Here is a 115,343-nt window from a genome sequence, read left to right as displayed (position 1 = left end):
TTTATGCCTTTTGTTCATGACTGACATAACTTCAAAGTTTTGAAGGATCACCCAGTTTCCCCATAAATAGAATTGCACCGCTGTGTTTTTCCTGAATAAAAAAGATGAACGGTTTATCTAAGACCACGGTTCTGGGGCCGGTAGGCATCGAAGTTCTTTCAACCACTTCCACTATCGTAGCAGCAGCAGCTTCGGTACCTTTTTCATCCACCTCAATTACGGCATCATGAATGACTCTGGATATTTTCAGATCATCTGTGGGATTAGAAAACAATTTGGTGAAGTTATCGGGATGGAAAGAGAAAGGCTTGACCAATCCCATTTCCATAAGGTCATCTTTCATGTTTGCCATTTTGTACTTCATCTTGAATTTGGGCATTTTAAGAATGAAGTTTTGCTCTGATGAGTTTTTTCTCCACATTTCAAGGTTACCCAAATTCAAGTATTGGCTTATCTGATCAAGATTTCCTTGCGGATTGTACAGAATACCCATGGAATATTGGCCTGTGGAATAGGGTATTTCAAAGTAGTGGTATCCATCTCCAAAATAACTTCTAAATGCGGAAGGTTTATCCGAGTCCATCATGTCTACCAAAGCAGGATTCCCAGGATTTGGATAGAAGTTTTCCTTTTTTGTCTTTGATGCATCAAATTGATACTTCCAATCAGCTTTGTAATAAATGGCATTGACCAGATACATGACTGCATTGGAGGGGATTTGGTCCAACATGTCTTTGATCAGGTTGTTGGTTTTCTGCGCTATCCAGTTGTTGATGATGTTGACTGAATTGGGATTGCGCATGTCAAGTGCGGCGATTTCAGCATTGTAGTATTCCCTAGCGGTGTTTTTGAAAGGTACCTGCACCTGATACCCCTGCTTGTACCAAATGGCATTGGCAATGGCCATTTTCACTTTCGGATCGACTTGGAGCAAAAATTCAGTCATTTCTTTGGAGCCACGGTTGGCATCATCCATACTCATCCCCTCATACCTAAGAAGATCAACAAATTCTTGGAGAACTTCCCCCTTATTCCCATTCATAGTCATGGAGAGCGCCTGATGGATGCTGTAAGGACTATAAAACTGATTGGGTTCTTCAGGGTCATTCAACTGCGCAAAAAGATCAAGCGCGAATTTGGTGCTTGAATTGGCCAGTTCTTTTTCATAAGCCGCCAATGTTCTCAAATTAGCTTCTGCAGGTTTTATTTCTTCGGAAGGCACACAGGCAAAGAATAGTGCGCCAAATGAAAAGAGGGATAGGAGAAGTTTTTTCATAGTTTAAGCATTTGATTGACTAGACGGAAAATAGTGGCAAAACGCTACAATGAAAATTACTTAGATTTCTCCAATGCCCTTTCTACATCCTGAATAATATCTTCATAATGTTCCAAACCCACTGAAAGTCTTACCAAACCATCTGAAATCCCCACTTTAGCCCTTTCGTCTACCGAAAGTTTACTATGCGTAGTAGATGCCGGATGGGTGACGATGCTGCGGCTGTCTCCGAGGTTTGGAGTGATAGATACCATCTGAAGGGAATCAATGAATTTTTGTGCCCTAGACAATCCTCCTTTCAAGGTAAGGGTAATGATTCCTCCACCTTGTTTCATTTGTTTTTTGGCAAGTTCATATTGAGGATGGGAGGGAAGGAACGGATATTTGACAAAGTCAATTTCAGTATTTTCTTCAAAATAGGAGGCGACTTTCAAGGCATTTTCACAATGCCTGTCCATTCTGACAGCCAAGGTTTCCATGCTTTTTGACAAAATCCAGGCATTGAAGGGAGAGATGGATGGTCCGGTATGTCTGGTGAAAAATTCTACTTCTTTGATCAATTCTTTTTTGCCCAAAATCAAACCTCCCAAAACCCGACCTTGACCGTCGATGTACTTGGTGGCAGAATGTGTCACGATATGTGCGCCCCATTTTGCAGGTTGCTGCAGGTAAGGTGTGGCAAAGCAATTGTCCACTACGAGGATCAATTTATGTGCTTCAGCAAATTTTCCTGCCCATTCTAAGTCAATGATTTCTAATCCCGGATTGGATGGAGTTTCGATAAACAGCATTTTGGTGTTAGGCTGCACGAGTTTGTCCCAATGTTGAAAATCCGAAATATCTCCGTAAGTGGAAGTGATTCCCCATTTTGGGAAAATGCGCGTGAGTAGCTGATGTGTGGAACCAAAAAGGGAGCGGGAAGCCAAAATATGGTCTCCTTGCTGCAAAAGGGATGCAATACTTCCAAACATGGCTGCCATTCCCGATGCAGTAGCAATTCCGTACTCTGTCCCTTCTGCTGCACATACCTTTTGGATCAGGTCCGAAGAATTGGGATTGGAATACCTGGAATAGATATTTCCTTCAATTTCCTCCGCAAACATTTGCCTTGCTTCTTCGGCTGAATCGAAAGTAAAACTTGAAGTCAGGTAAATCGGCGAGGAATGCTCTCTTTGGCTTGATTTGCTTGCACTGATACGGATGGCGTCGGTTTCAAAATGGGACATAGGATTGGTATTTAGCTATTGGTTAATAGGTTAGATGTGCTTAGAAATAAGGAATTGGCAGGAACTGGAATCTGATGAAATTAAAAAACTTGGCGCTAATACTTGGTACATAGTACATTGTACTTCGTACTTCCCAATTTTAAATAATCCCAGAATATGAAAATAGAGATGAAATCGCATAATGTCTAATTTATAGGTCCCGTTTGTCCGGGCAGGTATTGGCACCTTTCTCGATGTGTCGGGATGGTTGCCAGAGGGTCAGCGAGCCTGTTCTCTCACCTCTTCTTTATAAATCAGTTGCCTGAAGTGTGCACAAAGAAAGTTTCCAAAAAGTTGATTTCAAAAGATTATTTCATAATACTTTTTTATTGAGGGGATATTAGATTGAAATATGATGGAAATAGGGTTGAAATACGATGGAAATAGGGTTGAAATAAGGTTGAAATATGATTGAAATAAGGTTGAAATAGATATTTATTGATACTGGATATTTATGGATATTGAATTCGGGTAAGATTTGTTGTCTCATGTCTCACGTCTCAAATCTCATGTCTTGTTAATCATTAAATTGAGTCATCGTCATATTGATCCCGACGGTGCAGAAACTTAGGACCATGTCTATGGCTTTGTCCATAAAAATCGGAAGTTCATCGATTTCTTTTTGGGTCCATCTTCCTAGGACGTATTCTACCTGTCTTCCTTTGGGGAAATCATCACCAATCCCGAATCTCAATCTGGGATAGTCCTGACCTCCGGTAAGTTCTTCGATGTTTTTCAATCCATTATGACCGGCTGAAGATCCTTTTCCCCGCATCCTCAGTTTGCCAAAAGGCAAGGCAACATCATCCACGATGACCATGATGTTTTCTTTGGGTATATCCAATTCCTTCATCCAATAATTCACCGCCTTACCGCTGAGATTCATGTAAGTCGTGGGTTTAATCATATAAATCTGTCTGCTTTTGTACTTGAAATTAGTACTAAATGCGAGGCGATCGCTTTTCCAAGTTACTCCTTGTTTATCGGCAAGCCTGTCCAGAGTCAAAAATCCCACATTGTGCCTTGTCAGTGCATATTCAGGACCGATATTTCCAAGTCCAACAATCAAATATTTCATCAATTCAATTTTGTAAAGTGAAGCAAAAATAAAAAATCCTGCTTAAGGACTAAGCAGGATTTGATTTATTGGTTTAATAAGTGAAATTATTCACCTTTTTTACCTCTCAACGCTCTTGGGATACCGATTGAAATGATGGATACATTCGGACTTGTAAGGATATCAAATCCTTCAGCCTTAAGTTCTCCAACTCTGAATGATTTTCCAAGTTCCAAGTTTGAGACGTCAACTCTTATTTTGTCAGGAAGACTGCCTGCCAACCCTTTTACAGCAATTTTTCTGGTTTTGAATTCCAGCTTACCACCTTTTTGAACACCTGGAGCTGTACCTACAATTTCTACAGGAATTTCAAATTTGATTGGTTTGTCAGGACTGAATGCCAAGAAATCCGCATGCAACAAAACGTCACTTACAGGGTGAAACTGGCAATCTTTCAATACAGCTTTCATTTTGTTGCCTTCGATATTTAAGTCAACCATGTGTACATCAGGTGTGTAAACAAGGTCTCTGAATAGTATGGCAGGAGAATAAAAGTGGATTTGTTCTTTGATAGCAGGACCATAAACTACGCAAGGTACACTACCTTCTTCACGGATCTGCTTCAACTCTCCACTCTCGAGATTTGCTCTTTTAAACCCTATAATCTCTAATGATTTCATAAATTTTTTAATTTGTTTGTATATAATTGATTAAGTAATCCTAAATAAATAATGCACTGATAGAGGTATTTCCTGTAACGGCATGTATTGCTTTTGCAAACAAGTCTGAAACTGAAAGGACTCTGATTTTTGAAGAAACCTGCTTCATAGGAATTGTATCTGTGATGACCAATTCCTTCAAAACAGAGTTTTCTATGTTTTGGTAAGCATTTCCGGACAATACACCATGTGTTGCAATCGCCCTTACTGAAGTTGCACCTTTCTCCATCAAGATCTGTGCTGCTTTGCAAAGTGTACCTGCTGTATCAACAAGGTCATCCACTAAAATCACATCCTTACCCTCCACATCTCCTATCACCTGCATAGAAGCAATCTCGTTGGCTCTTTTTCTGTGCTTGTCACAGACGACCATTTCTACTTCGAAGTGCTTTGCGTAAGACCTTGCCCTTGCGACACCTCCTACATCAGGAGCTGCAAAAATCATATTGTCTAAGGCAAGCCTTTCCAAATAGGGCACAAAAATAGCTGATCCATTTAAATGATCCAAGGGGATATCAAAAAAACCCTGAATTTGTCCCGCATGAAGGTCACATGTCATGATTCTGTCTGCTCCTGCTGAGGTCAGCATATTGGCAATGAGTTTTGCAGCAATAGAAACCCTAGGTCTGTCTTTCCTGTCCTGCCTGGCATAACCATAATAAGGAATTACTGCACAGACTTTGTAGGCACTCGCTCTTTTTGCTGCATCAATCATAAGACAGAGTTCCAGTAGGTTATCTGCAGTAGGATTGGTAGTCTGTATCAAAAAAACAGTACAGCCTCTCACTGATTCATTGTAGCTTGGAGATAGTTCTCCATCACTGAATTTGGAGATGGTAAGATCTCCAAGACGTTTTCCGTAATGTTTGGCAATTTTTTCTGAAAGTTGGATACTATTTGTTCCGGAGAAGAGTTTGACCTCAGACATGATGGTATACGGGATAATCTGTGAATAGAAAGGCTTCTTTGTAGGTGTAAAGGTATTGAAAATTGATTGCTTTCAGAATTTAAGAAACAAATATTGGGATAATATTTGGCTCTATTCGGTTTTTGGAAGAACCCCTTTCAAGAGATCTCCCGTGAGTACTCCAACTATTTGGTACATATCCAAAGTCAAGCAAAAATCTATGTCAGCTTCAATATTTTGATTTTGCAATCTTTTGGCATGGGAGGCTTGGCCTAGGAATATCTGAAGTCTATGGGCATTACTTTCATAAAGACTCTTCAATGCTATTGCAGTGTCACAGTCTGTCCGAAAGTGAGGATGTAAACAATTGACCAAAGCTCCGGCATATAAGGAATCCTCCAAATTGAATTTTCCTTTCCAACCTGCGCAAAGAATTAAAACGTCTTGAGACTGTCGGATAAGGTATTGGGCTGTTGCCTTAAGGTTGACAAATGCTCCAAGTAAAACCTGATGTGCATCCTCTTTCGTTTTTTCAATCGCCAAAGTACCGTTTGTAGTGGTCATGGCGATTTTTTTACCTGAATAAGCTTGGTTTAGATAAGCTAATGGGGAATTTCCCAATTCAAACCCTTCTGCTGCCAGCCCGTTCCTTTCTCCTGCAATAATGTATCCCTTAGAAGCAAAATCCCTGCATGCTTCCAAGTCCATGATAGGAGTGATGGATTCAACGCCATTTGCCAAGGCAGCCATCATAGTAGAGGTAGCCCTGAAAATATCCACTATGACCACATTCTTTTCTTTGGTATCATACAGGTGAATCAATTCTGGACTCACACATACTTCAATATTTCTCATGATTGACGGTATATAAAAAAACCGCAAAATGATCCTCTTGCGGGCTAGTATGATTTTTTTTAGCTTACTTTTTGTACAAAGGAAATTTCTCAACCTTTGCCAAAAGATTTTTATTTCGGACTGTTATGGCGATTTCAGTTCCAGGGGCAGCGTATTCAGATTTGACATATCCCATCCCAATACCTACTCCCATAGAAGGTGTCATTGTACCTGAGGTTACCTCACCGATGGTTTCGCCTTCAAGGTTGACAATAGGGTAATGGCCTCTTGGGATGCCCTTTTCCTGTAAGATAAATCCTACCAATTTTTTGCTTACCCCGTTTTCTTTTTGCTTTTTAAGATTTTCACTATTGATAAAATCCTTGGTGAATTTGGTGATCCATCCAAGTCCGGCTTCAATCGGAGATGTTTCATCGTTGATGTCATTTCCATATAGACAATAACCCATTTCCAGTCTCAGAGTATCTCTTGCCCCAAGGCCAATCGGCTTGATATCGTAGGCCTTTCCTGCTTCAAAAACCGCATTCCAAACCTTTTCTGCATCCTCATTTTTGACATATACCTCAAATCCTCCGGCACCTGTATATCCCGTCCCGGATATGATGACATCCTCTACTCCTGCAAAATCCCCAACTGCAAAATGATAAAATTTGATATCAGAAAGGTTGATACTTGTCAGGGATTGGACTGCTTCGATGGCCTTGGGTCCTTGGATGGCAAAAAGGGAAATGCTGTCAGATATATTTTCCAACGCTGCACCCATGTCATTATGTTTGTTGATCCAATTCCAATCCTTTTCGATATTGGAGGCATTGACGACCAACATATATTCCTGCTCTCCGAATTTGTATACGATTAGATCATCCACAATTCCTTCAGTTTCATTTGGAAAGCAGGAGTATTGAGCTTGGCCAATGACAAGTTTGGAAGCATCGTTTGAGGTGACTTTTTGGATGAGGTCAAGGGCTTTTGGGCCTCTCACCATAAATTCCCCCATGTGTGAAACGTCAAATACACCGACTCCCTGTCTGACTGTATGGTGTTCTTCCGTGTCTGAAGAATACCTTACCGGCATATTGAATCCTGCAAAAGGAACCATTTTACCTCCCAAAGCAATATGGAGGTCATTGAGTTGTATTTTTTTGATGTTTTCTGACATGATTAGGGTCTATTTTCTTGTCGGCAAAGGTAACAATTGGAATAAAAGTTTCCCTGCCTGAAACAAAAAATGCTGATAAAACTTATCAGCATCTCTTTTTAAATTTTGAAGGTGTGGTTTATACCGAGAAACTTTCTCCGCATCCGCAGGTTCTTGAAGCGTTTGGATTGACAAATTGAAAGCCTTTGCCATTCAAACCATCTGTAAATTCAAGAACAGTTCCCGCAAGATAGAGCAGGCTTTTTCTGTCTACTAGAATTTTGATGCCCTTGTCTTCAAATACATGGTCAGTCTCTACCAAACTGGCATCGAATCCAAGATCATACATCAAACCTGAACATCCGCCTCCCTTGACAGAAACCCTGATGTTTTCATTTTCGGATCTTCCTTCTTCTTTTCTCAATGAAAGGATTCTTTCCTTTGCCTTTTCCGAAACAGTTATCATATCTTTAAGTATTAAATTCAGTTGTACAAAGCATGAGTATAACATGCGTAGGGTTGAATAAATTCAATAGCAAAGATAAAAAAATATTGAAATGAGAAAAATTGAGCATTTAGGTATTGCTGTCAAAGATTTGGAAAAATCCAATGAACTGTTTTCGAAATTATTAGGGAAGGATAATTATAAGCAAGAAGCGGTAGAAGGGGAAGGGGTAAAAACCTCTTTTTTTATGATTGGGGAGACAAAAATTGAATTGTTGGAAGCGACTAGACCCGATAGTCCTATTGCAAAGTTTATTGATAAAAAATCCGAGGGAGTCCACCACATCGCATTTGATGTCGAAGATATTTATGCGGAAATGGAAAGGTTGAAAAGTGAAGGTTTTGAGATTCTCAATGAAACACCCAAAGCAGGTGCCGACAACAAAATAGTTGTATTTTTGCATCCTCGATCCACCAACGGGGTTTTGGTGGAATTGTGTCAGGAGAAGAACGGTTGATGATTGGAAGATTGGAAGATTGAAAAATTTGAAGATTGATAGGAGGTAGCTTCGAGAATTTAAAAATATAAGCAGGATTTAAATCCTTTTGAAAAAAAAGATGTCAGAAAAAAGAACAGAAATAGGTGAAATAGGGGAGTTTGGTCTAATTGACCACCTTAAAGAAAGTATTATAATCAAAAACAGTTCTACTTCATTCGGTATCGGAGATGATGCGGCGGTCCTAGATGCGGGAGATCATGTAAAGGTAGTCACTACAGATTTACTCTTGGAAGGGGTACATTTTGATCTTTCTTATGCACCGTTGCCACATTTGGGATTCAAGGCTGTAGCTGTGAATGTCTCCGATGTGGCGGCCATGAATGCCATTCCCAAACAGATTACAGTCAGCATCGCTTTGTCAAATAGGTTTTCGGTAGAAGCTGTAGATGCATTGTATTCGGGAATCAACGCCGCAGCGGAACATTACGGAGTAGATGTAATAGGCGGGGATACCACGGCTTCACGGTCAGGTTTGGTCATATCTATTACAGCCATCGGAGAAGCAAAAAAAGAACAACTCAGCTTCAGGTCAGGTGCCAAAGTCAATGACATTGTCTGCGTGACAGGCGATTTGGGTGGCGCTTTGGTAGGATTGCAGATATTGGAAAGGGAAAAGCAAGTCTATCTTGCCAATCCCGAAATGACACCTGAATTGGATGGATTCCAATATGTCACAGGCCGTCAGCTTCGTCCCGAAGCTAGGATGGACATCATCCATGAATTGCGGGAAATGGAGATTGTCCCGACAAGTATGATAGATGTGTCTGATGGATTGGCTTCGGAGCTTTTTCATATCTGCAAAGCTTCAGGGGTAGGAGTGACGATTTATGAAGACAAACTGCCGATTGACAAACAGACTTTTGATACTGCGGTAGAACTGAATCTCGATCCGATAACCTGTGTGTTGAATGGGGGAGAGGATTATGAATTGCTCTTTACGATCGACCAAAAAGATTTCTCCAAATTAGAAAAACACCCCGATATCCATTTCATCGGCCATGTGACCAAAGCGGAAGATGGCAAACTTATGGTAACCAAAAGTGGAACAGTGGTTTCTTTGAAAGCACAGGGCTGGAAGCATTTTTAGTCGCTACGTTTTAATTGTTTATAATTATGCCCTTTAGGAGTTTGAATATATGAAGGTTTCTTTGTTCAAAAGAATCCTTAATTTAATCACTGTTTTTTTACATTTTTTAATTATAAAAATTCCTATAGGTTACCATAATTAAATTTAATACCATTTAATTAAACAAAAGTTAGGAAATAAACTGTTTTTTTTTTTTTATTTAAAATCGATATAACAAAAGCCGGCAAATAGTATATCAAACCTTCACAAAAGGCTTGTGGACAGCGTATAAATAATTTAATAAAAAAAAATGTTTTGAAAAACCTATTTTATTTACCAATTATAATAGTAATGGTCGTTTTTGCAACGACAATTACAACGTCAAATACTGAAGCGCAAACTACCACTATTGCTTGTCCTTCAGGTGATAAATATCTATGTTACACAACACGAGAAGGAATACCTGTTAGAAAAGGAAGAGGTCAAACAATTATAACAATTCAATAATGAAAAATTACATTATAAAATTTTCGTTAGTTATCTTGGTGATAATTCTGTTTCAGGGATTTTTAACTGCCCAAGAAGAAGTTTCCAATGGTAAGCAAGGTATTATTTGCCCAAATGGCGATTCGCAAATTTGTATGCATTCACATACAATGGGTACTATATATAAAGGTAAAGGAACTATAATAATCTTTTGATTTAATGAACAACTCAAAATTTGGAAAGGCATGGCTTTATGTAAGCTATGCCTTACTTTTTGTTTCTGGATGTAAAATTGGTGGAAATAATAAGGAAGAAAGAAATTTTAAAAACCTACAAGAAGTTGAAATAATTACTTTGGATCTTCCCTTAATTAGGTTTCAGGCTTATAGGGATTTTGTTTTTGCTTATGAATACTCGAATAAAAGCTTATTTAAACTTGATCCCTCATTTCAAGTAATAGATACTTTGGGAGGCTGGGGAGATGGACCAAAAGAGAATTTATTGGTAAGAAACTATCATGTTTTTGCAGATTATAAGGCAGCCATATTCGATACTGAAAAAAGCACTTTTAAAATCCAGGATTTTTCTGATTCCGTCTTTTACTACCATAAGTTTACCAAAAATGTGGAAAGAGGGGTTTTTTTAAATGAAGACCTCTTGATAACCTTAAGTTCAGGTTCGAAAATGAAATTGGAATTTGATTTTTTTGACATTAAAAAATCCGAATTCATTCCTATAAAAAATATCAATAAACTCTACGACTTAGATTATTCTTTCTTAATTCATGAAGGAAAATTACTTCAAAACAAAAACATGGTAGTGTTTACCCCCTATTTTTCTGATCAATGGTTCACCTTCGATACTAAAACCAAAGAACTGAATGTGGGAAAATACTTAAAAGAATTTCCAATTCCTCAAGTAAAACAAATTGGAGACGGATTCATGTTAGATGAAGCTCCCGATCTGATAATTGACAGCTTTATTTTAGGAAATTACCTTGCCATTATTTCTAATGTTGGGGAAAGAAAATTAGGAGAAAACCGAATTCTTGATCTTTATAACATATCTGATTTATCTTATAGCCATTCCTATGTTTTACCTGAAATTAATGATGCAATACCTGATGATGGTTTTGTTCTAAGTGATTCTAAAATTGGAATAGTATACGAAGATGAATTAGTAATTTTTAAGTTAGAATTAGATTAAGTCTCGTATGTTTTTCGGCAAAAATTGCCACCAAATAGTTTTTTCTTAAATAACACTTAATCCTTCGGTGGCTTTCTATGCCAATACGAAGCCAATATTGATCCGGTGATATTCATAAATGGTCCGAAAACGGCAGAAGCAAGACCGACGGTAGCAATTTTTCCCATTTCCTTGGCAATTCCCGAAGCCAATCCTGCATTTTGCATTCCCACCTCCAATGCCAAAGTTCGGCAGTCTCGTTCATTCATTCTGAATAGTTTTGCTGCCCAATAGCCTAAAGTGTAACCGGCCATGTTGTGGAACACTACCAACAAAATCAAAATTGGACCGATATTCAATAAGCTATCCCGCCCTGCAGCCGTGATGATGGTGATGATCAAAGCTATCCCTATCATCGAAACCAAAGGCATGGCAGCGTCAAGCCATTTGACTTTTCCACTTAGAAATTTATTGAAAATCAATCCTGCGCCAATTGGAATTATTACAATTTTGATGATATCCCAAACCATTTTCCATACATCCACTTCCACAAATTCTCCCGCTAACCATCCCATCAAGACAGGAGTTACAAATGGGGCAAGCATTGTCGTAAATGCAGTAATTGTAATCGATAAAGCAAGGTTAGCTTTGGCCAAAAAGCTCATCACATTGGATGCCATACCGCTCGGAGAGCAACCGATTAAGATAATTCCAGCTGCGATTTCCGGTGGGAAACCGCTTAGTTTTGCCAAAGTATAGCCTATAAATGGCATGATGGTAAACTGAAGCATAATCCCGATAATTACTCCCTTGGGCATTTTGACAACCCCTGCAAAATCTCCCAAACTCATGGAGGTCCCCATGCCAAACATGATGATCTGCAGAAGGGGAACAATCAGTCCACTTAATTTATATTCTCCGACTTGTACGAAAGTCATTGGGTAAAACATCGCTGCCGTCACGCAGGCAAAAATCATGACTGTGTAAGTAAACCCTTTAAGCTTGTCATATCCTCTAAACATGATACCTAGGGAAATCAAAAATAGAATCCAAAATGGTCCTGAATTGCTTAAACCTTGGAATATGGAAATGCCAAGGGAAAGAAAGAAGAAGATGACAGATAAAATTTTGGCTATTTTTATGATGGCGTTTTTCAAAGGATTATGGGTTAATTGAGTTTACAACATTAGCAAAAATATCCGAAAACCGGGATTGCTCCCAGCTTTCGGATGGCACTATTACTACAATCAATCTACTTAGCTCCAAGTCCTGTCATGGGATCTTTTTTCATCCCATTCGGTAGTCGGGGCAAAGTAGGAGGAATCTGATTTGTGAAGGTGTTGCTTCACTACTTCATCATTTAATTCTATTCCCAACCCAGGTGCAGTCAAAGAAACAGGGGCATAACCTTTGACAATCATTTTGCTGCCATCAGTGGTTCTCACCATATCTTCCCACCAAGGGAGATCTACAGAATGGTGTTCCAAAGAAAGGAAATTCTGAGTTGCTGCTGCACAATGAACGTTTGCCATGAAGGAAACCGGCGTGCCTGCTTGGTGCATCGCCATAGCGATTCCAAACTCTTCTGCATAATCGCCAACCCTTTTTGTTTCTAACAAACCGCCCGATGAAGCAAGGTCCGGATGGACGATATCTACTGCATGGTTATGGATGAGGTCTTTGAAGTTTTCTAATAAGAAAATATCCTCTCCTGTAGTTGTTGGAGTTTCCAAGGCATCTGTGATCGTTTTATGCTGCTCGGTCCATTGCCAAGGCACCATGTCTTCCAACCAAGCCAAATTATATTTTTCCAATACTTTACCAAGTTTGATGCAGTTGTTGACATCAATGTGTCCATAGTGATCGGTAGAAATCGGAATTTCATAGCCAACCATTTCCCGTACACTGTGAACAATTTTTGCTAATTCATCCAGACCTTTTTCCGTGATCTGAACCCCTGTAAAGGCGTGTTTTGTATTTGCATAAGACATATAACCGCCTTGCCACTGACTTGAATTTTGGTTCAATATAGAAGTGTTGTTCAGCGTGCCGGGAATGTTTTTGACCTGATTGATGGATACGTCCATTTTGAGCCAAGAATATCCCTGTACCTCAGTACGGTATTTGATTTTCTCTTTTTGGTCTTCAGGAGTATCACCTGTAGGTGTATCTGCATAGAGCCTGACGCTATCTCTATATCTTCCTCCTAATAATTGCCATGCCGGTACATTGTAGGCTTTTCCACAAAGATCCCATAATGCCATTTCCACAGCACAGACACCACCAGCCTGACGGGCTTGTCCGCCAAACTGCTTGATGATTTTGAAAATCTTCTCCACATTACATGGGTTTTCTCCCAAAATTCTGCTTTTAAGCATCAGGGCATAGCGTGGGTCTGCTCCATCCCGGACTTCACCAAGGCCATATATACCTTGGTTGGTGTCTATTCTGATAATGGCTGTTCTGCCTAAGACAGTGGTGACACAATACCTGAGATCTGTGATTTTTAAATCAGAAGGGGCAGAGGCCTTTTGTACTTTTGAAGTGGTCTGCGCCATTGTGTCCTCAAAACTCAATCCCATGAGGGCGGTGAGGGACATTCCTCCCAAGGCAGTTTTTTTCAAAAAATCTCTTCTATTCGCTTTGGTGTCAATATGGTCGATTTCGGCCTGTCGCTGTACCGCATACTGCCGTTCCTGTTCCTTTTGATTTGAAATGATACTTTTTAAAGTGGTTTTCATGTTATTTATGGTTTATTGGTTAATTGTGCATGTATTAGTTTAGAATTTGGTGTTTAGTAGTTTCTCTCCTTGAGGTAATTATCCAATTCTTGCTTGGTCATAGGCAGCTTACCGGGGTAATTATTCAACCAAGCGAGAAAATCTTTTTTAATGGCTTCAGTCCATTCACTGTCTATTTCACCTGCTAGGTATTTTCCTTCGCGAAGCCTTAGATGTCCAAATTCATCTCTCAATCCTGTCACTTCCGATGTAAGTACCAAATCCTCTACCAAATGCGCAGGAATGAAAATCACACCATATTTTTTTGCAAGAACGACATCTCCGGGAAGTACGGTAGCCCTTCCTACCCTGATTGGGGCGTTGATGGAGGTTAGCATCATCTGATTGATGAAAGAAGGATCTTGGCCTTTGTGCCAAGCATTGAATCCTTTGATTTCAGATAGGCCTTCTTGGTCCCTGACAGATCCGTAAAAAATCACACCCCGTTTGGATTTGGCATAGATTGAATTCCCAAGATTATCTCCAATCAAAGTACCGTCAGCGATTTTTCCGTATCCGTCGGCCACGTATACATCGCCGTTTGTCAGGATATCAATCGGCCATGAATTGGTACCCCCTTTTGGAGAACGTCCTTCTTTGTTGACACCTTGTTCTTTTACCTGATTTTGAAGGTCAGGTCGCAAAGGCATATATTGGGCAGTCACAACCCGGCCTGTCATGGCTTCATCCTCTAGGATAATCTGCCAATTGCCCTCATATTGGTTTTGGTAGCCTTTGTTTCGCAACACTCCCCAAGCCTCTTCGATGGATATGTTTTTTAATCTTTCTAAAATCTGGTCAGAAACTTTTGGTCTTCCATCGGGAAACCTTTCTCCCTTCCATTCTGAAGTAAGGGCTTTGATATAATCGGGTGAAGAACCCACATTTTGTGCCTCCGCAAGCCCTGAAGTTAAAATCAAGGCTGTCAACAAAAGCATTATTGGAAATCTGTTTTTACGATTCATGGTTATTTGGTTTTTTTACATTATTCAAAAAACGGTAGGTCTTTAACCGCATATTTTTTCATTCCTTCTTCATTGATTTCCACCCCAATACCAGGTTTTTCTGAAAGTGTGATGAAACTATTTTCTGTTCTAGGACCATCATAGGTGACGATATCTTTCCAAAGTTGATCGGTATCCATATAAATCTGCCATTCCATTATCTGAAAATTAGGAACTGAAGCACAGACATGGCAACTTGCCATGGCCCCTAAGAAAGAGGCAACCATGTGTGGTGAGAATGGCACATAATAGAGATTTGCAAGGTTTGCGATCCTTTGTGCTTCACCTAGGCCTCCGGCTTTTTGGATATCAGGCATAATGATATCTACGGCAGATTCTGAAAGCAATCGTGTAAATCCATAAGCAAGATAAATATTCTCCCCCGTGCAGATAGGGGTAGAAGTCTGAGAGGTTATGGATTTGTAAACCTCAGGATTATCTGCAGGAATAGGTTCTTCCAGCCACATGAGGTTAAGGTCTTCGTACATTTGGGCCATTTTTAAGCCGGTAATGGCATCGTATCTCCCGTGCATGTCTACACAGATATCAATGTTTGGACCTACTTCCTGTCTGACAGCAGCGATGGCATTATACATTCTGTCAATTTCCATGGGATTTGCAGTCCAATTAAATCTATCATATTTGTTGGGATCTCTAGCGTCGTCTACATCGAATTTTACTGCATTATAGCCTCGGTCCACCGCACCTCTCGCTGCATTGGCGTAATCTTGAGGAGATGGGTTGGTAGAGGTATACAATGCTGTATCGCAATACACCCTTATTTTATCCCGGAATTTCCCACCTAATAATTGGTAAACAGGTACACCGAAAACCTTCCCTGTCAGATCCCAAAGTGCAGTTTCGATAGCGGTCATGACAGCTACAAAAACTCCCGACTGGGCACCACCAAAAAATGCCCCTTTTCTTAACTGTTCAGCTATTCTGTTGGGATTAAGAGGGCTTTGGCCTTTGATCATGTTTCCCATTCTTTTGACAAGGTGGTAAGTACCATGAATGGCATCTACTGCTTCACCACAACCCCAAACATCCTGGTTGGTATAAATTTTTACATAAAGAGCTCCCCTGACATAACCACATTTCACGTCTGTGATTTTGAGATCTGATGGATTGGAATAGGGGGATTGTCTGTCAACTGCAGCATTTAAGCCTTGTCCAAATGTCGAAAATAAGGCTCCACCTGTCAATCCTGCCACCAATCCTTTTTGAATGAATGACCTTCTGCTGTCTTTACTGTTTTTCATAATATGGGTTGTAATGTGATTTTTCTTCTGTTTTTTTGATGGATGATTTTTTGTCTAAAAGAATGGAGCGTCTGCTACAGCATACTTTCTTATGGCATCTTCATTTGGTGTGACTCCTACTCCCGGTCGGTCAGTAAGATGGATATAACCTTCTTTGATCAATGGTGCCTCTAGAATTAGCTCATCCCATTGTTTCCATTTGGAAAACCAATGCCATTCTAAACAAAGGAAATTGGAAATCGAAGCACAACAGTGACAAGCGGCCATAGCACCAAAAGGTGAGGCTACCATATGAGGTGCCACGGGAACATAATACAAATTTGCCAAGTTGGCAATCCGCTGACCTTCACCAATTCCCCCGCACTTATGTAGATCAGGCATGATGATATCAGCAGCTTTTTTCTCAAGAATTTTCCTAAAATCATGAGCCAGATACTGGTTTTCTCCGGTACAAATAGGGGTAGTGGTCTGGCTTGTGATTTCTCTTAGGCTATCGAGGTTTTCTGCAGGAATAGGTTCTTCCAAAAACATCAACTTGAATTGCTCCATTTCTTTGGCTATCTGAATTCCCGATGGCAAATCATACCTGCCGTGGGCATCAAGACAGAGGTCCATGTTCATGCCGATAGCTTCCCTTACAGCAGTGATCTGCTTGACCATCCTATCTATCTCTCCATTGGAAGCTGTCCTGTTAAACTCATCTTGTTTTGCTGGGTCAGCAGCCCAATCCAAATCAAACTTTATAGCTGAAAAACCTGCATTCTTTACCTCCATTGCACCTGCCGCCATGTCTTCAGGGCTTTCGGAACTGCTTGCACTGTCACAGTACAATCGGATTTTATCCCTAAACTTTCCCCCCATCAGCCTATATACAGGCTGGTTCATGGCTTTTCCGGCCAGGTCCCACAGTGCAATTTCAATTCCTGTAAGAACGGCTACAAACATTCCTCCTTGAGCACCGCTAAAGTGGCCTCTTCTCAAAATCTGTTCTACGATTTTATTGATTTCCAATGGGTTTTGACCAATCAAAAACTGAGTCATGTTATCCCAACCTTCAGTGCCTGAGGCTACCCCATAAGTTCCCCTGACTGCATCCATCGCTTCGCCATATCCTGTAATTCCCTGATTGGTGGTGAGCTTTACAAACATATGGGTACCATGACCTTTCATAAAGGCTGTTTTGACTCCTGTTATTTTGAGGTCGGATGGATTAGAATACTTAGGGCCTCGATCTACAGCTGCTACCAACTCCGAACCAAATCCCGGAATCAGGGCTGAAGTCGCAACCCCTGCCAAGAGGCTTTTTTGGATAAAAGATCTTCTGTTTTTGTCAGTTTTCATGCAGAGAGATTTTGGGTTGAAGGTTTACCAAGTCCTTTTCTTTAGGATTTCCTGAATCTGTTCTCTAGCAATGGGGAGCTCGTCGATGTGCTCATTGAGCCACTTTGAAAAATCCCTTTCTATATCATCAGACCACCTGGTATCTATCTGACCAGCGGTGTAGACGCCTGCTCTCAATCTTTCGTGGCCAAACATATCCCTAAGTCTGACTACTTCGGAAGTAATGACCACCTGCTCCACAAGATGCGGAGGAATGAAAGACACACCTCCATCTCTTCCCAACACCACATCACCTGCCATTACTGTGACTTGTCTTATCTTAGTAGGTTGGTTGATCCCTGTAAGCATCGTATTTAAATTTCCCTGCTGATTATGATGGGAGGGGTGGTAGCTTGTGAAATAAGAGGTAAACCCTCCGATTTCTTTTAATCCGGTAATATCTCTTATGGGGCCGTCATAGACAATTCCGTTTCCGGTTTTGGCATATATGGCATTTCCTACATTATCTCCAATAGTAGGGCCATCGACATGGATCCCAAACTGATCCGCCACATACACATCACCTTTTACAAGGATGTCTACAGGCCAGGAATTTTGCCCCCGTTTCCCTTCTTTTTTGCCCCTATCATCTATCGCATTATGGATATCAGGTCTTCCCGGTAAGAAAGTGGCTGTGACTGCTCTTCCTATAAGGATACTGTCGGGGTTAATGGTTTGCCAACCGTCTGCGTATTGGTATTTGTAGCCGGCATTTTTCATCACGGCCCAAGCCTCATCATGGGTGACAAGGCGCATACGCTTCAAAAGATCATCCGAAACCTTTGGACGTCCATCTTCAAATCGTTCTCCTTTCCATTCACGAGTGAGATATGTCAGCTCCTCTTTTGATATTTGTTGTGCTTGAATATTGCCAAGCATAATAAAACAGCAAAGCAGAACAGGGATTATTTTCCTAGTCATTTTGATTTGATAATTAGTGAAATTGATGATTGAGTAGAAAAATGAAGGCCCGGTCTATGCCGGACCTTCATTCTTAATTATTTATCCCACCAAACCTTTGTTTCAAGGTCATCTGTTCCTTGGGCAGCAATAGCTGCATTTACGTTTTCTGAATTCACAGAAATCTCGGAGTTAGGGTAGGTCAACCTGTTGATAAACAATACCTCTCTACCAGGGAATGGATTTGCGGTAAGTGCCGGGAAGCCGCTTCTTCGGAAGTTTGCAAATGCCTCTGGCCCGTTCATCAAAGAAGAAACCCAATACTGAGAATTGATTTGCTGAAGTGCAGTTGCCTCAGTCAAAGGGTTTGCTGTGATATATGCATCAATGTCTGCATCAGGAATTGTTGAGGCAGCGTCATGCAAGGCCATTTGTGCCATATGTGCCCTAACGCCAGCTTCAAAATATTCGGCTGCAGTCCCTGTTGTAACCCAACCTCTCTGTCTTGCTTCAGCAAGTAGAAGATTTGTCTGTGATGCAGTGACCATGAATCCCGGTGCAGTAATTTTTGCAACCCTTCTTCTGTCTACCTGACTGAAATCATAAAAACTTGCGAGTCCTAAATTTGCCGCTACTTGAACCGCACCTGCATTGTCGTTACCCATAGGCATCCCAATCTGAAGGGATGGATCAAAAGTTTGTCGGGCAGGCTGCTGCTCTGAACCTGATTTTGCACCCACGTACCTTACAGCAATCGCCCTTAACCTTGGGTCATTGGTGCTTTTTAGGAAATTTACAAATGGTTCAGTCATATAGAAGTTCGCTGCCTCAGTTGCATTCAAAGTATTTCCCGCTGGATTGACATAATTGGCATCGTGTACGATTACGGCATTGTCACTGTTAGAGATAATTACTCCTCCTGCAAACGCTTTTGCTACTGTCTGTTGTGCAAGGGTTGGATTTGCATTGCTCAATCTCATACCTGCTCTCAAAAGAAGTGAATAGCCAAACTTTTTCCACTTGGCAATATTTCCTGCGTAAAGGATATCAGCTGTTTCGACCCTGCCACTAGTATTAAGTGCAGCCGAGGCTTCTTCCAATTCCTTGATGAGGTCAGTATAAATTGATTCTTGTGTGTCATACTTTGGATAAAAGACCTGATCGCTAAATCCTGCACCTGCCTCTGCGTAAGGTATAGAACCATAAGAGTCAGTAAGAACCATAAATCCATAAGCCTGAATAATCCTTGTCATCTGCAAAAGGTTGCTTCTAGTAGGATCATCTTCAATTCTGGAAATGATATCCTTGGTATTTTTGATCACATTTCTATAATACTTCTGCCAGTTGTCTTGGGTGGATGCCCTGTTGTCCTGGTTGAAATTTGCACCTGTCAAAACACCTGAGTTTGGGGAAATGATTTGCTGAACGATACCCATTTCGTAAACCAACATTCCAAAAGAATTTGGTGATGAATTGATGGTAGCATTATTCAGCTGGAAAGCAGGATCGATTGAAGTAGCAGCAACTCTGTTGGTGTTTAGCTCATCAAAGTTTTGGTCACATGATGTACTGTAGCCTAGCATCAGCACAAGGAGGATAAAATTAAATATCTTTTTCATGGTAGCTCTGATTAAAATTTGACATTAAGATTGAAGCCTAGACCTCTTGTGGTTGGAAGTCCGGTGGATTCCATTCCGACAAGGTTATCTGAGGTATAACCAAATGATTCCGGATCAATGTTATCAACCCATTTCTTGATCATGAAAACATTGTTGGCCACAAGGTTTAGTCTGACAGCGCTCACTGGGAAATTTTTAGGGATGAATTTTGTGAAATCGTATCCCATGGTGATTTGTCTCAATTTCCAGAAACCGGAATTGTAAATAACCGGTTCTACCAAAGCTTGGGACCTTACTATTTCCCAATAAGACTGAACAGGTGCAACTGCAGTGTTTGTTTCGCCGGCTAGATTGACACCATTACCAACGACACCACCTTCACGGCCTTCGAGGGTCATTTTGTGCAATCCATGCCTTACAGCATTGAAGTTGGTCCCGGAAAGCATTTTTCCACCTAATCTGAAGTCAATCAAGAACGAAAGAGAAACTCCTTTATAATTGAATGCATTGTTTATACCACCTATCCATCTTGGAAGTGCACTTCCAAAATTAATCAGGTCTAAAGTTCTCAAAGGCAGTCCATTTGCACCGAAAATCTGTCTTCCCTGATCATCTCTTCTGTATCCAAATCCCGCAATTTGGCCCATTTCCTGACCTACGATCTGTCTTAATTCACCATTGAAGACGTGATTTCCTACTGTGATTCTCTCACCTGGGGTGTCAGTCAATAAGCTTAAAACCTCTGTGATATTGTAGGCCCCATTGAACGAAGCTTCCCAAGTGAAGTTTTCATTTTCTACAGGAACCACAGACAAGAGCATTTCTAGGCCTTTGTTTCTACTTTGTCCACTGTTGATAGAAGTATTCACAAAACCGGAGGCATCAGAAATCTGTGCACTTACGATCTGGTCACTGGTGAGCTTGTTGTAAGCTGCAAGGTCTAATGAAACTCTGCCTTGGAACATCTTCATCTCTAATCCGATTTCAGTCTCTGCCACTCGCATAGGTTTCAGATTAGGGTTGGGAAGTGTTCCGCCAAGAGGTCCACCGACAGGTTGGTTGTTGAATAAGTTGGCATTGACACCGTAGAAGAGCACATTAGAATATGGCCCCACATCAGAGTCACTTCCCACCTCAGCATAAGCCAATCTCAATTTTCCAAAATTCATCCAACCTGTTGTTCCGGTATTCTCTGTAAATACCCAGCTTGTAGATATTGAAGGGTACAGGATGCTTCTGTTTTCTGGAGAAAGAGTTGAAAACCAGTCGTTTCTTATGGTTCCGTTTACAAATAAGAATTTTTTATAAGAAAATTCAGCAAAACCGAAGAGTGAATTTACAGCCCTTTCAGACCTGTCAAAGATGGGGTCTTTTACCCTTCCATTTTGAACAGTGTAGAGGTCTCTCACAATAAAATCCCTTGCCTGTACATTGTTGACATCAAAGCTTCGCTGCATGTGGTTACCTCCGATATTGGCATTGATACTATAATCACCAAATTCTTTGTTTGCAGAAAGAATGAAATCAGCGTTTACTTCTCTAAACCTCCTTGACTCCTGGGTGTAAAGACCGTTTACAAATCCTGCAGGGGCAGCAGCCAAGGAGGCCTGACCTGTAGGGAAGTTGTTGTAATCCTGGTCTCTTGACCAATAATCCTGTCCAACACGCCCTTGGATATATAGCCATGGAGTTATGTCATATTTTACAGCCACATTTCCAAAAATCCTGTCCCTTTTAATATTATTAAACTGTTGGGCAAGGGTAAAATATGGATTGGTTCTGTTTCTGAATCTTGAATAAACTGCTTCGTTGCCGTTGGCATCAAATTTATTTTCATCCAATACGTTCAGAGGCATCGAATTGGCCATATTGTAAAGCGCCGTAGGAATAGAGTTATCTTGGTTTGCTACGTTTGGAGGGTTTTTATTATCCTCGATCGAGTAATTGATGTTTCCCTTGAAGTTTAACCTTTTGCTCAGTTGGTATCCAAAACCCAGATAAATAGTCTTTCTATTAAAGGAGTTATTGGGAACAATTCCCTTACTGTTTAGATCCGAGAAAGAGAAGCTAAGACCACCTTTGTCACTTGAGGAAGATAACATGATGGAGTTGGTAACATTCTGTCCATTTCTGAAGAAATCATTGATTATTCCTTTTACAGGTGCGTAGGGGACAGTGACACCATTAAAAAGAACCTGTGTCATACCCGGCGCAAATTTTTCTCCAAAGGACCATTGTCCTGAAGTAGGATTCGGGGTAGTCGGTCTTACACCTTGCTCGCCTTGTCCATACTCATATTGGTAATCTGTAAAATCCAAGGGGGTTTCATTGGTATAGTTCAGGTTATAAGTAACTCCTATTCCTTTTGATTCGCCTCTGGACTTGGTGTTGATCATGATAACCCCATCCTTGGCTCTTGATCCATAAAGTGCAGATGCTGCAGCACCTTTTAGAACAGTCATGCTTTCAATATCATCCGGGTTAATACTGCTGAGACCATCACCGCCATCAGAAGTTACACCACCACCTCTTACACCGATAGAATTGTCTGCACCACTGTTACCTGGATTTGTACCAAAGTTGGTGTTATCGATTGGGATACCATTGATTACTATCAAGGGATTGTTTTGACCCGAAATAGAAGATTGACCTCTGATCCTGATTTTGGTAGTTCCTCCTGGACCTGTTCCCATTGGGGAAATTGCCACGCCGGCGATTTTTCCCTGCAATGCATTCATGAAATTAGGTGTCCTGTTGATCGTCATTTCATCTGAACCAACGTTTGTCGCAGAATAACCAATACTTCTCGAAGTCTTTTGGATACCCAAAGCAGCTATAACCACTTCTTCAAGTGCTCTAGCTTCCTGTGCCATGACTACATTGATCACAGATTGGTTTCCGATTTCGATCCTTTGGGTTGCAAATCCAATGTAAGAAAATACAAGGGTTGAACCCTCAGGTACCGAGATCCTGTATTTTCCATCAATGTCCGAAACCGTTCCTAAAGTGGTGCCTTCAATTGAAATAGCGACACCCGGTATTGTTTCACCTGATTCACTCGTGATAGTTCCCGAGATTTCTACATCCACATCAGAAATTTCAATGTCAATTTTCTTTGTCGAAATATCTGGCGAAAGTGATTTTACGCTGATGACATTATTGACCTGCCTGAAGTGAAGGTTTTTTTTGCTGGCAATCTCTGTAAGAACCTCAGCTACTGTTCCATCTGAGGTCGAAAGCTCGATGTTAGAGTTGTTTTTTAAATTCTTTTCAGTATAAAAAAAGCTGTAATCTGTTTTGCTTTCAATTGCATTTAGGATGTTTTCCAAACTTCCTTTCCTGATTTCAAGTTTGATGTAAACTTCATCAATACTTTTTATCTGGTCCAAATTGCTGTTTGCAAAGACGTAATTTAAGCCTATGGTCATAAGAAACGCACTGAACATTGCACGTTTGAAGACCATAATCGTTGTTTGTCGTAGTGATTGTGACATATTTTGGGTTTTGTTAGTATCAATTATTGAATTATGGTACTTATTTCCCCTACATTTCTGATTAGATATGATCGGGAACAATCACCTCTATTTATAGAGGAAGATAGGATTGTCGGTGTTTTTTATGTTTCATAGGCATAGGTTAATTGAATTCAAGGATAACTTCATCTCCGTCTATTGTATAATCAAAATCAACAGAATAGCTAAGTACATTTAAGACATTGGATAAATACTCATGCGGTTTGAACGTCCCGGAACATTTGTATTCCGGTATTTTTTTACTTCCTATTACTTTAAATTCTACTCCGTACCACCTTTCAAGATCTTCTATAATCAGGTTGAAAGGTGTTTTTTCAAAATGAAGGATTCCGTCTTTCCAACTCAAAACATTGGAAACATCTACATTTTGTTTTTCTAGGGAGTTATCTTCCTCTGAAAAGTAGACAGCTTCTCCAGGTTGGATTTCAAGTAAATTTTTATCAAGGCTGTTTTCGACGCGAACTTTTCCTGTTGCTAAGGTTACCTGAATACTTGGATTCCCATCGTAGGCCTTGATATTGAAACTAGTCCCCAATGCAGTGGTAGTGATGTTATTTGTGATTACTTTAAATGGATATTCTTCGTCTCTGACGACATCAAAAAATCCCTCACCTTCTAAATTGATGGTCCTGTTTTGGGTAAAATCACTATCATATGTCAATTTGCTGTCAGCGTTCAACACCACTGTCGAACCGTCGGGAAGGGAAATAATTTTCTTATTTCCTCTTGGGGTCAACCTTTCAATAGTTTTGACTTCTATGGCCGCAATGGTATCGACACTATCATTGGAGAGACTATCAAAATAAAAAACATAGCTTGCGGAAAGGAGAAGAACCAAAGTGGCAGCTATTCCTGTCAATGTCCAAATAGTTTTTGACCTGTCTTTTGGATTTTTTGTCGGAGAAAATGAAATTTGTTTGGTTTGATGCTCATTTTTTGCAATTACAAAAATGTGTGGGTCTGCTTTCTCCGGAGCTTCATCTGTGTTTTTCAATTCATCTGACCATACATCCTCAATGATGGCATTGTATGTCGCTTCACCGGCAGGGGAATCCAACCAGTTCAAAAAATCTTTTGCTTCTTTTTTTGAAAGTTTTCCCTCAAAAAATCTATCAATATCCTGTTTGCTGTAACTCATTAAATTTCTCTTTGCTATATATAGCTTGGTCAGAGAGGATTTACTTAGTCCGCAATCAAAAATATTTTAATTTTTTTTCAAAAGAAGAAATTTTAGGAAGGATATATAGCTAGAGATGATTATAAAAAGTAGTATATCACCCCAATTACCAAAGATTTGATGGCTATTAAGTACTTCTTTTGTAGCTTATTCTTAATGGCCTTTGTTGCCACATAAATATGACTTTCTACTGTTCTTTTTGAAATACCTAATTTTTCAGCGATTTCTCCTGCATGGAGGTTTTCATAATTTTTCATTTTGAAAATCTCCTTTTGTGTTTTGGGTAATTTTTCGATTTCAGAAATTGAAATTCTCTCAAATTCTGAATACTCAATATCTAACTCAGTTTCATTGCTTTCTAATTCCTGAGTAGACAGCGTGTAGACTTCAAATGCAATCCTCTTCGCCTCCTTCTTAGACTTTTTGATGATTAAGGATTTGAGGATGCTAAGGAGATAGGCATTGAAAGAAAACTCAGAGTTGAGGTTTTGCCTGTTTTTCCATATGATCAAAAATACTTCCTGTACAATTTCTTCCGCATCTTCTGTAGAAAGGTTCATTTTTTTTGAAGTAAAAAAAACCTTGGACCTAAAAAAATCATAGAGCAACGAAAAAGCTTTTTCATCACCTTCCCTGAGTCTTGAGACTGCTGAAGGAATATCAAATGCTTTTTCTTTATTCATATTTAAGAAAATAAGTAATTGAATTAAAGGAACGGATAAATAGTGAGTCTAACAACGATATTTTTACATAATATTAATCGGTGAAATAATATTCCGTATTCGATTAACAACTCAATATAATTACGCTTTCTAAAAAAATCAATAGTCTCGTGTAATTCCGGGTGGATTTGATCAACCTGAGGTAGAATAGTATGGTTAAAAGGAAAAAAAAATCAAAAAACCTCGTCAAATTTCGATGAGTTTATAAAAATAATAAGTCCTGAATTTTTCAGGACTTTATAAAACTTAATCTTCAGGATAAGGTATATACACGAAACTTGTAAAGACCCCATCCATTACAAAGAGGCAACAGAACTCATCGGGGTCTTTGTAAGCAGCCTTAAATTCATCCAATAATTCCTCAGCTATAAGTTTCCTTTGTAAAAATTCATCTACGTAGGTGATGAAATAATTCCAATCCAAGTCTTTTTCCACTTTGCCCAAAAGCAATTTTCCAATAGGCTGTACATCTTTTGAAATAGGAAAGATCGGAAAGTCAGAGAATTTTCTACTTCTGACCTGATAGGAAGCTTCTTTAAGGATATCCGAAACTTTGACAAAGTCTTTGGTAATGGTTCCAAGATATTTGCCGCTTAGTTCGGGATCATTGAAATCTGAAATCATGGTTTTAAAGTTAAGCGTACTACATTTTCTACATGATAGGTATGGGGAAACATATCCACCGGCTGGATTTTATCTACCGAATATTTCTCTGATAGCCAAGCCACATCCCTCGCTTGGGTGGCTGGGTTGCAGCTTACATACACGATTTTTGGAGCTTCCAGTTTCAATAACATTTTGACCACATCCTCGTGCATCCCTGCCCTCGGAGGATCGGTGATGACGACATCAGGTTTTGGATGGTTTTTTGCAAAATCTTCAGTCAGAATATCCTTCAGGTCACCTGCATAAAACTGGGTATTTTCTATTCCATTCACTGTGGCGTTTAGCTTTGCATCTTCGATGGCAGCCTCGACATATTCTATCCCTATGACCTGTTTTGCGTTTTTGGCCACAAAATTTGCAATTGTGCCTGTACCGGTATAAAGGTCAAAAACCACTTCATTGCCCTGAAGGCCGGCAAAATCTCTTGCAACCTTATAAAGTTCGTAAGCCTGTTCGGAATTGGTCTGGTAAAAAGATTTGGGACCGATCCGGAATTTGAGGCCTTCCATTTCTTCCTCTATGTAGTCCTTGCCTGAAAAGGTGATGACATCAAGGTCGTTGAAGGTTTCGTTCTTTTTCAGGTTGATGATATAAAGTAAGGAAGTGATCTGGGGGAATTTTTGCTGAAGAAATTTCATGACTTTATTGACAGACTCCATGTCATCCTCGCCAAATTGGACAATGACCATTGATTCACCTGTACTCGTGGTTCTGATAATCAGGTTTCTCAGAAGTCCGACCTGATTTCGGATGTCATAGAAGGAGAGTTTTTCTTCCAAGGCAAAGTCTCTCACCGCTATACGGACTTCATTGGAAATATTTCCCTGAAGATAGCAATGATCGATATCTATTATTTTGTCAAACATCTTGGGAATATGAAACCCCAAGGCATTTCTTTCAAATTGGGCCCCGGAATTGATTTCTTCTCTCGTCAGCCAACGGTTGTTGGAAAATGTAAAGTCAAGTTTGTTGCGGTAGTATTGTGTTTTTGCCGAGCCAAGAATTGGCAATACTTCAGGAATTTCTACTTTGGCTATCCTTTCAAACTGATCGACAACTTGCTGTCTTTTGTAATTTTTCTGTAAATCGTAATTGATATGTTGCCATTTGCAACCTCCGCAAGTTCCAAAGTGAGAACAAAAAGGTTCGATTCTGTCTTTAGAATATTCATGAAATCTAATGGCTTCCCCCTCCATGAAGGAGCTTTTTCCTCTGCTGATGCGGACATCCACCAAATCACCGGGAGCTGTATTCTGTACAAAAACCACTTTTCCCTCATGATGTGCTACACATTTACCTTCCGCCGCTATCCTTTCAATCCTCAGGTTAGGGATTACTTTATTTTTCATCTTTCTTGACATGGGCGCAAAAATAAGGTTTTGGCTCGGAAGATTGGAGAAATGAAAAATTAAAATCTCAAGCTAAACCAATCCTGATTCCTGAAAGCCACGATATGATCTATCTTCCTAAAAACATCTGATCTGATTGCAAGCCTTCAAGTCGAATTTTTATCTTTAAGCTTTCAAACCCACATCCATGAAATTAAAAGATAAAGTTGTCATTGTGACCGGAGCTACTTCAGGAATAGGAGAGGCTTGCGCATTGGTTTTTGGAAAAGCAGGCTGCAAGGTCGTAATCACCGGAAGGTCTCAGGCCAAATTGGACAATGCCTTAGATTTGCTCAGAAAGTCAGGAATAGACGCTTATGGGATTTTGGCGGATGCAGGTTCGGAATCAGACAATAAAAAAATAGCTGAGGAGACAATCGGGCATTTCGGTAGAATCGACATCCTGATCAACAATGCCGGGATCTCGATGCGGGCATTATTTGAAGATTTAGATATGGAGGTTTTCAGAAAAGTGATGGATACAAATTTTTGGGGTACAGTCTACGCGTCCAAATATTGCCTTCCTCATATTCTTAAATATAAAGGATCGATAGTAGGGGTCTCTTCTATCAACGGCTATCGAGGTACTCCTGCCCGAACAGCCTATACAGCAAGCAAATATGCGATGAATGGTTTTTTTGAATCCCTAAGGACGGAGGTGATGAAAAGGGGAGTTCATGTCTTGGTGGCTTGCCCGGGTTTTACTGCATCAAATATCCGCAATAATGCACTGACCGCCGACGGAACTGTTCAGGGAGAATCGCCCAGAGAGGAAGAAAAAATGATGACATCAGAGGAAGTTGCCCAAGAAATTTTCCAAGCGACCATCAAAAGAAAAAGGGATATTGTACTTACAAGGCAGGGGAAATTGGCTGTGTTTCTGAATAAATGGATGCCGGGAATCATGGATGGGATTGTGTATAATCACATGGCCAAAGAAAAAGATTCCCCTTTCAAATAAACCCATGCTCAAGGATATCCTTCAGATTTATCTCAATAGGTTATTGGACCTTTCCAGCAGGAACCGGTCGATATACCTGCCCCGATTGATTCCCAATCAGATGATAGATTTGAATGACCTGGATTTTTTAAACCACCAACCGGCTTTTGGGCTCATTGAAGCAATTTTGGGCAAAGACAAAAATATTTCATTGATTCCTTTGGCTGATCCACGTGATTCAAAAGTCAATCTGCTATCCCAAAGGCTCAACAGGCTTGAGCACCTCGTCAAAACTGCTGAAACCGAAACGGGCGAAAAGAGCCTTTTTGTGGGTTGGCCATTTGTAGAAGGGAAATTACTCAATGACCAAGTAATCAGATGCCCTTTGATTTTCTTTCCGGTAGAATTGGAGAAAATGGAAAATCGGTGGATTTTGACCCGAAATGCCGGTGATGTCCCCTTATTCAACAAAGCTTTTTTGTTGGCATATGCCCATATTTATGGCAAAGCCCACAATTATTTCGGAGAGGAAAACCCTTTGGAAAATTTCTCAACCGATCCAATAGGTTTCCGGAATGATTTGTATGCTTTGCTCAAAGAAGAGTTTTTTTTGAACTTCAGTTCTGAATTATACGAAAACAAGATTTCCACTATTCCCGAATCTTCTAAGTCCCTGGACGAGGAGAAACTCAAAACCGGAAAACTTCAATTAAGGCCCTACGGCGTTTTGGGCCAGTTTTCTCAGAAAGCAAGTTTTTTGATTCAGGATTATGAAGACCTGATAGCAGGAGAGGAGTTCCCTGATTTGGAATCTTTATTTCATAAATGGTTTGCACCGGAAGAGGAGCAACCAATATCTGTCCGTGAAGACCAGCTTTACACTGTTTTTCCGGTGGATGCGAGTCAGGAGGAAGTCATCAAATCAGTAAGAGAAGGAAGATCCTGCGTAGTGGAAGGCCCTCCGGGTACCGGAAAATCCCAACTCATCAGTAACCTTGCCATTGATTTTATATCGAGGGGAAAAAAAGTGCTCATCGTTTCACAAAAACGAGCTGCCTTGGATGTGGTGTTTAAAAGGTTGTCAAATGAAGGATTTGGTTCTTTTTTGTCTTTGGTACATGATTTTCGGGCCGACAGAAAGGCTTTATATAAAAAGATACAGGATCAAATCCTGTCTTTGGATAGGTATCAGGAGTTGAATAGGGGTATTGATGCTATTCAGTTGGAAAGGCAGTTTTCTCAATATTCAAGACTGATAGATTACCAAAGTGACTATTTCTCGAGTTTGAAAAAAGCCCTCTACAATACGGAAGAATGTGGTGTACCGGTAAAAGAACTTTATCTAGGTTCCAAATTGTCCGATGAGGCATTTGACATGACCCAATATTACAGAAGGTTTCACGCGGGAATGGTAAATGATTTTTTAAGGGATTTCAAATCTTATTCCGGTTTTTATAGAAGCTATCAAAACCCTGAGTCCTTTTGGCTCCACAGGGTTGATTTTAGTAGTTTTGAACCGGCTGTGTCCAAAAGGATTGAGGAAGTCATGTCTGAGATTCATCTACTAAAGCAAAGTTTTGAAGGTGATTTTACAGGCCTTGATTCATTTGAGTCATCATTTTTATTTTCCTTTTATGAGCAAAAACAAAAGATCCAAGATTTATTGAAGCTCCTGAAGCAAGAGCAAAACTTGCACCTATTTTGGGCCTTAAAAAATTTACCTGAAAGTGAAGTGGATCTTCTTTGGCTCGAGCATAAGCTTGATGCTATCAAGTTCCTTTTATCCGAAGAAGGGGTGGAATGGCAAAGTGAGGACGGAAAGACTGAAAACCTCCTCCGGCTTTCTTTAGAGTTTTTGGAAAGAAAAAAAGGCTGGAGAAGGAATATTCCCTTGTTCTGGAAAAAGAAAAGATTCCAAAGTATTTACCATTTATTGGCTAAAAATAAGTTACAATCCAATGCTGTGGGGGTGAATACTTTGATCAAAAAGCTTGAAAACCGATTGAATCTAAACCATCAATATTCTCTTTTGATAGAAAAAGACTGGATTGAGTTACCTGAAAAACCTTTTGACTTTATTTCCTTTAACCATGTATCAGATTTATATAAAGAGACGGTTAAGGCCAAAAACATATATCATGAATTTGGCGCTTTGACAGAGGTTTTGACAGAAAAGCTGGATTCTGGAATTGGTTTTTTAGGAAGGCTCAATTTGATTTTAAAAAATATTGAAGAGTTAGAGGCGAAAATTCCCTATTGGTCCCTTTACCTGAGTAAAATTCAGATTCAACATCTTTTTACAGAGAGAACGGGAGAAGGGATTTTATCTCTCAAATCCCAGGTAAATGAGGTCTTTCCTGATATCGTGACATTCGATAGGTTGCGAAACCGACTGAAGGATCAGGATATCCAAGTCATGGAAAAAATCCTTGTAACGAATCCGAAAAGGGAATTTGATAGTCTTAAAAATCTGTTTTTATCAGGCCTAAAACTTAGCTGGATAGGCCATATTGAGACCAAATATCCTTTGCTTCAGGATGTGGTCACACCAAAAACCAATCAGACCCAAGAAGAATTGATGGAGGCAGTTTTGGAAAAATGGAAACTGTCCAGATACATTGCCGAAATCAGGTTAAGGGAAAACACTTACAAAAACCTTGAATACAACAGACTTGGGAATCTTTTGACATACCGTGAACTTTCCCATCAGGTAGGTAAGCAGAAGAGAATCTGGAGCATTAAAAAATTGGTGGAAAATTTCGAAAGGGAAATATTCCAATTGGTACCCTGTTGGCTTGCTTCACCGGAGACTGTATCCGCGCTTTTTCCATTGAAGCAATCTTTTGATCTTGTAATTTTTGATGAATCCTCACAATGTTATGTTGAGCGTGGACTTCCGGCAATGCTGAGGGGGAAACAGACAGTCATAGCCGGAGATTCCAATCAACTGAGGCCGTTTGACCTGTATCAGGTGAGGCTGGAAACTGACGAGGAGGGTATCGAAACAGAGACCGAATCATTGCTTGAACTTGCGTCTGCCTATTTTAAGAAATTTTGGTTACAGGGACATTATAGAAGTGAGCAACTGCCCCTTATTCATTTTTCTAATCAGATTTTTTATGAAAATAGGCTGAAAATGTTGGCCAGAATGGAATTAGTCAATGAAGCGAAAAATCCATTCAAATGGAAGTATGTAGATGGTATTTGGGAGAAACAAGTTAATGTGAGGGAAGCAGAAGCGGTATTGGAGGAAATAAAGTTGATTCAGGAAATCGATCCACAGCAAAGTATCGGGGTGATCACTTTCAATTTTTTTCAAATGGAATATATCCGTGAACTCGTATTCAAAGAAAATGTGATCCAACAAGAAAACATCTCCATCAAGAATATTGAAAATGTGCAGGGGGACGAATTTGACAGGGTGATATTTTGTATAGGATATGCCAAGAATAAAAAAGGAAAACTCATTGCCAACTTTGGGATGCTTTCCAAAAAAGGCGGGATCAATAGGTTGAATGTGGCAATCTCAAGGGCCAAAAAAGAAATCACTGTCATCAGTAGCATCAAACCTACTGATTTTAATGCCGATCAATTGAAAAATGAGGGAATCAAATTACTCAGGGATTATCTCAATTTTGTTATTGATATTTCTAAAGGAAAGGCCTTCGAAATACCTGTTCAGGTTCCCCACAGATTTGAAACCGGCTGGTCTTTGAAAGACAAGATTGAGGGGGATAACCAAGGATTTTCATTAGAAAAATTCCCCTCCTCTACATGGATGGATCTTGCAGTCAAAATCAATGATCAATATCGGGAAGCATTGGTCACTGATGACCAAAGGTTGTATGACGCCTCTAGCGCTAAAGAAGCATTTGTATATCATCCACTTCAGTTGAAGGAAAAAGGATGGCCATACAGGTTTTATTACAGCAGGCAATATTGGATGGATAGACCAATATTGGGAGATTGAGGCTATTTTTTTATCACTTTCACTCCGACTGTTTCAACTCCAGAAAGTTTTTCCACTCTCATGTATTGCAAAATGTGAATACTGCTGAAAGTATTTTCCAGAGGAAGTGTATCATATTTCGTAAAAGAACTACCATATCCTTCACCGAGTGGTTTTCCGGTTTTACTATCAAATAAGGGTATGTCCAATAACTTGGTCTCCACTATTTGATCAAGGCTATCCTTCAAGATATATCTCAAATAAAGATTTCTAAACTCATAATCTTTGGTATACTTTATTCCCAATATAGTACTGTGGGAAGATGGAAGCTCGGAAATCTCAAAAGAAACAGTATCCGAAACATCCCAAGATCCTGATTTAAATCCCTTATATTCTTCAAAAACCCTTTCACCATTACATCCTGCCATCAGGATGGCAACCGTGAAGATCAATGCTATAAATCTTGCATTCATATTATTGTCCTTGGTTTTGATCACCTTTGTTTTGCTCGCCCTTGTTCCTTGAATTAAACCGTCTTTTGTTGTTTTTCTTCTTTTTTGAAACTTGCTCAGGATTCACTTCTCTAGGAATTTGAGGCCCTTTCTCTTGGTTTTCAATCGGTTTGGGACGGTTCTCTACATTTTTTCGAGGAGGGGGTTGCCTGTTTTGATTTGGCTTTTCAGAAGATTGCCTATTCGGTTTTCCTTCGGGTTTTGTTGTGATTTGTCTGGCCTCAGGTCCGGAACTGTCTTTGGCCCCCAACAGGTTTTCTCCGGGATTTCTAGGTTTCTTTTTCTTCTTGGTTTTCTTGTTTTTGCTAAACTTTTTGTCTAGAGCCTCAAGTTCCATATTGGATTTTGAAATCAGGTCTTCTTGTTCCTTTCCATGGTTGGTTTTGAGATCATAAGGAATAACCCCTTTTGAATTCAGTTCAAGAATTTCAGAAACCCTTTCGCAAGTGATGGAATGCCAGTTATTGTCATTGTTGTAGCTGAACCACATCAGTTTCCTGAAGATATCAGTTTTCTGGAGTTTTGCGTATCCTGCTTCTGTCTGAAGAGGTTTGTCTACTTCAGGAATATCACTCAAAGCAGTCATGTAAGTATCTAACTCATAGTTCAGGCAACATTTTAGTCTGCCGCATTGCCCTGAAAGTTTGGTTGGGTTGAGGGAAAGGTTCTGGTACCTTGCAGCGGAGGTATTCACACTCTTGAAGTCATAGATCCAGGTAGAGCAGCACAATTCCCTGCCACAGACTCCGATTCCTCCAAGCCTTCCTGCTTCCTGCCTCAGACTTATCTGACGCATTTCAACACGGATTTTAAATTCCGATGCAAGTGATTTGATCAATTCCCTGAAGTCCACACGGTCATCTGCGGAATAGTAAAAGGTGGCTTTAGAATTGTCGGATTGAAACTCGACATCGGACAGTTTCATCTCCATTTTCATTTCGTCGATGATCTGTTTTGCCCGGTATAAAGTCGGGATTTCCCTGTTTTTGGCTTCTTCCCACTTTTCAAGGTCTTTTTGGGTGGCTACCCTATAGATCCTAAGGATATTATCATCATCCTTGATTTTCCTTTTTTGCATCTGAAGTCGAACAAGTTCGCCTTGCAAGGACACATATCCGATATGGTGGCCATTGGGGACATCTACCACTACAGGGTCACCTGTGGTGAGGAAAATGCGGTCAATGTTTCTGTAATACTCTTTTCTTCCACCTTTGAATTTGATTTCGACAATATCAAATTTATCAATTGTCGGAATCTCCATATGGGTAAGCCAATCAAAGGAATTCATTTTATTGCAATCGCTTGTACCACATGTGCCGTTATTTTGGCAACCTCCGCTAGATCCGGAGGTGGTTGAGCAGCTAGTACATCCTGACATATTTTTATATATAATGGGAGAAATGTTCTCCTCTTTGTTTTGTATTTATTTTTTCAATTTCAAAACATCCTGACCAATGTCTTTACGAAAATATATACCTTCCCAACAAACTTCAGAAGCCCTGGAATATGCGTTTTCAAGTGCTGTGGTGATGTCTTTGCCTATGCCGGTGATGGCAAGTACCCTTCCGCCGTTTGTAAGGATTTCTCCCGAATCAGAAATTTTCGTGCCCGCATGAAAGATTAAGGATTTTGACGATGATTCGTGAGCGTCAAGACCTACTATCTTTTTGCCTTTTTCGTAATCTCCCGGATAGCCGCCTGCTACCAAAACTACAGTAGTGCAGGTATATGAAGCGGTCTCCAATTGGTAGGAATCCAAATTACCCGTTCCCATAGAATAAAGTAAATCTACAAAATCACTGCTGATCCGCGGCAATACTGCTTCAGTTTCTGGATCCCCCATTCTTACATTGTATTCGATGACATAGGGATTTCCGGCATCATTCATCAGTCCTATAAATAGAAATCCAACATAGGGGATATTCTCTTTTTTTAATCCCTGAATTGTAGGCTTGACGATTCTTTCTTCTACTTTTTTGATAAAATCTTCATCTGCAAAAGGAACAGGGCTGACAGCTCCCATGCCTCCGGTGTTCAGACCTGTATCGCCCTCGCCGATTCTTTTATAATCCTTCGCTTCAGGGAGAATTTTATAATGGCTCCCGTCTGTAGCCACAAAAACAGAAAGTTCAATTCCTTTCAGAAACTGCTCAATGACAACTTTATCGGAAGCATTTCCAAATTTACTTTCAAGCAACATTTCTTTTAGAGATTCTTCGGCTTCTGCATGGCTCAGGCAAATCAAAACCCCTTTGCCTGCCGCAAGACCGTCGGCCTTAAGCACTATCGGTAAGGATTGTTTTCGGATAAAGGCAATCCCGTCCTCGAAGGTTTCTTTTGTGAATGTTTCATATGCAGCTGTAGGAACACCATATTTCTGCATAAACTGCTTTGAAAAATCCTTCGATCCTTCAAGCTGCGCGCCTGCCTGTGATGGCCCTATCACCGGCAAGCCATGTAAGGTTGAATGATTGCTAAAAAAATCGGAGACACCTTTGACCAATGGTTCTTCAGGTCCCACTACAATCATGTCTATTTGATTTTCTATAATGAAATCAGCCAATGCCGCAAAATCAGTGGGGGAGATGGCTATATTTTTTGCAATGGATGCAGTCCCGGCATTTCCCGGTGCCACAAAAAGCTGTTTACAGTTTGGGCTGTTTACAATTTTCCAGGCAAAAGCATGCTCTCTTCCGCCACTTCCTAATAATAATATATTCATTAATCGATTTCGTTTTAGTTGGCATGCTCAGAAATGAACTTGATTCTGTAAACCCGGATTTCTTCTTCAGCGAAATCCTCTTCTTCAAGTTCTTCCAAAGCAGCTTTTATATTGTCAGATTCAGCGGTCATGAAGTACTCATGGAGAATATCTTCTCTTTCTTCGTCCATGATGTTTTCAATGTAATAGTTGATGTTCAGCTTGGTTCCGCTATAGATAATCTGTTCTATCTCACCTATCAACTCTGACATGGAGAGGTTAAGATTATCTGCAATTTCATCGAGATCTACTTTTCTGTCAACCTGTTGGATGATGGAAATCTTGACCTTGGAGCGGTTTCCTGCTGTTTTGACTACGACATCAGACGCTGTGATAATTTCATTTTCTTCCACATAAGCTTCGATAAGCTTAAGGAAAGGAGCTCCAAATTTAGTGACTTTCCCCATTCCGACCCCATTGATTTGGGCCAATTCCTCTTTGGTAGTAGGATAGACTGTCGCCATCTCTTCCAAAGAAGGGTCTTGGAAAATCACATAAGGAGGAAGTCCTTTTGATTTTGCTACTTTTTTACGTTCAGCCTTAAGAAGTTCAAAAAGCTTTTCATCATAGGCTTTTCCTCCTGCGGCGATTTCCTCTGCAGTGCTGTCAGCAGGAACTTCATCAAAATTGAAGTCTTTGCTCAGGGTTACGGAGTAAGGATCTTGAAGATAATTTTCTCCCTTTTCGGTGATCTTAATGATGCCATAATTTTCAATATCCTTATCCAAGTATCCAAGGATGAGTGCCTGTCTGACAACGGTCCTCCAAAGCTTCTCGTCTTCGTCCTTTCCTTTTCCAAATACTGAAATCTGATCATGTCCATAACTTGCAATATAATCATCCTTCTCTCCCCTGATTACTTTGACAATATGGGCAAGATTAAATCTGTTGTTGGTCTCTTTAACTGCCGCAATAGCAGAAAGAAGGTAGTCCATACCTTCAAATTTTTCCTTCTGTTTTTTGCAGTTGTCACAGTTGCCACAGTCATGATCCATGGATTCTCCGAAATAATGCAGAAGAACGCGTCTTCTACACATGGTACTTTCTGCATAGGCAGCCATTTCCTCCAAAAGGATTTTGGCGTTTTCTCTTTCGGTGACAGGCTTGTCCTTATTGAACTTTTCTAGCTTGATGATGTCATCATACCTGTAAAACATCAGGCAATGACCCTCTAAGCCATCCCGTCCGGCTCTTCCTGTTTCCTGATAATATCCCTCTAGTGATTTTGGTACATCATAATGAATTACATACCTGACATCAGGCTTGTCTATACCCATCCCAAATGCTATGGTGGCGACAATGACATCAGTTTCTTCATTGAGGAAATCGTCTTGGTTTTTGATTCGCACATGCTGGTCAAGGCCGGCATGGTATGGCGCTGCATTGATACCGTTGACTTTTAGTAATTCGGCTACTTCCTCGACCTTTTTCCGGCTAAGGCAATAGATGATACCGGATTTTCCTTTTTGGGATTTGATGTATTTGATGATCTGCTTTTTGGTTTCATTTTTAACCTTTGGGCGGACTTCATAATACAGATTGGGTCTATTGAAGGAAGATTTGAAAATATCTGCCTCTTCCATCTGAAGGTTTCTCTGGATATCCACCTGAACCTTTGGGGTAGCGGTGGCAGTAAGGGCGACAATCGGAAGGTGTGAGCCGATCTGGGCAATGATAGATTTGATTTTTCGGTATTCAGGCCTGAAATCATGTCCCCATTCAGAGATACAGTGTGCTTCATCTATGGCCACAAAACTGAGTTTTGCCTCCTTGAGGAAAAGCATGTTTTCTTCCTTAGTCAGTGACTCAGGGGCCACATAAAGGAGTTTGGTTTTTCCTGAAAGGACTTCCTTTTTTACCTTGTTTGTCTCAGATTTATTGAGGGTTGAATTGAGAAAATAGGCATTGACACCAAATGCATTCAATTGGTCTACCTGATTTTTCATCAATGCAATGAGGGGAGATATTACGATGGCAGTACCTTCACTGACTACGGCCGGAAACTGATAACACAATGATTTTCCGGCACCGGTGGGCATGATGACGAAGGTGTTTTTACCTTTCAATACGTTCTCCACAATAGCTTCTTGGGTTCCTCTGAACTGGTTGAAACCGAAAATAACTTTAAGTTTTTCTTTTGCGCTTTGATCCACAATTAATTGATATTACTATGATACCCTAAATGGCACACATTAAAATTTTGAAGGATTTCTTTTATACCTTTGTTACAAATCTAATGAATAACAACAGCAGTTTTGAAGTTAACAAAAAATATTAAAAGTAGTGCCATCAAAGTGCTTCAAACAGAAGCAAATGCCATTCAAAATCTTGTAAATTACATAGACGATGAATTTGAGGCCTGTGTTGAGGCTATTTTGGAGTCAAAAGGAAGGGTTGTCATCACAGGAATAGGCAAGAGCGCAATTATTGCCAACAAAATCGTGGCCACTATGAATTCTACTGGCACGCCGGCACTTTTTATGCACGCTGCTGATGCTATTCATGGAGACTTGGGCATGGTTCAAAGCGAGGACTTTGTGATCTGCATTTCCAAAAGCGGTAACACTCCCGAAATCAAGGTTCTTGTGCCTTTGTTAAAAAGACTTGGATCCAAGTTAATTGCATTGGTGAGCAATACCGAAAGCTATCTTGCCCAAAATGCAGATTTTGTATTGAAAGCAACTATAGCCGAGGAAGCCTGTCCAAATAATCTTGCCCCCACTTCTAGTACTACTGCCCAATTGGCCTTGGGCGACGCTTTGGCAGTTTGCCTCTTGGAGGCAAGGGGTTTTACAAGTGAGGATTTTGCCAAATACCATCCCGGAGGGGCTTTGGGCAAGCAGCTATACCTTACCGTAGGAGATGTGGTTCCAAAAAACCAAATACCGGCAGTGGGGGCAGATGCCCCTTTGGCTGAAGTGATCATGGAGATCAGCGGAAAAAGGCTTGGAGCAACTTCAGTTTTGGATAAAGATTCCAAGCTGATGGGGATCATCACTGATGGAGATTTGAGAAGGATGCTTCAGAGAATGAGTGACATATCAGGCGTCCTCGCTAAGGATATCATGACTGTCCATCCTAAGAGCATTCAGGTTGAAGAATATGCCATTATTGCACTCAACAAAATGAAGGAATTCAATATTACACAATTGGTTGCAATGGATGGCGATAAAGTGGCAGGATTTATCCATATTCATGATTTAATGAAAGAAGGAATAGTTTAATCTACTTTGATGCAAGAAAGACCCTATATTGTGATTATGGCCGGTGGAATCGGTTCTAGGTTTTGGCCATACAGCAGAAATAACAGACCTAAACAGTTTTTGGATATCCTCGGAACGGGCCGCACTCTGCTACAGATGACCTATGATAGGTTTGTGAGGATTTCTGACAAGTCAAGGTTTTTTGTGGTCACCAATTCCAAATATGAAGACCTAGTCAAAGAACAACTCCCTGAGGTACCTGAAAATCAGATTTTAACCGAGCCACTAAGAAGGAATACTGCGACCTGTATTGCTTATGCGAGTTACAGGATTTTGAATAAAAATCCTGATGCCAAAGTAATCGTGACTCCGGCTGATCACCTTATTGTACAGGAGGAAAATTTTTTCAAAACCATGGAAATTGCGATTGAAGCAGCAGAGATGGAAGACAGGTTGATAACCCTTGGAATCCGACCAAATAGGCCCGAAACCGGATATGGCTACATACAGTATATCAGCAACCAAGGCAATCCGGTAAAAAAAGTAAAAACATTTACCGAAAAACCCAACGCAAAACTTGCCAAGGCTTTTATTGAAAGTGGGGATTTTGTCTGGAACTCGGGGATGTTTGTCTGGAAGGTAAGTAGCATTGTCAAAGCATTTGAAAAGTACATGCCCGACGTCTCAGAAGTTTTTGAGGAAGGAGAGGATCATTTTTCCCTTGAGAGTGAGGATGCATTTATCAAAAAAGCCTATTCTTTGGTCAAAAATATTTCCATTGACTATGGTATCATGGAAAAGGCTGACGAGGTGTATGTAGTACTAGGGGACTTCGGTTGGTCGGATTTAGGTTCTTGGTCAAGTCTTCATGAAGTGCATGAAAAGGACAGCGAAAACAATGTCATCGAAGCAAATGCGCTTCTTTATGACACCAAAAACTGCTATATCAAAGTAAGTCCTCAAAAATTAGTGGTGGTGGAAGGGTTGGATAATTACTTGATCAACGAAACAGAAAATGTCCTGATCGTCTGTAAGTTAGACGGGGATAAGAAATTCAGGGACTTTGTCAATGCTGCCAAAACAAAAGGGGAGGATTTTGTCTGATGAAAAAGGAAGTAACCATTTCGGAAGCCCAAGAGTTGGTTGATAATTGGATCAAAACAGTTGGAGTCCGCTATTTTACCGAACTCACCAATACTGCCATTTTGATGGAGGAAGTGGGCGAACTTGCCCGGATTATGGCCCGAAAATATGGGGAGCAGTCCTTTAAAGAATCGGATAAAGAGGTAAACATGGCCGATGAAATGGCCGATATTCTGTGGGTATTAATATGCCTAGCAAATCAAACCGGTGTGGACCTGACCGATGCACTCCAAAAGAATTTTGAAAAAAAGAATATCAGGGACATGGACAGGCATAAGAATAACAATAAACTGCAGTGACTTTAACTTCCATTGTTTTTTAAGAGTCTGTTGGAAAAATTCATTTCAGCAAATAGATTTTCTGCTTCATTTTTTGACATCACCTCCCATCACCCGGTATTGGAGGCCAAGCCTCTATCATAAAAGTCTGTAATTAAGTTGATTTTATAAAACCGACTTATCTGAATAAAAGGATTGAAAGCAATACATGAATTATTTGGACACTTTCTGTCGGTTTGTCGATTCCTTCAGGATTTTAAGGGGTATTTTAATTAACTTGTTTGACCAAAATGTCCCATGAAATACGTAATCGTAGATATTGAAACCACCGGTGGAAACCCTACTCAGGGCGGCATTACCGAAATTGCCGCAATACTTCACGATGGCAATCAGGTTGTGGATAGATTTCATTCCCTGATTGACCCTGAAAGAATGGTTCCCGCTTTTATTACAGGATTGACAGGAATCGACAACGGCATGTTGGAAGGTGCACCGACATTTTCGGAGATTGCAGATGAACTGCATGATTTTTTAAAGGGGAATGTATTTGTGGCTCACAATGTCAATTTTGATTATTCATTTATCAGGGAAGCGTTAAAATTTTCAGGTATTGAGTACAATGCCCCAAAGCTATGTACAGTAAGGCTGAGTCGAAAGGCATTTCCTGGTTTTGGGTCCTATAGTCTTGGTAGAATATGCGGGCAGCTTTCCATCTCTATCAAAGAAAGACACAGGGCCATGGGAGATGCAGAGGCTACTGTGGAATTATTTGACAGGATTATTAAAAGCAACCCGGATGTCATTTTCCAGACTTTGAAAAAGACAAACGGAGAAAGCTTTCTGCCCCCCCATATTTCAAGAGAGCGCTTTTTGGAGATTCCCGAAAGCACGGGTATTTACTATTTCCATGATAAGAACGGTCAAGTGATCTACGTCGGCAAAGCCAATGATATCCGAAGTAGGTTTAAAGGGCATTTTTCTTCGAGTTCCAAAGACAAGATGCAGCTGTACAACGAAATCCATGATATCAGTTGGGAACTTACAGGAAATGAGTTTTTGGCATTTCTGCTTGAATCATTGGAAATCAAGCGCTTGTGGCCAAAATTTAACAAAGCTCTTAAATACAATTCTTGGAATTGGGGCTTGTACCAATACGAGGATGGGCAAGGATATGTAAGGTTTCAGATTGGAAAGAATTCGGGAAATTTGAAACCTATTCTGGAATTTGAAAGCCATTCGGAAGGGTGGAAGTACTTGATGGATCAGGTAGCGATTTTTCACCTTTGTCCAAAACTGGCAGGTATCCAAAAGACTGCGGGTGCATGTTATGACTATCAAATCCAAAAATGTCAGGGGGCATGTTGCCATCAAGAATCGCCCGAAGAATACAACCAAAAGGCAAATGATTTTATGTCCTCAATGACAGGGCAAGAGGGGGCGGTCCTTATCAAAGAAAAAGGTATCCATCCCAATGAAACGGCCTTTCTTTATTTTGAAAAAGGTGTTTTTTCTGCCTATGGATTTTTGAATAAAGAAGACAGGTATGCTGATGAATATGAAATTCTTGGAAGCCTAAAAAAAGTGAAGCATTTGCCCGAAACCAAATACATATTACGCTCATTTTTTCCAAAATTTTCAATTAACCAGATTTTGGTGGTGAAATAAATTTTAATCACAACAGCAGGGTAGCCACAGCACCTACTTCCAAAGTCATTGTCCCTGACCATTCATTGTTTTTTATCGAAAATGTCCTGACATCTTTTGATTCATTCAATAGGAGAAGGACGATTTTGCCGTCAGGTCTTTTGAAGGCGACATTTGGTAAGCCGTCAGGTTCGTTGCTGTCTATTCGTATGGATCCCGGCAAGACATATTTGGAGACATGGGCGATAACATAGTAGGCGGGGTTCCTAAATACGCTGTCGGTTTTTATTGTAACGGCGCCAAGACATTGATCGCATCCACCCCGGTCGGTATGTGGTTTGAGGTCAGGTGCAGAACTCAAGTTCCATTCCAAGACAGTTTTGGCCCAGTTTCTTGGCGCACCGATAGTCAGGTTTTTGGTATGCCAAGCTAGGTCTCCTGGTAAGTTTCCCGGTGCACCGACCCATTGTTCGGTGAAATACAGGTTTTTGTCAGGATGGGCTTTATGGACTTCCGATAGCGCTTCTATGTTTCCCCCATATAAGTGAAATGCGGAGCCGTCGATGAATTTCTTAGTCTCAGGATCGTCCAAAATACTGATCGGATAATCAGGGCGGTCTGCATTATGATCGTAAATGATGATTTTGGTTTTTATTCCATTTGCTTCAAATTTTGGCCCAAGGTGGAATTTGATAAAGTCCCGCTGTTCATCGGCAAGCATCAGCAGACTTGGATTGTTGCCAGGGTGAAGGGGCTCATTCTGAATGGTAAGGGCATCGATTGTAAATCCTTCTTCAGCCATCTGTTGGATGTATTTGACCAGGTAAAGCGCATACCTGTCATAGAATTCGGGGAGTAACTTTCCACCCCTGGTATCCTTGTTGTCCTTCATCCAAGAAGGCGGAGACCAAGGAGATGCCATCAGCTTGATAGCCGGATTGATCGTCATGATTTCTTTTAAAACAGGAATTACATCATTTCTATCCGGACCCAAATCAAAATTTAAAAGCAGGGTGTCTTTTTCAGCATCCTCTACATCATGGTAGGAAAATGCATATTCATTTAAGTCGGAAGCAGCAACCGACAACCTAAGGTAGCTGACATTGATGCTGTTTTCTTCATTTCCAAAAAGCTCATTCAAAATCTCGGCTCTGGAATTAGGATTCATTCCCAGAAGATGAATTGCACTTCCTTGAGAAAGCGTAAAGCCAAAGCCATCCATTTCCTGATAAGTGACAGATCCGTCAATCACAATGTCAGCAGCTTCCAAATTTGCTTTTGAAAATACAATTGGAGGTTGATTTTCAAACAGGATTCCGTTTTTGGGATCTGTAAGCCTAAACTCAGCTTCTGTTTTTGGTTGGTTGCATCCTATGATAATCAGCAGGATGAAATAAAATAAATACTTCATAGGTGGATTTAAATGAGAAAGCCGCGGAATTTACAGGAAATTCCACGGCTTTGAAAATGTGAATACCTACTTTAAATAAAAAGAAGGTAATTATGTGAATTAGAATAACATAGAAGCCAATCCCAATTTGCTTTTAAATGGCCTTACCAATCCGTTGATTTTACTGGTGTACTTGCCCAAAAGGCTATTCCCTAACAGTCCTGTCAAAAACTTTTGTCTTTCGCCACCCAATTTGCTTAAAAGTCCTTTTTTAGCATCATCCGTTCCGGTGCCGCCGAGGATTTTGAATATCTCTCCTGCAAAAGTCTTATTGTTTGCCTTCAATTTAGATGTTTGATCCGCACTAAGACCCAAGCCTTCCACATTGTCCAATGCAGACAATAGCTGCTTTTGAAGGTCCGCAGTGGGAACTTCTACTTTCGGAACTTTTAATGCCTGCGCTTCTGCATTATAAGTGTATAATGCCATAAATAAAATAGCGAATAGAAAGATTGATTTTTTCATAATGGTTTTTTCTTTAAAGTTAAAAATATTGAATTTAATTGTTTTGTTTTTGAATAAAATTTTAACTTTTCGAGCTGTTTCTATCAATATTCTGCAATTAATTCTAACATTTAGGATAAATACTTCTATTTTTTACTTTTTGAGGTTTTAATTATTCAAAATGTCAACAGCAAGCTTCCAACTGTATTTCAACCAAATGCGCTTCATATTTTCCTTGCTTTAAGGGTTAATTTTTCTTTTGTGGCCTTGCGTACCTGATAGGTGCTTTGGGTTCGGGTTTCAATTCTACTCCTTCTGTTTCTAAGAGTTTTAAAGCTTCTTTTACAGCACTTTCAAGTTGGGGATCTTTCCCTTGTATGACTTCTTTAGGTGACTGTTCGACCGTAATGTCAGGAGCAATCCCCACGCCTTCCACCGCCCATTCACCATTGACATCATAGAAACCGCCCCGTGGCGCAACCATCCGGCCACCATCTATAAAGGGAGGAGTGTCCCATGTGCCCACCAATCCACCCCAGGTTTTGGTCCCGATGAGTGGTCCAATTTTCATTTTGTGGAAAAGATAGGGGAGAAGGTCTCCGCCCGAACCTGCCCTTTCATTGATAAGCATTACTTTGGGACCCCAAATACCAGCCATAGGAGTAGTAAATGGTCTTCTGTCTCCTGCACGGCTGTTGAAATAGCCGTGAAGCTCGCGGGCCATGATGTCCACCATGTAGTCCGCAGCAGAACCTCCGCCATTGTTTCTTTCATCAATTATGGCTCCTTTTTTATCCTGTTGTGAAAAATAATAGCGATTGAAATAGGTGTAGCCGGGGTTTGCGGTATTGGGTACGTACACGTAGGCCAATTTTCCACCTGACATTTCATCCACTTTTCTCCTGTTGCTTTCCACCCAATTCATCATCCTCAACTGATTTTCATTTTCTATGGGAACAACGGTGATCAATCTTGATCCTTCTGTATTGGGAGTATTGTTTAGCCTTATTTTTATCTGTCTATTGGCAGTTCCTTCGAAATACATAAAAAAGTTATCTTTAGCATTTATCTCGGTGCCATTTACTTCAAGGATATAATCCCCCTCTTTGACATCTATTCCGGGAATGGCTAGCGGTGCTTTCAGGTTAGGATTCCAACTTTCGGCATTGTAGATTTTTGATATTCGGTATTTTCCTTGAGAGACTTCATAGTCAGCACCAAGCAATCCTATATTCACAGATTTGATATCAGGAAAGTCTCCGCCCGAGGTATAGCTATGTCCGACGGCAACTTCGCCTCCCAGAATATCCACTATATAATTCAGGTCGCTCCTGTGCTTGACATGGGAAATCCACGTTTTGTACCAATTATAAATGTCATTCCAAGGTGCCCCGTGAACATTGTCTACATAAAGGAAATCACGCTGGTATCTCCAGCCTTCCCTGAAAATCTGCTCCCATTCTTGTTTTGGGTTGATTTTTATCTTGAAATTGGCAAGTGCTTTAAGATTACCGTCTCCGACTTTCTTTGGCCCTCCGTTGGTTTCTACGATTCCCCAGTTTCCGTTTGCCTGATACAGCAATGATTTTCTGTCACTTGAGACGGTAGCAAAGCTGATTCCCGGAAGGTATAATTCTGTCTTCTTTTCTTTGAAATTGTAGCGATGTAAGGTCTGACCTTGTTGATTTGGAATAGATTCGGTATAAAACAAAAACCCATCAGGCCCTTTGACCAAATCGGTATAGTCCTTTGCAGGTATGTCGAAAGCAATGATTCTGTTCCATAATCCTTCCTCATCAATGATTACGGGCTTGGATTCAGCTTTCTTTTCCGGTTCTTTTTTCTCTGTCTCTTTTGGATTTTCTTCGTCACTTTCAGGTAGGAATGGGGATTTCCCGGATTTGTTTAAAACTGCCAGATACAGACTTCTGCTGATTGGCCTCTCGTAAGAACTCATGTCCAACCAACCCGAATTCAATCCAAAATTGGTACTGGCAAGGAAATACAGGTATTCTCCATTGGCATCCCAAACAGGGCTGATTGCATCTGCCAAACCATCTGTAACCTGGATTTTTTTGCCTGATTCCACTTGGTAGGCGAATATGGCTTTAAACTGATTGTCTAGGAGTCGCGCATATGCCACCCATTTGGAATCCGGAGACCATACAGGATTCAAGCTTCTGTTGGGATGGGCAAATCGCTCCGTGTCGGCGATTTTGGCTTGTCCTGTGGTTATGTTGACAATCCATAGATTGTAATCGGTATCGGTGAAGGCAATTTTTTTGCCATCCGGAGCCCATTCCGGTTTGAAATAGAATGATTTGTTGGGAAGGGCAATGGCTTTTGGTTTAGTAAGACCTTCCTGATCTCCGATCATGAGTTGGTATTCGCCCGAAGCATCAGAAAACCATGCTATCTGCTGACCATCAGGAGACCAAACCGGTGAGCGGTCTGCTATGCCCGAAGTATTGGTCAGGTTGCGGGCATCACCCTTCTCTTTTGGAACGGTGATGATTTCTCCTCTGAATTCAAATAGAGCCCTCTGCCCGGTGGGTGAAAGGGAAGCATTGGTCAAGCTTCTGCCATTGACTTCCTGCCATCTTTCTCTTGCCCAATGAAAATCCCCGTTGACATTGATTGCCAATTGATTTGAAACACCTGTCGTCGGATTGAGGATATGGAGATAGCCTCCCTGTTCATAGACCACTTCGCTTCCGTTGGAATCATGGTTTTTGATATCAAAATCCGTATGAAAGGTTTCTTGTTTTAAAGTTTCTGACTTAGGGTCAAAAGACCATATGTTATTTGCAAAATCCCTTTCGGATAGGAAAAACACCTTGTCCCCGTGCCATATGGGTTGGGTATGCCGCTCGTTGTCAGTCTGCGGGGTCAGTTTGAGTTCATGGCTTTTCATGTCCAGGATCCAGATCGGTTTGGCCTGACCTCCTCGGTAATTTCTCCATTCGGGATCCCAAAATGCGATTTGTTGGTAGGCAATTGATTTGCCATCGGAAGAAATCCTGCCATTGACAGCCCTCGGGATATCCAAAGGTTCTTCCATGCCGCCGTCTTTGGATACTTTAAAGAATTTAGATTCTTGGGTAGGCACACCCACTCTCGTAGAGGTAAAAAGTACTTCTTTGCCGTCAGGTGTCCAACCTGTGACCAAATCTGCCCCGGGATGCCAGGTCAGCCGCTTAGGTTCACCCCCTTCAATAGGAATGACATACACATCTGTATTGCCGTCATACTGACCTGTAAAGGCAATGGTTTTACCATCGGGAGAGAATCTCGGTAAGGTTTCCGCCCCTTCATTGCTCGTCAGTCTGATGGCATCGCCGCCGGATTTATTGACTTTCCATAGGTCGTTGGCATGGACAAAAACAATGTGTTCTTGGCTGATAGTGGGCTCACGGAGCAGTCTTGTGCCTTGGGCATTTGCAAATTGAAAGGCAAATAACAAGACAAAAAGAAAAGGTGTATTTTTCATAACATATTAGGGCAAGAATGATAGCTAAATTTAAATAAATGCATGGGTATTCGGAAACCGTTCAAAAAAGGAATAGACCTACTCTTTTGTCATTGTGATGCCGGTTTCTTCGGTTTGTGTTCCCGATTTATCTTCTGTTTCCTCCAATTCATCTCCTTCTGTGATTTTGCCTACTTCGATGATTGGGTTTTCGGAATTGCCGGTGATTTTGATCGGTATTCCAAAAATGCCCAAAGGTGGCAAACCCAACCTGAAAGCCATGCTCATATCCCCATCCAAACTGACCTGACCTTCAAACCGTGGTCTGAATCCCGCGATCCGCATCCTTGTCCTCTCGATGGTAATGAGGTTGTTGGCAATGCTGCTTTTGATCTGCACACCTGCCAACTCAGGATCAGCCAATTCCTTGTTTTCGGTGTCTTTGGCGATGCTGTTCATCAACTTGAAGCCTTTCAGTTTTACCTTGTCCAAAGCAAATACTCCTTCGCCTTTGATGGAAGGAAGGACAGGATCCATGTTGGCGTCCAATCTGCCCGAAAGCCTGTAGTCGAGGGAAGCTACCCCTTGGGCATATTCAGCTGCTGTGACCATTTCTCTAAACAGGGGGATCTCGTCATAAGCCCGCTTGATATCGAAGCCTTTGGCCTTGATACTGTAATCAAAAACTGCCTTAAGAGGATCTGTAGGAAGGTATTTTCCTGACATCAGGACTTCAGCACCTACCAAGTTAAATCCTGTATTTTCCATTTCTAAGGCACCTTCCCTCAGCTTTAATTTACCTTTGAATTTTTCCAGTCTGATTTCGTCAAAAAGAATCGTATCGACAAAGGCCACCAAACTAAAATCCACGCTTAAGGGAACCATGACCACTCCCTGAACATCCCCAAGGGTATCCACCGACACCGATTCTTCCTCGGTATAAAACATGAAGTCATTGAGATTCAGCTTTGGGCTGCTGAGTGTCAGGTTGCCCTGAACAGGAGCATTATCATCCAAATAGTAGGCGATCAGATTGTACAGGTATCCATCGGCTACAAGGTTGTTGCCGGCGTATTGGGCGTGCATTTTCTCCAAGTAGAGTTTGTCTTTGTCCACCCGGATTTTTCCCGAATGGATGTCAAAGGGAAGTGGGAAAAATTCAGACCTAAGTCGGATATTTTCCATTTCTACTGTTCCCCTGTTGTCAAGCTGTTGAAGCCTGCCTTTGATTGCATCGCTTTGAAGTCCTTTGAGATTGATGTCGGTGTGGAGGTAACCATCCACATCATATCCGTCTATGCCAAATGTCTGATAAAGTCTGCCAAGATCAATCCTCCCCTGAGATTGGACTTCATACCGGATGTCGTCGAGGTTTTCGAGGTTGGCTTTAAGAGAAAATGGATGACCTGCAAAGGTGAAAGCAATAGGCTGCAAGTCAAATTTCAAGTCAGTGTAGGAACCCCTTTCACTCAGGATATTCAAGATAAATGAAATGTTTTCAACTGCGAGATCTGAAAAAGGAGTCTGTATAAATCCCTCGAGCACTGATATTTGAGAATTAATTACCGGAAAAAGCTTCCTTTCCTCATCGTAGTTTCCCAGGGCATTGATGGTCAGGGCTAGGTTTCCCTTGAGGGTCATCCCTGAATCTAGGGGATAGAATTTTTCAATTTCCGAAAGGTTGAAATCTGCCTTCATGGCAGCATCCACTTCCATGCCTCTGAGGTCTTTGACTTTGAAATGTCCCTTGGCTTGGTTTTCAAGTACCCGGAACTTGAAGCCCTGAAGGTCTATAGCGATATTCTCCAAGATGCTGTCAGGGGAATTGATGGTAAGGTTCCAAGAGATGTCTTGAATGGCTTCCGGAAGGGCTGTCCAGCCGAAATAGCCATCTTGGATAGCCGAACTGAACTTGAATTTTGGTATGCTGATGATCTCTGTTTCATTGCCCCTGTATCTATTTGGCACCGGCCGGGTGATATAACTTCCATTTGCCTGCAAGGTCATTTCCATGATTCCTCGGAGGTCATAAGGGATGATTCCCAATGCTTTGTCCAACAGGTTCAAGTCAATATTGATGGCCAGATCGCTATTTACCAAAGCCGGGTCAAGCCCGTCTATGTTCAGGTGACCTTGGACAAAACCCTCGCCAAGGGTCATCGAAACACTGTCCAGCGCAATGATGGTCTTACCGACATTAAGTTCGGGGACGGTGAGGTCTAGATCGAGGTAAAGTTTTTCGATGGGGGTCGATGAACCTGAGTGGCTGATATAGCCATTGTAGACAAATAGATTCATCAAGAGGTTGGGCATCTGATTCTCTTCGGGTAGATAAAGTCCCTGCAGGGAACCCCTGAGTTCTCCTTTTCCTCGGACTTGGGTATTGTCCAGCCAAGTTCCCAATTCCTCCGGAATCAAGGTTAGCATGTCTTTGAAATCCGTATCGACCGATTCCAAGATGAAATTCATGTCATAGCCACCGCTTAGGAATTCAAGTTTTCCTATAAAATCTACCGGCAATTCATTGATCATCAAATGGTTTCTTTCGAATGTCAGGGCTGTGGATTCGGTGTTTATTTTGGTTTGGAGGCTTGCACTTACCCGTTTTCTTGAGAGATAAGGTATTCCTTCATACACCAGTTCAAATGTCTGTATATCAAGATCGCTGCTGAGATCAACGATTTCATTTTTAAGATTTCCCTTTCCTGAATAGTTAAAATTTTTGGCCAAGCAGGAAAAATCCAAGTCCGTATCTCTGTAAAAAAAACTGCTGTTGGTGAATTTGATTTTACTAATTTCCAGATTCAGGTCCGAGGAAGCTTCCGCTTGTTCGACGCTGTCTTCTTCTGATATGAAAATATCAAAATTGGCGTGTCCCTGTGTATCTCTAAGTACGTTGATTTGTGCACGGTCAAAGTATATTCCGGATATTTGAGTTTTTTCCTGAAATAGAGAAAATACTTTTATTCCAAATGATAAGTCTTTGGCATACAGCAACGTATCGGGATAAAAACCATCAGCCCCATTGACAAAAATCTCGTCAATAGACACTGTCAAGGTGGGAAAATGTCTAAAAAAAGTCAGGTTGATATCGTTAAAGGAAATCTCAGTGGTCAGCTGACTATTGATAAATACCTTGATTTTTTGATTGACTTGGTCTTTGAAAAATACCGGAAAAATTACCATCAGCGCAAGTAATAAACCTATGCCGATACCTGAATACTTTAGTATTTTAATGACCGCATTTTTATTCCATTTCATGGATTTTGGGAAAGATTAGAGGTTTACTAAATTATGGAATTCTGCATCTGAGAGGTAAAGAATGCTTATTTTGAGGGTTACGGGAATCACGGGCTCGTCTTTGCTGTCCCTTTTCTGGTAAACGATCTGATCTACGACATCCATTCCTTTGACCACTTGACCAAAAACTGTGTAGTCATTGTCCAATCTGTGCAATCCATCTTTGTTTTGGACAATGTAAAACTGGCACCTTGCAGATAATTTTCCGGGATTGCCGTCCCTTCCCGCTCCTACGGCGCCATAAATGTGGGTGATGCCCTTGACAAACTCCGGTTCCAAAAGATATTCAGGGTCATTAAATCCTTCCTCTGTATCCGGGCAGCCACCCTGTGCGACAAAATTGGGGATGACCCGATTGAAAGTCAGTGAATCCCAATAGCCTGCTTCTGCAAGTTCGATAAAACTCTGCTTATGGTTAGGGGTTTCATCAAAAAGCCGGATATAAACATTTCCTTTTGGTGTTTCTATCATCCCTATTGGATTTTTTTCTTGGGCAAAAGACAAGGAGGACAGGATACAGGCTATGGCTACTAATACTGATTTTTTCATTTTGATTCTTTTGGTTTAATGAAAATGAGAAAGTACGCTTGGGTCTATAAATGTAGTAACAAATGGAATATGGAGCGCAGAATGTGACAAGAAGATATGATTTTTAGAGTGCCGAGATACCCCATATTCAATTGAGTCGCATGCCTGGACAATACTTGAAAAATGGGGTAGATAAGACCCAGGGTAAGGAAATCTAGAAAAAAGAGTAGTAGTGTATGAAGGGGGGATGGAACTGGACTTAGGTAAAAACGTATCAGAAGTTCAGGGAGTTATCCCCAAAAAAATAAAGGCGTCAATAAACCAAAATTTTCTGACAATCTCCGTCAATCAAGAAAATACCCTAAATACGGTATTTTTTTTTAAGCATCAATGATTTAGTTTAGGGGATCGTCTGGTTAAAAAAAAAAACGACCCCAAAAGAAAAATCTTTCAGGGCCCCTTTAGATGTTTTCACAACGGAATAATCCTTATTGTGAATTGCTTCAAAATGATGATGCTAATATAGGTTTTAACTTCAAAAATAAAAAAATATGAAAAAGATTTTAGGATTGGATTTGGGGACTAATTCGGTTGGATGGGCGTTGATTTCACAAAATTTTGACGAAAAAAAAGGTGAAATACTTGGGATTGGAAGCCGTATAATACCTATGAGTCAGGATATTATGAGTGAGTTTGGTAGGGGGAATTCTATATCCCAAACCGCAAGTAGAACAAATTTTAGGTCAATAAGGAGGTTAAGGGAAAGGCATTTATTAAGAAGAGAAAGATTACACAGGGTTCTAAATATTTTAGGTTTTCTTCCTGATCATTATTCCAATCAAGTTGATTTTGAAAATCGATTAGGAAAGTTTGAAATTGATTCAGAGCCCAAATTAGCATACAATGAAAGCGGTTTTCTTTTCATTGATTCCTTTAATGAAATGGTTAAGGAATTTAAGAATTATAATCCTATACTGTTTGAAAACGATAAAAAAATACCATACGATTGGACCATTTATTATTTGAGAAAAAAAGCTTTAACGCAAAAGATCCAAAAAGAAGAGTTGGCATGGATCATTCTTAATTTCAATCAAAAACGAGGTTATTATCAGCTTAGAGGTGAGGAAGAGGAAGAGAATCCAAATAAGTTGGTTGAATTTCATTCATTGAAAATCGAAAATGTAGTTGCTGATGAAAAACCAAATGTAAAGGGAGAAACATGGTATTCTTTAATTCTTGAGAATGGATGGGTTTATAGAAGATCAAGTAAAACGCCATTGTATGATTGGAAAGATAAAATTAGGGACTTTATTGTCACCACTGACCTTAATGAAGATGGAACTATAAAAACTGATAAGGATGGAATTGAAAAAAGGAGTTTTCGAGCACCAAAGGAAGATGATTGGAATTTGGTAAAAAAGAAAACTGAGCAGGAAATTGACAACTCAGAGATGACAGTTGGTTCATACATTTATCAAACTTTATTAAAGGATCCATCACAAAAAATAAAAGGGAAACTTGTAAGAACCATTGAAAGAAAGTTCTATAAAACAGAATTGGAAACCATTTTAAAAAAACAAAAAGGTTTTCATTCTGAATTGGAAGACATAAATTTTTATAATGATAGTGTAAGAGAATTATATAAAAACAATGATTCTCGAAGAATTCTTCTTAGCAAAAAGGACTTCGTCCATTTATTTTTAGAAGATATTATTTTTTATCAGAGACCTTTAAAAAGCAAGAAATCTACAATTGGAAATTGCCCGTTGGAATTTAGAACGTATGAACATGGTGGAATTGAAGTGAAAAAGCACTTAAAATCTATTCCAAAATCCAATCCATACTATCAGGAGTTTAGATTATGGCAATGGATAAAAAATTTGGTCATTCTAAAAAAGGATGATGAATCTGAATTTAATAGCAAGATTCTTAAGAATATTGAGGATTATGAACGTCTTTTTGAATTTCTGAACAACAAAAAGGAAATAGATCAAAAGTCCCTTTTAAAATTTTTCAAGCTTAATGATAAAGAATTCAGATGGAATTATGTTGAGGACAAAAAGTATCCCTGTAATGAAACATTCGCATTAATTCAGTCTAGGCTCTCTAAGGTTGAGGACCTTCAAAAAGACTTTCTAACTGATAATATCCTACACCAAATATGGCATATTATTTATTCTGTCAAGGATAAAAATGAGTACGAAAAAGCATTAAAGACGTTTGCAGGAAAAAATAGAATAGATAAAAATTCATTTTTTGAGGCTTTTAAAAAATTTCCCCCATTTAAGAACGATTATGGGTCTTATTCGGAAAAAGCTATAAAAAAACTACTTCCAATAATGAGAGTGGGGAAATATTGGAATTGGGATTTTATCGATGAATTATCTAAAAAAAGAATTGAAAAAATCATCACAGGGGAATTTGATGAGGAGATTAAAATTAAAGTCCGGGAAAAGGCTTTCCATTTAACAGAGGAGATCCATTTTCAAGGATTACCCCTTTGGCTTTCCTCATATATAGTTTATGGTCGTCATTCCGAGCCATCCAATGCGGGAAAATGGAATTCAATTGAAGATTTGGAAAATTATTTAGAGGATTTTAAACAGCACTCATTAAGAAACCCTATTGTAGAACAAGTAATAACCGAAACTCTTCGGGTAGTAAAGGATATTTGGCAGAAATATGGGAAAGGCCAAAAAGATTTTTTTAATGAAATTCATATCGAATTGGGAAGAGATTTGAAAAACACCTCAGAAGAGAGGAAGAGGTTAACAAACATTGTTGTTGAAAACGAGAATACTAATTTAAGAATAAAGTCATTATTGATTGAGTTACTTAATGATTCTGAATTTGAAAACATTCGTCCATTTTCACCATCCCAGCAAGAAATTTTAAAAATATATGAAGATGGGATTTTGAATTCAGGTCTTGAGGTTCCTGAAGAGATTGCAAAAATCAGTAAAAAGGCTGAACCATCGAGAGCAGAACTCCAAAAATATAAGCTCTGGTTAGAACAAAAATATAGGTCTCCTTATACAGGCCAGGTTATTCCTATGAGCAAACTTTTTACCAGCGAATATGAAATAGAACATATCATTCCCCAAAGTAGATATTTTGACGACAGTTTCAGTAATAAAGTGATTTGTGAGTCCGCCGTAAACAAATTAAAGGATAACCAAACTGCACTTGAATTTATCAAAAATCATCATGGGGAAGTTATTCCGGTAGGTTTTGGGAAAAGCGTCAAAGTTTTTGATGAATTGGAATTTACTGAGTTTGTAAAAGAGAACTATTCAAAAAATCGGTCAAAAAGGAATAAGTTAATGCTTGAGGAAATTCCTGATAAAATGATTGAAAGGCAATTAAACGATACAAGATATATAAGTAAATATCTGACCTCATTGCTTTCAAACATTGTCCGATCCGATAAAGATGATGATGGATTCAATTCCAAAAATGTCATTCCCTGTAATGGAAAAATAACAGCAGAATTGAGGCAGGATTGGGGGTTAAATGATATTTGGAATGAATTGATATTCCCCCGCTTCGAAAGAATGAATGAATTGACAAAAAGTGATTTATTTACTTCTTACAGTGAAAAGCATCAAAAACACTTGCCAAGTGTTCCATTAGAGTACAGTGTTGGATTTCAAAAGAAAAGAATAGATCACCGCCATCATGCTCTAGATGCTTTAGTAATAGCTTGTGCCACAAGAAATCATGTCAATTTATTAAATAATAAACATGCAAAATCTGATATCAGGTTTGACCTAAATAGGAAACTAAAAATATATGAAAAAGTAAAGTACAAACATCCAAAAACAGGAATTTTGATTGAAAGAGAGGTGCCTAAAATCTTCCAAAAACCTTGGGCTTCCTTTACTCATAATGCAAAAACAGAACTTGAAAAAATTGTGGTCAGTTTTAAACAAAACCTCCGTGTCATAAATAAAGCTACAAACAAGTTTGAAAAATGGGTTGATAAAAATGGAATAAACACCAAGGAAACTATTAAGCAATCAGTAGTCAACTGGGCGATTAGAAAGCCTCTTCATAAAGATACAGTTTCAGGCATTGTTAAATTAAAAAAAATAAAAACAGTATCTCTAAATACTGCCCTAGAAAACTATCAAGATTTAGTTGATAAAGACCTAAAGAAAAAAATCATATCCTTAGTCAAATTAAGATATGACAAAAAGCTTCTTTTAAAATTTTTTAAAGACAGGAATTACAAATGGGAAAATAAAGAAGTGTCAAAAGTTGGAATTTATTACATGGAGGAGGATAATGTTGCTTCTAGAGTTAGTTTAGATTCTTCTTTTAATGTGAAAAAAATCGAAAGTATTACAGACCATGGGATACAGAAAATCCTTTTGAATCATCTAGAAAAGTATAAGGGCGTTCTCGACGAAAAAGGAAATGAGATTTCCCCAGAAACCTTGGCTTTCTCTCCTGAAGGAATTGAAGAAATGAATAATTCTATATCAGAACTAAATGGTGGAAAATTTCATCATCCTATTCTTAAAGTCCGAACTTATGAACCTAAAGGCAATAAATTTCAGGTGGGGCAATCAGGGAATAAGTCCAAAAAGTATGTCGAAGCGGCGAAAGGAACAAACCTATTCTTTGCTATATATCAAAATAGCGAAGGAAAAAGAAGCTTTGAAACAATTCCTTTTAATGTTGTCGTAGAACGGCAAAAACAGGGATTATCTCCTGTCCCTGAGATAAATGAAAAAGGAGATAAAATTCTATTTCATCTTTCTCCAAATGATCTGGTTTATATTATACATAACGAAGAAAATAGTATTACAGTTTCTCCTGGCGAAATAATGGAAAGTACAGCCCAAATTCAAAATATTTATAAAATAGTAAGTTTTACCGGTAATCGACTTTATGGGATACCTTTCAGCGTTTCATCGCCTATTGTAGATAAAGTTGAGTTTTCACTTTTAAATAAACTTGAATTTTCAGATAAAAAAATATCTATTAAAGAGAACTGCATTAAACTTAAAGTTGATAGACTTGGTGAAATTTTAAGATGAAGTTTGTTTTGTGATTCCTTGGAAAGGCTAGTTGAGTCAATTGTTTATGGTTTGATACAAAAATCATTTGAATTTTCTGTCTATAAAAATTGGGCCTAGAAGTTCTTTGCTTTTAAAATTGGTTTAAAATAGCAATAAATCGTTATGATAAAAAGAACACTTTTTTTTGGAAATCCTGCTTACCTCAGTACCAAAAATGAACAGTTGGTAATTTCCTTTCCGGATGACAAACCTGAACGAACTGTTCCTATAGAGGATATTGGCATGTTGGTTTTAGAAAACCAACAGATTACCATTACCAATGGACTTTTGTCCAAACTGACAGATTGTAAAGTTGCAGTAGTGTCTTGCAATGCCCAACATATGCCTGAGGGTTTATTATTACCAATGAACGGGCATAGTGAACAAACAGAAAGAATCAGATACCAATTGGACGCAAGCCTGCCTTTAAAAAAAAACCTGTGGCAACAGACAGTGACGGCCAAGATATATAATCAAGCCGGACTGTTGCAGGAGAAAGGGAAAAATGCCCAAAGACTCTTTCACTTGGCAAAGAATGTCTCTTCGGGAGATACAGGTAACCATGAAGCCCAGGCTGCTGCCCATTATTGGCAACACCTTTTTGATATCCCGGAGTTTAACCGTGGCCAAGGCGGAATACCTCCCAATAACCTGCTGAACTATGGCTATGCGATCTTGAGGGCAGTGATCGCTAGGGCATTGGTTTCTTCTGGGATGTTGCCTCAGGTGGGGATTTGGCATAGAAACAAGTACAATGCCTATTGCCTGGCTGATGACATTATGGAACCATACAGGCCATATGTGGATCTAATCGTGTGCCACATAGTCGACAATACGGATGATTATACTGAACTTACTGTGGACCTGAAAAAGGAATTGTTGAATATTCCTGCTTTGGACGTTCAGATCGATGGACAAAAAAGCCCCCTGATGGTCGCCGCTAGTAGGACGACAAGTTCTCTGTTTGAGTGCTTTGCTGGCATCAGCCGAAAAATCATTTACCCCGACTATGGATGAGCGCTATTTTTCAAGACTTAACCAATACAGGAGTTTGTGGGTCCTAGTTTTTTTTGACCTGCCCACCGAAACCAAAAAAGACCGGAAAATTGCAGGTTCATTCCGGAAAAAGCTTTTGGATGATGGTTTTGCTATGTTTCAGTTTTCGATTTACATGCGGTTTTGCGCCAGCCGGGAAAATGCCGATGTGCATACCAAAAGGGTCAAAAAGAATTTGCCTCCAAAAGGGAAAGTAGGCATCATGCAGATTACAGACAAGCAATTTGGGATGATGGAGATTTTTTATGGAACCAAGACCGTAGAGACCGAACCACCGGCGCAGCAATTGGAACTGTTTTGATGAAAAAGACTTGCCAGATTACGAAAACCTGCCAGGTCTTAATTGAACCCTTCTAATTCTTGAGATTTTTTTTATTCAAAATAAGCTCATAAAATACAGCATACCAATCACTTACGTGAGGGTATGCTGTGATTTCCAATGGAAGTTATCATTTTGAAAGCAATTCACAACCTTCCCCGGAATCGGAATCATCGACTGCTCGCTGTGATTTCCAATGGAAGTTATCATTTTGAAAGCAATTCACAACATAAGCCTTACACCCCATGCTACCAATTGAGCTGTGATTTCCAATGGAAGTTATCATTTTGAAAGCAATTCACAACACACCCAGGCGCAGGCTTAGGCTCATGATTGCTGTGATTTCCAATGGAAGTTATCATTTTGAAAGCAATTCACAACAGAATGTACTGTGGGATTTCCTTGGATTGGGCTGTGATTTCCAATGGAAGTTATCATTTTGAAAGCAATTCACAACTCATCCCTCGCGCGTAATTCATCCAGTTATGCTGTGATTTCCAATGGAAGTTATCATTTTGAAAGCAATTCACAACCTTGTAGGGTTTCCAGCTTTCCCGTCCAGCGCTGTGATTTCCAATGGAAGTTATCATTTTGAAAGCAATTCACAACAAGTAATCATAAGGATGACGGAATTCGATGCTGTGATTTCCAATGGAAGTTATCATTTTGAAAGCAATTCACAACAAATCTTTCGATGGCTCTCTGCTCCCATGAGCTGTGATTTCCAATGGAAGTTATCATTTTGAAAGCAATTCACAACAGGAATTCATTGACAGGGATATCGGGGACAGCTGTGATTTCCAATGGAAGTTATCATTTTGAAAGCAATTCACAACCCGGATGATACCTTCCATATTTTCGGAAGTGCTGTGATTTCCAATGGAAGTTATCATTTTGAAAGCAATTCACAACAATAAGGTCAAATTTGTAGAAATGGACCTAGCTGTGATTTCCAATGGAAGTTATCATTTTGAAAGCAATTCACAACTCCTTCTCCAATCCATTGATTTTGTTGATTGCTGTGATTTCCAATGGAAGTTATCATTTTGAAAGCAATTCACAACGGAATATCATCCTCGAAACCCTCGACCACAGCTGTGATTTCCAATGGAAGTTATCATTTTGAAAGCAATTCACAACTTTGAGCCAGAAATGGATTTAGAATGGGATGCTGTGATTTCCAATGGAAGTTATCATTTTGAAAGCAATTCACAACTGAAAGCCGCTGGACGATCGAGGCCCCCGCGCTGTGATTTCCAATGGAAGTTATCATTTTGAAAGCAATTCACAACCTGTCCTTTGGCATTTTGTAGATACTTAACGCTGTGATTTCCAATGGAAGTTATCATTTTGAAAGCAATTCACAACAATGCCCTACGGTGGCCATTGGCGAAGTAAGCTGTGATTTCCAATGGAAGTTATCATTTTGAAAGCAATTCACAACACAGAACGGAACCATTTAATTTGTTCCGCAGCTGTGATTTCCAATGGAAGTTATCATTTTGAAAGCAATTCACAACAGACAAATCCGGTGGACTCTTTAATTCGATGCTGTGATTTCCAATGGAAGTTATCATTTTGAAAGCAATTCACAACTCCGATGACCACAAAAGCAGGGATAGGGTTGCTGTGATTTCCAATGGAAGTTATCATTTTGAAAGCAATTCACAACTGGTAGGCTTTTACTTCGCCAATCGCCACCGCTGTGATTTCCAATGGAAGTTATCATTTTGAAAGCAATTCACAACTAAGTGGTAGTGGCATATTTAGTCTAATTGCTGTGATTTCCAATGGAAGTTATCATTTTGAAAGCAATTCACAACTCCATACGATCCGGTGACCGGGGAGAACTGCTGTGATTTCCAATGGAAGTTATCATTTTGAAAGCAATTCACAACCTTTTTTAACAATCTGACAGTAAATCCGTCGCTGTGATTTCCAATGGAAGTTATCATTTTGAAAGCAATTCACAACCTGCCTTGTTGTCGGGGGCTTCCTTTCCTGGCTGTGATTTCCAATGGAAGTTATCATTTTGAAAGCAATTCACAACTTTTCTGCGTGCTTGGAAATGATGCTCCACGCTGTGATTTCCAATGGAAGTTATCATTTTGAAAGCAATTCACAACAACGAAAGCCACAAAAGCAGGGATAGGGTGCTGTGATTTCCAATGGAAGTTATCATTTTGAAAGCAATTCACAACAGAAGTCTCGCGGAAAACTGCGGATTCTCCGCTGTGATTTCCAATGGAAGTTATCATTTTGAAAGCAATTCACAACACACCTTTAAAGGTAAATGTTACATTGTCAGCTGTGATTTCCAATGGAAGTTATCATTTTGAAAGCAATTCACAACCCGCACTGAATATATCCTCAGGCTGGAAAAGCTGTGATTTCCAATGGAAGTTATCATTTTGAAAGCAATTCACAACACAAATGCAAGTGGCTTTTTGTGGTCTATGGCTGTGATTTCCAATGGAAGTTATCATTTTGAAAGCAATTCACAACGTTGCGTTCCTTAAACTCCCCTGAAAAGACGCTGTGATTTCCAATGGATTTATCATTTTGAAAGCAATTCACAACGCATCACTCGAACCCCGTCTAATGACCAAGGCTTTGATTTCCAATGGATTTATCATTTTGAAAGCAATTCACAACAGGTTCTGGTGAGTGGAGACACTCACCGGGGCTGTAAGAAACTGTTATACTTTTGAAATCACAATTCTTCACCAAAACAAAAGCAGAATTTCCAAGATCAAATTAATGTTTGCTCAATAATTGTTCATTTGATTAGAGACGGGGTTGGCATACATGGCTAGGAAACTGCTTACCGCCATAGGATCATTTTGGTCTACGCCTTTTTTAAAACGCCTTTCAAAAAGTTCTTTTTCCTCTTTGCTGTATTTATCGGAAAATTGATCCGATCCATAAAGGAGGTCATGGGCGATATATTTGGTAGGCCATAATTTATATCCCATTATGATCTGTCGGTCTATCAATTCAGCCAATTCCTGCAGCTGCCTCACAGGTCCGGAAACTGTTTTTGATATGTAGTTGATCGGTTCGGTCAATACCTCCCCGATATGGATATGGATTCCTTTCTTTTGGCCAATAATGCCATTCAGTAAGGTGTGAAAATCTTCATTTTCTCCTTTGACATAGGCTTCAGACCTTGCTTTGGCCAAGAGTTCCGGCATCTTGAGTACGTCGGTTGGATCGTATTCATAAGAGATACTTACCGGGACAACATTGATTTTTTTGAAATAATCCAGGATATTTTCTCCGGTGTCAGCGGCCATTCCGATCATTTTGAGGACTCCTTTGTGGGTCATGTCATTGCCGTCCTTTGTCCGGCCTTCCCTTTGGGCTATCCATACGGACCTGTTTTCCCTAAGGAGGGATTGTCTTATAAATGCTGAAATCGTTTTGGAGCTTTCCAAAAGTTCTCTTGATGGAATGCCCCTTTTGATTATAAAGCTTCTTGTCAGTCTTGCCAAGGTTCTAAGGAAGGGTTTTTTGACAAGGTTGTCGCCTATGGCGGAAGTGGTCATACGAAGCCCATGCTCGTAAAGTGAGGCATTGAGTAGGGAGGTATCTAGGATGATATCCCTGTGGTTTGAAATGAAGAGGTAAGAGGTGTTTTTTTCTAGTTTTTCAAATCCCGACGTACTCAGCCCGCTCGAACTTTTTTCCAGCACTTTTTGAATGGCAGGATAGATAAAGTTGATTTGGAAATCCCTGATAGAATGGCAATGAAGCATGAGGTTTTTCCAATATTCGTCTTTTTCTTCAGGAAAGGTAAAATTCATCATTGCCTTCAGCATCGGGTGGTCTATAATCTCCCGAATGGCATCATTAACTTCTGTATCGTAATAGGGTCTGATATCGTCGAATGCTGACATCTTAGTGGTTTTGATGATTGTGCAAATAAAGTGAATTTTAGGGAAAGGGCGAAGTTTGTTGTTATGATTTAAATAAGAACCAAGAACAGCCTGAAAATAAAAAAAGCAGCCTTTTGAGCTGCTTTTTTGGTTGGCCGACCAGGTTTCGAACCTGGACTCTTCTGAACCAAAATCAGACGTGTTGCCAGTTACACCATCGGCCAATTTTCTGTTAAAAACCCCTGTTTTTCAAAAGGTGTCACAAATGTAGGGGTACTTTCCTTTTTATGCAAGTAGGGGAGTGAAGATTTTTAAATGATATAATTTAAATGCTTTAATGTCAGCCTAAAAAGATTAGAGTTTGTCTGTCAAAATCATGTTCATGATGGCAATAAAGTGCAGGATTGTTCCGGCCAACACAAAAACGTGCCAGATAGTATGGCCAAAACGCATTTGAGGCTTTGTATAAAATATGGTACCAAGCGTGTAGCTAAGTCCACCTGCAGCGATTAGGGAAAGGGTAGGGATACTTAAAGAAGTGAGTAAGGGTTTGATCAAAAAAACAGCCATCCAGCCCATGCCCAGATAAAGAATAAGGGAGGCTTTACTGAATTTGTGGGTAAAGAAAATTTTAAAGATTGTACCAAACAGTGTCAATCCCCATATAATCCCAAAGAATATCCAGCCCAAAGTTCCTTTTACAGCCAATAGCAAAAAAGGAGTGTATGTACCCGCTATCAAAAAGTAGATTCCAATGTGGTCAAAGGTTCTCAGCCATATTTTGATGGGCCCGTTAGGCGTGGCATGATAAAGGGTAGAAAATGTATAAAGCAGTAAAATTGAAGCCCCAAAAAGGCTGCAACTGACAATATGTAAGGCTGTTCCGTTGAGGACAGAAAAAGTGACTAACAATGCTATGGCTACTATGCTGAATAATATCCCAAATCCGTGGGTAATACTATTCGCAAATTCCTCCTCAAGTGATTGTTTTCTTTCCATGCTTTGTCAAGTTGGTTTAAATATAGTCACAAGAAACAAAAATCTGTCTCCAATTATTCTAACGAAATCGATTGAAATTTAAATTTATGTTACTAAAAGCCTGATTATTTTGTATTTATGCAAAATTATACATTGTTTTGTGATCAAATTTGAAAAAAGCATTTACATTATTTAACAAAACAATTATAATCATGTCAGTAAAAATTTCTGAAAAAACCATTGTTTCAACTTTGGAAAAACTTGAAAAATTAAACTTGGACGAGAAGCTTCATGCTGAGCTTTCATGGTGTTGGAACAGTTTCCAATATGACAACAATCCCGTTGGTGTAATTGAAAAAAGCAAAAAGGCTTTGGAATTATTGAAAGCCAAAAGAGAAGAGAACAATAAGTCTGTTGCTAAAAAATTGGTCGAAGATCTTGAAAAAATCGCTTTGAATTAATTTTGACAAAACAAAAAAGGCTTTCAATCGAAAGCCTTTTTTGTTTATGATAATTTTTTGGTAAAGCTTACTCGGCTACTACCACAAATTTCACGGAGCTTTTTACCTCTCTATGAAGGTCAACCTCAGCTTCAAATTCTCCGGCACCCTGAACAGGTACATTGATGGAGATTTTCTTTCTGTCGATATCCACTCCTTTAGTAGCCAAAGCATCAGAAATCTGAAGTGTAGTGACTTTTCCGAAGATTTTACCTGACTCGCCGATTTTAGCCTTGATTTCCAAAGTCATTTCAGCAAGTTTTGAAGCCAATTCCTCAGCTGCAGTTTTGATTTTTTCAGCCTTGTGGGCTGCTTGCTTTACGTTTTCGGCAAGGATTTTTTTGTTGGAACCTGTAGCCAATACCGCAAATCCCTGAGGGATGAGGTAATTTCTACCATAACCTGGCTTTACTTCGACCATGTCATTTTTGTATCCAAGTCCTTTTATGTCTGTTTTAAGAATAACTTCCATTGTAATACTATTTTAAGATAAATGAACAAAGATGTACTATTTCAATCCGTCAGTTACAAATGGCATCAACGCCAAGTGTCTTGCCTTTTTGATGGCGTTGGACACTTTTCTTTGAAACTTGGCTGAATTCCCTGTCAATCTTCTTGGAAGGATTTTTCCCTGCTCATTGACAAACTTCAAAAGGAAGTTAGGGTCTTTGTAGTCGATATACTTGATACCGCTTTTTTTGAAACGGCAGTATTTTTTTCTGTTATCGTTTCTGTTGATTGGTTCGTTTTTAAGTGTCATACTGCAGACTCCTCCTTAGCTTCAGTTTTTTTGTTAAATTCACCTTTTCTTCTTTTGTCTCCGTAAGCAATTCCGTGCTTGTCAAGAACTGTAGTAAGGAATCGAAGGATTTTTTCATCTCTTCTGATTTCAATTTCCAATTTCTTGATCACTGATGGATCTGCCTTGTACTCGATTAAAATGTAGAAACCGGTGCTTTTTTTCTGAATAGGGTAGGCCAACTTTTTAAGACCCCAATTCTCAACATTGATGATTTCTGCTCCCTCAGTTTTTAACAAGTTTACAAACTTGTCTACGGTATCCTTCATCTGAACTTCAGACAAAACGGGAGTAAGTATGAATACCGTTTCATAATTTTTTTGGAACATGATTTTTTTTATTTTAAGCTTATTTTTGATAAACAGACCGCAAAAGTAGTTGTTTGTCCTGTTTATTCCAAATATAAGATCGAAAATACCGGATTATTTCACCTCAAATGTCTTGCTCCCAATCTGATATCCGTCGGAATATATTCTCACTTCGTAGACGCCGGGGTTGTATTTGGTGCCTTTCTCGTAGAAGTAAGTCAATGTCTGCTTGGAATTGTCAAAGATTATATCCTGATGGACTGTGTAAAATTCTTCCCTGCCATCAATGGAGAAGGTTCCTGAACCTTTTGCTACATCAAAAATTGGCTGGTTGTTAGGTGCCATAATCTGGACATAGATATCTCTTGGACCTTTTTCAGCTACTTTATTGTCAGCTAGGTTGAAAGTCACGCGAAGCTTTTCCAACTGTCTGTTTTTGAAACCGTCTTCTCTTTCTTTACCGCGGGAGTTTACCGCTGCGATGCTGATATTTTCAGCGCGTAGTCTTGCTGCGATATCAACTTTTTCCTGAAGTTCCTTTTGTTTTACATTCAATTGGGCAACTTCTTCCTGGATTTGGGCCTGGGTGGTTTTCAAATCGGTATTTTCAGTGAAAAGTTGCTCATTGACTTGCCTTAGTCGGATGATTTCCTGGTCTTTTTCTTCAATAGTTTTGGAGAAGGCTGCAATTCTTTTGTTCAATGATTCGATTTCATCTGAGGATCGCTTTCTGTCTAAGCTTCTTTCTCTGCTGAGTTGTTCCTTGATTTCCTCCAAAGCCGCGATGTCGCCACCAAGTTTGGTGATTTCCTGAATTCTGAGGTCAAGCTGATAGGTCATGGAATCAATCCTTCTGTTGAGTTCGTTGTTCTCTTCTGAAAGCATCAGGATTTCTTCAGATTTTCTGGTTTTGTCAAGGTGGTCAGTATAAAGTTTTATGCCACTGGCAACAATCAAAATCAGCAGGACAATGATAAGGATGTTTTTTCCATTGTCACTTTTAGTGTTTTTTTGTGGAGTAGTTTCCATAGATGAATAAATTGTAGAAAATTTTAAATTAAGGGTTTTATGTCAAATTTCCTCGGCGAAGATTACTGGACTTTTAGATATCAACATAATACCATTGGCTGGGATGTAGGTGAAGTTACGAAACCTTTTAAGCAATATTTAGACCAAATTGATAATTATTGGTTAAAAATACTTGTTCCCGGTGCGGGGAATGGATATGAAGCCCAATATGCGCTAAATAGGGGGTTTTTGAACACTAACATTTTAGATATTTCATCTTTTCCGTTGACAAATTTTCAACTAAAAAACCAAAATTTTCCTGAAAAGCAAATCCATCATATTGATTTCTTTGAGCATCAGGGTGGGTATGATTTAATTTTAGAGCAGACTTTTTTTTGTGCATTGCCTCCAAACCGCCGTCAGGATTATGTCAAAAAAATGAGTGAACTGCTTAATCCTGGAGGAAAAGTAGTTGGGCTTTTGTTTAATCGGGATTTTGAAAACCCCGGCCCTCCTTTTGGTGGGGATTCCGAGGCTTACAGGAAGTTGTTCGAACAGGAATTCAATATCCTAAAAATGGAGCCCTGTCATAATTCCATCCCTCCAAGAATGGGGCAGGAGTTGTTTTTTATTTTACAAAAGGATCAATAATGTAGGGTATAGTGGGATTTGGAAAGGGTTTTGTCAAAAAACAAGATGCCACATTCGAAAAAATCCAAGCTAATGACGACCTCAGGATAGGATTTGATTTTTTCCCAGGCCCTGTTCATTTCTTTTGACCAGTGGATATCTGCAATGGCAATTATGCTGCTTTCTTTTATTTTTGGAAGGATAAGCTCAAAATACTCCAAAGTCGCCTGAAAGGTATGGTTGGCATCCAAAAGGGCAAAATCTACAGGATGGTTTTTATCCAATATATAAGGAAGGGAATTTTTTAAATTTCCCAATACAAAATGGGTATTTTCAGGTTTTGGAATTTCTTGGGATTGGCTCCAAAGTGCTTGGGAACCTTCAAAGGTAAACAAGGTGCCTTTGGTAGCTTGGGCCAAATACCGTGTATTGATTCCCACACAGGTACCAAGTTCATAGACATTGAGTGCAGGTGTCTTGGAGCAGAAAAACTGATACAGTTGGGAGAATTTTCTTGAGCTCGTGCTGTACTTTGTGACTGAGGAAATCTTTCTTTTTGGTTTGGTCAATTTGATAGAACCTGCCCCAAAATCCTCAACCTCGCATGTTTGATCGGAGGAAAGTAATGTTTTTCTGAATTCCTCAATTTCAAGGTCTTTTCCTTTGGACTGTTGTATATATCCCAGAAGCCCATTATAAACATCAAAAACAAAAGGTGATTGCAAGGCATATTGGTCTTCCTTGACAAGCCAATAATGCAAATAGGATAGGAGAGGATAAAAGTGCCGCTTCAAGTTTAATTGTCGAAGATATCAGCAATCAACTGAAATTCAGGAATTTTAACTTCTAAAACTTTTCCGTCAAATAATTTCTCCATAAAAAAAGAACCTCTCATTTTACCCAAACCTGATTTGAGGTTACAGCCCGACACATATTCATGAATGTACCCCGGCTCGAGGATAGGCTGTTGACCGACTACGCCGTCACCCTGAACAGTTTTGGTGGCATCCCCTGCATCAAAAATCTCCCATTTTCTCCGCATCAGCTGTATAGTATTGGGGCTGTTGTTTTCTATGTTTACCTTGTAGGTAAACACATAATGATGCTGGTGTGGACTCGAAAATTCGGCTTGATAGGTAACTTCTACAGTGACTTTAATTCCTTGGGTAACAGCTGTAACCATTTCTTTTTTATTAACGGGATTTAAAAATTCGAAAACTTTGTCTTATTTCCAAATTATCTATACAATACGATACAAAAATGGATGTAAAAATTGAATCTGGATGGAAAAACCTTCTTGAGGAGGAATTTTCAAAACCATATTTTAGTGTTCTGGCAAGTTTTGTTAAATCAGAATACCAGAACGAGGTGATATATCCTAAAGGTAAGGAGATTTTCAATGCCTTTGACCATTGCCACATAGAAAAACTGAAAGTAGTCATCCTCGGTCAGGATCCTTATCATGGACCGGGGCAGGCACATGGACTTTCATTTTCGGTACGTGAAGGTATTCCTTTTCCGCCAAGCCTTCTTAATATATTCAAGGAAATCAACCGAGATATGGGTTACTCTATGCCGCCTAATGGAGACCTGACCAAATGGGCTGATCAAGGGGTTTTGCTATTGAATGCCACCCTCACGGTGCGTGCCCATCAAGCAGGATCTCACCAAAATAAGGGGTGGGAGCTTTTTACAGATGCTGTCATTAGAAAAATTGCTACCACCAAGGAAAACATCGTCTTTATGCTTTGGGGTGCCTATGCCCAAAAGAAGGCCGCTTTTATCGATGAAGCCCGACACCTCAAGTTGCACGCACCACACCCGAGTCCGCTATCAGCACATAGGGGTTTTTTGGGTTGTGGCCATTTTTCTAAAGCCAATGCTTACCTTAAGGGAAAGGGTATAGGGGAGATTATGTGGTAGTAGTCAAGTAGTCCACGGTCGACAGTCGACTGTCGACCGTGGACAATTTTTCCAATCTTCCAATCTTCTAATTTTCCAATATTTTTACCAAACCCCTCTCACCTTCATGTCTAATGTATATACTTTGTCGGTTGCTGTAATAAACAAGGTCTTTCGTTCAGTTCCTCCAAATACGACATTGGCTGTCCATCTCTCAGGTAGGGGAATGTAGGCTATCTGCTCTCCTTTGGGATTAAAAACAGTAACCCCCTTGCCTGTGAGGTAGACATTTCCTTTATTGTCAATGGTCATCCCATCTGACCCCATTTCGCAAAAAACCTTTTTGTTTTTTAGGTATCCGTCTTCTTCGATTTCGTACACGTAGGTTTTGTTGTCACCTATGTCTGCCACATACAATTTTTTGCCGTCAGGTGTTCCTACCAAGCCATTTGGTTTGACAAGTTTTTCGTCTACCCTAAAAAACTGTACCCTGTCTGGTGCCAAATAGTAAAGATGTTCGCCATCCTGCTCCATTTCTTGACTTCTTCCTGTCCACCAAGGCCTTTTGTACAAAGGGTCGGTGAGGTACAGGCCTCCATTTGGTGCAATCCAAACATCATTTGGTCCGTTCAGCTTTTTTCCTTTGAAGTTTTCGATCAGGACTTTTACATCACCTTTATCATCAATGGCAATAAGTTGGTTTTCCTGATCTGCACAGGAGATCAAAATGTCTCTCCGGTCAAAATACATTCCATTAGATCTTTTTGTGCCTTCTTTGAAAAGTGTGACTTCATTTCTGGTTGCTGACCATTTGAATATCTTGTCGTTTGGCTGGTCAGTAAAATAGATATCGCCATTGCGGTGAACGGCAGGTCCTTCAGTAAAGGTATATCCTTCGCCCACTTTCACCAAGGAAGCATTTTTAGCGACTACACTACCCCTGTCAAGTTCTTGGGATTGTGAATGGAATGTGAAAATCACGGAGATAATTGCTGTAAAGTAGTATTTCATTGAGGTCATCATAGGGGTGTTTATTGGGTAATAAATTCAGTCCAAAGTGGAAAATGATCAGAAAGCCGGAAAGATAATTGAGAAATTGTATAGTTCCTATCCTTGAGTACATGGTCGCGAAAATCCACTATTCCACCTTGCACATATTTCAGGTTGATGTTGTTTTCAAACCATGCGATTTGGTCATAAAATGTATTTGTTTTTTTAAAAACAGTTCTGTCCTGTTCCTGAAGGTCATTTGGGATATAAAGTCCGGAGGAAATGAAAGCATCAAAGGTCGGATCTCCCTTTCGCATCAGGTTAAAATCCCCCAAAGTCAGCAGGCTATGGTTCCATGAAGCCATCTCCTGTGACCAGCCAAATATCCAGTCTGCAATGGCTTGGATCTCTCCAACACGGTCCTGTGATTTTGATCCAAATAGCACATGCAGGGTCAATAACACAAAAGTACTTTTCCCTGCTTTGAAACTCACTCCATAGGGCGTCCGAGCAAATTGGCGAGTCAGCGCATCATTTTGGATTTCCTTGTTTTTCTCCAAAACCTCATCAGGTATGACGATCTCGCAGGCAAGTCCGGACAGTTTGACTTTTCGGGTGTCAAAGATGAATGCTAGCCTTTCATTGTTCCCTTTGGATCCTGCAGTGACATCTGTCATCAAAAAACTCCAGTCCGAACCCAACAGGTGCATGGTTTCTCTTAATCCTTTGAAATTTCCCCGCACTTCCTGAACAGCGATGATGTCAAATTTTTTGATGATCTCAACAATGCACAGCAGGGCATGGGCATCTCTCTTTGGGGAGTCATTTTCTTCAGATTGCCATTTCATAATGACATCGCCAAACATCCGGATATTCCAAGTGCAGATGAGGACGTTTTTGTCCAGTTTTTTGGCAGGGATGGTCCAATCCAAAAATCTGCGGAAAGCATCTAATTCGTCTTGAATAGCTTTTGGAGGGGAAAATAGATTGATGGACATCTTAAAAACAGAGAAAGAAAGAGAAGAATGATTAGAAAATTGTAAAAGCTTACTAATTTTATCAAAACCCAATTTAATTGTTTATGACCAATATTGAGAAAAACCCCAAAACCTTTTTGGACAGATTTTTGGATTTTATTGAAAATGCGGGGAATAGGCTTCCCGATCCTGCCATTCTTTTTTTGATCCTGATGCTCTTTACCTGGGTGCTTTCCGCCTTGCTATCACCGATTGACTTTGGCGCTGTAGACCCAAGAAGCGGTGGAGAGCTGCGTATCCAAAATCTCCTTTCAGGAACGCAGTTTGCCGCTTTCTTTTCCAATATGACCGGTGTATTTATCAATTTTCCTCCTTTGGGGGTGGTGTTGTTGGCGATGTTGGGAGTAGGGGTGGCTGAACATTCCGGATTTATCAATGCAGGATTGAAATTTTTATTGGGAGTCACTCCCAAAATGCTGCTTACGCCGATTTTGGTTTTGGTGGCAATTGTCAGCCATACTGCTGCAGATGCAGGGTATGTTTTGGTGATTCCACTAGGTGGTGTGATTTTCTATGCAGCCGGAAGGCATCCTCTGGCAGGCATTGCAGCTGCCTTTGCGGGAGTTTCCGGAGGATTTAGTGCCAATTTCATTCCTTCTAGCATTGATCCGCTGATCCAGAGTTTCACCCAATCAGCAGCCCAAATCATCGATGCTGAGATTGTGCTTAATCCGCTGAACAACATTTTTTTTACAGGCCTTTCAAGTCTTTTGGTCGTCCTAGTAGTCTGGTTTCTGACTGACCGGGTGGTAGAACCACGGTTGAACAAGAATGTAATTGTAGATGCTAATCTTCAAGACATCCCAAAAATAGAAGTCCTGAACAACAGGGAGAAGAAGGCCTTTTGGCTTGCATTTGGCATCATGTTCTTTTGTATTGTTGGCCTTTTCCTTTGGGCTTATCCTCAAGATTCTGCCTGGAGAGATGCAACAGGGGAGATTACATCCCGTGATGCGCCTTTGATGAAATCCATTGTACCATTGATTTTTATATTATTCTGGATTCCCGGAGTGATATATGGATTTGCAGCAGGGACATACAATAGCATGAAAGATATGGTGGCTTCCATGAGTAAGGCTATGGGAAGTATGGCGTACTATATTGTGATGGCTTTTTTCTGCGCTTTGTTTATTGATGCTTTTGGCAAATCCAATATCGGGGCACTGACTGCGCTGAAGGGTGCGGATTTTCTCCAATCTTTGAATCTGCCCTCCCAAATTACCATTGTAGGCATTGTGATTTTGACATCCTTGGTCAACCTGTTGGTGGGTTCGGCTTCTGCAAAATGGGCCTTGATCAGTCCGATATTTGTGCCGATGCTGATGCAATTGGGAATCTCTCCCGATCTTACCCAAGCTGCTTACCGTGTTGGGGACTCGGTTTCCAATATCATCACCCCTTTGCTGCCGTATTTTCCACTGATCGTGGTGTTCTGTCAGCGGTATGTCAAGTCCACCGGTATCGGAACCCTGGTTTCAATGATGCTTCCTTACTCCCTTATGCTGTTGGTAACCTGGACTTTATTCTTGCTGATTTATTGGTCATTGGGGATTCCACTCGGGCTGCAAAGTACCTATGAGTATGTGATGGCGGTGCCGTGATTTATTGGGGATTATTTGGATTGAAGGCAGTTACTGACATCTAAGGCTAAATCTTTATCAAATCCGATATTTATTGATATGGATATCCGAAATGTTGCACGTTGAGCTTGGAGGTGACCATGTCGGATGCAGATACCTAACTTGAGATTGGGAAAATTGTACCCACTGAAAACAAAAAAATGGCTTCTACAAATACCTCAAAAATGCCTCAGGGTTATTGAGAAAGTTTTTCAGGATGGTAAAATGCTCGGTATCTTCGTAATTGACCTTTTGGATATTTTCCGAAAACTGGTAAATCGTTGCATTGGGCAAGGTCATCAGAATAGGAGAGTGGGTGGCGATGATGAACTGGCAACCATGGTTTTCAGAGAGGTTTTTGATCAACGAAAAAAGTGCCAACTGCCGCTGTGGCGAGAGCGCCGCTTCCGGTTCGTCAATCAGATAAATTCCTTCTGCCTGCAACCTTCCCTGCAATACTTTCAAAAATCCCTCTCCGTGGGAGACTTCTGTCAGGTCCCCATACTTGCGAAGCAAAGCTTCCTTTTGGCCGTGGACCGCGCCGACGGCCAACTTCAAGCCTGTGCCGCTCAATTGCTTTTCAAAATCCACAATGTCTCCTTTGAATTCTTGGTCGATATTCCTGAGGCGCTTTACAAATCCAAAATAGTCCTCCGCTCTAAAGAAAAACCCCCGATAAGCCTTTTTCTTCCAAGAAGTTATGATGGCTTCACCGAATGCTTTTACGCCTTCCAAGGTCTCATCCCTTTCTAGATCATTGCTTCCGATGGCGGGTAGGTTAAGCTTGATTGCCAATGCTTTAAGCAATGTAGATTTGCCTGACCCATTCTCTCCAACAAAAACCGTGACAGGGGTATTAAATGACATCGAGCCCAACTCCCTGAATGCCGGTAAGGTAAAAGGGAAATGGGTTTGTGGTCCTGAAGGAAGGTTGATTTGGCTGAGGTAGTACATGGTTTAGTAGGATTCTTGTGACTATGGGGATACCTTTTTCTTTGTTGTAATTGTTGTAGTGGTTGTATTTGTTCTAATTGTTGTCTGCTTCGCGTTTTCGGGTTGTCGAGTTTCACGTTGTCTGTTTTCGGAATCCGGCATTCTGAACAGCATCCTGTGGATGTGAGGAATCTCTTTATATTGAGACTCTTCGCTTCACTCAGAGAGACGGATACTAAGTCATTATGAATTCATCATTCTTAATTCTTAATTTCCCAAGTCTCGTATTTGTGGTTGTTGAGTTGTAATTGTTCTAGTGGTTCCGCCACGGCGGACAGGTGTTATTGTTATCTTCTTCGCGTTATAGGGTTGTCGAGTTTCACGTTGTCTGTTTTCGGAATCCGGCATTCTGAACAGCATCCTGTGGATGTGAGGAATCTCTTTATATTGAGACTCTTCGCTTCACTCAGAGAGACGGATACTAAGTCATTATGAATTCATCATTCTTAATTTCCCAAGTCTCGTATTTGTGGTTGGTGAGTTGTAATTGTTCTAATGGTTGTCTGCTTCGCGTTGTCGGGTTATCATTGTTTTAGAGGAATCAAGTCTTACATCTTGTGTCTTATTTAGACAAGTTACTTTTTTAACCAAAATCACCGAAGGAATCGAAGGTTTCTTTTTTTCTTTTAATAGGTGTTGGATTCTATTTTAGATGAAAATCAGTGAATATTCCAATGAAAAAATAGGGGAAAGTGATTTTTAATAAAATAAAAAATCATTGTGGTTCAAATCAATTATTTAAAATTTGGAATGCCCGATCCAAGTAATACCCTCTTTCTAATTTTATCAGGTAAATAAAACGACCCGAACTATGGAGGACAAACTAAAACTTCTCTGTCTGTTTTTTGGACTTTTTTCCTTGTCTTGTACTAGGTACGAGGACTTGTCCAAGATATACAGGCTACCTCCATACGTTTCTTTTTCGGGATATGATACTTTGGTACATTTTCATGAAAACAAAGAATACCACCTCACTTTGGCGGACAAATCAGAGTTTTATTTTTTGGTAGATAAAAAGTCGAAGGAAAGTATTTCGGGCTATATCACTCCGGAACGGCCTCGGTTGGAATTTCCAAAAGACAAGTACCATGAGGTAAAATTACAACATATCGTCAAGGCTAGAGTCAGGGTATTTGACAGGGCCAAAACCATATCCATGTTTGCTTTATTATTCGGGACTTTGATCCTTTCGGCTGTATTCATCATTATCCTTCTCGCAAAGCCTGCCAATGAATCAGAAAGATTTTGGATGTTTTAAAAGGCTGTTGGAATTTGTTTTGATACTTGTTACTCAATTCTTTGTTCAAAAATGATTCCTCCTACTTCCCAACTTCCCACTTCCCAATCTCCAACTTCTTTAAGATTTCTCCCTCTGCTCGAAATGACAATGATAGGTATACTTTGTTTTGGACATTATTGATTAGGAGAGGCAATTTCATAGATCTTTAGTCTTAGAAATTTTAATTTCTATGCCAATTCTTTAATTATTCCACAACTCCCATCATCGGACATCCGTCATCGGTCATCCGTCAAATCCTCCTACTTCCCACTTCCAAACTTTCCACCTCACTTCCTCTCCATCACCACCACCAACTTCTTCAAATCAGCCGAATAGGCCATTCGGGTAATGTTTTGATAACCTTCCAGGATAATGGAACCCGCTTTTTCCCATTCGGTTTGTTCCGCTTTTCTGACATAGAGGTCATTTCCTTTGCCCATCAGGAGAAGCTGGTTGTCAAGCCAAATGAAGTCCTCCGAACCGGGGAAAGTGAAGCCATAATCGGTGTGGGTTCTTTTTTCAATATCAAATCCTTTGATGGCGTAGGATTTCACTCCATCCACTTCTTTGCTGACGTTTTTGTCGATAAAGGTGATGATGCTGGTCTTCGGTCTTTTTTTCACCGATCGACCGACGTTTTCGCTGATAGTGACCAGCTCGGATTTGCTGTAAGGATAGACGAGTTTATTGGGTTTGCCGAGGACAAACATAGCCGCTTTGTTGTCATACCAATCGTAATAGCCCACCGGTTCGATGTCGTCGTACAACAACTCCGGTTCCCCAAAATTGGTGGGGTAAAGCCACAGGCGCTGCTTGCCGTCCGGTTCGACGGTCACTGCTGATACATACAGACCACAATCCGTCAGGGAAGGTGAAAATTCATTCCTGTCCGAAGTCTTGGTGAGGTTGGTAAACTTATCTTTCTCAAAGTTGTAGATGATGATATCGTTGTTCCCCTTTTCATCCACCGCCGAAAACGCCATCTGAACCTCATTGATGAAAGCAGGCTGATTGTCATACAGCGGTCTGTTGGTAATCAAGGTTATAGTATTGTAATCAATAGCCAATTTTCCACCCGATTTTTTGACATCTATGGCAATGAGGTCAAAACTGCCTTGGGCAAAAGCATTGATTGACAGTAAAATACAGAGCGAGATAAAGGATAATCGTAATTTGAGATGCATAAGCATAAGTTTTCGGAAACTAAATTACAAAATCAGGGTTAGATTAAGGTGGGAAAATTAAGTTTATATACCAATAAAAATCTGGATGAGCTCAGGTCAAGCGGTGATTGCTTGGCGGATCAGGCTATTGGTTTTTTGGTAAACCAACCGGAGTGGTGCGAAAAGATCAATTCCTGGAAAGTTCTTCCTACAGAACAAGAGTCGGTTGATTTTCCGGAGGAATTGAAATCATTTATTCAGTTTTTTCATGTTCAGCCTGACTTTATTTTCCCTGAAAAAATCAAAACCGCACAGGATTTTTTTGACAAAGAGGGAAATCTCTACCTGTCACTTTTGGGTTTTTATTCTTTGCCTTATTGCTATGCTTTCGCAGACGGTGCGCAAGTCCTGGTCCGCTCCAAAAGAATCACCGACGAAGTGGGCATGCGGCTTTCGGAGACTGCCTTGTTCCTGTTGGATTGTTTTGTTCCCGGAACATTTATTGAAGAGAATAAGTCGTTGTTGACCATTGCGAAGGTGCGTTTGATCCATGCATTTAGCCGGTATTTTGTTTCCAAGTACGCCAAAGACTGGAATCCGGATTGGGGATTGCCCATCAATCAGGAAGATATGATCGGTACCAACCTTGCCTTTAGCCTGTTGGTGATGCGGGGAATGGAGAAGCTCAACCGATTCCCCGGTGTGGAGACCCACGAGGCGGTTTTACATTATTGGAAAGTCATAGGCCATTATTTGGGAATTGACATAGCCTATTGGCCCGAAACTGCCAAGGAATCTTTTGAATTGGAGAAACTCATCCGCAAACGCCACGTCCGACCTTCGGAAGCCGGAAATACCTTGATCAGGTCCTTGCTCGGTTTTTATGAAAAAGCTATTCCTGATGCTACTTTGTCATCACTGTCAGAAACATTGGTGGCTTATTTTGTAGGAAAGGAAGTAGCCGGCGTATTGGGGATCAAAGAAAAAGCAAAACTCCCCAAAAGTGTCTATGCTTTGGTGTTGGATTTTAACTTTTTGAAACAAAGCGGTGGAAATCCTTCGTATCAGAAAACCCGAGCCCAGTTTTTGGAACAAAGTAAAACCCAATTCGGCAAGGAACTCACATTAAATATCCCTGTTCCAAAGCGTCCATAACCGAACACTTTTTTGTCCGTGTGCGTGTCAGGACATTTTCTGAATACGTTAATTTTGGTTAAAACAGGCCTTTTTACCTTGTGGCATTCTTTTCGTACTTTGGGTATCAAATGAAAAGAATCGGTAAGCTCATCCGCACATTCCCTTTGGAATTGGTCTTTTGGATCGGAGCCCTTATAGGCATCCTGTTCATTGACCCTTATGGTGCCCAACATTTCACGCTTTGCCCTTTGGAGAACCTAGGCTTCCATTGGTGTCCGGGATGTGGATTGGGACGGGCCATGAGTCTACTTACCAAAGGGGACATTGCCGCATCATGGTCCATGCATCCGCTAGCCATGTTTGCCTTTGGTGCGATCGGTTACCGCATTTTCGAATTAATCAGACACTTTAAAACTACTAATCACTATGGCTAATGTATTGAGACACCTTCCGGAGCTTGAAGGTATGGAATTGGGTTACATTCAGGGAATCCTGAAAAATATGGATGACGATCAGGCAAATCTTTTTGCCCAAGTATATCGCGCCAGAAGAAAAGACAACCAAATGGTATTGATCCTTTGTTTGTTAGGTTTCTTCGGATTTGCAGGACTCCACCGCTTTATCCTCGGACAGGTCGGATTGGGTATCCTCTACATCTTCACCCTCGGATTGTGCTTTATCGGTACCATTGTAGACTTGGTCAATTACAAAAGCCTTGCTTATGAATACAACATCAAGGTGGCACATGAGACGCTGTCCATGATGTCTAACAATACCAACTATTTCCCAAATGCCAATACCAAAACAGGAGACAATGCATAAGGGAATCAAATCAATAGGCTTGATCTTGGGAACCGGTTTTCTCCTTGCATCCTGTGGTGCACCGGAGAAAACCGTCACCCACGACTATGAAGAAACCTTCCAAGGTGTCAAAGAAATAGAGCTCGAAGGACAATATCTCGAAGTGACTTACGAAGGAAAATCAGGAGAAACGGACGTTAACCTCAATGGTTTTCTTGAAGCCACAGAGAGTTCTGGTATGGAAATCACCTACCGCCAATCAGGTTCCAAGCTCACCATCGAAGTGACAGGTGACCAAAACATTGGATGGAACTTTGGGAATCAGACAGAAGGCTACATCAGCCTTACCGGTCCTGAAGACATCAAACTTAACTTTGTCAACGGTTCGGGTTCGATCGAAGTCCTCAATGTTGTTCACGAGGTCATCGACCTGAAAGTCAACTCCGGCAGTATCAAAGCGACGGCCCTTGAAGTAGGTGTCATAAACCTCAATGCTTCCTCAGGAAGTATCAAAGGAGAAGCACTGACGGGAAAAGTCAACACCAAGGTGAATTCAGGTAGTATTTCCCTAAAAGATGTGGAGGGAGATGTGGATGCGGTAGCTTCCTCAGGAAGTCTGAAATTAGAGGATGTCAAAGGGGTCGTGGATGGCAAAGTGAATTCAGGAAGTATCAAACTGATCGGAGTCACAGAACTTGGTGAACTTTCAGCCAGCTCAGGAAGTGTCAAAGCAGAAAATTCAGGCCTTGGAAACAGGACCTCGCTTCAGGCCAACTCAGGTAGCATCAGCATACAGACGTCTTCTGACCTTCAGGCCTTCAACTTTGACCTTAAAGCCAACAGCGGCAGCGTCAGGGTAGGGGAAGAGGATTCCGACGACAAGCTCAAGCTCAACAATGGCGCCTCCGGTACCGTCACCGGAAAAGTGAGTAGCGGGAGTATTAAGATTGTGAATTGAGGGGGAAAAGGTTATGAGGTTGTAATGTTTCAAGGTTGGAAGGTTGAAGGGATTAGAAAATTGAAAGATTTCTTAGGAAGTTTCAAGGTTTTAATGTTTCAAAGTTGAAAGGATTGGAGGATTGGAAAATTAGAGATTCCAAAGATTTATAAATGAAATAAAGCCATTGGCCTAATAAGGTCAATGGCTTTTTGGTTTAAGTCGGAAATCTTCTCCAAGAACCCAAATTCAGCCTGATTATCTTTTTAAATCTCTCCGATGGCATCTTCCAAATCAACCTTTCCCAATCTGTTACTGAAATTCCTGTTTTTGATGCCATGAGAAAATCAGTCTTCCACCAACAAGTCGAAACCCATGAAGCCTTCATAGACCTCTCCAGATTACCTTCCGGGGTTTTCTTCTTGCAGGCTTGGAATGGGAGGGAAGTGGTAGGGAAGAAGGTGGTGGTGGAGAGTTGGGATTGGAAGGTTTGAAAGTTCCAAAGTTGGGAGGTTGTATTAGGGTTTTCTTTCAGTTTTAAGCTATGAAGGAAATGATATACTGAAAATGAAAAAATGGTGAAATCACAAATTTCAATCATTCCAAAAATCTTACCTTTAACAATACCCAAATAGGGGTTGATTTTTGGCCTAGATGCAAAATCAATTTGGTGGTTTTAAGTTAATCTTAGTAACATCAAAAATTTTAAATTGTAGTAATTTCAAATACCCGGATCAAACAATAAAAAATAAAACACCTTAAGCAAATTGGGCAAAGAATTTCCTTTTTAAAGAAGCACATAAATGCAAATTTTTTAAACCGCTGTCTAATTATTTTTTCAGAAATTTAATATTTTCGACAACCTACCCCAATAACAATAGGCTTTTGTATATTTTTGGACATTTACATTAAACAGTTATCCAATTCCCATGTTGGTGGTGAATTTGATTGGCTCCATGCTCGTACCTCGCATTCCCAGCAATTTGCATCTCCGACAAAGAATCAGCAATAAATCAACCAAGGTACTCCGGGGTTCACCGCCATCAAACTGCACCCCAACCTGTGTGTAAACACTATGCTTGTCCGATTACCTGTTGATTTGAAACGCTTACATGTTCCCGGAATTCAAATAACCCCAAATACCAACCTACCTTTCACACTTATACCCAACTCAGATTTCCAGATTTTTAACTATCTTAAACGTGTTATTTGAATTCCTTTACCAGTACAGCTTTTTCACGCCGATCCGTTCGGTCTCACTTGCAAGTCAAATTTTAATTTGATTTGCTGGCGTTGCATCGAAAAAAAGCAGATAAGCAAAAATGTTTTTTGGAATGCTATAGTGCCAGCCTAAAAATTTCCTTAAACTGCTGTGACCTTAGCACAAGTTGAACCTTGTTTAGAACATTTTCCCAAGTTTATTAACAACAAATCTAATGGGTAACAAACTTCTCCATAAGCTCTATTTGTCACACTTCTAGGATATAATCTTGGTCTATCTCCCGTTCTAATTCTGCCATAATCAAGTATTGTCACAATAATGTCAACAATCTCTGTTTTGAATAGAATGTTTAATTGCAGTTTTGAAACAAGCTTTATTGACATCCCAACCGATCAAGCGTTAAAAACATCTACTCTAAATGGCATAGGTTTAGCGTAATTTAGAAATCCAAATCAAGTTTTCGCTTCTCACCAGTTTATGTCGGCCAAAGTATTGAGCGGCGGACGTTTATCAGCCATTTCAGGTCGTCCAAGAATGTTTTCAAGGTATTGATCCACACTTTTTAATTCATTCGGGAAAGTGAATTCGCATCGATCTTCAATTTCAGGTAACCCAACTTGATAAACCTTGAATTCAGCCAAGCCGAGAAATTCAAGTTGATTCAAGTTTTGGGTAAGTAAAAATGCTTTAACTTTCAGTTTTCCATTTTCTTTGTATACAATCGCTTTGAAAAATTCGCGCGGAATTTTAACTCCTCTGTAGTTTCTGTCATCCTCTCGAAAAACAGGTCCTCCGAATACGCTTACTTTTAAGTTTTCTACCTCTACCTCCTCGAAAACAGCATTCTCCAAACGCCCCCAGATTCCCCCGGCTCTGCTTTGGTTGAAGTTGTCCATTTGGGGTGCGATGTTAGTGAAGTAAAAAGAATCTCGGTTAGCTTGTTTTGCTTCCATTTCGCTGCCCCAAACTAAATCAGCACGTCTCGCAATATGCCCTCTGTCGAGCCTATTATTGCTATATAAGTCTTCTCCTACTTGAAAGTTGGATGGGATTCGTACGTCCATTTTAAACTTTAGCCCTTTGCGGCTAAGACTTTTTATCCTGCCTCCGTCGATATTCCAGGCCACCCAGTGTGCAAATCGACGCGATTTGCTCAACATTAGGGAAAAGTGGACATAGTCGATGATTTCTCTACCATTCAAAACTACAGAATCGTTCACTGAGGCTGGTTTTAGGGTTGGGAATCCAACAATAGTATCCAAGAAATTCACCTTATACCCAATGGATTGTTCTACTTTTGAGATTTGTTTGGGCTGTGTAAGGGAAATTTCGAGTTTTTCAAATACCGATTTTGCATAACAAGCCAATGCAAACTCTTCGGGTGCTCCAACAGATTCCCCCGCGAAATGAAGGCCGGCAAGAACTTCGGACACTCTTTTATTTTTTGTAAACATCCAAACTGATCCGCTATCACCTCCCATGCTGACTTCTCCATTGGGCGGTGGGTTATTATTGTCTACACCAATTTCGAAACAACCAATTTCCTGCACACCTTTAGGGTGGCCATAATCGATTTTGACGATTGTGTTAACTCTATTCACCTTACCATACGTAATTTTAGTCGTACGGCCACTTTTGATCACAATGTCACCTAGTTCAGGGTCACCAAGATTTAAGGGGACTTTTTCCAAATCAATAATCTCAGGTTTAAATGTGCGATCCTCAATACTCGCTATGGCACAGTCACCTGCATGACCGAGATGAGATCGTACCAACTTTCCTAAGCGATTCGAGTTTATTCTGTTGTCGTCATGTGGGCCCGGTTGAACAACTATGTCGCCAACTTGACCAGAGACACCTTGAAGCACATGCCAGTTACTTAGGATGTAGGGGGTACCGTTATTCTTGTCAAAAACAATACATCCAATTGTTCCCGCGGATATGTCTTTGTGCCCAACGCTAATTCCCGGGACAATAGGGTTTATTCGAGTTTTTCGGGAATCTGGGACGGGCTCTGGTACAATTTGAAAAGATAGTTTGAAGCTTCGCTGAACAACATCTGTAGGAACAGAAATACCATTTATCTGAATCGTTTCCGGTATTGCTGCGGAGCCAATTGATTCTAATGATATGTTTTCCATTTTTTTTGAAACAGTGAATTGGATGCAAATTTGGTCGGTTTCTTTTCCGTCCTTAATTTTGTAGCCTATGCCTATCGAGTTTATATTTCTGTCACTAAGAAACTCACTACCTCGGGTTCTAACGAACGTTTTGAGTTTATCCATTAAAATCGCGGTTTCATTTATATTTTGCGAATATTTGCCTTTCGGTTTAGAGGATGATTTTGCCATGACATTTGTTTTTAATGTAATTTTACACAACTTTAATTGGTACTTTGTTAATTTACTCTCTAAGGAATTTTGACTAATTATGATTTTATTTTGAAAGAGAGAGAATGAATATTATTTATTTTTTCGATAGAATTTCTTATAATTAAATTAAAGGCGAATCGTTGGGTTTTTACTTTAATGGAGAATTTCTCTGAAATTACTAACTCACTTCCAAATCTTTATTTTTGTTTATGTTTCTTTGCATTTGAGGTATTTGGGGTATTCATTATTCACTTTTGATGGTTAAATCTTCAAATTATCTTACTTTTTCTCTACCATCATCCTGCCTTTGATGCATTCGACTAATTATTCAGCGTTTTTTCGAAAAATAGATAATAAACATTTTAATTATTTCTTAATTCAATTCAGAAAATTCTTTAGATTTTGATAACATGCGCAAGGATTTCATTGTCGAAAGTTGTTTTTAAAAACCAAAGTAAGCCTTACCTCTCAAAATTAATGATTGAATAATTTGATTCGGTCAATTTTTATGGTTGAAAAAAGGTTGATTTATCCTTATTTCCTGTAAAAAACACCTATTTAAAGGTCATGACAAGCTCTTTTCTAGACTTTACCTCCAGCTTTTTATAGATATGGTTGATGTGGGACTTGAGGGTGCTGTGCTCGATAAAGAGGGTAGTACAGATTTCTTTGTTGCTTTTGCCGTCAAGAATATGGTGTAGTACTTCTTTTTCTTTGACCGAGAGTTGTTTCAGTCGGTGTTGAAGGTAGGTTTCTTTCTCTTTTTCCTTTTCCAGGAGCTTGTCCATCAGCACACGGACTTTGGAATATTCTATCCTCGCCCAAGCGAAGGAAATCCCAAAGGACGCTATCACAAGCAGCATCAGGATGTATACGGTTTCATTCCATTCGAGTTTGTCTGCGACTTCCCCGAAAAGGATGTACACTGCACCAAAAAATAGTAGTGTAAATGCAGGAAGGAGGATTTTTTGGAACCTGAATAGGGCATCAGGATTGGCTAATAATGTTCTCATAATATGAAAAATTGTTAATTGTTGTGGTTCCGCCTCGGTGGACAAGCTTCACAGGCAGGGTCTGTGCTGTTTGGGTTATCACAAATAAAATACCGGAATGTATCCATTCTTGAATGGTGAAAAAGACTTTTATACAAGAATTAATCTGTCTAATTCACTGATTTCAAGTAATTTAAAATTATATATTAACTTTTAGAATTTAAAAAAAAATATAATTAATTCGATAATAATTAGAATTTGGCTGAGATTAGGGAGAGTTTGGTAGGGGGGAGGGGGAATTTGGTAGTTTTCAGTCGCAGTTGGCAGTGGGTGTGTTGGGAAAGTTGGGGCTGTGGAGGATTTTGTACAAAGTATCAAGTACTAAGTACGAAGAGGGGAAATGGAGCCGAGAGCCGAGAAGCGAGAGCCGAGAAGCGTGAGCCGAGAAACGAGAAGCGAGAATCGAGAAGCGAGAGCCGAGAGCCGAGAAACGAGAAGCGAGAGCCGAGAAACGAGAAGCGAGAGCCGAGAAACGAGAGCCGAGAAGAATTGGGTACAAAGTTTAAAGTGCCGAGTACGAAGTGGGGAAATAAATACAATAATCGAGAAACGAGAGCGGAAATGATTTGGGAAAAGGTATTAATTAGCAAAAAGAAGTTTATAAAATAGACCCTGGATTCAAGACTTGGTTCCTTTGCAAAAATGAACACAAGATCTATGTTCATCTTTTTTATCTGTGGTTAAAAAAACTTGATCTGTTTTGGCGGAAACTATACTTACAATTTCCCATCAAATTAGCCAAAACCATATACAATCTCACGCTTCATTTTATTTTATAAAAATGTTACCCCTTCGGGGTTTTTTCACTCTGAGTACCAAAAAAGATGCTATAAACAAGATCCAAGACTTAAAAATAGACACAAGATTCAAGACTTAAAAAAGACAAAAGATTCAAGACACAAGATTCAAGACTTGATTGTCCAATAACAATTAGAACAACTACAACAATTACAACCTCTACAACAAAAATATTGATTGAGATTCTTCGCTTCACTCAGAATGACGGTCCCCAACTCGACAACGCGCAGCAGACAACCTGACAACTCGATAACCTGACAACGCGCAGCAGACAACAATTACACCTGTCCGCCGTGGCGGAACCACTACAACAGTTACAACAATAATATCGGATAAGATTCTTCACCTCCGCAGGCTACGGTTCAGAATGACGGTCCCCAACTCGACAACGCGCAGCAGACAACCTGACAACTCGATAACCTGACAACGCGCAGCAGAAAACAATTACAACAAAAATTACAACTTTTTAAACCCCATACTAACCGAATTGATACAATACCGGATGCCGCCTTTGGCTTTTGGGCCATCAGGGAAACGGTGACCGAGGTGCCCGCCACATTTGCCGCAGAGGATCTCTTCCCGGATCATGCCATGGGTATAGTCCATGTGCACGTCGATGGCATCTTGTCGGACCGGTTCTGTAAAGGACGGCCAACCGCAACCGCTGTCATACTTGGCAGAGGAATGGAAAATCTCATTGCCACAGGCATGGCATTCGTAGATTCCCGTTTCTTTGTTGAGGTAATACTTTCCCGTGAAGGGCCTTTCAGTTCCTTTTTCTCTCAGGACACGGTATGCTTCAGGATCAAGTTCCTCCTTCCACTCTTGTTCGGATTTGGAGATGGGGTAGGATTTTGTTGGTTTCGGTTTCATTTCGATTTTATGTTAGGTTATCAAGTTGTCTAGTTTTCGGGTTGTCAAGTTGTTGCTAAGTAGTTCCGGTTTTCCAGTTTTTTTCAACATATTCCAAAAATTTAAATATCATGATACCTAGTAAATCATATTCTTGAATTAAAGTTTCACCTTCACTTTCAAATTGTGGATATAGGGACTTGATTTTTATCAAGTGGTTGCTACATTCTAAAGTACTTGCGTGAGAGTAGGCCAAAAATTTAATAAAATCCATTTTGTATCTCCTTCTTCCATAACCCTCCACTATGTTAGAATTAATGGAATCAGAGGAGCGTCTCAACTGACTTCCCAGCTCGTACTTTTCATAATTTGGCAAATTCAAACTGAACTTGTGCGTTCTAAAGAACAAATCCATTGACCTGTTATAAATTTCTAAGTCTTGATAACTTTTCATTTCACTATCAAAAAAGGTTGAATAAGAATTTTCAGTTTCTAAAATATATGGAGTTTCAATTGCATTAAGCTTTATGAAGCAAATTAGTTTTTATGGAAAGCACCAAAATCTATTTATATGAGAACCGAGCAACAGATTATTTGACAACTGAAACCAGACAACGCAAAGCAGATAACCTGACAACCCGATAACTTGACAACTCCCAGCTGACAACTTGACAACCCGGAAACTTGACAATGCGCAGCAGACAACTCATCAGCCCGACAACCTGATAACAAGACAACGCGCAGCAGACAACCCGATAACCTGACAACGCGCAGCTGACAACCCGACAACGCGCAGCTGACAACCTGATAACAAGACAACCCGAAAACCCAACAACTCCAAGCTGACAACCTGATAACAAGACAACCCGATAACTTGACAACGCCCAGCTGACAACTGCTTATGGGCGGATCCCCAACCTCCTTCCACCCCCTTTGATAACCTTCTCATTCATCAGCATCGGACGGTATTTGCCGTTGACGTAAAGGATGGCTTGGTCGGAGTAGTGGGGACTGAAAAAGTTGCCGCTTTGACCGGTGGGAAGGACGGATTCTGAGGCTTCCACGTCAGCAAAATCTAAAACAATACGCATTGCAGGTCCTGAATTGACCTTATAGATGCCGTCAGGATTGAGGGTAAAAGGAAGTTTGTTGACCGATTCCTCATTGGCGGTGACAGCAGGGGCTTTGACATTGAAGATTTTGTCCAAAGGTTTTTTGGCACCAAGAGGATGTGGGTGTTCGAGAACGACGACTTTTTCCCAAAGCCATTTTTCGCTGTCTGTTCCCAACTGTTCGCTGAGTTCTGAGATGGTTTTGCCCAAGGCGATTTTGACAATCTCGGCCTTGCTTTCCTTTGCTTCGGTTTTGGAATTGTCCCACCAAGGAGAATTATCGGTTCGGATCAATGTCGGTACACTTCGGATGTACATGAAAGTCTTGATGAAGTTTTGGAAGTCCTCTTCACCGAGTTCATCCGCCATCATGCCATGGAGGGTATGGTACAGCCATTTGTAGTAAAAAGTAGGAGCGATGGATTCCAGGTCATGGTTGCCGTTCCAGTTTTCAATGGCCTGTTGGACAGGTTCAAAGCCTTTGAAAGCGGCTAAGTCCACGACTGCCAACATACTTTTGGCGTTGATGGGGTGGTTTTCATTGATGGCTTCCAATTGGAGGGCTTTGATACTTTCTTGGGTCCAGTCGTTTCGGGAAGTGACGGTTTTGGAGATTCTGTCCCAACGGTCGCCCGGATAATAGTATCCCGGGAAGAATGTCCCGTTGGAAAGGGTATCCGGTTGGTTATTGGCGGAAGCCACAAAACCTGATGCAGGATTGATGCTCATTGGGTTTTGCTCAAATGGGATCCATCCCGTCGGTTCGTCGGCAGGGTTGCTGCCATCCAAAAATATCTTGCTGTTGACATGACTTGGTCTAATGGGTAATTTGGCTGTAGCCCACCAAGCGATGTTTCCGTCCTTGTCTCCATACATCACATTGAGTCCGGGGGCGTGAATCATGCGGACAGCAGCCTCGGTTTTATGAATGTTTGTTGCCCTTGCCATCTTCCAAGTCGCCTCCAAAGCAACTGTCGGCTCGAGTACATACACCCACCACGAAGCCACCGGATTTTGAGTCAGTTTGCCGATTTCGGGAAGGACCTCATTCATAATCGGACCGTGGATGGATTCTTTGATTTCGAAGGTTATGGGTTCTGAATCTTTGACCTGAATCGTTTCTGTTCTGGATGTCAATGGCCTGAATTCGGCTCCGTAAATGGTTTCGTTGGGATTGTTGGGATTCAGTTTTTCTTCAAAAAAATCCTGATCGTCATTTTCAAACATCGTCAGCCCGATGCTGTGGTGTCGGGTATGACCAACCAAACCAAATGGCATTCCTGCGAGATGGTTGCCATAATAGCTGAAACCTGGATATTCGAGATGAGCTTCATACCATACCGATGGCTGGGCAAAGCCGATGTGGGTATCATTGCAGAACAACACTTCTCCTGAAGCTGTCCTGCTGCCTGAAATCACCCATGAATTGCTGCCTTCCAACAGGGGAACAGGAAGCTTTTCCAGTAAGGCTGAAAGGGAATTTTCTATGACAAGGTCTGTGGTGATGGAATCTCTTTTCGGGTAATTGTTGGGGATGACATGGTGCTCCGGCAAAGTATGGACGGATACCATTTTCATATAATCAGGACCCAAAGTGCGGGCCATTTTGGTCACCAAGGGGTCTGTTTTCATCGCCATGGCAAAAGTAAAGGACATATATCCCGTGATGGCGTGGATGTCATTGATGGTGAATTCCCTCGGTTCGGAGCCTAAGAGGGTATATTCAATAGGGATTTTACCATGTTGGATAAAATGATTTACGCCTTCGATATAGGCTTCGGTAGCGGATTTCCATTCTGAATTCCCCGCTTTGTTCCACTCTTCGGTGCTCCAAGCGGCGTGTTTGGGAATGCCTAAGGTTCTGAAAAATTTATCCACTTCAACCAAATCGGCACCCAAGAGTTCAGCCAAAGTACCCGTTCCTACCCGGCGCATCATTTCCATCTGAAAAAGCCTGTCCTGTGCATGGACAAAACCCAAAGACCGGTATGCATCTTCGGCATTGGCAGCATAGATATGGGGAACACCAAAATCATCGAAATAGACCTCCGCTTCCGCAGTCATGGAAGGCATATTGATTTCGCCGTTATATTTTGGTTTGAAGCTGAATTTGACTGCCTGAAATCCGATAAAGAACAGTACAAAAAGTACGGCTAGGGCAATGAGTAATTTTTTCATGGGCTTATTGATGGGTGGGGTAAATGACTGGAATGAGGTTCTGTGAATTTAGGCTATTTGCATTTGTTCAACCAAATCGTGAAAGTATTTTTTTGACCAAATATCGATGAGGTGTGGATCTTTGATAAACCTGACAATATCGGCCTTTGCCATTTTCAAATCTACTGTTTCTATTCTTTGGTGAATCAGGTGCTTGAAATCATCTTTTGAAAGCTTTTCATCTTCTAAGTCACCGCTGTCCAAGGCCCTTAATTTAAAATGATTTAGGTGGATGGGGATTCCTTTTTTGATGTACCATTCTAAGTCATACCAATCCCTACCTTTGACATTGTTTTTCCATTTTCTGTACAACAATGCATGCATTTTTCCAGCAAAAAGATCCTGGACCGATAGACATTTGACATAGAATGAAAATGGTCTCAACAAAAGTTTTTCTTCTGTTGAAAAGCCTAAAGGGGGTTTAGTATCCACTTCAATCTTCACTTTGATGTTTGGCTTTTGCTCAAGTCCTAAACCGGGAACCGCTGCTTCAAGAATCAGTTCTTTCCAAATGGTTTCAGATTTTAAAAATGCAGACTCAATGTTTGTTTCGATGGACTTGTCTTTTTCTTTGATCGATACATTGATTCCTAGGGAGGTAAACTCATTTTCAACAGCTTTAAGGTAATTGGCTAAAGAAAAATCTTCATAAGAATCTATTAAGGTAAAATCAAGGTCTTCAGAAAATCTTTCAAGACCATGGAAAATCCTGAGTGCAGTTCCTCCATAAAATGCTCCCTTTTCAAAAAACGAGGACCTGTATAAACCAGCCAATGTGATTTCTTGCATGATTTCCCTGAAAGCCTGATTCAGTTCTTCTTTATTTTTTGGCTTGTAAGATTCTATCCATTCCTTGATCATAGATTTTCTAATGTTTTTATGAGAAGTTTCATAGTTTCTTTTTTTGGTGAAACATGAATACACTCCGCCATGATTTTACAATCCAAATCCCTCAGAATTGAGTCGTCAATCCTAAGGTTTTCCAATAGGTATTCTTTGAAACTTTTTACTGACCGCAATTGAATTCCTTTGGAAGAGATGATTTTATCCAATAAGGCTTTCTCTTTAGATGCGATTAAGACACGCTGACTTGGGGCTATTTCAGCACTCCTTATTCCCAATGAATAGTAGCATTCCGGAAGGTTGTTAAATGTAAATATGCCTATGGAGTTTTTGAAGATCTTGCTTGGTTTTGTTGTCATGGAACTGACTCCAAAAACCTTTTCAGGGATCATTCCATAAAAAGACATTGCGCTTTCCATTGACACATAGCTCGGGCCGTAGATTTGATTTGCAAGCAAAAACGGCTCAGGAGTAGAACTGCTCAATTTCGAACCTAAGATATACAGTCCTTTTTTGATAGTCTCCAAATAACCTGATTTCGTCAGTTCGTGGATTTTATCATTCGGGCTTTTGTAATCACCTAGTAAGTTAACCAACAAAAAATGGGGAATGGGTTGATTGGCATATTGCTGTAGCTTTAATAATGTTTCCATGGAATAAATGTAAAAAAAATTATAGATAATCGGAAATTTTCCGATTATCTATCTCGATAATTACAAGAAAGAAACAAGACTTAAGGAATTTTAGAACTAAAAATGAAAAATTCAGAATGACGGATTCCCCATCCTGACAACTCGAACCTGACAACCTGAAAACCCGACAACTTGACAACCCAATAACAATGACAACCACTAGAACCACTACAACCATTAAAATCTCCCCTCAATCGCCTCCAAAATCACCCCACATGCTTTTTCTATTTCTTTCTCGGTAATGATCAGAGGCGGTGCTATCCGCATCGCATCATCGCAAAAAAGAAACCAATCGGTAATGACTCCATTTTCGATAGCCCTGTCGATGATTGGTTTTAGAACTTCGAAAGACTCAAATTCTACAGCCATCATTAGCCCTTTGTTGCGGATGTATTTGATTTTGGGATGCACGAGCAGTTTTTTAAAGAGATTTGCTTTTCCCTCCACTTGTTCCAAAAGCTTTTCTTCCTGAATAATTTTAATCGTGGCCAATGAGGCGGCTGCTGAAACAGGATGACCACCGAAGGTAGTGATATGTCCCAACAGGGGGTTGTTTTTGAATGCACCCATGACGTCTTTGTTGGCAATGAAAGCACCGATCGGCATTCCTCCACCCATACCTTTGGCACAGACCAATATATCAGGTACAATCTCAAAATGCTCAAATGCCCAAAACTTGCCTGTTCTCCCATATCCCGCCTGAATCTCATCCAAAACCAATAAGGTGCCGGTCTCATCACATTTTCTGCGTAAAGCCTTAAAATAATCCGAACAGGCTACCTTGATTCCCGCTTCGCCCTGAATGGTCTCGACTATGAAAGCTGCAGTATCTTCCGTGATTTCATCAAGTTGGTGATAACTTCCGTAAACCACATTTTTGATTCCTGGCAAAAGGGGACGGTAGGCTCTTTTGAAAATTTCATTGCCGCCGACGGAAAGTGAACCATGGGAAGAACCGTGGTAGGCATTGACGCAAGAAATGATTTCTCGGCGGTTGGTATAACGCTTCGCCAATTTCAGCGCACCTTCCACGGCTTCGCTTCCGGAGTTGACAAAATAGACGTTATCAAGGTAGGAAGGAAGGGTGTCACAAAGTGCTTTAGCCAATTGAACCTGAGGACTTTGTACATATTCTCCATAAACCATCAGGTGAAGGTATTTGTCCAACTGCTTATGGATGGCTTCGAGGACTTTCGGATGGCGGTGACCGACATTGCTGACGCCGATTCCTGAAATGAGGTCCATATATTCTTTTCCCTCAGGCCCATACATGTAGATTCCTTCTGCCTTTTCGATTTCTATCATCAAAGGAAAGTCAGTAGTCTGCGCGAGGTGGGAGAGGAAAAGTTGACGGTGATTCATTTTTTAGAAGGGAGATTTGAGACGGGAGATATGAGATTGGAGAAATCAATTCATAATTCATAATTCAGAATTATTAATTCCGAGAACCTGACCACGCGAAGCAGACAACAACTATAACAATTACAACAATTACAACCATTATAACCCCTACAGCCACTACAACAATTACAACCTTTACATTCCACTTCTAAACCTAAAGAAAATCCCCAGCGGCAAGTTCTTTTTGAATCGATCTACGAGGTATAACTCACCGTGCTCGGCATTGTTGATTTCTTTGAAGTTGGATTTGACAAGGTTAGCGGCGATCATCGAACTGAAGCTCAGAGAATACATATTCAAAATCAGGAAATGGTGCTCAGGGTCCAAAAGCTCTGCACAAAGTTTGAGCATTTCATTGATCTGTTCTTCCAAAATCCATTTTTCCCCATCCGGACCACGTCCATATGCCGGCGGGTCAAGGATAATTCCATGGTACTTGTTTCCCCGGCGAACTTCCCTTCTGATAAATTTCATTGCATCGTCCACTATCCAACGGATTCCATCCTGACCGGAAGATTCCATATTATGTTTGGACCAAGTGACCACCTGCTTGACAGAATCCAGGTGCGTGACATCTGCACCGCAGGCTTTGGCAGCAACAGACGATGCTCCAGTGTACGCGAATAGATTGAGAACTTTGGGAGATTTTACCGGAAAGCTTTTCAATGTATCAGATATATAATCCCAATTTACCGCCTGTTCGGGAAAAAGTCCGATATGTTTGAAAGAAGTCATGGCAAGATTGAGCTTCATTTTCAGTCCATCAGGATTTTTGTAGCTGACCTGCCAATTGTGTGGAATCTTTTTCAGTTCATTCCATTGCCCTTTTTCGGGATTGTTTTTTTCCTTCGCAAAATGCGCATGCGCCATTTCCCGCCATTCTTTTTCATCCAGACTTTTATCCCAAATCGCCTGTGGTTCCGGTCGGCTGAGGATAAAATCTCCAAATCTTTCCAGTTTTTCAAATCCACCGGTGTCAATCAGTTCATAATCTTCCCAATGCTGCGGGGAGAGCGAGAGGATGGTTTCTTTCATGTTGCAAAAGTAATTATATAATCGGAGAGCGGAAGTATTTTATAATCGGGAATAGTTTAGTTAATTTAGATTGTCTTCCATCCTTACTTATCTATCATGAAGAGATTAATTCCTTTCCTTTTTATGTTTTTTCTTGGTTTGGCTTGTATCCATTCTGCAGAAAGTCAGACCAACCCTTCCTTGAATAGTCAGTACCAACAATACCTTGGCACTTTTAGGATCAATCCTAAGAGTGATGGATTGAAGGGAACGCCTTTTTTATTTGATGTTCCGCCTCTGGGCAAAATTGGTCTTGAAGGTGGAAAAGATTACAGCGAGATTCCCTTCAATATTTTATTGGATAAAAATGAAGTTTATATACAAACCGGAGGGGAGGATTCAGAACCGCTTTTGCTTAGGAACTGGGAATGGATAGAAGTACCGGGAGAAGAGGTACGAAGGTTTAAAATGGAATACCTGCAGGGTAAGCCTCAATTGGTCGAAATACTTTTTGAGAAAGACGGTGAAAAATATATTGCTTCCCATAAAAAGACTTTGATAAGGCCAAGCGGTCAGCGAGATGGGTATTCAGGACCTCAGTATGACACATTTAGACATGATATTAAGTACTTCAAAATCAAAGGTATGCAATCAACTGAGATAAAAACAAACAGTGCAGGATTGAAAGAATGGGCAGGAGGCAGAAACGATGAAATGAAGGAATTTATCAAAGAAAATAAACTTGACCCAAATGACCCATTGGGCATGAAAAAAATCATTACTTTTTTAATAAATTAGTACCTTCAACCAGAAATTAATACTATATGAAGTCAAACCCGGTTTTTGGATTTGTTTGTTTTTTTGCCTTATATCTGTTTTTTTCTTGTTCACCTGATGAATCTTCAGATCTTGAGCCCATTCAGAAACTGGAATTTTCCTCTTTTGTACCCACTGTGCCGGTAGAGGATCAATATATTGTTGTTTTCCATGAAGAAAAAATCTCCGGGAGAATAAATACGACTGACAATTCTTCCAGGGAACTATCAATGAAAAGAGAAACTATCAATTTATTGTCCAAATACAGGATTTCGGAAGATAGTCTTAAATGGGTATATTCTTCAGTACTCAACGGTTTTTGCGCCAAAATGGATAAAAATAAACTTGAGCAGGTTAAAAATGATCCTTTAGTGAAATATGTAGAGCAAGACAGGACAGGTACTTTGGGAGAGCTTCCGAAAAATTCCGATCCAAAAGGCACTTCGGATCCTGTAAATACTCAAATCGTTCCTTGGGGGATCAAAAGAGTAGGGGGGCCTTTTGCATATAAAGGTAAGAATACTGTTTTTGTGGTGGATACCGGAATCCAGCTCGACCATCCTGACCTTAATGTCTGTATTGATAAAGCATTTGACGCATATCATCCCGTAAATAAGGATTTGTGTTTTATCGATGAGCATGGACATGGAACACATGTAGCAGGGACTATAGGAGCCTTGGATAATTTGTTTGGAGTAGTTGGGGTAGCGGCAGGTGTTCATCTTGTTCCTGTTAAAATATTTTTCGGGCCATCCGCCCTGTTTACCTATTCGGGTATGATAGCTGGGATTGACCATGTTGGCAAAGTCGGTATCCCGGGTGATGTTGCTAATCTGAGTTTTGGAGGATTTGACAAAAGCAGGGCTTTTGATGATGCTGTGCTAAATGCCTCTGAGAATAAAAAAATATGGATGGTCATCGCTTCAGGAAATTCCAGCCTTCCGGCCACTTCATTTAGTCCGGCTAGGGTAAATGGTACATACACCATAACTGTCTCTGCGATTGATGCTTTAGATAAATATGCGTGGTTTTCTCACTATGGTTTCCCTATCAAGTATGCAGCCCCGGGAGTCAATGTTTTATCCACTACAATCGGAGGGAGATATAGGTACTTTTCAGGCACTTCAATGTCGGCACCTCATGTTGCCGGGCTTAGAGTTTTGGGTGAGATTGGCTCAGATGGCTATGCGCTTAATTATCCGATTTCCCCTTCAGATCCGATCGCATTTAGAGGTGTTGGAAAATGAATCATTCATGATTTTGATGGTTTACAGATATTTACATACATTCGCAGAGCTTAGATCTTCTCAAAAAAATTTTTCTTGATGAATAAGTCATTTTTGTATTTCATCCTTTTATTCTGTGCGTCACTAGATATCCTTGCCCAATCTAGAGAGATTGATAGTTTGAATCATTTGCTGTCTCATGAAGTCTCCCGAGAAGAAAGATTATCCGCATTAAATCGGTTGACTTTTTTGACAAGAGAAAAAGACTTGTCACAAGCCTTAATTTGGGGCCAAAGGGCCGATGAATTGGCTACTGAACTTAATGATAGCTTGCAAATAAGCCTTGCAAAAGGAAATCTTGGTTGGATTTATTACCGGTTGGGCGTCTGGGACAAAGCTTTTAGGTACTCAAAAGATGCCTATCTGATAGGACTTGCGCACAACCAAAAAGGAGAACTAGGAATGGTATTGAATAACCTTGGCGCACTTTATTTTCAACAAAAGAATTATGAAGAGGCGATAAGGAAATTTAAAGAAGGGTATAAATTAGGGAAAGAAGTAAATGATTCTTACCTGATAATAAGGAGCCTTAATAACCTTGCACTCAATTATTCCATGAAGGGGGATCTGGATTCTGCATATTATTTTGCACAGGAAGCGTTAAGGTCAAATGAAGTATTTGGGGAAAATTATTTTGGAAGTTTTACCCATAGGGTCATTGGAGACATTTACCTTGAAAAAGGACAAATTCAAGAAGCCATAGAAAGCTATGATTATTCAATTGAGGTTTCCACACCTGATGCACTTAGGACATTTGAGGCCTCGGTATTACACAGGTTAGGAAAAGCATACTTTCTGAATGGGGAATCAAAAAAAGCATTGGATTACCTGAAAAAGGGTTTGGATATATCCACTGAATACGGTCTGAATGATGAGCTATCAAAAACTTATAAAGTCCTTTCCACAGTACACGATTCTCAGGGCAATATACCATTAGCCTTTAAGTATCAAAAAGCATATTTACAACTACAAGAGGCGATGGATGAAGCCTCAAACAAGGATAGGTTTTCGCTATTGCAAGCCATGTTTGAAGTGGAGAAGTCAGACGCTGAAATCAATTACCTCAAGATTCAAAATTCATTGAAAGCGCTGGAAATTAAAAGTTTCAATAAGATTTTGATCATGTTTTTGATTTTTTCTGCGCTTCTGCTTGGAATGTTATTTTGGTTGGGAATATTATTAAAAAAGAAAAGAGATGCCAATAACAGACTTCAGGAAAAGCGTTCCATACTTGAAGAACAAAAAAAGGAACTTCAGAAAAAGTCTTTTGAGTTGACCGAATCCAACAGAAGTAAAAACAGGATTCTTTCTATATTGGGACATGACCTCAAAAGCCCCGTTGCACAGTTGAAAGGAGTCTTGGATCTTTTACATTCACAGGAACTAAGCCGAGAGGAGTTTGATGGGATTTCACATATTCTCAAAAGAAACGTGGATGGGCTTTTCGAAAATATGGATAATATTTTGAGTTGGTCCAAGTCCCAAATGGAAGGTTTTAAAGTCCAATTGCTGCCCACCAATATCAAAAAGGTAATCAGACCTTGTTTGGAATTGCTTCAGTATCAAGCCAATTCAAAAGAGATTACAATTACAACCAATATCATCGAGGAGATCGCATTGGTAGATCAAGACCTACTTCAGTTGATCATTCGGAATCTTCTTAGCAATGCTATCAAATTTTCAAACAAAGGCTCGAATATTGATATTTATTCCCAAAAGGAAGGAGATTTAACCAAGCTTGTGATTCAGGATTATGGGCTTGGAATGAGTGAAATCCAATTAGATACCATTCTCCACCAGAATGTATCTTTATTGGAATCAAGTGTAGGAACGGATAAAGAAAAAGGCACAGGGCTTGGTTTGAATCTTTGCAAGGAATTTTTGGGATTGATGGAGGGAGCTTTGATACTTGAAAGTAAGAAAGGAGAGGGGACAAAAGCCATTTTACTTTTGCAAAGTATTACTGTCAATAAAGCCCAACAAGCGGTGTAAATACAAGTTTTTCCGGTTCAACTGTCTTTTGGATCAGGTTTAAATTCTTTAAAATTTCCATCGTTTCTTTCAGCGTTTTTATGGATATTCTTCCATTTTTTGCCCATCTTGTCTGAGACAGCCAGGATTTGATGTCCTCGATGTTAATTTTATATTTTTCGCTCAATACATATGGGAAATCAGGTTTTTGAATGTTTTCCATAGATTGATTATAGACCAACTCCCTCAGTCTGCCAACAATTTCAGGATGTTTTTCCAGAATGTTGGGATTGGCCACCATAACAAAGCATGGCCAAGGTGTAGGAATTTCGCCGATTCTTTTAAAAACCCCAATATCTACCAAAGGTTTGGTGGTATATTTTTCCCAAAGAAAAAGCTTATGGATTTCATCCTGTAGTGCTTCCTTTGCTCCATCAAGGTCACCCACCACTTCAAAATCAAGGTTGTCCAGGTCCCAACCTTCCCTTTTGGCTAATAAAAAAGCCATTAAATGAGAACCTGAACCATACCTGCTAATAACAAATTCACCATGCCCTAGTTGGGAGATGTCTACAACTGTAGATTTTCCCGATCCATGAATTCCCCAAACCAAAGGAGATTCCACGTGATAACCTACCATTAAAGCGGGGTTTCCTTCAATCTTATCCTTGACAAAACTTTCTGTCAATACAACAGCTATGTCCGTCTCACCTTTCCTCAAAGATCTGTTCATTTCGCCTGAACCTTTTGGTTCATTGTGCCATTCCAAAAGAATGCCCTGATTCAAAAAAGGTTGTTTTTCAATGACTTGTAACCAAGGAAAATTAAAATGCTCAGGTACGCCTGTGATGGATATTTTTTTCATTTTTCAAGCTTAGGTAAACAAAAATACCGCTATTTTTTAAGATAGCGGTATTGATAAATCATGAATTTATCTTGCTTATAGGTCATGTGTGGCATTTCGATTTGTAATCAAAAGGTTGCTTAATCCTGCAACAATCAGGGAGCATCCTGCCAAAACCATTGTATATATTACTTCCTCTCCAAATAAAAACTTATACAAGAAATTTATACCACCCAATGCCGCCACAATTTGAGGAATGACAATAAACATGTTGAATATACCCATATACACGCCCATCTGCTTCGGATTGACTGCACTCGAAAGCATTGCATAAGGCATGGAAAGTATACTTGCCCATGCTATTCCAACCAATGCAAAGCAAAGGTGCAGCATCCAAGGTTCAGATATATAGTAAATTAAGATGAAGCCAAATCCTCCGGCTATGAGGCTGACCATGTGAAGAAGTTTCCTGTTGATCTTGACCTTGCTTGTCACAAAAGCCAAGATTAAAGCAAAAAACATCGATACTAATCCATATGTACCCAAATAATTGCCCACACTGTCTGCTGCATCATTATATATTTGAGATGTGGTATCAGTGGCTTTGAAGATATGTTCTGTGATGGCCGGAGTGGCAAAACTCCACATTGTAAAAAAGGCAAACCAAGAAAAAAACTGAACCAAACCCAATTGTTTCATGACTTTTGGCATCCCTGAAATATTTTTAAAGATCTCAATGAGTCCGTTGAGGAAGCCTTTGCTTTCCTCATTTTCTTTTTTGAGTGCTTCAAGATCATCCGGTGGATACTCATCTGTAGTGAGGATGGTGTACAAAATTGAACTAAAAAGCACTACTGCACCTATCGCAAAAGCAAATTTGACAGATTCAGGAACCACTCCAGGCGCTGCAGTATTTGGTACCCCCAGCTGTGTCATAAACCACGGAAGGTTACTCGCCACCCAGGTCCCAATACCAATGATGAGAGTCTGAACCACAAATCCATAAGATCTTTGGCTGTCAGGAAGTTTGTCCGCCACCAAGGCTCTAAAAGGCTCCATGCTGATATTGATGGAAGCATCGAGAATCCATAGAGCACCGGCAGCCATCCAAAGAGCCGAAGAATATGGTGCAAAAAACAAGGCTATGGTACTTAAAACTGCACCGATTAAGAAAAAAGGCTTTCTTCTTCCATATCTTGGATGCCAGGTACGGTCACTGAGATACCCGACAATCGGCTGCACCAGCAATCCAGTCAGTGGTGCTGCTATCCAAAGCATAGGAATAGCGTCTTTATCTGCGCCTAAGGTTTGGAATATCCTTGACATAAAACCGCCTTGAAGGGCGAATCCAAACTGGATCCCCAAAAACCCGAAACTCATGTTCCAGATCTGCCAAAAACTGAGTCTTGGTTTATTTTCTATTGCCTGCATTATTTTGGGTTGATTGCTTTAGGATTGGTTTTGAATAAGGGGTTTATTGGATTTCGACCTCAAAAGCGCTTGAATTATTTTGGAAAGTGCAAGAGGAAATGTTTTTGATTTCCATGTAAGGGTGACTGTTGTCTGGAAGCGGATCGAATTCAGTCAGTTTTTTTAAGAATGCAAAATCTTCTTTATCCACCTTAACCAGTTCTCCATTGATTGTCACCTCACCGGGGTTTGACCCATGAAAATAAACCTTAATCTTTTCAAACTTACTTTTGAAATCTCCTTCGGTATTTGAAAAGCTAAGCTTCTTCATTTCCGAATTCCAGCTAACCTCGCGCTTCAAAAATTTTCCTTCTTTGTATTCAGGACTAATTCCATCGTCTTCATAGTGAAGATAGGTAGAAGAATCATTTCCGGCATAGACATGAAATCTGAGTATGCCATCATGGGTCTCACCTGTAAAGGACACATCGGATTGTAATGCCAATATAGAACCTGCCTTTACATAAACAGGGAGGTAGTTTAGGGGACAATCTTGATAGATAATTTTATTTCCTATATACTTCTGATTATCAAATAAATAATACCATTCACCTTCAGGAAGATAAACCTTTGTAATCTCTTTGTAACTTTCTACAGGTGCGATCAAAAGGCTGTCACAAAACAGGTATTGGTTCTCAAAAGAACTATCATAAATATTCTTGTCATGGGGATAATTGACAGCAAGACTTTTTGCTATTGGAAGACCTGATTGAGTACTTCTGTAGAAACTGCTGTAAATCGTTGGGAGTAGCCTGTACCGTAATTTCATGTAATTTCGGGAGATTTCTTCAACCTCCTCCCCAAAGGCCCATGGTTCGGCATCATTGCTATTGATCATAGAATGTGCCCTATACAAAGGTGCAAAAGTAGCTATGGTCATCCACCTTGCAAAGAGGGATTTTGTGGCTTCACCCGCAAAACCACCGACATCATATCCCGAATAGGCCACACCACTTAATCCGAGGCTGTTTACCAATCTTATGCCTGCCATCATGTGTTCCTCAGATGCGACATTGTCCCCTGTCCATGCTGCGGCATAACGTTGGATACCGGAAAACCCTGACCTTGTCAAAACAAAGGGTCTTTCTTTAGGTCTTTGCAATTCACATCCTTCTTTGGCACTTCGGGCCATTTGAAACCCATAAATATTTCTTGCTTTTCTATGGCTTACATTTTCACCCTCATAATTAAAATTGATCAAATTTGGGGTAAACTGACCCCAAGAGGCGGGTTCATTCATGTCTGTCCAATAACCATCTACTCCGGCTTCTTCGTAGAAAGCCATTTTTTCAGCCCACCATTTTCGCGTTTCATCTTTGGTAAAATCCGGAAAAGCACACCAACCCGGCCAAACCTGACCCTCATAAACTTCATTATCGGGATATTTAACAAATAGATCTTTTTCTTTTCCTTCTTCAAATGGCAAATAGCCGTTTTCTGTTTTTATTCCAGGATCCAGAATGACTACTACTTTAAAGCCCTTTTGCTTTAGGGCTTTGATCATGGATTTTGGATCACTGAATTTTTGTCCATCAAAAGTAAAGACTTTATATTTTTCCATATGATGGATATCAAGGTAGATGACATCTGCCGGCATGTCCTTGTCTCTAAAAGTATTGGCCAATGTAATTACCTCTGAATCAGGATAATAGGAATACCGACACTGCTGAAAACCCAAAGACCATAAGGGTGGCATTTCCATTTTTCCAGTCAAATCAGTGTAGGAACTGATAATCTTATCTATAGAATCGTCGTGAAAAAAGTAGTAATCCATGTCTCCATCATCCGCTGAATAGTATATAAAGCGGTTATTGGAAGCACCAAAATTGAAAACAGATTTATGTGTATTGTCAAAAAAGATCCCATAGGACAAGCCACTGTGAACACCTATATAAAAAGGAATACTCATGTACAAAGGGTCATCCCCAACACCATAAGCAAAATAATCAGTGTTCCAATTGGTGTAGGCACGGCCGGACCTGTCAAGATGCCCTGTCTTTTCTCCCAAGCCAATAAACCTTTCTTTTTCTTGTAGTTTTTTATAATTACTCACCTCCGTACCCAACCAAGACACTGCAAAAGCAGGATCGTCTTGATTGATCACTTGACCTTCCGGAGTGTAAAATGTCAGGTAAAATGGATTGAGGTTAACCGACAAATGAATTTTTGAAGTTTTAAGCCATACTTTTCCATTTTCCTCCATTATTGAAGGTTGAATATCCCCGGGTGAGGAAATTACGGTGTATGGGTTTGGGCTAAAACCTTCTTCCCGACTTATCTGTATCCGGATTGTATCTTGTTTATAAATTGTAATTTCAAAATTGGAAAAGGCTGTATTTCCATAAATCCCGTTTGATTTTTTGTTCCATGACAGTACGTCTCCAATGGCAAGATTTTGGGATGATTTTGATGGATGGGTGGCGTGAGGCATTTGTAAGTTTCTTGTTTGCAGGATTTGCCTGGGTTTCTTATGATACAATCTGAAATTGAGGTTCTAATTTATGATATAAACTGAAATGATAAAATTTATATCCAAGCTCTGATAGCTTCAAAAAAAGCTTTAAATGTAAAAAAACTTGGTTTTTATAGTCGATGGACATGTTCAAACGATTGCACAGAAAAATTTTTTTAATCAAAAAAATCAGACCTTAACAGACGATTTTCTCACTAATAGTTCGGTGTCCAGGACGATGTTTTCTGAAATGGATTCCATATTGGTTTTTTTATTGATAAGGTCGAGCAGTATTTGGGTAGCTTTCTCGCCGATTTGAAAACCGGGTTGGGCTACAGTGGAGAGTGGTGGGTCAATCATGGACGAAAACTGCCAATTAGAAAAACCGACTACTCCAACATCCTCAGGGATTCTTAAGTCAAGTGCCTTAAGCGCCATCATGGCACCTGCTGCGACGATATCGTGATGCGCAAAAATAGCGTCAGGTCTGTTTTCTTTATTCTTAAATAATTCTGTCGTGATTAAAATGCTTTCTTTTTCTGTTCCATAAGGGCATTCGAGGATCCATTCAGATTTGGGTTCGATACCTGAGTCCTTTAGGGCATTCAGGTAACCTTCTTTCCTTTGTTTGCTGATGGTTAAGTTGTCAGGACCCGACAGGTGTACGATCTTATTAAAACCCTGATCAATTAGGTGTTTTACAGCATCGTAGGCCCCTTGATAGTCATTGACAGTGACATTGATGGTGTTTTCAAGTTCAGGGATTCTGTCAAAAAAAACAATCGGAAACTCCAGGTCAATCATTTTTTTGAAATGGTCAAAATTTGTAGTTTCTCTGGAAAAACTCACCAATACACCATCTATTTGATTGGACAGCATAGTTTCCACGCTACTTTTCTCCCTGCTGAATTTTTCATTGGTTTGGCATAAGATAACGTTATAGCCGTTGGCAAAGGCCACTTCCTCCACACCGCTGATAACAGTAGAAAAAAAGAAGTGCACCACTTCAGGAATGATGACGCCAATGGTGAAAGATTTGCTTTTTCTGAGGCTCAGTGCCACCGCATTAGGTCGGTAATTCAATTTATCTGCCAGTTCTTTGACTTTTCTTTTTGTCTCATCACTGATTCCCGGATAATCTTTCAAAGCTCTTGAAACCGTTGATGTGGATACATTCAGTTCCTTTGCGATGTCTTTTATGGTGGCTTGACCTAGTTTCATTAAAATTAGATTTTTCTAAGAATTTAAATATATAAGTTTTTGGGTGATTATGTATTTAATTGTCACGTTATTTTTTTTGCTTTTGATTTCAAAAAAATAATTTCCCTCGACTATCCTCGAAGTATAAAAAATGATGCAATCGTTTGCGGTTACGTTTGCACAAATATTTTCAAAAAAAATCACTGAAGAATATTTGTTTTGACATTTTCCATTGCGTAATATTTCATAGTTGATTCTACAATATAGTTTTTGCAGTCAAAAATCTCTTGTTGAAAAACATAAATAAAAAATTTAAAAATAGGATTTAATTAATTAAAGTTTGAAACAATAAATACCAAAACAAATCTGTATGAGAGTTTTATCAAAATTAGTTTGGGTTGCTTTAATGCTCCCTTTCATTATGTGGTCATGTGGGCCTGTAGATGAACCTAGAATTATCCCGCAAACAGCATCGACCTTAACAAGTCCTTCAGCAGGTACATCAATAGTGCTCACTGAAGCTGAAAAAGAAGATACGATTTTCTTTCAGGCCTCTATACCTGATTTTGGAGTAACAGGAAATTACACTTATACACTGGAGATGGCAAGAGGTGGAACCAACTTCGCAACCGTCGTAGGATTGGGAAGCTCTACAACTCCAACCGTAAAAGTAGCTTTAGGAGAACTTAATAAGAAAATAGTAGCAGCCGGTCTTGAACCAAATGTTCCGGGAAATGTAGATTTCCGTTTTAAAACAACTATTGACAGAAGTTTGAGCCCTTTGGTAGGTACGGCCACCACACTGTCAATAACTGCATATAAAGATGCAGTCATCTTAAGAAATTTATTCCTAGTAGGTAATGCCACTGCACCGGGATGGAGCAATGATAACAATAACCCTGCTTTATTCCGCGACCCCGCCAATAAAGATCTTTATGTTTACACCGGCTTTTTCGCTGTTGGAGAATTTAAAGTCCTAGAAAAACTGGGTCAATGGCAGCCTCAATATGGTACAAATGGAGGTGCTGCTGTATCTGTTAATCCAGGTGGAGGTTCTGATCCAGGTGCTTTTGCAATCGGCACAGCAGGTTATTATACTTTCACACTTAATCTTGCTGCAAATACCTTCTCGATAGTTCCATTTACAGGAACTTCAAATGTATTTTATCCAACTGTTGGAATTATTGGAAGCTCAACTGCCGGTGGTTGGGATTCAAGTACCGCTATGACAAACCTTACATTTGATAAGCACCTTTGGCATATTACTGCAACTGTAACAGATGGTGAAATCAAGTTCAGAGCCAATGATGCTTGGACGATTAATTGGGGCGCAATAACTCCAATCTCGGGGAAAGCTGAATTAGGAAATTCGGCTAATATTCCAATAGTGGCAGGCACCTACAAAATGTGGTTTAACTCCTTGGATGGAAGGTATATATTTATTGAAGGTTAATCTTTATTCCCTTGATAACAAAAAGGCTACTCTTATAAGTAGCCTTTTTGTTTGTTTAATATTGAATGTTTATTTAGTAGATTTATACTATGAAATTAAAAATATTGCTATCTGTTTTTTTCTTTTTCTTATTGAATCTTGGGTTTTCCCAGGTAAGCACAGAACCTGCTTTCCCGCGTGCAGATCAAAAAATCAAAATTATTTATGATGCCACCAAGGGAACCACAGGTCTCAAAGACATCGATCCTGTTTATATCCATATAGGCGCTGTTGTTGCGGGTCCTACATCTAGGACTTGGGCTATTGTCCCATTTGCATGGGGTACTGCTGACCCCGCTGCAAGAATGGTGAAAACAGCTCCTAATATATGGGAATGGGAACTTACCCCCAATGAATTTTTCAAACCGTCAGCAGGACAAACCATTTATAGATTAGGGATAGTCTTCAGAAATGCCACGGGTTCATTGGAAGGAAAGACCGATACAAATGCTGATTTTTTTGTAGACCTCAGTCAAGGCTTTGAAGTGACTTTTGCCAATCCTACCTCATCCAAATTATTGGAAATCGGGGAATCACAGGAAATCAGGATTGCCTCATCAGATGTTGCTAATCTTAGCTTAGAAATCAATGGAGTAGCAGTGGCATCTGCCGCTGATGTAGAAAGTCTACAATATACTTTTCAAGCAACTGCGGAAGGATCTTTTAAGGTAGTTGCCAAAGCTCTGAAAACGGGAGAGGAAGATACTGCCGAGATTACACTTACCGTAGTGGGTCCAAGTCCACAGGCGCCTTTACCTTCAGGTGTCAGAAGAGGGATCAATTATATTTCAGATACTGAAGTGGTTTTGGTTTTGGAAGCTCCATTGAAGAAAAACGTTTTTGTGATTGGAGACTTCAATGATTGGGAAGTCCTTCCTGCATTCCAAATGAACCAAACACCCGATAAGGAACTGTTTTGGTACAGGTTGACAGGATTGGTACCAAAGCAGGAATACATTTTCCAGTATTTGGTTGATGGGAATATCAAAATCGGTGATCCTTATGCAGACAAAGTTTCAGATCCTTTTCATGATGATGAGATCATTGCTCAAAACAGGTATCCTGGTTTAAAGCCATATCCAAAAGGGAAAACCGAATTTCAGGCCACTTTTCTCCAAACAGCTCAAGACCAGTACCAATGGAAATACCTGGATTACGAAAAACCTGCTGTAGAGGAATTGGTGGTTTATGAGCTCTTGGTCAGGGATTTTGATGAGAGAAGAACTTTCAAAGCTGTTGTTGAAAGACTCGATTACCTGGCTGGTTTGGGAGTCAATGCCATTGAATTGATGCCTATCAAGGAATTTGAAGGAAACCTGTCTTGGGGTTATAATCCCTCTTTCTTTTTTGCAGTGGATAAATTTTATGGTCCAAAGAACCACTTAAAAGAACTGATAGACGAGGCCCATAAGAGAGGGATTATGGTCATATTGGATATGGTACTCAACCATGCCTTTGGGCAGAGTCCTTTTGTCAGGCTGTATAATGACGGAGATTATGGTGCACCTACTTCAGACAACCCTTGGCTCAACAGGGTCGCAAAGCATCCTTTCAATGTTGGTTATGACTTTAACCATGAGAGCCCTTACACCAAAGCCTTTGTAGATTCGGTCAATAATTATTGGCTGACAGAATACAAAGTGGATGGCTTCAGGTTTGACCTGAGCAAGGGCTTTACACAAGTCAATTCAGGTGACAATGTCGGTTTCTGGGGTGAATATGATCCTTCAAGAATCAGCATCTGGAAGAATATTTATGATCAGATCAAAAAAAATCATCCCGATGCATATGTCATTTTGGAGCATTTTGCAGACAATACTGAAGAAAAAGAATTGTCCAACCACGGAATGATGTTTTGGGGAAGTATGAATTTTGACTTTAAAGAAATCGCCAAAGGAAATTCAAGGAATTTTGAATGGGGGTATTTTAAGTCAAGAGGCTGGAATGACAATACTTTGGTGGGCTATATGGAAAGCCACGATGAGGAAAGAACCATGTGGGAATCCCTTACTTGGGGTCGAACCACTCCATTGAATATTCGCCAACTCAGTAATGCTGTAAACCGAAATCAGCTGATGGCTGCCTTTTTCTTTTCCATTCCTGGTCCAAAAATGATGTGGCAATTTGAAGAGTTTGGATACGATCTTGAGCTCAACAATGACAGGTTAGGTATCAAACCCACAAAATGGGAATATCTCGATAACCCGGATAGACAGCGATTATTCAATATGTATAGAGCGATGTTAGAACTAAAAAGCAAATTCAACGCTTTCAATAACCCGCAAAATGCAACTCTGGACCTAACTCAGAATTTGAAAAGCATCAAATTGACAGACGCTGACCTTCAAGTAGTACTGTATGGTAATTTTGGACTGACAGACATTGCGAGTGCCAACCTTACTTTCCCATCATCTGGGACTTGGTATAATTATTTTACCGGAGAAGAAATCGTACTTTCAGGAAATTCACGTGCCTTTAGGGTAAAAGCTAATGAATTCCTGATGTTTACCAACAAAAAACTTCCATTACCTGAGGGTGAAATCCTTCAGGATCCGATTCTTTCCATAAATCCTGAAATTCCAAATCCATCAGCGTTTAAAATTTATCCCGTTCCTGCCTCTGATAGGTTGACTGTTGTCATTCCTGATACGATGAACAAGGGGAATTTCAGAATTATGGATGTGACAGGGAAAGTCCTTCAAGAGGAGGTTTATTTGGTCACGGACAAGAATTTGCATGTCGATATACGGGATTTTACAACAGGTCTTTATATCTTTGAGATCAGTGATAACCGTCAAATAATGAGAAAACGGTTTTTAAAGAAATAATCAACCTATTTTAAATCAACATGAAATTCAAACCAGGAGTCAAGTACGGAGAAGAACTCAAGGACCTATTGTCTTATGCCAAAGAAAGTGAATTTGCACTGCCTGCGGTCAATGTAATCAATACCAGTACTGTCAATGCAGTCATTGAAACAGCCAAAAAGGTCAATTCTCCCGTAATCATACAGTTTTCCAATGGCGGCGGACAGTTTTTTGCCGGAAAAGGTTTAGGTAACCAAAATCAAATCGGAGCAATACAAGGTTCTATTTCAGGAGCTTTGCATGTACATAGAATGGCGGAAGCTTATGACGTACCTGTTGTTTTGCATACTGACCATTGCGCAAAAAAACTGCTTCCTTGGATCGATGGACTTTTGGAAGAAGGACAGGCATATTATGCTGCTCATAAGAAGCCGCTATATAGCTCTCACATGCTGGACCTGTCAGAAGAACCAGTAAAGGAAAATATTGAAATCTCTGTTGAATACTTCAAGAAGTTCAAAAAGCTTGAAATGGGAATTGAGATCGAATTGGGTGTGACAGGTGGGGAAGAGGACGGTGTGGACAATTCGGATGTCGACAGTTCAAAATTATATACCCAACCTGAAGAAGTGGCATATGCCTATGAACACCTCAAGGAGGTAGATGATTTGTTTACCATTGCAGCAGCTTTTGGGAATGTCCACGGAGTATATAAGCCAGGTAATGTTTCTTTGAAACCTATCATTTTGAAAAACTCCCAGGATTATATCAACAAAAAATACGGAACAACAGGCAAGCCGTTGTTTTTCGTATTCCATGGAGGTTCAGGCTCAACAGAAGCAGAAATCAGAGAGGCTAACAGCTATGGTTCTGTTAAAATGAACATTGATACTGATCAGCAGTGGGCGTTTTGGGAAGGAATCAAAAATTATTACAAATCGAACGAAGGCTATTTGCAGTCTCAATTAGGAAATCCTGAGGGACCTGACAGTCCTAATAAGAAATATTATGATCCTAGAGTGTGGTTGAGAAAAGGCGAAGAAACTTTTATGAAGAGATTGGAACTCGCTTTTGAAATGCTCAATGCTATCAACAGAAACTAAATCTATTTATTAAAAACTTAGAAAAAGTCACTTTTTGTGACTTTTTCTATTTTAAAGATTACCCTATGAAAATAAATTCAATTCAAGTTGTTCTATTGATTTTGACAATAACTGTTTCATCTTGCTTGGGCAGGAAAGAAAAGAAAATTGAAAACCATTGGCCTAAGGCGGGGATTACTTATGAGATATTCATCCAGTCGTTTTATGATTCCAATGGGGATGGTATCGGGGATATCAATGGTGTAAAGAAGAAATTGGACCATGTCAAGGAATTGGGGGCAAATGCCATTTGGTTTATGCCCATCATGGCTTCTCCGAGTTATCATAAATATGACGTAACGGATTACAAAAGCATCCACCCGGATTATGGGACAATGGAGGATTTTAAGTCGTTTTTGGATGAAGCCCATAAGAATGACATCAAAGTGGTGATCGATATGATCATAAACCACACAAGCAACAAGCACCCTTGGTTTTTGGAGTCACAAAAAGGAAGGGATAATCCTTTTAGAGACTATTATGTTTGGGCACAAAAAGATACGATAGCCGATTACCTTGATAAAAAAACCATCACTCTTGACAGTGATAACATCCGACAGTGGCATGACCCCGGTTTTGGAGAGGATTATTACTATGGATTTTTTTATGGAGGAATGCCTGATTTAAATTTTGACAATCCAAAAGTAAGGGAAGAAATTTATGAAATCGGAAGGTTTTGGCTGGAAGATGTGGGTGTAGATGGCTTCAGACTTGATGCTGCCAAACACATATTCCCGGATGACAGGCCTTTGGACAACCATGCCTTTTGGAAGGAATTCAGGGATAAAATGACTTCCATCAAACCGGATATTTACCTAGTGGGTGAGGTATATGATAAAAAAGAAATTGTAGCACCTTATCTCCCAGGATTGCCCGCTTTATTCAATTTTGACTTCCATTATACTTTGATTGAATCATACAAAAAAGAAGATGGAATGTTGCTTGCCAAAAAGCAAAAAGAAGTTTTGGACTTTTATAATGGGATTACGGAAGAATTTATTGATGCGACATTTTCATCAAATCATGACCAACCAAGGTTGCTCAATTCCTTGGATGAAAATCCAAGGAAGTTGAAGCAGTCTATCAATATCCTTATGACCATGCCGGGAGCACCCTACTTATATTATGGAGAAGAAATTGGTATGCTTGGAAAAAAGCCCGATGAGAACATTAGAGAGCCTTTTTTGTGGGACATGAAAGCCAATGACAAAGGAAGAGCAACCTGGCTAGAACCCTTTTATTCAAAAGATGAGTTTGTTACTCCTCTTGCAATCCAAAAGTCCATGAGTACGAGTTATTTCAACCATTATAAGGAAATCATAAAACTCCGCAACAGCAATAGGGCTTTGGCCTTGGGTAGCTTAGAATTGTATGAAGGGGAATTGCCAAAACCATTGATGGCGTTTTTCAGAAACCACGAAGACCAAGAATTATTCGTAGTTCACAATCTAGGTAGTACACAGATTTCGATTGATGTACCTGAAGGATTCCAAATCGAAATATATTCTTTTGGGGAAGCAAAAAAAGAAGGAAATAAAATCCTGTTACCCGGATTTAGCAGCATTGTATTGGAATTGTAATCATTATGATTTTTTAAAAACCACTGCTCTCAAAAGGAAAATTTTACGCCCTTCAGGGAATTGTTTCCTTATACATACAAAGCAAAGGCCTGCTTCAAATCTCTGAAGCAGGCCTTTGCCATTAGAAATAATTAGATAGAAGCTGAATTATTTTTTGGGAATAATAATCTTATCTTTTATCATTTTGTCCACCACCACAAGTGCAAACTCCCGTGCAGCCCTGTCTATACTTGAAGGGTTTGTGGTTGCTGATTGTGCTGACCACACCAAAGCCTGGGTTTCAGTATCGTATAAATTTATCTCTACATAAAAGTTTTTATCTGTAGCATAATATCCCGGGGAATAAGTCGTAGGTCCGTACATGCCATAATACCCACCAAATCTCCCATATCCGCCGCCATAATACATAGGTGAATAGGCAGTTCCGGGTACATATCTCGTTTCATTTGTCTGATCGATGATAGCAATAGTCATGATGCCATCTCTACCACTTTTTTTGATTTCTTGGACGACTTGGTCTTTGTTGTCATTGGTCAATATCAATCCTGGTTTTACTTGCTCAAGGTTACTTATGGCCTGAATTCCTTTTTGGATCAGTAGCTCATCAATGTCATCTTCAATGGTTTTTTTGGTTACATAATTGTCGCTGATCAATGCCGCCACAAATAGGTTGGAATATCCGGCAGTTTGAGCCTCAGGGCTTTTCCAGGATCCAATGATTTTGGTCGCAGGGGAACATCCTGATACCAATCCGATGAGTACAATCAAGTAAATCGATTTTTTTATTGTTAAGGTTTTCATGTTTTTATTTGGTTTATAAAGTTTGGGTTTTGAATTTTCTTTAGGTATTATGATTAGTTTATTTGTGTAGAAGGACCGACAAATTTATCAAGATTGGATCAATTAACTTCTCATTAAATTCTTTTTTGAAGCACAGTGGTTGTTTCAGTTAAAATCTATAGCCAATATTGATCATAAATCTATACCCAAGACCTGTAATATTGGCAACACCTGTTTTTTCAAATCCGCTACCATCTACGATGGTGTTGAATCCCGGTATTTTTTCAGACAAAAGGTCATTTATTTTTTCTAATAATATAGCGGAATCTTCAGGACTTAGGGAACTGTCAAAATCTACATTAGCCCTATATATTCCCAATCCCGGCCCAAAAAGGACAAAATCCAACATAAACCTCTGGGAAACTTGAAATTGGTACCCTAATTCGGCTCCGACTGTATGGATTTTTAGATCCAAATCTGTTCCTACTTCCCCATTAAAATTATTTGAGGTCAATAACCAATTTTTTGTCCTATCAAATGAATTAAATGAATAATATGGTCCTATGTAGACTCCTCGAGGAGCATCATATTTGTTTTCTGTTTTAAGGTAAAACCTGTAATCTGCAGAGATGTGAAGCCCTTTGTTTTTACCACCTGCCAAAAGACTGAGAGTTGAATTTTCAAAGTTGTCTGTCTCAGGTTCAAAGCCCGGTAGTCTGTTGATTCCCAAGTCTATGCTGAAACTTCTGTTCTTTCCTAAAGTCCTTTCGTATCCTAAAATAAAATTTTCAATCCCAAAGATGACAGGATTTGAGATGTTGTACCGGACGGTATTTTGATATATTTTCTCTTTTGACTTGGAATCCTGTCCTGAAACGTCAAGAGAAAACATTGTCAAAATGACAATCACCAATAAATTTTTAATGTCATTTAATGTTAAATACATTTTTCCAATCCGATTTCATATCGACTATTAGCCATTGGTTTTGGGCAGCATCATCGAGTCCTTTTGAAAGTTTTCCGATGTGTGAATTTCGATCATAGGCATATTCCCTGATGGAATCCGTATGGTGGATTAACATTCCAAGCCGTGGGCCTTCACCGGCAGTGACATATTGCAACATTTCATAATCTCCATCTGAGTTTCCTACTGCCAAAACAGGCCTTTTTCCAATATGTTGGTGTATGCCTATCGGCTTGCCGCCTTTGTCATCGAAAAAATTGAGTTCCGGAAGTTTGATGATAACAGGCTCTCCATCCACAATTTCGTATTTGGATTTGATGGAACTCCCAATGACCTGGTATGGGGGGATCGCGTATGCTTTTTCTGCCCAAACCCTCATGAAGTCAATTCCTCCACCTGAGACTATAAATGTTTTATACCCATTGGCACGAAGGTATTCCAACAATTCTACCATAGGTTGATAAATCATTTGGTTATAAGGCTTCCCTGTTTTGGGATGGGTTGCAGAATCAAGCCAATCACTTACGGATTTTTGAAAATCTTCTGAAGTCATCCCGGCATGAGAAGCCATTATGATTTCAACCAATGCTTTTTCTCCACCTTCCATCACATGTTTGATGTCGTCTTCAAGAAGGCTTTTGAATGGCTCTGTTTTTTTCCATTCAGGATGGTTTGTTGATTCTTTTTTTATGAAATCAATGGCATATGCCAATTGAAAATACATGGGTTGTTCAGACCATAGCGTACCATCATTGTCAAAAACTGCAATTCTATCCGACTCAGGTAAAAAACCCGCATTTCCAAAAGTGGTGGTTTTGGTAATAAAATCAAGGATTACAGACTTGGAAGATCCTTCACTCCAGTTAGGCAAAGGATCAGTTTCCGATTTGGACTGTTCCGTTAGGGTAGGGGATTTTGAAATACAGGAAACCAAAAATAACAATAAAACAAGGATTGGAATTAAATTTTTCATAGATAATTTGATCGGTTTATTTACCAAATGACTTGGATAAGCCTACTCCGATAGCAAAACTGTCATAGGCATTCCACTTGATGTCATAAATAAAGCTGGAGATGAATTCCCAATTTTCGGCTATTTCGTGACTATACTCGACACCAAGTCTGCTCAAAAAGAAATTTTCTTCTTTTGAAAATTCTCCACCCAACCCAAATTGCCAGGTTAAATGATTACCAGGTTTGAAACCTACTGTCATGGCGCTTGCCAAAGGTCGGGTTCTTTCTATTTGCGACCTGCTTCCTGACTTTTCTATTTTGAAGTTTTCAATTATCAAATCATTGTGAAGGCCAATACTTAGTTTTTTTGATAGCAGGTAATTGTAATCCAAGCTGACAGAAGGTAAAGTCAGCCAACTTCTCGCATTTTCTCTTATACCTTGACTGACATGGGTATGACCAAGTAAAAGTGCAATAGAATGGCTTTTAAAGTATGATTCTGAATGGCCTTCTTTCTCCTGGGCGGAAACATTTTGTGACAGAAATAAGCATATGATCAGGTATTTCATGGAGAATGAAGATTTTAATTTTAAGAAAATCATTTTCAGGAATTCACGGTAGAAATACCCCCTTTACAAGGTCTGATATTTTGGGAAGATTACTAAATATTCTTCTTGCTACGGATTTATCCACAAAAGAGAATGAGAGGTATTCAAGAAAAGACAAGGGTCAAAGAAATTGAAATGAATGAAATACCATCCAATTTTGTAAAGGTCAAAAAATCATTATCCTTTTTTGATTCAATTTAAAAATCACTTCGACCAAATAAGAATGTGGCCGAAGTGATCTAATTCAATTATTGTTTTCTCGAGCCTTGAGTCACAGATTCCATGACGGCCTCCAGGTTAAATGAACCAGGTTTTTGTCTTGGAGGAAATTCTTTGAAACTTTGAAGCCATTTTCCCACATAGGCACCGGCAGGGGCAATCATAAACATGTGTTCTAAAAACCACCTGTCATAATCCATTCCTATTTCGTGTGCCAATTCAAAAGGATCCATGCGGAGATTAGTCAATAGTGGAGCTCTCAGTACAGTGAATGGCTCAAGCCAAACATGCATTCCATGAGCATCCTGTCTAAGGAAAGTTGCTTTCCAATTGCCATATCTCAATGCAGCTACGCTTCCATCATCTGTCCAATAGATAAATTCCTGACGAGGCCATGCTTCTTCACCTTTGAGCGCCGGAAGGAGATTGTACCCATCAAGGTGTACCTTATAGGTCATCGATCCGATTTTTTTGCCTTTCAACAATTCATTTTTGATATTGGGAGAGCCTGCTGCAGCCAATAATGTAGTCAACATGTCTTCATGGGCACCGATCTCATTGATGATAGTTCCTGGCTTGATTACGCCCGGCCATCTGATGGCGGTTGGAACTCTATAACCACCTTCCCATTGGGTATTTTTCTCTCCACGAAACATGGTAGTTCCTCCATCAGGCCAAGTAAATGCCTCAGCGCCATTGTCTGTTGAGTACATAACTATGGTGTTTTCATCTAACCCAAGTTCTTTCAACTTGCCCAATATCAATCCGACCTGACGGTCATGCTCGACCATCCCATCGGCATAGATTCCAAGTTTGGTTTTTCCGTTAAGGCTATCCAACAAATGGGTAAATATGTGCATTTTGGTACTGTTCCACCATAGGAAGAAAGGCTTGTCAGCTTTGGCAGCACGCTCCATAAAATCCATTGCTTTGTCATTGACTTCTTCGTCAATGGTTTCCATTCTCTTCTTTGTCAAAGGTCCTGTATCGGCGATCCTGCCATCCGAGAAACTATGGATTACACCTCTGGGACCAAAGTTCTTTTTGAAATCAGGATTTTTAGGATAATCAGGATGCTCGGGTTCTTCTTCTGCATTGAGGTGATATAGGTTGCCGTAAAATTCATCAAACCCATGGGCTGTAGGCAACATCTCATCTCTGTCCCCTAAGTGGTTTTTTCCAAATTGACCCGTCATGTAACCCTGCGCACGAAGCAAGGTAGCAAGAGTAGGATCCTCTTTTCTCATTCCTTCAGGAGCGCCGGGGAGACCCACCTTGGTAAGACCTGTTCGTATTGGAGATTGGCCTGTAATAAAGGCTGCTCTCCCCGCAGTACAACTTTGCTGTCCATACCAATCCGTAAATAAGGCACCTTCTCTTGCTATCTGATCAATGTTTGGAGTTTTATATCCCATCATGCCGAGATTATAGGCCGAGATGTTAAACTGACCGATATCATCTCCCCAGATGACCAAGATATTCGGTTTCTTTTGTTGGGACCATCCTAAGCTGACACTCAGTATCAGGGTAAAGACAGTCAAAAGTGTTTTTTTCATAATCTGCTCTTTTAGTTTAATTTGGTTAATTATTATCGTTTTAAGGTGGAAGAGGCTAGTTCACCTATTACATTTTTGTAGTCTTGACTGAATTGTCCCATGTGGCTAAATCCATATTCAGATGCTATCTTTTTTATATTTTGTCCAGGAATTTTTGTTTTCAAGTCCTGGTGAATTTTTCTCATCTTCAGGTGCTTGATAAATCTCTTGGGACTTTCTCCCGTCACTTTTTTGAATGTATAATAAAAAGTGCGCTGTGGCATGCCCAAGAAGGAAATCATGTGATCCAAGTCAGTTTCTTCCTTGTTGCCCACATTGAGATGCATGATTTCTATCGATTTGATTACAAGTTCGCGGTTGGTCAACCGTGATTTTGATTTACTTTCCATCAAAGTTTATACTTAATAAAATTTGGATTTTTTTTACTTCAATAGTTTCAAAAAACATTGAGATTTCCTTTCATTGTTCAAAACAAAAGTAAGTATCTAACGCAACCGTAATTGGGATTTAGATGCTATACTTGACATTTTTTATCGAAAATTGTCAAAGTAATATCTGAAAATTGCCAAAATGTAGGCAGTAAGAATTTTGTAGTCCTTAAATGGGGTGTTTCCTACAAATAAAACATTAGGTTTTATTTTTTTTAGTTTAAGATCCACAAATTGATTTAAGTTTAGATGATAGGTAGTGATGGCAATGAGGATGACCTCAACTATAGCCGTACCATCAAGATGTGTGCATTGTTGAAAAGGAAAATGCTAGATAGGAATAGTTATAAAAGGTAGGGCTACTTAGTAAGATTTTTTCTAAAGTTGGAGGGAGTAGTACCCGTAAACTTCTTGAACGCCAGCACAAATGAGTTACGGTTGTTGAAGCCACATTCTCCTGACAAAGCTTCCAAAGTATAATTTGAAAACTCACCTTTTTGCAGTAATTCAATACTGTACTCAATTCGTTTTTTGTTCAGTAGGTCTGCAAAATTGGTGTTCAGGTAGTGGTTGATGCAGGCAGAAAGTTGGTAATAAGGAATATTGGTATCCCTGGCAAAATCCTGAATAGAATAGCGCTGGTTGAGATAAACTTTCTTTTCATCCATCCAATCCAGAATTATCGGTCCGAGCTCTTTCATTTTATCGTCAGGCTGAATACCTGATTTTTCGGTTTTGGGATAAGATTCCATTTTGATAATCTGATCTGCCACAAATTGGATTTCATCGAGACCATATAGAAGTTGAGGAAAAAAATAAAGTAACACAGCACTCGACATCAACAAAACCGCACCTGTAAAGTGAACCAACATAAAAACCAATTCTTTGTCCAACCAAAAATATGTCATGTAAAATGGCAGGAATAAAAAAAACTGAAAGCTCATGAAGAAGATTATCCAAACTCTCCATTCTTTTTCAAACTTATTGAAGGGTCTGTTGATGTTTTTTTGCCATTTGACCAAAAGTCCCACCTGCATAAGCCAATAAATATTGATCAGGATGGTTCTGAAGGTCTGATGAAATCCATCCGGGAAAAACATACTTTGTCTGAATTCTGTAAATCTATTAGGGTCATTGATATCCTGAAGTATTAATTCCAACTTTTCAGCGGAAGATAAAAATAAAACAGGGGAGTAGTCAATGATATAAATTGCCACAGGAATCAGGTGAAAAGCATCTGACCACCTTAAGTTCCTGTTTTGGGTGACACATTGCATGTAAATAAATGGCATAGGCACAAAGATCAATCCAAAAATATTTCCTATCCTGTATATTCCCGGCAAATGGACCATCATCCCTGAACTGATCAGCATGCTGAAAAAAATGGCTAGTGAAAGGCTTAAGAAGGTAAGTGCAAGCGGGATACTCTTCTTGTTTTTACGCAAAGAATATACCATCACAATAACACCCGTCTGCAGTCCTATGACCACAGAAACAAGAAAAAATAAATTATTAAAATCAAAGCCTGAATCCATTTTAAAAATCAGCAAACTTGAAAGTGGTGAATCAATTTTGAATATAGCAAAAAAAACACTTTTGGGTTAAATTTGATTTATCTCGGGAAAATATTGTCAGTTTTTTGCCAAATGATGCGACATTGAACAATATGTCCCGAACGCATTTTTATGAAGTTTAAAACAAAAGCAATTATCGTAACTACTCAGGTTGTAATTTAGCTATATGAGTGAGGTTTTGGAGGACATTTTCTGACTTTTTGATCAAGGTGTCG

At 39.9% G+C, this 115,343-nt stretch carries 90 protein-coding genes, 1 tRNA gene, 1 CRISPR repeat array and 1 riboswitch; of the genes, 29 read left to right on the top strand and 62 right to left on the bottom strand.

What is annotated here, in order from left to right; genetic code table 11:
* Positions 1-31: 31 nt before the first annotated feature.
* The 8 genes from MMU07_RS10785 to MMU07_RS10750 form a co-directional block, all read right to left on the bottom strand.
* Positions 32-1,276, bottom strand: coding sequence for a serpin family protein (locus MMU07_RS10785; RefSeq protein ID WP_241125886.1), 1,245 nt, complete (start codon positions 1,274-1,276; stop codon positions 32-34).
* 56 nt (positions 1,277-1,332) lie between these two features.
* Positions 1,333-2,502, bottom strand: a complete 1,170-nt coding sequence (locus MMU07_RS10780) for a trans-sulfuration enzyme family protein (RefSeq protein WP_241125885.1) — start codon at positions 2,500-2,502, stop codon at positions 1,333-1,335.
* 187 nt (positions 2,503-2,689) lie between these two features.
* Positions 2,690-2,797, bottom strand: a riboswitch (SAM riboswitch).
* A 261-nt stretch (positions 2,798-3,058) separates the two neighbouring features.
* A complete protein-coding gene (gene pth / locus MMU07_RS10775) occupies positions 3,059-3,619 on the bottom strand; it encodes an aminoacyl-tRNA hydrolase (protein ID WP_241125884.1) in 561 nt (186 codons plus the stop codon).
* A gap of 86 nt (positions 3,620-3,705) precedes the next feature.
* The gene (locus MMU07_RS10770; protein ID WP_241125883.1) at positions 3,706-4,278 is read right to left on the bottom strand and encodes a 50S ribosomal protein L25/general stress protein Ctc; all 573 of its coding nucleotides are present in this window, start codon (positions 4,276-4,278) and stop codon (positions 3,706-3,708) included.
* 40 nt (positions 4,279-4,318) lie between these two features.
* Positions 4,319-5,245, bottom strand: a complete 927-nt coding sequence (locus tag MMU07_RS10765; RefSeq protein WP_241125882.1) for a ribose-phosphate pyrophosphokinase — start codon at positions 5,243-5,245, stop codon at positions 4,319-4,321.
* A gap of 111 nt (positions 5,246-5,356) precedes the next feature.
* The gene (locus MMU07_RS10760; RefSeq protein ID WP_241125881.1) at positions 5,357-6,079 is read right to left on the bottom strand and encodes a 2-phosphosulfolactate phosphatase; all 723 of its coding nucleotides are present in this window, start codon (positions 6,077-6,079) and stop codon (positions 5,357-5,359) included.
* A gap of 64 nt (positions 6,080-6,143) precedes the next feature.
* Positions 6,144-7,238, bottom strand: a complete 1,095-nt coding sequence (gcvT, locus tag MMU07_RS10755; RefSeq protein WP_241125880.1) for a glycine cleavage system aminomethyltransferase GcvT — start codon at positions 7,236-7,238, stop codon at positions 6,144-6,146.
* A gap of 118 nt (positions 7,239-7,356) precedes the next feature.
* Complete coding sequence (locus MMU07_RS10750) at positions 7,357-7,683, bottom strand: HesB/IscA family protein (protein ID WP_241125879.1); 327 nt, start codon at positions 7,681-7,683, stop codon at positions 7,357-7,359.
* A 91-nt stretch (positions 7,684-7,774) separates the two neighbouring features.
* Between MMU07_RS10750 and mce the strand changes: the two genes are divergently transcribed.
* From mce to MMU07_RS10735, 3 genes are all read left to right on the top strand, one after another.
* Complete coding sequence (gene mce / locus MMU07_RS10745) at positions 7,775-8,179, top strand: methylmalonyl-CoA epimerase (protein ID WP_241125878.1); 405 nt, start codon at positions 7,775-7,777, stop codon at positions 8,177-8,179.
* A 100-nt stretch (positions 8,180-8,279) separates the two neighbouring features.
* Positions 8,280-9,308: a thiamine-phosphate kinase gene (thiL, locus tag MMU07_RS10740; RefSeq protein WP_241125877.1), complete on the top strand. Its 1,029-nt coding sequence runs from the start codon at positions 8,280-8,282 to the stop codon at positions 9,306-9,308.
* A 684-nt stretch (positions 9,309-9,992) separates the two neighbouring features.
* Positions 9,993-10,979 carry a hypothetical protein gene (locus tag MMU07_RS10735; RefSeq protein WP_241125876.1) on the top strand — a complete coding sequence of 329 codons (987 nt, stop codon included), beginning with the start codon at positions 9,993-9,995 and terminating at the stop codon, positions 10,977-10,979.
* A gap of 56 nt (positions 10,980-11,035) precedes the next feature.
* On the opposite strand, the gene MMU07_RS10730 is transcribed toward MMU07_RS10735, so the two are convergent.
* From MMU07_RS10730 to rlmD, 12 genes are all read right to left on the bottom strand, one after another.
* Entirely contained in the window at positions 11,036-12,115 is a 1,080-nt protein-coding gene (locus MMU07_RS10730) for a bile acid:sodium symporter family protein (protein WP_241125875.1), read from the bottom strand.
* 99 nt (positions 12,116-12,214) lie between these two features.
* Positions 12,215-13,699 (bottom strand): mandelate racemase/muconate lactonizing enzyme family protein, encoded by a 1,485-nt coding sequence (locus MMU07_RS10725; RefSeq protein WP_241125874.1) that lies wholly within the window; start codon positions 13,697-13,699, stop codon positions 12,215-12,217.
* A 53-nt stretch (positions 13,700-13,752) separates the two neighbouring features.
* A complete protein-coding gene (locus MMU07_RS10720) occupies positions 13,753-14,703 on the bottom strand; it encodes an RraA family protein (RefSeq protein WP_241125873.1) in 951 nt (316 codons plus the stop codon).
* Positions 14,704-14,723: 20 nt separating this feature from the next.
* Positions 14,724-16,004: a mandelate racemase/muconate lactonizing enzyme family protein gene (locus MMU07_RS10715; protein ID WP_241125872.1), complete on the bottom strand. Its 1,281-nt coding sequence runs from the start codon at positions 16,002-16,004 to the stop codon at positions 14,724-14,726.
* Between the two features lie 54 nt (positions 16,005-16,058).
* On the bottom strand, positions 16,059-17,345 hold the full coding sequence (locus MMU07_RS10710; protein ID WP_241125871.1) for a mandelate racemase/muconate lactonizing enzyme family protein: 1,287 nt from the start codon (positions 17,343-17,345) through the stop codon (positions 16,059-16,061).
* Between the two features lie 24 nt (positions 17,346-17,369).
* On the bottom strand, positions 17,370-18,305 hold the full coding sequence (locus MMU07_RS10705) for an RraA family protein (protein WP_241125870.1): 936 nt from the start codon (positions 18,303-18,305) through the stop codon (positions 17,370-17,372).
* Positions 18,306-18,382: 77 nt separating this feature from the next.
* Entirely contained in the window at positions 18,383-19,903 is a 1,521-nt protein-coding gene (locus MMU07_RS10700) for a SusD/RagB family nutrient-binding outer membrane lipoprotein (protein ID WP_241125869.1), read from the bottom strand.
* Positions 19,904-19,914: 11 nt separating this feature from the next.
* On the bottom strand, positions 19,915-23,397 hold the full coding sequence (locus MMU07_RS10695) for a SusC/RagA family TonB-linked outer membrane protein (RefSeq protein WP_241125868.1): 3,483 nt from the start codon (positions 23,395-23,397) through the stop codon (positions 19,915-19,917).
* 142 nt (positions 23,398-23,539) lie between these two features.
* Positions 23,540-24,574 (bottom strand): FecR family protein, encoded by a 1,035-nt coding sequence (locus MMU07_RS10690; RefSeq protein ID WP_241125867.1) that lies wholly within the window; start codon positions 24,572-24,574, stop codon positions 23,540-23,542.
* 119 nt (positions 24,575-24,693) lie between these two features.
* Complete coding sequence (locus MMU07_RS10685) at positions 24,694-25,296, bottom strand: sigma-70 family RNA polymerase sigma factor (RefSeq protein ID WP_241125866.1); 603 nt, start codon at positions 25,294-25,296, stop codon at positions 24,694-24,696.
* Positions 25,297-25,581: 285 nt separating this feature from the next.
* Entirely contained in the window at positions 25,582-25,959 is a 378-nt protein-coding gene (locus tag MMU07_RS10680) for a hypothetical protein (protein WP_241125865.1), read from the bottom strand.
* Positions 25,956-27,362 (bottom strand): 23S rRNA (uracil(1939)-C(5))-methyltransferase RlmD, encoded by a 1,407-nt coding sequence (gene rlmD, locus MMU07_RS10675; RefSeq protein ID WP_241125864.1) that lies wholly within the window; start codon positions 27,360-27,362, stop codon positions 25,956-25,958. Before rlmD ends, MMU07_RS10680 begins: the two co-directional genes overlap by 4 nt.
* A gap of 175 nt (positions 27,363-27,537) precedes the next feature.
* On the opposite strand from rlmD, the gene MMU07_RS10670 reads away from it, so the two are divergent.
* The gene (locus MMU07_RS10670) at positions 27,538-28,350 is read left to right on the top strand and encodes an SDR family oxidoreductase (protein ID WP_241125863.1); all 813 of its coding nucleotides are present in this window, start codon (positions 27,538-27,540) and stop codon (positions 28,348-28,350) included.
* A 4-nt stretch (positions 28,351-28,354) separates the two neighbouring features.
* Positions 28,355-32,299, top strand: a complete 3,945-nt coding sequence (locus MMU07_RS10665) for an AAA domain-containing protein (RefSeq protein WP_241125862.1) — start codon at positions 28,355-28,357, stop codon at positions 32,297-32,299.
* A 2-nt stretch (positions 32,300-32,301) separates the two neighbouring features.
* On the opposite strand, the gene MMU07_RS10660 is transcribed toward MMU07_RS10665, so the two are convergent.
* The 4 genes from MMU07_RS10660 to recQ all read right to left on the bottom strand — a co-directional run bounded on the left by MMU07_RS10660 (position 32,302) and on the right by recQ (position 37,704).
* On the bottom strand, positions 32,302-32,751 hold the full coding sequence (locus tag MMU07_RS10660) for a gliding motility lipoprotein GldH (protein ID WP_241125861.1): 450 nt from the start codon (positions 32,749-32,751) through the stop codon (positions 32,302-32,304).
* Position 32,752: 1 nt separating this feature from the next.
* Entirely contained in the window at positions 32,753-34,078 is a 1,326-nt protein-coding gene (locus MMU07_RS10655; protein ID WP_241125860.1) for a PSP1 domain-containing protein, read from the bottom strand.
* A gap of 135 nt (positions 34,079-34,213) precedes the next feature.
* A complete protein-coding gene (purD, locus tag MMU07_RS10650) occupies positions 34,214-35,512 on the bottom strand; it encodes a phosphoribosylamine--glycine ligase (protein WP_241125859.1) in 1,299 nt (432 codons plus the stop codon).
* 14 nt (positions 35,513-35,526) lie between these two features.
* The gene (gene recQ / locus MMU07_RS10645; protein WP_241125858.1) at positions 35,527-37,704 is read right to left on the bottom strand and encodes a DNA helicase RecQ; all 2,178 of its coding nucleotides are present in this window, start codon (positions 37,702-37,704) and stop codon (positions 35,527-35,529) included.
* 102 nt (positions 37,705-37,806) lie between these two features.
* Between recQ and MMU07_RS10640 the strand changes: the two genes are divergently transcribed.
* From MMU07_RS10640 to MMU07_RS10625, 4 genes are all read left to right on the top strand, one after another.
* A complete protein-coding gene (locus tag MMU07_RS10640) occupies positions 37,807-38,775 on the top strand; it encodes a KpsF/GutQ family sugar-phosphate isomerase (RefSeq protein ID WP_241125857.1) in 969 nt (322 codons plus the stop codon).
* Positions 38,776-38,784: 9 nt separating this feature from the next.
* On the top strand, positions 38,785-39,858 hold the full coding sequence (locus tag MMU07_RS10635) for a mannose-1-phosphate guanylyltransferase (RefSeq protein WP_241125856.1): 1,074 nt from the start codon (positions 38,785-38,787) through the stop codon (positions 39,856-39,858).
* The gene (locus tag MMU07_RS10630) at positions 39,858-40,196 is read left to right on the top strand and encodes a nucleotide pyrophosphohydrolase (RefSeq protein ID WP_241125855.1); all 339 of its coding nucleotides are present in this window, start codon (positions 39,858-39,860) and stop codon (positions 40,194-40,196) included. Before MMU07_RS10635 ends, MMU07_RS10630 begins: the two co-directional genes overlap by 1 nt.
* 276 nt (positions 40,197-40,472) lie before the next feature.
* On the top strand, positions 40,473-41,840 hold the full coding sequence (locus MMU07_RS10625) for an exonuclease domain-containing protein (RefSeq protein ID WP_241125854.1): 1,368 nt from the start codon (positions 40,473-40,475) through the stop codon (positions 41,838-41,840).
* A gap of 7 nt (positions 41,841-41,847) precedes the next feature.
* On the opposite strand, the gene MMU07_RS10620 is transcribed toward MMU07_RS10625, so the two are convergent.
* The 5 genes from MMU07_RS10620 to MMU07_RS10600 form a co-directional block, all read right to left on the bottom strand.
* Entirely contained in the window at positions 41,848-43,230 is a 1,383-nt protein-coding gene (locus tag MMU07_RS10620) for a glycoside hydrolase family 30 protein (RefSeq protein WP_241125853.1), read from the bottom strand.
* A gap of 99 nt (positions 43,231-43,329) precedes the next feature.
* Positions 43,330-43,734, bottom strand: a complete 405-nt coding sequence (locus MMU07_RS10615; protein WP_241125852.1) for a hypothetical protein — start codon at positions 43,732-43,734, stop codon at positions 43,330-43,332.
* A 226-nt stretch (positions 43,735-43,960) separates the two neighbouring features.
* On the bottom strand, positions 43,961-47,203 hold the full coding sequence (locus MMU07_RS10610) for a S41 family peptidase (protein ID WP_241125851.1): 3,243 nt from the start codon (positions 47,201-47,203) through the stop codon (positions 43,961-43,963).
* A gap of 78 nt (positions 47,204-47,281) precedes the next feature.
* The gene (locus MMU07_RS10605) at positions 47,282-50,443 is read right to left on the bottom strand and encodes an AsmA family protein (RefSeq protein WP_241125850.1); all 3,162 of its coding nucleotides are present in this window, start codon (positions 50,441-50,443) and stop codon (positions 47,282-47,284) included.
* Between the two features lie 15 nt (positions 50,444-50,458).
* Complete coding sequence (locus MMU07_RS10600; protein ID WP_241125849.1) at positions 50,459-51,031, bottom strand: peptidylprolyl isomerase; 573 nt, start codon at positions 51,029-51,031, stop codon at positions 50,459-50,461.
* A gap of 530 nt (positions 51,032-51,561) precedes the next feature.
* Between MMU07_RS10600 and cas9 the strand changes: the two genes are divergently transcribed.
* From cas9 to cas2, 3 genes are all read left to right on the top strand, one after another.
* Positions 51,562-56,055, top strand: a complete 4,494-nt coding sequence (gene cas9, locus MMU07_RS10595; protein WP_241125848.1) for a type II CRISPR RNA-guided endonuclease Cas9 — start codon at positions 51,562-51,564, stop codon at positions 56,053-56,055.
* Positions 56,056-56,199: 144 nt separating this feature from the next.
* Positions 56,200-57,093, top strand: a complete 894-nt coding sequence (gene cas1 / locus MMU07_RS10590) for a type II CRISPR-associated endonuclease Cas1 (protein ID WP_241125847.1) — start codon at positions 56,200-56,202, stop codon at positions 57,091-57,093.
* Positions 57,086-57,433, top strand: a complete 348-nt coding sequence (gene cas2, locus MMU07_RS10585; protein ID WP_241125846.1) for a CRISPR-associated endonuclease Cas2 — start codon at positions 57,086-57,088, stop codon at positions 57,431-57,433. The genes cas1 and cas2 overlap by 8 nt, the downstream gene beginning before the upstream one ends.
* 125 nt (positions 57,434-57,558) lie before the next feature.
* Positions 57,559-59,956: a CRISPR direct-repeat array (repeat unit 46 nt; unit sequence GCTGTGATTTCCAATGGAAGTTATCATTTTGAAAGCAATTCACAAC).
* 263 nt (positions 59,957-60,219) lie between these two features.
* Here cas2 and MMU07_RS10580 read toward each other — a convergent pair.
* The 3 genes from MMU07_RS10580 to trhA all read right to left on the bottom strand — a co-directional run bounded on the left by MMU07_RS10580 (position 60,220) and on the right by trhA (position 62,328).
* Positions 60,220-61,350 carry a 1-acyl-sn-glycerol-3-phosphate acyltransferase gene (locus MMU07_RS10580; protein ID WP_241125845.1) on the bottom strand — a complete coding sequence of 377 codons (1,131 nt, stop codon included), beginning with the start codon at positions 61,348-61,350 and terminating at the stop codon, positions 60,220-60,222.
* Between the two features lie 127 nt (positions 61,351-61,477).
* Positions 61,478-61,553 (bottom strand) — tRNA-Gln (locus MMU07_RS10575).
* 130 nt (positions 61,554-61,683) lie between these two features.
* A complete protein-coding gene (gene trhA / locus MMU07_RS10570) occupies positions 61,684-62,328 on the bottom strand; it encodes a PAQR family membrane homeostasis protein TrhA (RefSeq protein ID WP_241125844.1) in 645 nt (214 codons plus the stop codon).
* 191 nt (positions 62,329-62,519) lie between these two features.
* Between trhA and MMU07_RS10565 the strand changes: the two genes are divergently transcribed.
* On the top strand, positions 62,520-62,768 hold the full coding sequence (locus tag MMU07_RS10565) for a hypothetical protein (protein ID WP_241125843.1): 249 nt from the start codon (positions 62,520-62,522) through the stop codon (positions 62,766-62,768).
* 67 nt (positions 62,769-62,835) lie between these two features.
* On the opposite strand, the gene rplI is transcribed toward MMU07_RS10565, so the two are convergent.
* From rplI to MMU07_RS10545, 4 genes are all read right to left on the bottom strand, one after another.
* Positions 62,836-63,279: a 50S ribosomal protein L9 gene (gene rplI / locus MMU07_RS10560; protein ID WP_241125842.1), complete on the bottom strand. Its 444-nt coding sequence runs from the start codon at positions 63,277-63,279 to the stop codon at positions 62,836-62,838.
* 36 nt (positions 63,280-63,315) lie between these two features.
* A complete protein-coding gene (gene rpsR, locus MMU07_RS10555) occupies positions 63,316-63,567 on the bottom strand; it encodes a 30S ribosomal protein S18 (protein WP_113924785.1) in 252 nt (83 codons plus the stop codon).
* On the bottom strand, positions 63,564-63,935 hold the full coding sequence (gene rpsF / locus MMU07_RS10550; RefSeq protein WP_241125841.1) for a 30S ribosomal protein S6: 372 nt from the start codon (positions 63,933-63,935) through the stop codon (positions 63,564-63,566). The genes rpsR and rpsF overlap by 4 nt, the downstream gene beginning before the upstream one ends.
* Positions 63,936-64,028: 93 nt before the next feature.
* A complete protein-coding gene (locus tag MMU07_RS10545; RefSeq protein WP_241125840.1) occupies positions 64,029-64,943 on the bottom strand; it encodes a hypothetical protein in 915 nt (304 codons plus the stop codon).
* Positions 64,944-64,982: 39 nt separating this feature from the next.
* On the opposite strand from MMU07_RS10545, the gene MMU07_RS10540 reads away from it, so the two are divergent.
* The gene (locus tag MMU07_RS10540; protein WP_241125839.1) at positions 64,983-65,573 is read left to right on the top strand and encodes a TPMT family class I SAM-dependent methyltransferase; all 591 of its coding nucleotides are present in this window, start codon (positions 64,983-64,985) and stop codon (positions 65,571-65,573) included.
* On the opposite strand, the gene MMU07_RS10535 is transcribed toward MMU07_RS10540, so the two are convergent.
* Positions 65,567-66,346, bottom strand: a complete 780-nt coding sequence (locus MMU07_RS10535; RefSeq protein WP_241125838.1) for a class I SAM-dependent methyltransferase — start codon at positions 66,344-66,346, stop codon at positions 65,567-65,569. The two genes, MMU07_RS10540 and MMU07_RS10535, sit on opposite strands and share 7 nt — an antisense overlap.
* A 2-nt stretch (positions 66,347-66,348) precedes the next feature.
* Positions 66,349-66,735 carry a Co2+/Mg2+ efflux protein ApaG gene (gene apaG, locus MMU07_RS10530; protein ID WP_241125837.1) on the bottom strand — a complete coding sequence of 129 codons (387 nt, stop codon included), beginning with the start codon at positions 66,733-66,735 and terminating at the stop codon, positions 66,349-66,351.
* 77 nt (positions 66,736-66,812) lie between these two features.
* Here apaG and ung point away from each other — a divergent pair, with 77 nt between their 5' ends.
* A complete protein-coding gene (ung, locus tag MMU07_RS10525; RefSeq protein ID WP_241125836.1) occupies positions 66,813-67,475 on the top strand; it encodes a uracil-DNA glycosylase in 663 nt (220 codons plus the stop codon).
* A gap of 84 nt (positions 67,476-67,559) precedes the next feature.
* On the opposite strand, the gene MMU07_RS10520 is transcribed toward ung, so the two are convergent.
* Both MMU07_RS10520 and MMU07_RS10515 read right to left on the bottom strand, forming a co-directional pair.
* Positions 67,560-68,474: an SMP-30/gluconolactonase/LRE family protein gene (locus MMU07_RS10520; RefSeq protein WP_241125914.1), complete on the bottom strand. Its 915-nt coding sequence runs from the start codon at positions 68,472-68,474 to the stop codon at positions 67,560-67,562.
* 11 nt (positions 68,475-68,485) lie between these two features.
* Positions 68,486-69,442, bottom strand: a complete 957-nt coding sequence (locus tag MMU07_RS10515) for an endonuclease/exonuclease/phosphatase family protein (RefSeq protein WP_241125835.1) — start codon at positions 69,440-69,442, stop codon at positions 68,486-68,488.
* Positions 69,443-69,525: 83 nt separating this feature from the next.
* On the opposite strand from MMU07_RS10515, the gene MMU07_RS10510 reads away from it, so the two are divergent.
* Positions 69,526-71,082 carry an AbgT family transporter gene (locus MMU07_RS10510; protein WP_241125834.1) on the top strand — a complete coding sequence of 519 codons (1,557 nt, stop codon included), beginning with the start codon at positions 69,526-69,528 and terminating at the stop codon, positions 71,080-71,082.
* A gap of 186 nt (positions 71,083-71,268) precedes the next feature.
* On the opposite strand, the gene MMU07_RS10505 is transcribed toward MMU07_RS10510, so the two are convergent.
* Positions 71,269-72,054, bottom strand: a complete 786-nt coding sequence (locus MMU07_RS10505) for an AAA family ATPase (protein WP_241125833.1) — start codon at positions 72,052-72,054, stop codon at positions 71,269-71,271.
* Positions 72,055-72,904: 850 nt separating this feature from the next.
* On the opposite strand from MMU07_RS10505, the gene MMU07_RS10500 reads away from it, so the two are divergent.
* Positions 72,905-73,351 (top strand): hypothetical protein, encoded by a 447-nt coding sequence (locus MMU07_RS10500; RefSeq protein WP_241125832.1) that lies wholly within the window; start codon positions 72,905-72,907, stop codon positions 73,349-73,351.
* A 308-nt stretch (positions 73,352-73,659) separates the two neighbouring features.
* On the opposite strand, the gene MMU07_RS10495 is transcribed toward MMU07_RS10500, so the two are convergent.
* Positions 73,660-74,556, bottom strand: coding sequence for a hypothetical protein (locus tag MMU07_RS10495; protein ID WP_241125831.1), 897 nt, complete (start codon positions 74,554-74,556; stop codon positions 73,660-73,662).
* A gap of 48 nt (positions 74,557-74,604) precedes the next feature.
* On the opposite strand from MMU07_RS10495, the gene MMU07_RS10490 reads away from it, so the two are divergent.
* From MMU07_RS10490 to MMU07_RS10470, 5 genes are all read left to right on the top strand, one after another.
* A complete protein-coding gene (locus MMU07_RS10490; RefSeq protein WP_241125830.1) occupies positions 74,605-75,690 on the top strand; it encodes an oxygenase MpaB family protein in 1,086 nt (361 codons plus the stop codon).
* 110 nt (positions 75,691-75,800) lie between these two features.
* On the top strand, positions 75,801-76,106 hold the full coding sequence (locus tag MMU07_RS10485; protein WP_241125829.1) for a DUF2752 domain-containing protein: 306 nt from the start codon (positions 75,801-75,803) through the stop codon (positions 76,104-76,106).
* Positions 76,099-76,494 carry a TM2 domain-containing protein gene (locus MMU07_RS10480; protein ID WP_241125828.1) on the top strand — a complete coding sequence of 132 codons (396 nt, stop codon included), beginning with the start codon at positions 76,099-76,101 and terminating at the stop codon, positions 76,492-76,494. The genes MMU07_RS10485 and MMU07_RS10480 overlap by 8 nt, the downstream gene beginning before the upstream one ends.
* On the top strand, positions 76,487-77,431 hold the full coding sequence (locus MMU07_RS10475; RefSeq protein WP_241125827.1) for a DUF4097 family beta strand repeat-containing protein: 945 nt from the start codon (positions 76,487-76,489) through the stop codon (positions 77,429-77,431). The genes MMU07_RS10480 and MMU07_RS10475 overlap by 8 nt, the downstream gene beginning before the upstream one ends.
* Before the next feature lie 233 nt (positions 77,432-77,664).
* Positions 77,665-77,904: a T9SS type A sorting domain-containing protein gene (locus MMU07_RS10470; protein ID WP_255737339.1), complete on the top strand. Its 240-nt coding sequence runs from the start codon at positions 77,665-77,667 to the stop codon at positions 77,902-77,904.
* Positions 77,905-79,099: 1,195 nt separating this feature from the next.
* Here MMU07_RS10470 and MMU07_RS10465 read toward each other — a convergent pair.
* The 9 genes from MMU07_RS10465 to MMU07_RS10425 all read right to left on the bottom strand — a co-directional run bounded on the left by MMU07_RS10465 (position 79,100) and on the right by MMU07_RS10425 (position 91,006).
* The gene (locus MMU07_RS10465) at positions 79,100-80,983 is read right to left on the bottom strand and encodes a DNA/RNA non-specific endonuclease (RefSeq protein WP_241125825.1); all 1,884 of its coding nucleotides are present in this window, start codon (positions 80,981-80,983) and stop codon (positions 79,100-79,102) included.
* Between the two features lie 575 nt (positions 80,984-81,558).
* Complete coding sequence (locus MMU07_RS10460) at positions 81,559-82,017, bottom strand: response regulator transcription factor (RefSeq protein WP_241125824.1); 459 nt, start codon at positions 82,015-82,017, stop codon at positions 81,559-81,561.
* A gap of 1,293 nt (positions 82,018-83,310) precedes the next feature.
* The gene (msrB, locus tag MMU07_RS10455) at positions 83,311-83,727 is read right to left on the bottom strand and encodes a peptide-methionine (R)-S-oxide reductase MsrB (protein ID WP_241125823.1); all 417 of its coding nucleotides are present in this window, start codon (positions 83,725-83,727) and stop codon (positions 83,311-83,313) included.
* A 55-nt stretch (positions 83,728-83,782) separates the two neighbouring features.
* Positions 83,783-84,160: a four helix bundle protein gene (locus MMU07_RS10450; RefSeq protein ID WP_241125822.1), complete on the bottom strand. Its 378-nt coding sequence runs from the start codon at positions 84,158-84,160 to the stop codon at positions 83,783-83,785.
* A 445-nt stretch (positions 84,161-84,605) separates the two neighbouring features.
* Positions 84,606-86,996, bottom strand: a complete 2,391-nt coding sequence (locus MMU07_RS10445) for a penicillin acylase family protein (RefSeq protein WP_241125821.1) — start codon at positions 86,994-86,996, stop codon at positions 84,606-84,608.
* 48 nt (positions 86,997-87,044) lie between these two features.
* Entirely contained in the window at positions 87,045-87,896 is an 852-nt protein-coding gene (locus tag MMU07_RS10440; RefSeq protein WP_241125820.1) for a nucleotidyl transferase AbiEii/AbiGii toxin family protein, read from the bottom strand.
* Positions 87,893-88,531, bottom strand: coding sequence for a type IV toxin-antitoxin system AbiEi family antitoxin domain-containing protein (locus tag MMU07_RS10435; RefSeq protein ID WP_241125819.1), 639 nt, complete (start codon positions 88,529-88,531; stop codon positions 87,893-87,895). Before MMU07_RS10435 ends, MMU07_RS10440 begins: the two co-directional genes overlap by 4 nt.
* A gap of 216 nt (positions 88,532-88,747) precedes the next feature.
* The gene (locus tag MMU07_RS10430) at positions 88,748-89,932 is read right to left on the bottom strand and encodes an aspartate aminotransferase family protein (protein WP_241125818.1); all 1,185 of its coding nucleotides are present in this window, start codon (positions 89,930-89,932) and stop codon (positions 88,748-88,750) included.
* Positions 89,933-90,106: 174 nt separating this feature from the next.
* Positions 90,107-91,006, bottom strand: a complete 900-nt coding sequence (locus tag MMU07_RS10425) for a class I SAM-dependent methyltransferase (protein ID WP_241125817.1) — start codon at positions 91,004-91,006, stop codon at positions 90,107-90,109.
* A 96-nt stretch (positions 91,007-91,102) separates the two neighbouring features.
* On the opposite strand from MMU07_RS10425, the gene MMU07_RS10420 reads away from it, so the two are divergent.
* The 3 genes from MMU07_RS10420 (at position 91,103) to MMU07_RS10410 (ending at position 95,079) form a co-directional block, all read left to right on the top strand.
* The gene (locus tag MMU07_RS10420; RefSeq protein WP_241125816.1) at positions 91,103-91,783 is read left to right on the top strand and encodes a hypothetical protein; all 681 of its coding nucleotides are present in this window, start codon (positions 91,103-91,105) and stop codon (positions 91,781-91,783) included.
* 26 nt (positions 91,784-91,809) lie between these two features.
* Positions 91,810-93,048: a S8 family serine peptidase gene (locus MMU07_RS10415; RefSeq protein ID WP_241125815.1), complete on the top strand. Its 1,239-nt coding sequence runs from the start codon at positions 91,810-91,812 to the stop codon at positions 93,046-93,048.
* Between the two features lie 78 nt (positions 93,049-93,126).
* The gene (locus MMU07_RS10410; protein ID WP_241125814.1) at positions 93,127-95,079 is read left to right on the top strand and encodes a tetratricopeptide repeat-containing sensor histidine kinase; all 1,953 of its coding nucleotides are present in this window, start codon (positions 93,127-93,129) and stop codon (positions 95,077-95,079) included.
* Here the strand turns inward: MMU07_RS10410 and MMU07_RS10405 are convergent.
* The 4 genes from MMU07_RS10405 to MMU07_RS10390 form a co-directional block, all read right to left on the bottom strand.
* A complete protein-coding gene (locus tag MMU07_RS10405) occupies positions 95,054-95,923 on the bottom strand; it encodes a type 2 periplasmic-binding domain-containing protein (protein WP_241125813.1) in 870 nt (289 codons plus the stop codon). The genes MMU07_RS10410 and MMU07_RS10405 overlap by 26 nt on opposite strands.
* 75 nt (positions 95,924-95,998) lie before the next feature.
* Positions 95,999-97,333 carry an MFS transporter gene (locus MMU07_RS10400; RefSeq protein WP_241125812.1) on the bottom strand — a complete coding sequence of 445 codons (1,335 nt, stop codon included), beginning with the start codon at positions 97,331-97,333 and terminating at the stop codon, positions 95,999-96,001.
* A gap of 43 nt (positions 97,334-97,376) precedes the next feature.
* Positions 97,377-99,803: a glycoside hydrolase family 31 protein gene (locus MMU07_RS10395; RefSeq protein ID WP_241125811.1), complete on the bottom strand. Its 2,427-nt coding sequence runs from the start codon at positions 99,801-99,803 to the stop codon at positions 97,377-97,379.
* Positions 99,804-100,013: 210 nt separating this feature from the next.
* Entirely contained in the window at positions 100,014-101,045 is a 1,032-nt protein-coding gene (locus MMU07_RS10390; RefSeq protein ID WP_241125810.1) for a LacI family DNA-binding transcriptional regulator, read from the bottom strand.
* Positions 101,046-101,394: 349 nt separating this feature from the next.
* Between MMU07_RS10390 and MMU07_RS10385 the strand changes: the two genes are divergently transcribed.
* The 4 genes from MMU07_RS10385 (at position 101,395) to MMU07_RS10370 (ending at position 108,045) form a co-directional block, all read left to right on the top strand.
* A complete protein-coding gene (locus tag MMU07_RS10385) occupies positions 101,395-102,477 on the top strand; it encodes a SusE domain-containing protein (RefSeq protein WP_241125809.1) in 1,083 nt (360 codons plus the stop codon).
* An 89-nt stretch (positions 102,478-102,566) separates the two neighbouring features.
* Entirely contained in the window at positions 102,567-105,344 is a 2,778-nt protein-coding gene (locus tag MMU07_RS10380; protein WP_241125808.1) for an alpha-amylase family glycosyl hydrolase, read from the top strand.
* A gap of 20 nt (positions 105,345-105,364) precedes the next feature.
* Positions 105,365-106,426, top strand: a complete 1,062-nt coding sequence (fbaA, locus tag MMU07_RS10375) for a class II fructose-bisphosphate aldolase (protein ID WP_241125807.1) — start codon at positions 105,365-105,367, stop codon at positions 106,424-106,426.
* Positions 106,427-106,491: 65 nt separating this feature from the next.
* Positions 106,492-108,045: an alpha-amylase family glycosyl hydrolase gene (locus tag MMU07_RS10370; protein ID WP_241125806.1), complete on the top strand. Its 1,554-nt coding sequence runs from the start codon at positions 106,492-106,494 to the stop codon at positions 108,043-108,045.
* A gap of 147 nt (positions 108,046-108,192) precedes the next feature.
* Here MMU07_RS10370 and MMU07_RS10365 read toward each other — a convergent pair whose 3' ends face one another.
* The 7 genes from MMU07_RS10365 to MMU07_RS10335 all read right to left on the bottom strand — a co-directional run bounded on the left by MMU07_RS10365 (position 108,193) and on the right by MMU07_RS10335 (position 115,089).
* Positions 108,193-108,846, bottom strand: a complete 654-nt coding sequence (locus MMU07_RS10365) for a DUF4136 domain-containing protein (RefSeq protein WP_241125805.1) — start codon at positions 108,844-108,846, stop codon at positions 108,193-108,195.
* 148 nt (positions 108,847-108,994) lie between these two features.
* Positions 108,995-109,771 carry a DUF3575 domain-containing protein gene (locus MMU07_RS10360; protein WP_241125804.1) on the bottom strand — a complete coding sequence of 259 codons (777 nt, stop codon included), beginning with the start codon at positions 109,769-109,771 and terminating at the stop codon, positions 108,995-108,997.
* A complete protein-coding gene (locus MMU07_RS10355; RefSeq protein WP_241125803.1) occupies positions 109,752-110,762 on the bottom strand; it encodes an HAD family hydrolase in 1,011 nt (336 codons plus the stop codon). The genes MMU07_RS10360 and MMU07_RS10355 overlap by 20 nt, the downstream gene beginning before the upstream one ends.
* Positions 110,763-110,778: 16 nt before the next feature.
* Positions 110,779-111,312, bottom strand: coding sequence for a hypothetical protein (locus MMU07_RS10350; protein ID WP_241125802.1), 534 nt, complete (start codon positions 111,310-111,312; stop codon positions 110,779-110,781).
* A gap of 287 nt (positions 111,313-111,599) precedes the next feature.
* Complete coding sequence (locus MMU07_RS10345) at positions 111,600-113,126, bottom strand: arylsulfatase (RefSeq protein ID WP_241125801.1); 1,527 nt, start codon at positions 113,124-113,126, stop codon at positions 111,600-111,602.
* 32 nt (positions 113,127-113,158) lie between these two features.
* On the bottom strand, positions 113,159-113,515 hold the full coding sequence (locus MMU07_RS10340; RefSeq protein ID WP_241125800.1) for a helix-turn-helix domain-containing protein: 357 nt from the start codon (positions 113,513-113,515) through the stop codon (positions 113,159-113,161).
* 398 nt (positions 113,516-113,913) lie between these two features.
* Positions 113,914-115,089 carry a helix-turn-helix domain-containing protein gene (locus MMU07_RS10335; protein ID WP_241125799.1) on the bottom strand — a complete coding sequence of 392 codons (1,176 nt, stop codon included), beginning with the start codon at positions 115,087-115,089 and terminating at the stop codon, positions 113,914-113,916.
* Between the last annotated feature and the right edge of the window lie 254 nt (positions 115,090-115,343).

The organism is Cognataquiflexum nitidum (assembly GCF_022538055.1).
Lineage (GTDB): Bacteria > Bacteroidota > Bacteroidia > Cytophagales > Cyclobacteriaceae > Cognataquiflexum > Cognataquiflexum nitidum.
Note: the sequence above shows the minus strand (reverse complement) of the source record. Positions and strands in the feature narration are given on the sequence as shown.

Coding starts and splice junctions, on each gene's coding strand:
- MMU07_RS10700 (WP_241125869.1), bottom strand. CDS start 19,903: ATGAAAAAGATATTTAATTTTATCCTCCTTGTGCTGATGCTAGGCTAC.
- MMU07_RS10510 (WP_241125834.1), top strand. CDS start 69,526: ATGACCAATATTGAGAAAAACCCCAAAACCTTTTTGGACAGATTTTTG.
- MMU07_RS10625 (WP_241125854.1), top strand. CDS start 40,473: ATGAAATACGTAATCGTAGATATTGAAACCACCGGTGGAAACCCTACT.
- MMU07_RS10445 (WP_241125821.1), bottom strand. CDS start 86,996: ATGAAAAAATTACTCATTGCCCTAGCCGTACTTTTTGTACTGTTCTTT.
- apaG (WP_241125837.1), bottom strand. CDS start 66,735: ATGGTTACAGCTGTTACCCAAGGAATTAAAGTCACTGTAGAAGTTACC.
- MMU07_RS10475 (WP_241125827.1), top strand. CDS start 76,487: ATGCATAAGGGAATCAAATCAATAGGCTTGATCTTGGGAACCGGTTTT.
- MMU07_RS10505 (WP_241125833.1), bottom strand. CDS start 72,054: ATGTACTACCTCAGCCAAATCAACCTTCCTTCAGGACCACAAACCCAT.
- MMU07_RS10760 (WP_241125881.1), bottom strand. CDS start 6,079: ATGAGAAATATTGAAGTATGTGTGAGTCCAGAATTGATTCACCTGTAT.
- cas2 (WP_241125846.1), top strand. CDS start 57,086: ATGGATGAGCGCTATTTTTCAAGACTTAACCAATACAGGAGTTTGTGG.
- MMU07_RS10610 (WP_241125851.1), bottom strand. CDS start 47,203: ATGAAAAATACACCTTTTCTTTTTGTCTTGTTATTTGCCTTTCAATTT.
- MMU07_RS10780 (WP_241125885.1), bottom strand. CDS start 2,502: ATGTCCCATTTTGAAACCGACGCCATCCGTATCAGTGCAAGCAAATCA.
- MMU07_RS10370 (WP_241125806.1), top strand. CDS start 106,492: ATGAAAATAAATTCAATTCAAGTTGTTCTATTGATTTTGACAATAACT.
- MMU07_RS10720 (WP_241125873.1), bottom strand. CDS start 14,703: ATGAATCGTAAAAACAGATTTCCAATAATGCTTTTGTTGACAGCCTTG.
- pth (WP_241125884.1), bottom strand. CDS start 3,619: ATGAAATATTTGATTGTTGGACTTGGAAATATCGGTCCTGAATATGCA.
- MMU07_RS10605 (WP_241125850.1), bottom strand. CDS start 50,443: ATGAAATGGAATAAAAATGCGGTCATTAAAATACTAAAGTATTCAGGT.
- MMU07_RS10335 (WP_241125799.1), bottom strand. CDS start 115,089: ATGGATTCAGGCTTTGATTTTAATAATTTATTTTTTCTTGTTTCTGTG.
- MMU07_RS10425 (WP_241125817.1), bottom strand. CDS start 91,006: ATGAAAGAAACCATCCTCTCGCTCTCCCCGCAGCATTGGGAAGATTAT.
- MMU07_RS10545 (WP_241125840.1), bottom strand. CDS start 64,943: ATGGAAACTACTCCACAAAAAAACACTAAAAGTGACAATGGAAAAAAC.
- MMU07_RS10725 (WP_241125874.1), bottom strand. CDS start 13,699: ATGAAAACCACTTTAAAAAGTATCATTTCAAATCAAAAGGAACAGGAA.
- rplI (WP_241125842.1), bottom strand. CDS start 63,279: ATGGAAGTTATTCTTAAAACAGACATAAAAGGACTTGGATACAAAAAT.
- MMU07_RS10685 (WP_241125866.1), bottom strand. CDS start 25,296: ATGAATAAAGAAAAAGCATTTGATATTCCTTCAGCAGTCTCAAGACTC.
- thiL (WP_241125877.1), top strand. CDS start 8,280: ATGTCAGAAAAAAGAACAGAAATAGGTGAAATAGGGGAGTTTGGTCTA.
- MMU07_RS10665 (WP_241125862.1), top strand. CDS start 28,355: ATGCTCAAGGATATCCTTCAGATTTATCTCAATAGGTTATTGGACCTT.
- MMU07_RS10345 (WP_241125801.1), bottom strand. CDS start 113,126: ATGAAAAAAACACTTTTGACTGTCTTTACCCTGATACTGAGTGTCAGC.
- MMU07_RS10635 (WP_241125856.1), top strand. CDS start 38,785: ATGCAAGAAAGACCCTATATTGTGATTATGGCCGGTGGAATCGGTTCT.
- MMU07_RS10670 (WP_241125863.1), top strand. CDS start 27,538: ATGAAATTAAAAGATAAAGTTGTCATTGTGACCGGAGCTACTTCAGGA.
- purD (WP_241125859.1), bottom strand. CDS start 35,512: ATGAATATATTATTATTAGGAAGTGGCGGAAGAGAGCATGCTTTTGCC.
- MMU07_RS10415 (WP_241125815.1), top strand. CDS start 91,810: ATGAAGTCAAACCCGGTTTTTGGATTTGTTTGTTTTTTTGCCTTATAT.
- MMU07_RS10630 (WP_241125855.1), top strand. CDS start 39,858: ATGAAAAAGGAAGTAACCATTTCGGAAGCCCAAGAGTTGGTTGATAAT.
- MMU07_RS10460 (WP_241125824.1), bottom strand. CDS start 82,017: ATGAGAACATTATTAGCCAATCCTGATGCCCTATTCAGGTTCCAAAAA.
- trhA (WP_241125844.1), bottom strand. CDS start 62,328: ATGGAAAGAAAACAATCACTTGAGGAGGAATTTGCGAATAGTATTACC.
- MMU07_RS10480 (WP_241125828.1), top strand. CDS start 76,099: ATGGCTAATGTATTGAGACACCTTCCGGAGCTTGAAGGTATGGAATTG.
- MMU07_RS10340 (WP_241125800.1), bottom strand. CDS start 113,515: ATGGAAAGTAAATCAAAATCACGGTTGACCAACCGCGAACTTGTAATC.
- MMU07_RS10680 (WP_241125865.1), bottom strand. CDS start 25,959: ATGATTTCAGATTTCAATGATCCCGAACTAAGCGGCAAATATCTTGGA.
- MMU07_RS10395 (WP_241125811.1), bottom strand. CDS start 99,803: ATGCCTCACGCCACCCATCCATCAAAATCATCCCAAAATCTTGCCATT.
- MMU07_RS10565 (WP_241125843.1), top strand. CDS start 62,520: ATGTCAGTAAAAATTTCTGAAAAAACCATTGTTTCAACTTTGGAAAAA.
- MMU07_RS10405 (WP_241125813.1), bottom strand. CDS start 95,923: ATGAAAAAAATATCCATCACAGGCGTACCTGAGCATTTTAATTTTCCT.
- MMU07_RS10515 (WP_241125835.1), bottom strand. CDS start 69,442: ATGTCCATCAATCTATTTTCCCCTCCAAAAGCTATTCAAGACGAATTA.
- rpsR (WP_113924785.1), bottom strand. CDS start 63,567: ATGACACTTAAAAACGAACCAATCAACAGAAACGATAACAGAAAAAAA.
- MMU07_RS10355 (WP_241125803.1), bottom strand. CDS start 110,762: ATGAAAAATTTAATTCCAATCCTTGTTTTATTGTTATTTTTGGTTTCC.
- MMU07_RS10660 (WP_241125861.1), bottom strand. CDS start 32,751: ATGAATGCAAGATTTATAGCATTGATCTTCACGGTTGCCATCCTGATG.
- MMU07_RS10410 (WP_241125814.1), top strand. CDS start 93,127: ATGAATAAGTCATTTTTGTATTTCATCCTTTTATTCTGTGCGTCACTA.
- MMU07_RS10690 (WP_241125867.1), bottom strand. CDS start 24,574: ATGAGTTACAGCAAACAGGATATTGATAGATTTTTTGAGGGAAAACTT.
- MMU07_RS10435 (WP_241125819.1), bottom strand. CDS start 88,531: ATGGAAACATTATTAAAGCTACAGCAATATGCCAATCAACCCATTCCC.
- cas9 (WP_241125848.1), top strand. CDS start 51,562: ATGAAAAAGATTTTAGGATTGGATTTGGGGACTAATTCGGTTGGATGG.
- MMU07_RS10380 (WP_241125808.1), top strand. CDS start 102,567: ATGAAATTAAAAATATTGCTATCTGTTTTTTTCTTTTTCTTATTGAAT.
- MMU07_RS10365 (WP_241125805.1), bottom strand. CDS start 108,846: ATGAAAACCTTAACAATAAAAAAATCGATTTACTTGATTGTACTCATC.
- fbaA (WP_241125807.1), top strand. CDS start 105,365: ATGAAATTCAAACCAGGAGTCAAGTACGGAGAAGAACTCAAGGACCTA.
- MMU07_RS10710 (WP_241125871.1), bottom strand. CDS start 17,345: ATGAAAACTGACAAAAACAGAAGATCTTTTATCCAAAAAAGCCTCTTG.
- MMU07_RS10360 (WP_241125804.1), bottom strand. CDS start 109,771: ATGTATTTAACATTAAATGACATTAAAAATTTATTGGTGATTGTCATT.
- MMU07_RS10400 (WP_241125812.1), bottom strand. CDS start 97,333: ATGCAGGCAATAGAAAATAAACCAAGACTCAGTTTTTGGCAGATCTGG.
- gcvT (WP_241125880.1), bottom strand. CDS start 7,238: ATGTCAGAAAACATCAAAAAAATACAACTCAATGACCTCCATATTGCT.
- MMU07_RS10540 (WP_241125839.1), top strand. CDS start 64,983: ATGTCAAATTTCCTCGGCGAAGATTACTGGACTTTTAGATATCAACAT.
- MMU07_RS10420 (WP_241125816.1), top strand. CDS start 91,103: ATGAAGAGATTAATTCCTTTCCTTTTTATGTTTTTTCTTGGTTTGGCT.
- ung (WP_241125836.1), top strand. CDS start 66,813: ATGGATGTAAAAATTGAATCTGGATGGAAAAACCTTCTTGAGGAGGAA.
- MMU07_RS10600 (WP_241125849.1), bottom strand. CDS start 51,031: ATGAAAAAATCAGTATTAGTAGCCATAGCCTGTATCCTGTCCTCCTTG.
- msrB (WP_241125823.1), bottom strand. CDS start 83,727: ATGAAACCGAAACCAACAAAATCCTACCCCATCTCCAAATCCGAACAA.
- MMU07_RS10770 (WP_241125883.1), bottom strand. CDS start 4,278: ATGAAATCATTAGAGATTATAGGGTTTAAAAGAGCAAATCTCGAGAGT.
- MMU07_RS10695 (WP_241125868.1), bottom strand. CDS start 23,397: ATGTCACAATCACTACGACAAACAACGATTATGGTCTTCAAACGTGCA.
- MMU07_RS10715 (WP_241125872.1), bottom strand. CDS start 16,004: ATGAAAAACAGTAAAGACAGCAGAAGGTCATTCATTCAAAAAGGATTG.
- MMU07_RS10500 (WP_241125832.1), top strand. CDS start 72,905: ATGGAGGACAAACTAAAACTTCTCTGTCTGTTTTTTGGACTTTTTTCC.
- MMU07_RS10390 (WP_241125810.1), bottom strand. CDS start 101,045: ATGAAACTAGGTCAAGCCACCATAAAAGACATCGCAAAGGAACTGAAT.
- MMU07_RS10430 (WP_241125818.1), bottom strand. CDS start 89,932: ATGAATCACCGTCAACTTTTCCTCTCCCACCTCGCGCAGACTACTGAC.
- MMU07_RS10440 (WP_241125820.1), bottom strand. CDS start 87,896: ATGATCAAGGAATGGATAGAATCTTACAAGCCAAAAAATAAAGAAGAA.
- MMU07_RS10765 (WP_241125882.1), bottom strand. CDS start 5,245: ATGTCTGAGGTCAAACTCTTCTCCGGAACAAATAGTATCCAACTTTCA.
- MMU07_RS10465 (WP_241125825.1), bottom strand. CDS start 80,983: ATGGCAAAATCATCCTCTAAACCGAAAGGCAAATATTCGCAAAATATA.
- MMU07_RS10485 (WP_241125829.1), top strand. CDS start 75,801: ATGAAAAGAATCGGTAAGCTCATCCGCACATTCCCTTTGGAATTGGTC.
- MMU07_RS10580 (WP_241125845.1), bottom strand. CDS start 61,350: ATGTCAGCATTCGACGATATCAGACCCTATTACGATACAGAAGTTAAT.
- MMU07_RS10705 (WP_241125870.1), bottom strand. CDS start 18,305: ATGACTAGGAAAATAATCCCTGTTCTGCTTTGCTGTTTTATTATGCTT.
- MMU07_RS10385 (WP_241125809.1), top strand. CDS start 101,395: ATGAGAGTTTTATCAAAATTAGTTTGGGTTGCTTTAATGCTCCCTTTC.
- MMU07_RS10785 (WP_241125886.1), bottom strand. CDS start 1,276: ATGAAAAAACTTCTCCTATCCCTCTTTTCATTTGGCGCACTATTCTTT.
- MMU07_RS10520 (WP_241125914.1), bottom strand. CDS start 68,474: ATGACCTCAATGAAATACTACTTTACAGCAATTATCTCCGTGATTTTC.
- rpsF (WP_241125841.1), bottom strand. CDS start 63,935: ATGTTCCAAAAAAATTATGAAACGGTATTCATACTTACTCCCGTTTTG.
- MMU07_RS10750 (WP_241125879.1), bottom strand. CDS start 7,683: ATGATAACTGTTTCGGAAAAGGCAAAGGAAAGAATCCTTTCATTGAGA.
- MMU07_RS10620 (WP_241125853.1), bottom strand. CDS start 43,230: ATGAAGTATTTATTTTATTTCATCCTGCTGATTATCATAGGATGCAAC.
- MMU07_RS10350 (WP_241125802.1), bottom strand. CDS start 111,312: ATGAAATACCTGATCATATGCTTATTTCTGTCACAAAATGTTTCCGCC.
- rlmD (WP_241125864.1), bottom strand. CDS start 27,362: ATGTCAAGAAAGATGAAAAATAAAGTAATCCCTAACCTGAGGATTGAA.
- MMU07_RS10495 (WP_241125831.1), bottom strand. CDS start 74,556: ATGCATCTCAAATTACGATTATCCTTTATCTCGCTCTGTATTTTACTG.
- mce (WP_241125878.1), top strand. CDS start 7,775: ATGAGAAAAATTGAGCATTTAGGTATTGCTGTCAAAGATTTGGAAAAA.
- MMU07_RS10615 (WP_241125852.1), bottom strand. CDS start 43,734: ATGAAAAAATCAATCTTTCTATTCGCTATTTTATTTATGGCATTATAC.
- MMU07_RS10450 (WP_241125822.1), bottom strand. CDS start 84,160: ATGAAAAGTTATCAAGACTTAGAAATTTATAACAGGTCAATGGATTTG.
- cas1 (WP_241125847.1), top strand. CDS start 56,200: ATGATAAAAAGAACACTTTTTTTTGGAAATCCTGCTTACCTCAGTACC.
- MMU07_RS10735 (WP_241125876.1), top strand. CDS start 9,993: ATGAACAACTCAAAATTTGGAAAGGCATGGCTTTATGTAAGCTATGCC.
- MMU07_RS10655 (WP_241125860.1), bottom strand. CDS start 34,078: ATGAATTCCTTTGATTGGCTTACCCATATGGAGATTCCGACAATTGAT.